This is a genomic window from Chitinophaga oryziterrae (genome assembly GCF_009758125.1).
GTDB classification, from domain to species: Bacteria; Bacteroidota; Bacteroidia; order Chitinophagales; family Chitinophagaceae; genus Chitinophaga; species Chitinophaga oryziterrae.
In genome coordinates, this window is record NZ_WRXO01000002.1 from 287,803 (window position 1) to 403,145 (window position 115,343).

The 115,343-nt window shown below is 42.5% G+C and carries 84 protein-coding genes and 2 tRNA genes (2 of these 86 only partly in view); 54 read left to right on the forward strand and 32 right to left on the reverse strand.

Features of this window, described 5'->3' with window-relative positions; genetic code table 11:
• From rpoB to GO495_RS08945, 10 genes are all read left to right on the forward strand, one after another.
• On the forward strand, positions 1-1,463 hold the 3' portion of the coding sequence (rpoB, locus tag GO495_RS08900) for a DNA-directed RNA polymerase subunit beta (protein WP_157299328.1). It extends 2,347 nt beyond the left edge of the window; only the last 1,463 of its 3,810 coding nucleotides appear in the window; its start codon lies beyond the left edge, outside the window; the stop codon is at positions 1,461-1,463.
• A gap of 117 nt (positions 1,464-1,580) precedes the next feature.
• Complete coding sequence (gene rpoC, locus GO495_RS08905; protein WP_157299329.1) at positions 1,581-5,876, forward strand: DNA-directed RNA polymerase subunit beta'; 4,296 nt, start codon at positions 1,581-1,583, stop codon at positions 5,874-5,876.
• A gap of 90 nt (positions 5,877-5,966) precedes the next feature.
• Positions 5,967-6,656, forward strand: a complete 690-nt coding sequence (locus GO495_RS08910) for a DUF4397 domain-containing protein (protein WP_157299330.1) — start codon at positions 5,967-5,969, stop codon at positions 6,654-6,656.
• A 122-nt stretch (positions 6,657-6,778) separates the two neighbouring features.
• Positions 6,779-7,393 (forward strand): OmpH/Skp family outer membrane protein, encoded by a 615-nt coding sequence (locus tag GO495_RS08915; RefSeq protein ID WP_157299331.1) that lies wholly within the window; start codon positions 6,779-6,781, stop codon positions 7,391-7,393.
• Positions 7,394-7,501: 108 nt separating this feature from the next.
• Entirely contained in the window at positions 7,502-8,923 is a 1,422-nt protein-coding gene (locus GO495_RS08920) for an APC family permease (protein ID WP_157299332.1), read from the forward strand.
• 561 nt (positions 8,924-9,484) lie between these two features.
• Positions 9,485-10,411, forward strand: a complete 927-nt coding sequence (locus GO495_RS08925) for a FecR family protein (protein ID WP_157299333.1) — start codon at positions 9,485-9,487, stop codon at positions 10,409-10,411.
• Between the two features lie 112 nt (positions 10,412-10,523).
• Positions 10,524-13,724 carry a TonB-dependent receptor domain-containing protein gene (locus GO495_RS08930; RefSeq protein ID WP_157299334.1) on the forward strand — a complete coding sequence of 1,067 codons (3,201 nt, stop codon included), beginning with the start codon at positions 10,524-10,526 and terminating at the stop codon, positions 13,722-13,724.
• A gap of 63 nt (positions 13,725-13,787) precedes the next feature.
• The gene (locus GO495_RS08935; protein ID WP_157299335.1) at positions 13,788-15,158 is read left to right on the forward strand and encodes a hypothetical protein; all 1,371 of its coding nucleotides are present in this window, start codon (positions 13,788-13,790) and stop codon (positions 15,156-15,158) included.
• Positions 15,159-15,233: 75 nt separating this feature from the next.
• A complete protein-coding gene (locus GO495_RS08940; RefSeq protein WP_157299336.1) occupies positions 15,234-15,962 on the forward strand; it encodes a hypothetical protein in 729 nt (242 codons plus the stop codon).
• 173 nt (positions 15,963-16,135) lie between these two features.
• Positions 16,136-17,149: a hypothetical protein gene (locus GO495_RS08945; RefSeq protein WP_157299337.1), complete on the forward strand. Its 1,014-nt coding sequence runs from the start codon at positions 16,136-16,138 to the stop codon at positions 17,147-17,149.
• A gap of 47 nt (positions 17,150-17,196) precedes the next feature.
• Here the strand turns inward: GO495_RS08945 and GO495_RS08950 are convergent, their stop codons facing one another.
• Positions 17,197-18,525 carry a S41 family peptidase gene (locus GO495_RS08950; RefSeq protein WP_157299338.1) on the reverse strand — a complete coding sequence of 443 codons (1,329 nt, stop codon included), beginning with the start codon at positions 18,523-18,525 and terminating at the stop codon, positions 17,197-17,199.
• An 11-nt stretch (positions 18,526-18,536) separates the two neighbouring features.
• Positions 18,537-19,046, reverse strand: a complete 510-nt coding sequence (locus GO495_RS08955) for an RNA polymerase sigma-70 factor (protein ID WP_157299339.1) — start codon at positions 19,044-19,046, stop codon at positions 18,537-18,539.
• 89 nt (positions 19,047-19,135) lie between these two features.
• Between GO495_RS08955 and GO495_RS08960 the strand changes: the two genes are divergently transcribed.
• The 6 genes from GO495_RS08960 (at position 19,136) to GO495_RS08985 (ending at position 23,726) form a co-directional block, all read left to right on the forward strand.
• The gene (locus tag GO495_RS08960; RefSeq protein ID WP_157299340.1) at positions 19,136-19,738 is read left to right on the forward strand and encodes a DUF4254 domain-containing protein; all 603 of its coding nucleotides are present in this window, start codon (positions 19,136-19,138) and stop codon (positions 19,736-19,738) included.
• Positions 19,738-20,742 carry a glycosyltransferase family 9 protein gene (locus tag GO495_RS08965; RefSeq protein ID WP_157299341.1) on the forward strand — a complete coding sequence of 335 codons (1,005 nt, stop codon included), beginning with the start codon at positions 19,738-19,740 and terminating at the stop codon, positions 20,740-20,742. The genes GO495_RS08960 and GO495_RS08965 overlap by 1 nt, the downstream gene beginning before the upstream one ends.
• 67 nt (positions 20,743-20,809) lie before the next feature.
• Positions 20,810-20,880, forward strand: a tRNA-Gln gene (locus GO495_RS08970).
• 165 nt (positions 20,881-21,045) lie between these two features.
• Positions 21,046-21,801 (forward strand): DUF3825 domain-containing protein, encoded by a 756-nt coding sequence (locus tag GO495_RS08975; RefSeq protein WP_157299342.1) that lies wholly within the window; start codon positions 21,046-21,048, stop codon positions 21,799-21,801.
• A 366-nt stretch (positions 21,802-22,167) separates the two neighbouring features.
• Positions 22,168-23,007, forward strand: a complete 840-nt coding sequence (gene tcmP, locus GO495_RS08980; RefSeq protein ID WP_157299343.1) for a three-Cys-motif partner protein TcmP — start codon at positions 22,168-22,170, stop codon at positions 23,005-23,007.
• 5 nt (positions 23,008-23,012) lie between these two features.
• Entirely contained in the window at positions 23,013-23,726 is a 714-nt protein-coding gene (locus GO495_RS08985) for a DUF5131 family protein (protein WP_157299344.1), read from the forward strand.
• A 72-nt stretch (positions 23,727-23,798) separates the two neighbouring features.
• Here the strand turns inward: GO495_RS08985 and GO495_RS08990 are convergent, their stop codons facing one another.
• Positions 23,799-24,767, reverse strand: a complete 969-nt coding sequence (locus GO495_RS08990) for a GlxA family transcriptional regulator (protein WP_157299345.1) — start codon at positions 24,765-24,767, stop codon at positions 23,799-23,801.
• Between the two features lie 129 nt (positions 24,768-24,896).
• Between GO495_RS08990 and GO495_RS08995 the strand changes: the two genes are divergently transcribed.
• Entirely contained in the window at positions 24,897-25,223 is a 327-nt protein-coding gene (locus GO495_RS08995; protein ID WP_157299346.1) for a VOC family protein, read from the forward strand.
• Positions 25,224-25,308: 85 nt separating this feature from the next.
• On the opposite strand, the gene GO495_RS09000 is transcribed toward GO495_RS08995, so the two are convergent.
• Entirely contained in the window at positions 25,309-25,983 is a 675-nt protein-coding gene (locus tag GO495_RS09000; RefSeq protein WP_157299347.1) for a hypothetical protein, read from the reverse strand.
• Positions 25,984-26,352: 369 nt separating this feature from the next.
• A complete protein-coding gene (locus GO495_RS09005) occupies positions 26,353-26,940 on the reverse strand; it encodes an AidA/PixA family protein (protein WP_157299348.1) in 588 nt (195 codons plus the stop codon).
• 471 nt (positions 26,941-27,411) lie between these two features.
• On the opposite strand from GO495_RS09005, the gene GO495_RS09010 reads away from it, so the two are divergent.
• Positions 27,412-27,984: a hypothetical protein gene (locus GO495_RS09010; protein ID WP_157299349.1), complete on the forward strand. Its 573-nt coding sequence runs from the start codon at positions 27,412-27,414 to the stop codon at positions 27,982-27,984.
• Between the two features lie 97 nt (positions 27,985-28,081).
• On the opposite strand, the gene GO495_RS09015 is transcribed toward GO495_RS09010, so the two are convergent.
• Positions 28,082-29,179, reverse strand: a complete 1,098-nt coding sequence (locus tag GO495_RS09015; protein WP_157299350.1) for an alpha/beta hydrolase-fold protein — start codon at positions 29,177-29,179, stop codon at positions 28,082-28,084.
• A 212-nt stretch (positions 29,180-29,391) separates the two neighbouring features.
• On the opposite strand from GO495_RS09015, the gene GO495_RS09020 reads away from it, so the two are divergent.
• Positions 29,392-30,411: a hypothetical protein gene (locus GO495_RS09020; protein WP_157299351.1), complete on the forward strand. Its 1,020-nt coding sequence runs from the start codon at positions 29,392-29,394 to the stop codon at positions 30,409-30,411.
• Between the two features lie 37 nt (positions 30,412-30,448).
• Here the strand turns inward: GO495_RS09020 and GO495_RS09025 are convergent, their stop codons facing one another.
• Positions 30,449-31,429 (reverse strand): GlxA family transcriptional regulator, encoded by a 981-nt coding sequence (locus GO495_RS09025; RefSeq protein ID WP_157299352.1) that lies wholly within the window; start codon positions 31,427-31,429, stop codon positions 30,449-30,451.
• 132 nt (positions 31,430-31,561) lie between these two features.
• On the opposite strand from GO495_RS09025, the gene GO495_RS09030 reads away from it, so the two are divergent.
• The 11 genes from GO495_RS09030 (at position 31,562) to GO495_RS09080 (ending at position 49,998) form a co-directional block, all read left to right on the forward strand.
• A complete protein-coding gene (locus GO495_RS09030) occupies positions 31,562-32,104 on the forward strand; it encodes an SRPBCC family protein (RefSeq protein WP_157299353.1) in 543 nt (180 codons plus the stop codon).
• A 10-nt stretch (positions 32,105-32,114) separates the two neighbouring features.
• The gene (locus tag GO495_RS09035; RefSeq protein ID WP_157299354.1) at positions 32,115-32,678 is read left to right on the forward strand and encodes a dihydrofolate reductase family protein; all 564 of its coding nucleotides are present in this window, start codon (positions 32,115-32,117) and stop codon (positions 32,676-32,678) included.
• A gap of 224 nt (positions 32,679-32,902) precedes the next feature.
• Positions 32,903-35,095, forward strand: a complete 2,193-nt coding sequence (locus GO495_RS09040; protein WP_157299355.1) for a fasciclin domain-containing protein — start codon at positions 32,903-32,905, stop codon at positions 35,093-35,095.
• A gap of 50 nt (positions 35,096-35,145) precedes the next feature.
• Entirely contained in the window at positions 35,146-38,382 is a 3,237-nt protein-coding gene (locus tag GO495_RS09045; RefSeq protein ID WP_240915194.1) for a SusC/RagA family TonB-linked outer membrane protein, read from the forward strand.
• Between the two features lie 10 nt (positions 38,383-38,392).
• The gene (locus GO495_RS09050; RefSeq protein ID WP_157299357.1) at positions 38,393-39,868 is read left to right on the forward strand and encodes a RagB/SusD family nutrient uptake outer membrane protein; all 1,476 of its coding nucleotides are present in this window, start codon (positions 38,393-38,395) and stop codon (positions 39,866-39,868) included.
• A 9-nt stretch (positions 39,869-39,877) separates the two neighbouring features.
• Complete coding sequence (locus GO495_RS09055; protein ID WP_157299358.1) at positions 39,878-41,506, forward strand: fasciclin domain-containing protein; 1,629 nt, start codon at positions 39,878-39,880, stop codon at positions 41,504-41,506.
• Positions 41,507-41,524: 18 nt separating this feature from the next.
• Positions 41,525-42,934: a fasciclin domain-containing protein gene (locus GO495_RS09060; protein ID WP_157299359.1), complete on the forward strand. Its 1,410-nt coding sequence runs from the start codon at positions 41,525-41,527 to the stop codon at positions 42,932-42,934.
• Between the two features lie 5 nt (positions 42,935-42,939).
• The gene (locus GO495_RS09065; protein WP_157299360.1) at positions 42,940-46,011 is read left to right on the forward strand and encodes a SusC/RagA family TonB-linked outer membrane protein; all 3,072 of its coding nucleotides are present in this window, start codon (positions 42,940-42,942) and stop codon (positions 46,009-46,011) included.
• Between the two features lie 16 nt (positions 46,012-46,027).
• Complete coding sequence (locus GO495_RS09070) at positions 46,028-47,773, forward strand: RagB/SusD family nutrient uptake outer membrane protein (RefSeq protein ID WP_157299361.1); 1,746 nt, start codon at positions 46,028-46,030, stop codon at positions 47,771-47,773.
• A 134-nt stretch (positions 47,774-47,907) separates the two neighbouring features.
• The gene (locus GO495_RS09075) at positions 47,908-49,710 is read left to right on the forward strand and encodes a rhamnogalacturonan lyase (RefSeq protein WP_157299362.1); all 1,803 of its coding nucleotides are present in this window, start codon (positions 47,908-47,910) and stop codon (positions 49,708-49,710) included.
• An 18-nt stretch (positions 49,711-49,728) separates the two neighbouring features.
• Complete coding sequence (locus GO495_RS09080; protein ID WP_157299363.1) at positions 49,729-49,998, forward strand: hypothetical protein; 270 nt, start codon at positions 49,729-49,731, stop codon at positions 49,996-49,998.
• A gap of 14 nt (positions 49,999-50,012) precedes the next feature.
• Here GO495_RS09080 and GO495_RS09085 read toward each other — a convergent pair whose 3' ends face one another.
• Positions 50,013-50,225 carry a helix-turn-helix transcriptional regulator gene (locus tag GO495_RS09085; protein WP_089782581.1) on the reverse strand — a complete coding sequence of 71 codons (213 nt, stop codon included), beginning with the start codon at positions 50,223-50,225 and terminating at the stop codon, positions 50,013-50,015.
• Between the two features lie 156 nt (positions 50,226-50,381).
• On the opposite strand from GO495_RS09085, the gene GO495_RS09090 reads away from it, so the two are divergent.
• The 3 genes from GO495_RS09090 (at position 50,382) to GO495_RS09100 (ending at position 52,585) form a co-directional block, all read left to right on the forward strand.
• On the forward strand, positions 50,382-50,690 hold the full coding sequence (locus tag GO495_RS09090) for a hypothetical protein (RefSeq protein WP_157299364.1): 309 nt from the start codon (positions 50,382-50,384) through the stop codon (positions 50,688-50,690).
• Between the two features lie 516 nt (positions 50,691-51,206).
• Positions 51,207-51,566 (forward strand): toxin, encoded by a 360-nt coding sequence (locus GO495_RS09095; RefSeq protein ID WP_157299365.1) that lies wholly within the window; start codon positions 51,207-51,209, stop codon positions 51,564-51,566.
• Positions 51,563-52,585: a type II TA system antitoxin MqsA family protein gene (locus GO495_RS09100; RefSeq protein ID WP_157299366.1), complete on the forward strand. Its 1,023-nt coding sequence runs from the start codon at positions 51,563-51,565 to the stop codon at positions 52,583-52,585. Before GO495_RS09095 ends, GO495_RS09100 begins: the two co-directional genes overlap by 4 nt.
• Before the next feature lie 29 nt (positions 52,586-52,614).
• On the opposite strand, the gene GO495_RS09105 is transcribed toward GO495_RS09100, so the two are convergent.
• A complete protein-coding gene (locus GO495_RS09105; RefSeq protein ID WP_157299367.1) occupies positions 52,615-53,385 on the reverse strand; it encodes a TerC family protein in 771 nt (256 codons plus the stop codon).
• Between the two features lie 139 nt (positions 53,386-53,524).
• Here GO495_RS09105 and GO495_RS09110 point away from each other — a divergent pair, with 139 nt between their 5' ends.
• On the forward strand, positions 53,525-54,229 hold the full coding sequence (locus GO495_RS09110) for an HAD family hydrolase (protein ID WP_157299368.1): 705 nt from the start codon (positions 53,525-53,527) through the stop codon (positions 54,227-54,229).
• Here the strand turns inward: GO495_RS09110 and GO495_RS09115 are convergent.
• The 3 genes from GO495_RS09115 to GO495_RS09125 are packed head-to-tail and all read right to left on the reverse strand — an operon-like array spanning position 54,226 to position 57,704.
• Positions 54,226-55,059 (reverse strand): hypothetical protein, encoded by an 834-nt coding sequence (locus GO495_RS09115; protein ID WP_157299369.1) that lies wholly within the window; start codon positions 55,057-55,059, stop codon positions 54,226-54,228. The two genes, GO495_RS09110 and GO495_RS09115, sit on opposite strands and share 4 nt — an antisense overlap.
• A 19-nt stretch (positions 55,060-55,078) precedes the next feature.
• Positions 55,079-55,714, reverse strand: a complete 636-nt coding sequence (locus tag GO495_RS09120) for a response regulator (protein WP_157299370.1) — start codon at positions 55,712-55,714, stop codon at positions 55,079-55,081.
• Positions 55,689-57,704, reverse strand: coding sequence for an ATP-binding protein (locus GO495_RS09125; RefSeq protein WP_157299371.1), 2,016 nt, complete (start codon positions 57,702-57,704; stop codon positions 55,689-55,691). Before GO495_RS09125 ends, GO495_RS09120 begins: the two co-directional genes overlap by 26 nt.
• Positions 57,705-58,119: 415 nt before the next feature.
• Here GO495_RS09125 and GO495_RS09130 point away from each other — a divergent pair, with 415 nt between their 5' ends.
• Genes GO495_RS09130 through GO495_RS09175 form a run of 10 tightly spaced genes read left to right on the forward strand, consistent with a single transcriptional unit; the run spans position 58,120 to position 81,837 of the window.
• Complete coding sequence (locus GO495_RS09130; protein WP_157299372.1) at positions 58,120-61,500, forward strand: SusC/RagA family TonB-linked outer membrane protein; 3,381 nt, start codon at positions 58,120-58,122, stop codon at positions 61,498-61,500.
• A gap of 10 nt (positions 61,501-61,510) precedes the next feature.
• Positions 61,511-62,959, forward strand: coding sequence for a RagB/SusD family nutrient uptake outer membrane protein (locus tag GO495_RS09135; RefSeq protein WP_157299373.1), 1,449 nt, complete (start codon positions 61,511-61,513; stop codon positions 62,957-62,959).
• A gap of 18 nt (positions 62,960-62,977) precedes the next feature.
• Positions 62,978-63,886 (forward strand): zinc-binding metallopeptidase, encoded by a 909-nt coding sequence (locus tag GO495_RS09140; protein ID WP_157299374.1) that lies wholly within the window; start codon positions 62,978-62,980, stop codon positions 63,884-63,886.
• 16 nt (positions 63,887-63,902) lie between these two features.
• A complete protein-coding gene (locus tag GO495_RS09145) occupies positions 63,903-65,198 on the forward strand; it encodes a DUF4302 domain-containing protein (RefSeq protein WP_157299375.1) in 1,296 nt (431 codons plus the stop codon).
• Between the two features lie 21 nt (positions 65,199-65,219).
• On the forward strand, positions 65,220-74,117 hold the full coding sequence (locus GO495_RS09150) for a right-handed parallel beta-helix repeat-containing protein (RefSeq protein ID WP_157299376.1): 8,898 nt from the start codon (positions 65,220-65,222) through the stop codon (positions 74,115-74,117).
• 1 nt (position 74,118) lies between these two features.
• Positions 74,119-77,400, forward strand: a complete 3,282-nt coding sequence (locus GO495_RS09155) for a PKD domain-containing protein (protein WP_157299377.1) — start codon at positions 74,119-74,121, stop codon at positions 77,398-77,400.
• Positions 77,401-77,422: 22 nt separating this feature from the next.
• A complete protein-coding gene (locus GO495_RS09160; RefSeq protein WP_157299378.1) occupies positions 77,423-78,430 on the forward strand; it encodes a PorP/SprF family type IX secretion system membrane protein in 1,008 nt (335 codons plus the stop codon).
• Positions 78,431-78,440: 10 nt separating this feature from the next.
• Positions 78,441-80,195, forward strand: coding sequence for an OmpA family protein (locus GO495_RS09165; RefSeq protein WP_157299379.1), 1,755 nt, complete (start codon positions 78,441-78,443; stop codon positions 80,193-80,195).
• A 3-nt stretch (positions 80,196-80,198) separates the two neighbouring features.
• Positions 80,199-81,227, forward strand: coding sequence for a PorP/SprF family type IX secretion system membrane protein (locus tag GO495_RS09170; RefSeq protein ID WP_157299380.1), 1,029 nt, complete (start codon positions 80,199-80,201; stop codon positions 81,225-81,227).
• Positions 81,228-81,273: 46 nt separating this feature from the next.
• Entirely contained in the window at positions 81,274-81,837 is a 564-nt protein-coding gene (locus tag GO495_RS09175) for a hypothetical protein (RefSeq protein ID WP_157299381.1), read from the forward strand.
• Positions 81,838-82,266: 429 nt separating this feature from the next.
• Here GO495_RS09175 and GO495_RS09180 read toward each other — a convergent pair whose 3' ends face one another.
• From GO495_RS09180 to GO495_RS09200, 5 genes are all read right to left on the reverse strand, one after another.
• Entirely contained in the window at positions 82,267-84,516 is a 2,250-nt protein-coding gene (locus GO495_RS09180; protein ID WP_157299382.1) for a GH92 family glycosyl hydrolase, read from the reverse strand.
• A gap of 345 nt (positions 84,517-84,861) precedes the next feature.
• Positions 84,862-86,031 carry an AGE family epimerase/isomerase gene (locus GO495_RS09185; RefSeq protein ID WP_157299383.1) on the reverse strand — a complete coding sequence of 390 codons (1,170 nt, stop codon included), beginning with the start codon at positions 86,029-86,031 and terminating at the stop codon, positions 84,862-84,864.
• Positions 86,031-87,398 (reverse strand): MFS transporter, encoded by a 1,368-nt coding sequence (locus tag GO495_RS09190; protein WP_157299384.1) that lies wholly within the window; start codon positions 87,396-87,398, stop codon positions 86,031-86,033. The genes GO495_RS09185 and GO495_RS09190 overlap by 1 nt, the downstream gene beginning before the upstream one ends.
• 80 nt (positions 87,399-87,478) lie before the next feature.
• The gene (locus GO495_RS09195; RefSeq protein ID WP_157299385.1) at positions 87,479-87,772 is read right to left on the reverse strand and encodes an ArsR/SmtB family transcription factor; all 294 of its coding nucleotides are present in this window, start codon (positions 87,770-87,772) and stop codon (positions 87,479-87,481) included.
• A gap of 27 nt (positions 87,773-87,799) precedes the next feature.
• On the reverse strand, positions 87,800-90,136 hold the full coding sequence (locus tag GO495_RS09200; RefSeq protein WP_157299386.1) for a mechanosensitive ion channel family protein: 2,337 nt from the start codon (positions 90,134-90,136) through the stop codon (positions 87,800-87,802).
• 232 nt (positions 90,137-90,368) lie between these two features.
• Between GO495_RS09200 and GO495_RS09205 the strand changes: the two genes are divergently transcribed.
• Positions 90,369-91,481: a fatty acid desaturase family protein gene (locus GO495_RS09205; protein ID WP_205691231.1), complete on the forward strand. Its 1,113-nt coding sequence runs from the start codon at positions 90,369-90,371 to the stop codon at positions 91,479-91,481.
• 72 nt (positions 91,482-91,553) lie between these two features.
• On the opposite strand, the gene GO495_RS09210 is transcribed toward GO495_RS09205, so the two are convergent.
• From GO495_RS09210 to GO495_RS09220, 3 genes are all read right to left on the reverse strand, one after another.
• Positions 91,554-92,342 carry an SDR family NAD(P)-dependent oxidoreductase gene (locus GO495_RS09210; protein ID WP_157299387.1) on the reverse strand — a complete coding sequence of 263 codons (789 nt, stop codon included), beginning with the start codon at positions 92,340-92,342 and terminating at the stop codon, positions 91,554-91,556.
• Positions 92,343-92,425: 83 nt separating this feature from the next.
• The gene (locus GO495_RS09215) at positions 92,426-92,983 is read right to left on the reverse strand and encodes a Crp/Fnr family transcriptional regulator (RefSeq protein ID WP_157299388.1); all 558 of its coding nucleotides are present in this window, start codon (positions 92,981-92,983) and stop codon (positions 92,426-92,428) included.
• A gap of 30 nt (positions 92,984-93,013) precedes the next feature.
• The gene (locus tag GO495_RS09220) at positions 93,014-93,856 is read right to left on the reverse strand and encodes an SDR family oxidoreductase (protein WP_157299389.1); all 843 of its coding nucleotides are present in this window, start codon (positions 93,854-93,856) and stop codon (positions 93,014-93,016) included.
• A 68-nt stretch (positions 93,857-93,924) separates the two neighbouring features.
• Here GO495_RS09220 and GO495_RS09225 point away from each other — a divergent pair, with 68 nt between their 5' ends.
• The gene (locus tag GO495_RS09225) at positions 93,925-94,764 is read left to right on the forward strand and encodes an ATP-grasp domain-containing protein (RefSeq protein ID WP_157299390.1); all 840 of its coding nucleotides are present in this window, start codon (positions 93,925-93,927) and stop codon (positions 94,762-94,764) included.
• On the opposite strand, the gene GO495_RS09230 is transcribed toward GO495_RS09225, so the two are convergent.
• From GO495_RS09230 to GO495_RS09250, 5 genes are all read right to left on the reverse strand, one after another.
• A complete protein-coding gene (locus tag GO495_RS09230; protein ID WP_157299391.1) occupies positions 94,709-95,587 on the reverse strand; it encodes a TIGR02452 family protein in 879 nt (292 codons plus the stop codon). The two genes, GO495_RS09225 and GO495_RS09230, sit on opposite strands and share 56 nt — an antisense overlap.
• 58 nt (positions 95,588-95,645) lie before the next feature.
• Positions 95,646-97,064 carry a hypothetical protein gene (locus GO495_RS09235; protein ID WP_157299392.1) on the reverse strand — a complete coding sequence of 473 codons (1,419 nt, stop codon included), beginning with the start codon at positions 97,062-97,064 and terminating at the stop codon, positions 95,646-95,648.
• Between the two features lie 129 nt (positions 97,065-97,193).
• Positions 97,194-98,507 carry an alkaline phosphatase family protein gene (locus GO495_RS09240; protein ID WP_157299393.1) on the reverse strand — a complete coding sequence of 438 codons (1,314 nt, stop codon included), beginning with the start codon at positions 98,505-98,507 and terminating at the stop codon, positions 97,194-97,196.
• 15 nt (positions 98,508-98,522) lie between these two features.
• Positions 98,523-99,614, reverse strand: coding sequence for a FecR family protein (locus GO495_RS09245; RefSeq protein WP_157299394.1), 1,092 nt, complete (start codon positions 99,612-99,614; stop codon positions 98,523-98,525).
• 37 nt (positions 99,615-99,651) lie between these two features.
• On the reverse strand, positions 99,652-100,203 hold the full coding sequence (locus GO495_RS09250; protein ID WP_157299395.1) for an RNA polymerase sigma factor: 552 nt from the start codon (positions 100,201-100,203) through the stop codon (positions 99,652-99,654).
• A 293-nt stretch (positions 100,204-100,496) separates the two neighbouring features.
• Here GO495_RS09250 and GO495_RS09255 point away from each other — a divergent pair, with 293 nt between their 5' ends.
• From GO495_RS09255 to GO495_RS09270, 4 genes are all read left to right on the forward strand, one after another.
• Complete coding sequence (locus GO495_RS09255; RefSeq protein ID WP_157299396.1) at positions 100,497-101,420, forward strand: CPBP family intramembrane glutamic endopeptidase; 924 nt, start codon at positions 100,497-100,499, stop codon at positions 101,418-101,420.
• A 322-nt stretch (positions 101,421-101,742) separates the two neighbouring features.
• Entirely contained in the window at positions 101,743-102,003 is a 261-nt protein-coding gene (locus GO495_RS09260) for a hypothetical protein (protein WP_157299397.1), read from the forward strand.
• 617 nt (positions 102,004-102,620) lie between these two features.
• Positions 102,621-102,815: a hypothetical protein gene (locus tag GO495_RS09265; RefSeq protein ID WP_157299398.1), complete on the forward strand. Its 195-nt coding sequence runs from the start codon at positions 102,621-102,623 to the stop codon at positions 102,813-102,815.
• Positions 102,816-102,835: 20 nt separating this feature from the next.
• A complete protein-coding gene (locus tag GO495_RS09270) occupies positions 102,836-103,447 on the forward strand; it encodes a hypothetical protein (protein ID WP_157299399.1) in 612 nt (203 codons plus the stop codon).
• A 178-nt stretch (positions 103,448-103,625) separates the two neighbouring features.
• Here GO495_RS09270 and GO495_RS09275 read toward each other — a convergent pair whose 3' ends face one another.
• The 3 genes from GO495_RS09275 to GO495_RS09285 form a co-directional block, all read right to left on the reverse strand.
• On the reverse strand, positions 103,626-105,056 hold the full coding sequence (locus GO495_RS09275) for a tyrosine-type recombinase/integrase (protein ID WP_157299400.1): 1,431 nt from the start codon (positions 105,054-105,056) through the stop codon (positions 103,626-103,628).
• A gap of 97 nt (positions 105,057-105,153) precedes the next feature.
• Positions 105,154-105,224, reverse strand: a tRNA-Gln gene (locus tag GO495_RS09280).
• Between the two features lie 182 nt (positions 105,225-105,406).
• The gene (locus GO495_RS09285) at positions 105,407-106,876 is read right to left on the reverse strand and encodes a S8 family peptidase (protein WP_205691232.1); all 1,470 of its coding nucleotides are present in this window, start codon (positions 106,874-106,876) and stop codon (positions 105,407-105,409) included.
• 164 nt (positions 106,877-107,040) lie between these two features.
• Here GO495_RS09285 and GO495_RS09290 point away from each other — a divergent pair, with 164 nt between their 5' ends.
• Together GO495_RS09290 and GO495_RS09295 are read left to right on the forward strand one after the other, a co-directional pair.
• Positions 107,041-107,811, forward strand: coding sequence for a helix-turn-helix domain-containing protein (locus GO495_RS09290; protein WP_157299402.1), 771 nt, complete (start codon positions 107,041-107,043; stop codon positions 107,809-107,811).
• Between the two features lie 60 nt (positions 107,812-107,871).
• Positions 107,872-108,693 carry an SDR family NAD(P)-dependent oxidoreductase gene (locus GO495_RS09295; protein WP_157299403.1) on the forward strand — a complete coding sequence of 274 codons (822 nt, stop codon included), beginning with the start codon at positions 107,872-107,874 and terminating at the stop codon, positions 108,691-108,693.
• Positions 108,694-108,702: 9 nt separating this feature from the next.
• Here the strand turns inward: GO495_RS09295 and GO495_RS09300 are convergent, their stop codons facing one another.
• On the reverse strand, positions 108,703-110,934 hold the full coding sequence (locus GO495_RS09300) for a TonB-dependent receptor domain-containing protein (RefSeq protein WP_157299404.1): 2,232 nt from the start codon (positions 110,932-110,934) through the stop codon (positions 108,703-108,705).
• A 154-nt stretch (positions 110,935-111,088) separates the two neighbouring features.
• Here GO495_RS09300 and GO495_RS09305 point away from each other — a divergent pair, with 154 nt between their 5' ends.
• Together GO495_RS09305 and GO495_RS09310 are read left to right on the forward strand one after the other, a co-directional pair.
• Positions 111,089-112,150 (forward strand): sensor histidine kinase, encoded by a 1,062-nt coding sequence (locus GO495_RS09305; RefSeq protein ID WP_157299405.1) that lies wholly within the window; start codon positions 111,089-111,091, stop codon positions 112,148-112,150.
• Positions 112,147-112,854 carry a LytR/AlgR family response regulator transcription factor gene (locus tag GO495_RS09310; protein WP_157299406.1) on the forward strand — a complete coding sequence of 236 codons (708 nt, stop codon included), beginning with the start codon at positions 112,147-112,149 and terminating at the stop codon, positions 112,852-112,854. Before GO495_RS09305 ends, GO495_RS09310 begins: the two co-directional genes overlap by 4 nt.
• Here the strand turns inward: GO495_RS09310 and GO495_RS09315 are convergent.
• From GO495_RS09315 to GO495_RS09325, 3 genes are all read right to left on the reverse strand, one after another.
• Positions 112,851-113,360, reverse strand: a complete 510-nt coding sequence (locus GO495_RS09315) for a hypothetical protein (protein WP_157299407.1) — start codon at positions 113,358-113,360, stop codon at positions 112,851-112,853. The genes GO495_RS09310 and GO495_RS09315 overlap by 4 nt on opposite strands.
• Before the next feature lie 93 nt (positions 113,361-113,453).
• Complete coding sequence (locus GO495_RS09320) at positions 113,454-114,431, reverse strand: helix-turn-helix domain-containing protein (RefSeq protein ID WP_157299408.1); 978 nt, start codon at positions 114,429-114,431, stop codon at positions 113,454-113,456.
• 130 nt (positions 114,432-114,561) lie between these two features.
• Positions 114,562-115,343: the 3' portion of a helix-turn-helix transcriptional regulator gene (locus tag GO495_RS09325; RefSeq protein ID WP_157299409.1), read on the reverse strand. The gene runs 232 nt beyond the window's last position; the window shows 782 of its 1,014 coding nt (coding positions 233-1,014); its start codon lies beyond the right edge, outside the window — the gene reads right to left on this strand; the stop codon is at positions 114,562-114,564.

Genomic DNA, 115,343 nt, shown 5'->3' on the forward strand with positions numbered 1-115,343 from the left:
TAATCTCTGAACGTGTAGGCCGCGAGGATCTCTTCACTTCCATCCATATCGATGAATATGAACTGGAAGTACGTGATACCAAACTGGGTGAAGAAGAACTGACTCCGGATATTCCAAACGTAAGTGAGGAAGCTACCAAAGATCTGGATCAGAACGGTATCATCCGTGTAGGTGCGCACATCAAAGAAGGTGATATCCTGATCGGTAAGATCACCCCACGTGGTGAATCTGATCCTTCTCCTGAAGAAAAACTGCTTCGTGCTATCTTCGGTGATAAGGCTTCCGATGCGAAAGATGCTTCTCTGAAAGCTCCTCCAAGCACAGAAGGTGTGGTAATTGACAAGAAATTGTTCAGTCGCGCCAAGAAAGATAAAAACTCCAAGACCCGCGAAAAAGCGTCCCTGGAAAAACTGGAAAAAGTACACCAGAAGAATGAAGAAGACCTGCTGGAAGTATTGATGAGCAAACTGCTTACTTTACTGAAAGACAGAACTTCATCCGGTATCACCAATACATATGGTGAAGTACTGATCTCCAAAGGTTCCAAGTTCTCTCAGAAGAACCTTGCGAACATCGATTTCCAGAACGTAAATCCGCTGGGCTGGACTACAGACGAGGGTACCAACGATCAGATCAATACACTGCTGCATAACTATAACATCAAGTACAATGAAGAACTGGGTCGCTACAAACGCGAAAAGTTCAACATCTCAATTGGTGATGAGTTACCAGCCGGCGTACTGAAACTGGCGAAAGTATACCTGGCCAGCAAACGTAAACTGAAAGTAGGGGATAAGATGGCAGGCCGTCACGGTAACAAGGGTATCGTTGCCAAGATTGTACGTGATGAAGACATGCCGTTCCTGGAAGATGGTACACCGGTAGATATCGTACTGAACCCATTGGGCGTACCTTCCCGTATGAACCTTGGACAGATTTACGAAACCGTACTGGGTTGGGCTGGTCTGCAGCTGGGATTAAGGTTTGCTACACCAATCTTCGATGGTGCTACCACTGAAGAAATAGCAGACTACATCACAGAAGCTAAACTGCCAAGCTTTGGTCATACTTACCTGTATGATGGAGAAACCGGTGATCGTTTCCACCAGAAAGCGACTGTGGGTGTTATCTACATGCTTAAATTAAGCCACATGGTAGATGACAAGATGCACGCCCGTTCAATCGGACCATACAGTCTCATTACACAACAGCCGTTGGGTGGTAAGGCACAGTTTGGTGGTCAGCGTTTTGGTGAAATGGAGGTGTGGGCACTGGAAGCATATGGTGCATCCAATATCCTGCAGGAACTGTTAACCATTAAATCGGATGATATCGTAGGCCGTGCGAAAGCGTATGAAGCGATCGTGAAAGGTGATAATATCCCGAAAGCAGGCGTTCCGGAATCATTCAATGTATTAATACATGAACTCCGCGGTCTGGGTCTGGATCTGAAATTTGATTAGTAGTTACAAAATATAAGCTATGGGCAGCAGGCAGTATTTCGTAAAACGGAGTACTGCCGTAGCTCTTAGTAGTTGCAGCTTCTAATTCTACATGTGAATTTTCTTTAAACAACATATATGGCCATCAAGAAAGAAAATCGTCCTAAATCAAACTTTAGCAGCATTACCATCAGTCTGGCTTCTCCGGATTCCATTCTGGAGCGCTCTTACGGGGAAGTGTTGAAGCCGGAAACCATTAACTACCGTACTTACAAGCCGGAACGTGATGGTTTATTCTGTGAAAGGATCTTCGGCCCCGTAAAAGACTATGAGTGCTATTGCGGAAAATATAAACGTATCCGTTATAAGGGTATCGTGTGCGATCGTTGTGGTGTGGAAGTAACTGAAAAGAAAGTACGTCGTGAAAGAATGGGTCACATCCGTCTGGTTGTTCCTGTTGTTCACATCTGGTACTTTAAGTCCCTGCCTAATAAGATTGGTTACCTGCTGGGTATGAGTTCCAAGAAACTCGAAACCATCGTGTATTATGAAAGATACGTGATCATCCAGGCTGGTGCCAAACAGGAAAAAGGCATGAACTATGGCGATCTGTTAACGGAAGAAGAATATCTGGATGTACTGGATACGCTTCCAAAAGATAACCAGATGCTGCCGGATGAAGATCCAAACAAATTCATCGCCAAGATGGGTGCTGAAGCGGTAGAGATGATGCTGGCCAGGATAGACCTGGATAGCCTGTCTTACCAGCTCCGTAACCAGGCGGCTACTGAAACCAGCCAGCAACGTAAGGCAGAAGCCTTAAAACGTCTGAGCGTGGTGGAAGCATTCCGCGAAGCGAATGGACGTGTAGAAAATCATCCTGAATGGATGGTGATGCAATATATCCCTGTAGTACCGCCTGAACTGCGCCCATTGGTGCCGTTGGATGGTGGCCGTTTTGCGTCTTCCGACCTGAACGATCTGTACCGCAGGGTAATTATCCGTAACAACCGTCTGAAACGTCTGATCGAGATCAAGGCGCCAGAGGTGATCCTGCGTAACGAAAAACGCATGCTGCAGGAAGCGGTAGACTCCCTGTTCGATAACTCCCGTAAGTCAAACGCAGTGAAAGCAGAAGGTGGTCGTGCCCTGAAATCATTGTCCGATGTACTGAAAGGTAAACAAGGTCGTTTCCGTCAGAACCTGTTAGGTAAACGTGTGGATTACTCCGGTCGTTCTGTTATCGTGGTAGGTCCTGAACTGAAACTGCACGAGTGCGGTCTGCCAAAAGATATGGCGGCAGAGCTGTTCAAACCGTTTATTATCCGTAAACTGATCGAAAGAGGTATCGTTAAAACCGTAAAATCAGCGAAGAAACTGGTAGACCGTAAGGAAGCAGTTGTTTGGGATATCCTGGAAAATGTACTGAAAGGACATCCTGTAATGCTAAACCGTGCGCCAACCCTGCACCGTCTGTCCATCCAGGCATTCCAGCCTAAACTGGTAGAAGGTAAGGCTATTCAGTTACACCCACTGGTGTGTTCTGCGTTCAACGCCGACTTTGATGGTGACCAGATGGCTGTGCACGTACCGCTGAGTAATGCAGCAGTACTGGAAGCACAGTTGCTCATGCTGTCATCTCACAATATCCTCAACCCGCAGAACGGTACGCCAATCACCCTGCCTTCACAGGACATGGTATTGGGTCTGTACTACATCTCCAAGGGTAAGAGATCAACTGAAACCGAAAAGGTAGCAGGAGAAGGTAAAGCATTCTATTCCGCAGAAGAGGTGATCATCGCTTATAACGAAGAGAAAGTGAACCTCCATGCCAACATCCGCGTAAAGGCAACAATACGTAACGAAAAGGATGAACTGGAATGGAAACTGATCGAAACAACTGTAGGCCGTGTAATTTTCAACCAGCACGTTCCAAAAGAAGCTGGTTTCGTAAATGCACTGCTGACTAAGAAGTCACTGCGTGAAATCATCGGTGACATCATTAAATATACAGACATCCCGAAAACTGCGAAGTTCCTGGATGATATCAAACAGCTTGGTTTCCGCACTGCGTTCCGTGGTGGTCTGTCATTCAACATCAATGACCTGATCATACCGGAAGTTAAACAGCACATGATTGATGGTGCTACCGGTGAAGTGGACGAAGTTTGGGAGAACTATAACATGGGTCTGATCACGAATAACGAACGTTATAACCAGATTATCGATATCTGGTCCCGTGCAGATACCAAAGTAACTGAAACGCTGATCCGTGAGCTGGCGAATGACAAACAGGGCTTCAACTCTGTGTACATGATGCTTGACTCTGGTGCGCGTGGATCCAAACAGCAGATCAAACAGCTGGCAGGTTTAAGGGGATTGATGGCCAAACCGCGTAAGAGTGGTTCCAGTGGCTCTGAGATCATTGAAAACCCGATCCTGTCCAACTTTAAAGATGGTCTGAACGTATTGGAGTACTTCATCTCTACGCACGGTGCGCGTAAAGGTCTTGCGGATACGGCGTTGAAAACAGCGGATGCTGGTTATCTGACCCGTCGTCTCGTAGACGTTGCACAGGACGTGGTAATCAATGAAGAAGATTGTGGTACCCTCCGTGGTATTGCTACTTCTGCACTGAAGGACAATGAAGAAGTAGTTGAACCATTATACGACCGTATCTTAGGCCGTACTTCCCTGCACGATGTGTTTGAACCACACACGGAAGAACTGATCGTGGCAGCAGGTGGTATGATCACCGAAGATATCGCTCATAAGATTGATAACAGCGCTATCGAAACCGTAGAAATCCGCTCCGTACTTACCTGTGAAAGCCGCAGAGGTGTGTGTGTGAAATGTTACGGTAAAAACCTGGCAACCGGTTATGTAACACAGCGTGGTGATGCCGTAGGTATCATTGCAGCTCAGTCGATCGGTGAACCTGGTACACAGCTGACACTGCGTACGTTCCACGTAGGTGGTGTGGCTGGTTCTACTTCAGTAGATACCGGCTTACAGGCTAAGTTCGATGGTACTATCCAGTTTGATGGTCTGAGAACCACTACTTACGAAGATAAGGACGGTGAAAAAGTACAGATCGTAATTGGTCGTACAGGTGAATTACGTATTGTGGATGTAAAGAATGATCGTTTACTGATCACCAACAATATCCCTTACGGTTCTGCCTTGCTGGTGAAAGACGGACAGAAAGTGGTGAAAGGGGATATCATCTGTACATGGGATCCTTACAATGCCGTTATCGTTTCTGAAATTGCAGGTAAGATCCGCTTCGACAGCATCATAGAAGGTATCACCTACCGTGAAGAAGCTGATGAGCAGACAGGTCACCGCGAGAAAGTGGTAATTGAAACCAAAGACAAGAACAAGATCCCGTCTCTGTTCGTAGATGGTAATAAAGAAGTGAAATCTTACAACTTACCAGTTGGCTCACATATCGTAATTGAAGAAGGAGATACTGTAAGAGCTGGTCAGGTTATCGTGAAGATCCCACGTATCCTCGGTAAACTGAGAGATATCACGGGTGGTCTGCCACGTGTAACTGAACTGTTTGAAGCACGTAACCCAAGCAATCCTGCCATCGTATCTGAAATTGATGGTGTGGTAGCTTTCGGTAACATCAAACGTGGTAACCGTGAGATCATCATTGAAAGCCGTGAAAGTCACATCAAGAAATACCTGGTGCCATTGACACGTCACATCCTGGTACAGGACGGTGACTTCGTGAAAGCAGGTACAGCTTTGTCTGATGGTTCCATCACTCCGGCAGATATCCTCTCTATCAAAGGACCGTTCGCAGTACAGGAATACCTGGTGAACGAAATCCAGGAAGTTTATCGCTTACAGGGTGTGAAGATCAACGACAAACACATTGAAGTGATCGTGCGTCAGATGATGCGTAAGGTGAATATCGAAGATCCCGGAGACACACGCTTCCTGGAAGGTGATACCACCGATAAGTTTGAATTCTTTGAAGAGAACGATCATATCTACGATAAAAAGGTAGTAACAGAACCTGGTGAATCCGCCAATCTGAAAGCCGGCCAGATCGTAACATTGCGTCAGGTGAGGGAAGAAAACTCCTTACTGCGCCGTGCAGATAAACAACTGGTGGAATACCGCGACGCTGCTCCGGCTACTTCCAGCCCACTGTTGCAGGGTATTACCAAAGCATCACTGGGTACTCACAGCTGGATCTCTGCTGCGTCCTTCCAGGAAACAACCAAAGTACTGTCTTCTGCAGCCATCAACGGTAAAACAGATGATATGCTTGGCCTGAAAGAAAACGTAATCACGGGTCATCTGATACCAGCAGGTACAGGTTTACGCGAGTTCGAAAACATGATCGTTGGTTCTAAAGAAGAATACGACATCCTGGCGTCTTCTAAAGAAGTATTCCAGTTCGACGAAGAAGAATAGTTTAGTACATCATTGTATAAAAAAAATGTCCCGGCTCTTTGCCCGGGACATTTTTTTTACCTGTAACTTTCCGCAACTTTCAAATGTGTTATGAAGCAAAGGATCCTTTTAATAGTTATACTTCTTATATCAGGTTTCATCGCCTGTAATAAAAGCAGTGATAGTTCTATCCCTGTTACCAGTTCCAGTGTCAATGTATTTTTTGCAGTACCCGGCAAACAATATGATGTAACCATCGATACAGCTACTATCGGTACTAACCTCGGTCCCGGAGAAAGTACCGGTTATCACAGCTTCCTGGCTAAACGTTATAACTTATACATCTTTGAAACAGGTAATCGCCTGGATACCATTGCAGGCGGGCAAATCAGCCTGCGCAACAATCATTACTACTCTATATTCCTTTCGCTGGACCATAATAATAACCTGCGTCTGCTGGCTGCGGAAGATAATCTCACTCCACCAGCGGCCAACATGGGTAACCTGCGTATTGTGAACCTGAGTGATACCTACGATGCTGTTCCCAACCAGGTAACACTTGATTTTTTTCTCGGCGATACTTTACGGTATCAGCGTATCAGTTACCAGGCGGTCACCGGTTTTATACCGGTGCAGGCAGGGGCACATATCCGTGATATCCGTTATGCAGATTCAAGCCTGAGCCTGCGAGGGAATATTGATTCCAACTTTGTAATAGAGGACCATAAGATCTATAGCTGGATCGTATATGGTAATGCGCTCGTGGCGGATAGTTTTAAACTGGTAACGTTTATGCATTAAAATATGAAATGTGAAAGTGTTGTTAAGATGGCTGGACACTACCTATAATCGTGTAAAAACCTTATTTTAGCCGTTCAATTTTTAAATCGAATCAAAGGAGATTAAAAAATCCACCTAACAACATGCGCACTAGTAAACAATTTGTGAAAAGCGGAGTATTGGCAGCATTGGCAGCCGGAACGTTCATGGCTTGTCAGCAGCCAGCTAAACAAGGCAGCACAACCGCTGCCGCAACTACAACAGGGAATAATACAGCAACTGTTAATCAAGGGTTTATTATTGCTTATGTGGATATTGATACCGTAGAAGCAAACTATAATTACTTCAAAGAGAAGAAAGCGGAACTGGAAAAGAAACAGCAGGCGATCGATAATGAACTGAAAGCTAACGTAAGGGCATTACAGAACGAAGCAGCTGATTTTCAGCGTAAAGCACAGAGTATGACACAGGCAGACGGGGAAGCCGCTCAGCGCGTGTTATACGACAAACAACAGCAACTGGAAGGTAAAGCACAGAACATGCGTGCGCAGTATGCCGAACAGGAGGGTAAATTCAACGAGGAATTGCAGAAGAGGCTGAACGACTTCTTACAGAAGTTCAACAGCGACAAAAAATATGCATATATCCTTTCTTATCGCTCCGGGGCCAGCAATGTACTATATAAAGACGAACAGTATAATATTACCAATGAGGTAATTAAAGGGCTGAATGAAGCTGATGCTTCTGAGAAAAAATAATACTTGCTATAGCAAAACATATAAAAAAAACTTTAACTTGGAATCCCGTTCAGTCTATCAGACTGAACGGGATTTTCTAATTATACCAATATATAACCATTAACCTGTATGGAGAACAACCAGAATTCGGCTTTCCGACCCAGCCTCAGCCTGCTGGATGCTACCATGATTGTTGCCGGATCTATGATAGGATCAGGTGTATTCCTCGTGTCAGCAGAAATTACCCGTAACCTGGGATCTGCCGGCTGGCTCACGCTTATGTGGGTACTGGGAGGTATCGTTACGATCATAGCAGCAGTTAGTTACGGAGAGCTATCCGGGATGTTCCCAAAAGCAGGCGGACAGTACGTATACCTGCGGGAAGCCTATAATCCGTTTGTAGCCTTCCTGTTTGGATGGACGCAATTCAGTGTAATTCAGACAGGTACGATTGCCGCTGTGGCAGTTGCCTTCGCAAAATTCTCCTCTTATATCATTCCTTCCTTTAGTGAAGAAAACATACTGATGGACTTAGGCTTCCTGAAAGTCTCGGCCGCTCAGGTAGTCGCCATTATCTCCATTGTCTTACTCACCTGGATCAATACCCGCGGTATCCGTAATGGTAAGATCATACAGACGGTGTTTACACTGGCCAAGCTGTTATCGCTGTTTGGCCTGATTATCTTCGGTTTCCTGCTGGGAGCAAAACAGGAGATATGGAATGCGAACTGGGCACATGCCTGGGATGCTGTATCGCTGACACAGAATAACGGAGAAGTTGTAACCACCTTATTATCAGGTCTTGCACTGTTTGGAGCGGTGGCTATCTCCATGAAAGGTTCCCTGTTCAGCAGTGATGCCTGGAACAACATTACTTTCATTGCAGCGGAAATCAAGAACCCGCAGAAGAACATCGGCCGTGCATTATTCTTTGGAACACTGTTAGTTACCATCGTATATGTAAGTGCTAACCTGATGTACCTGGCAGTATTGCCATTGCATGATATTGCATTTGCAGCAAAAGACCGTGTAGCAGTAGCGGCGGCGCAGGAGATCTTCGGCGGGGTTGGTTCTACGATCATTGCTGTGATGATCATGGTATCTACTTTCGGATGTAATAACGGGTTGATCCTGTCTGGAGCAAGGATTTATTCTACGATGGCAGAAGATGGTCTGTTCTTTAAAAAAGCGGCCAAACTGAACTCTTTTAATGTGCCAGCCAATGGGTTATGGATACAGTGCGTTTGGGCATCTCTGTTATGTCTTTCCGGAAAATACAATGACCTCTTAGTATTAGTGATATTTGGGGTATTGATATTCTATGTGTTAACCATACTGGGTATCTTTATCTTACGTAAAAAACGTCCCGAAGCACCTCGTCCGTACAAGGCATTCGGTTATCCTGTGTTGCCACTCATATATATAGTGGTAGCAACTTCGCTGGCTTTGTTACTGTTAGTTTTTGAGAGTAATTATGCTTTACCCGGACTGGGAATTATCCTGCTTGGTATCCCATTATACTATATTGCGGTAAGAACACAGGGTAAATAGCTAGAGAGGACAAGGAAGTGCTTTATTTCACACAAAAGTTGTATGTAAAAAAGTTGAAATTTTATTTTACTGCTGTGGAACTTTCAGTGAATTGATGTAATTTGCATGAACACTTCCGGACCCGAAGAATGATTTGTGTATAACCCTTGGCGCAACACGTATGAATAGAAAACCCTTTGTCATTAAAAATTTTAAAGGTGTACTATTACTAACGCGGGGGAAACAGACCCGCAGAGAATGAGGAAGCATTGTAGAGGAACGTGTTGTAAAACCTTGTTATAAAGACTTTATGCCAGCAACATACTATATTCAGCAACATTATTTATTGTTAGCAATAAACATTATTTATCATTAGGTACTAATATAATTAACAGGTCCCAGAAGGATCTGCACGATTTGCATTCTCGAACATTCACATGACAATCTTAACAACAAGCGTATGGTATCTACCATACGCTTTTCTTTTGCCCGGCAGGGCCGGTGTTAAGGAATTGTAAACTCCACTTATCCCGTTGGTACTTCCTCTATTGATCTGCGTACTCTTATTACCACACACAGGAAATGAAGATAGATCCGCAAATACTTGAAAAATACTTTAAAGGTAACTGTACAGTTGAAGAAGCTGCGATGGCAGAAGCCTGGCTGAAACAACCGGAAGCGCCGGAAGTAGACGACTGGTTCGGGCAGATGTATGCTTTGAGTCAGCCGGTGAAAATAAAAAAGACAGGCAATCATATATATCGTCGTTTATACAGCGTTGCAGCGGCCGTGGCGGTCTTATTAGGAGTATGTACATGGTTGTGGCAGTCAGGGCTCCATACTGCCGGTAAAGCACCCCTGGCGTTTAACTGGGATACGCTCTCCAACAAGAGCAACGATATCAAGCTCTTATCACTGACAGATGGGTCTAAAGTATGGTTAGGGCCGCATTCTTCTTTAGCATATACCTATAATTATAATGATACAAGCAGAGAATTGTCGCTGAACGGGGAGGCTTATTTTGAAGTAGCACATGATCCCAAACGCCCGTTCAGTGTACGTACCGGTGAACTGGTAACTACCGCGCTGGGAACGGCCTTTAATATTTCTACGTCTAACCTTGCGGATGGAAATATACAGGTAAGTCTGGTAGAAGGTAAGGTCTCTGTAATAGCCGCCTCTTTCTCCTGCATATTAAAACCAGGTCAAATGGTACAGTATAGCGAAGGTCAGGTAACGGCTGTACCGGTTGTATTTAAAATAAGGGAAGTACTGGATTGGAAATATGGCAAACTGGTATTTGATGGTATGCCATTGAAAGATGTTTTTGCCAAACTGCAGACGAGATTGGGATGCCGGATCATTATGGACAGTACTGTGTCCGGTAGACGTAAAGTATCAGGGGTGTTCTCTGCTGGAGAATCTTTAGACAATATACTGGAAGCAATACAATATGTACATGGATTTAAAATTGTGAAATTGGGCGGCAACACGTATGAAATAAAATAAGAAAGGTACAACAACAATAACTCCCGGGGGGCCCGGTTCTGTATTTATTTATAACAAAAAGTAATATTCAAGTATGCAAAAATCTACAAACAGATTTTGTAATGGGAAAGCTATGCAAAATTGGAAAGCGTTCCTGCTCTATTTTTTAGTAACAGGAACTCCTGTGGCGCTGTTCGCGCAATCATATCAATCTCTTTCAGAAAAGGTGTCTGTCAACCTTGAAAATACTACTGCAGATGTCGTAGTGAAATCACTTGAAAAACAGACTCCGTATACTTTTACTTATGATCCTGAATACCTGCACCATTGTGTGCTGACATCTGTGAAATTTACTAATCAGCCACTGGCAGATGTATTACACTATCTGGATGTATATGCACCACTTGATATCGCTTTTACTAATAAAACAGTCGCATTAAAACAAGGTAAGCAGGAACGTGCTGCAGGCCAGGATAAAGGCCGCGTTACGGGTAAGGTAGTAGATAGTAAAAATGAGCCGTTACCAGGTGTAACCGTACAAGCTGATAATGGCGTTGGCGCAGTGACAAGTGTAGATGGTAGTTATGAATTAAGTCTGCAACCAGGTACTTATACATTTACATTCAGTTATGTTTCTTTCGATACCAGAAAAGTGACCGAAGTAATTGTTAAAGAGAAAAATGTTTTACCCTTGAACATTGTGCTGAAAAGCAATAGTTCTCATTTAAAAGAAGTAACCGTTACCGGTAATTATAAAAAGGCATCCGTAGAAGGGCTCTATGCTTTACAGAAAAATAACGCGGCTATTTCAGATGGTATCAGTGCAGAACAAATTGCACGTACCCCGGATAAAAATATAGGTGAAGTATTAAAACGTGTAAGTGGTTTGTCTACTATGGATAATAAATATGTAGTAGTACGTGGTTTGAGCGAGCGTTATAACCAGGCTGTATTGAACGGACAGGTAATGCCTAGCACAGAGCTGAACAGGAAGAACTTCAGTTTTGATATCATCCCTTCCAATATTGTTGATAACGTAACCGTAGTAAAAACGCTGACACCAGACCGTAGCGCTGAATTTGGCGGTGGACTGGTAGAAGTAAATACATTGGATATCCCTACTTCCAACTTTCTGAATGTAAGTGTAGGTGGTAGTTATAATGATAAGACTACAGGCAAGGATTTTCTAACACTAAAGCGTGAGAATAAAGAGTATTCAGGACAGGTAGCATCTCATAGGGATTTACTCGGTACGCTGGACTGGAAAAACAGGAATGATGTGGTTGCGAAATTCAATGCATCAGATAAGACTGCAGACATGTTCAGCAATAACTGGGGATTATATAATCTGAAGGCTGCTCCGTCGCAGAATTACCAGATTTCCGGAGGACGTGTGATGCCTGTTAAAGATGGAGAAATAGGCGTAGTAGCGTCTTTTGGATATCGTAATACATTATCTACACAGGATGTGAGGATGAGCCGGGATGGTTTTTATAGCAAAGATAGTTCTGATGTTGAATCTTATGCCACTTTTAAAGGTAAGAGATACGGATTTACTACCAATATAGGAGGCTTACTGGCAGTAGGATACAGGGATGCCCGCAACCGTATCGGATTTCAGAGCATGTATCTGCGTACACTCGATGAACAGTTGATTCTGGGTACCGGTACAAATGGAGAGGTCAATGGAGGTGGTTTTGAGCTTGGATATTATGATCTCGTAACACAAACTACCCTGTGGCAGAATCTGCTGAAAGGAGAGCATAGCCTTGGTAAGCACGGGATAAAATTTAAATGGGTAGGAGGTTATATGAACCTGGACCGTCAGAAACCAGATAACCACCAGGTCACTACACCATTTGAAAAGACGGATGGTTCTCCTAATGAATATAGTATTCTGAATGCAGCCAGCAGCGGTAGTGATAAAGGGGCATTACGCTGGTGGACCCGTGCCCTGGAAAAAAACTATACATGGGATGCGTCTTTATCAGTACCTGTACAGTTTAACTTAGGCAAGGTTCCTTTAAATAATACATTTAAAGCAGGCTATGCCGGATGGAGCAAAGACCGTCTCTTTTATGTGTTCAATGTAGGTACTACGTTTAATAATCATGATGGTTACCCTCAGCCTCTTGCAAATGCTTTTACAGCACAGAATGAAGTAGACTATCATATCGTTCCTTTTGGTGATAATTTCCATCGTACTGTTCAGTTACATGCAATGTATGGAATGATTGATACCAAGATAGGGAACCGGTTAAGACTGGTAGGGGGGGTAAGAGCTGAATATTATAATCTGAACGGAGCGAATGCTGTACTGGACTCATTATTCAGCCAGATCAATAAAAGCCGTAATGCGGACAATAAGCTTGATTACACTGAGTTGTTAAACAGGGAGCCTAACTGGAACTTCTTCCCTTCGGTGAATCTTACTTACAGCCTTACCAGCAAGATGAACCTGCGCGTAGCCTATGCTAAAAGTATTATTCGTCCGGATCTCAGGGATTTATCTTATTTCAGAGAGTATGACTTTGAGTTAGGAGGTATTTATCTGAGTAATACGCCTGTACAATCTACGCTGGCGCACCATTATGATTTCCGTTATGAATGGTATCCGGGAGCAGGTGAAGTAATGTCTGTTTCTCTGTTCTATAAGAAGTTTGATTATCCAATGGAAATCTATGCAAATACGCAGAGTGGTGGGATCTTTGAATTGAAGAATGATAAGAGTGCAAAGAACTACGGACTGGAAGTGGAAATGCGTAAATCATTAGCGTTCACACAGCTGCCTGTGCTGCGTAATTTCACGCTCTATGGTAACTTCACCACGTTAGCGTCTTATGTAACTCCTATGGACATTAATTACAATTCACTTGACCCTGTGAATCCTTTAAAAGTAATACCTGTTGAACAAATTGCGAAAGAGGAGAAAAGACCACAGGCCGGAGCCAGCAATTATATTGTAAATGGAGGTGTTTATTACGATGTGAAGCCTGTGTCATTAAGTTTGGTATATAACTATGTTAGTAACAGGATGTTCCGTCCTGATAAATCTTATCAGCATTCTCTTTTTGAACGTCCGTTACAATCTCTGGATGCACAGGTGGCCATACGTTTTTTTAAACAGCATGGAGAAATCAAATTTAATGTATCGAATCTTTTGAACAGTTCATCTATTGTATATAGTAACAGGTTTGATGGTGAGCCAGAAATCGAGAATGGTACCAAGGCACCTACAACAAAACAGTTGTTGTACCAGAGTGATAAGGATGCGATTGATTTCAGGGCAAAGCCTGGGCGTACATACAGTACAACCATCAGTTATAAGTTTTAGTAAACGCGCGTAATCAATATACCCTGATCAGGTAATCCATTTCAGACATTAAAAAAACACAAAATGAAAAAGCCCTTAGTTTTAACCCTCATGTCAGCTTCCATGTTAGCTGCAGCCATGTTTGGGACTTCATGTAAGAAAGACAACCAGCCTTCTGCAGGAGACCGTTTCGTAAGCGCTACTCAGGTAGTTCCTTCTGTTCACACTCTTAGCGGAGTTTTAGGTACAACTCACAATGTAGTGGATACTATCCTCCTTACAAGTGCAGTTACCGACTGGCGTTTAAGTGGCCTGGTGTATGTTGATTCTGCTGACGTATTAATCATTCAGCCTGGAACAACTGTTAAAGGTCTTCAGGGAGATACTGCTAACCATATTCCTGGTGGTGGTTTAGTTGTTACCCGTGGTGCTAAAATCATCGCTGATGGTACTGCTGCTGCTCCGATTATCTTTACATCTGCTGCCGCTACTCCAGCTTCAGGAGATTGGGCTGGTATCGTTCTGTTAGGTAACGCTAAATCTAACACTGCTACCCGCGTACAGGTAGAAGGTATTCCAAGTAACCCACCTGCTGATGCTACTTTTGGCGGTCCGGTAGGTAACGATGACGACAACTCTGGTATCCTGAGATATGTTCGTATCGAATACGCTGGTTTTGTATTGTCGTTAAACAACGAAATTAACGGTCTTACACTGGGTGGTGTTGGTCGTCAAACTGTGATTGATTATGTTGAAGTATTTAAGTCTAATGATGACTCTTTCGAATGGTTTGGCGGTACAGTAAATGCATCTCACCTGCTGTCTGTTGACGCATTGGATGATATGTTTGATACTGATAACGGTTACACTGGTACTATCTCCTTTGCATTAGGACTTGCAGATACTACACGTGCTGACCAGAGCGGTTCTAACGGTTTCGAAAGTGACAACAACGCTACTGGTACTTCTGCTACTCCGATTACTAGCCCAACCTATAACAATGTTACTATAGTTGGTCTTAGCAACTCGGCGAGAGCATCCGTTACTAACTCTGTTCCAGCAGGTAACGGTTCTTATGGCCGTGCTGCTCACCTGAGAAGGAATGCCCATTTTGCTATCAATAACTCAATTTTCATGGGTTATAATTATGGTCTGTCTCAGGACTTATCTTTAGGTAGCACATCCGGTACTTTCACCAGCAACTTTGTACATGCATTTATTAATCCATTCCAGACAGAAGTAGGTAGCACAAGAACTCCTATTGCTGCTCCAAGTGGTAACAGTACATCTACAAGCACAAATCCAAATGCTGCTATTTTATTGGGAAATCCGTTCAGAAGAGATTCAATTCCGAACTACATTCCTACAAGTTTAGCACCTGCTATTGTTAAAGCTGGTGGTGCATTCCCTACAGGAAACACTACATGGGCTAATGGCTGGACTAAATTAAGATAAAATTTTCTTGACAAAAATCGTAATACCGTATAAGATCTTCTTATACGGTATTACATTAAAAAACCTTCATTATTCATGCGCCTATCACTTTTTCTTTTATTATCAGCATGTAGTTTATTTTCCATTTCCTGCAGGAAAGGAGAGTTGCCGGAATCAAATTATTTCAGCAGGGTACAGGTAACTAATATCGATTTTCCTAACGCTCCGGATGTGGATGTTCGTTTTGAAGCAAAAACATTGGGTACCATCGCGGCCAGCAAGTACGAGACATTTAATTTAAATGCAGGCCAGGGCAGATTGAAAATCTATAAGGCAAACACTGATACATTATTGGCGGATACGCTTGTAACATTGACAAAAAACACGCAACAGTCTTTTCGTTTTGGATATAGTGAAGAATTTGGCTTTAAAGGATTTGTATATGCAGGAGCACCAATCTCTCAGGATACAGTGGCTTTTCAGATACTTAACAACTTAGGTGATTATTATAAAACATATTCTATAGATCTGCATATCTGCGTTTTTAATTTTGATACAGGTAATCCGGATGAAACCGGGTATGTAATCAACGATTTTATGAAAACAAGATTATCACCTAATACTATTCGATTGCCTTATGCAGCGGCTGATGGCACTCCTTATTATTATCTTGGAAGATTATATGATAGAGCTACCGGTACTTTTATAGTATTACCATCTGGTTCAGACTACTTCTTATTTCTGCAGGAGTATGGCGGAGCTTATTATATTTATAACGTACACGATGATGCCGGAGATGTATCATCCTCTACGATCTACCTTTAAAATGAAAATAACAACTCATAATATAACAGATAAATTATTAGGTAATTATTATACCTGCTAAAGAAGAAAAATACCCCCTTGGACGATTTAAGAGATAACGATTCATCTCTCAATCAAATGTTTCAAAAAAAGGCGTACTGTTTTTACAGTACGCCGTTATTAAAAATAGCAAGATGAAAAGATGGCCATTATTTGTTTCCCTGTTACTATTGTGTGCTTGTGAGAAAGAAGATGTTATGGTAACCCCCCCATGTGGAGATAGTATCATTGCAGGTAGCATCACTACAGATCTTTTTCTCGATAGTTGTAAAGCATACAAGCTGAGTGGCCTTGTATCTGTTACCAATAATGCTACACTTACTATTTCCAAAGGAGCCTTAATTCAGGGTATTAAAGGATTACCAGTTAGTCAGCTTGTGATTACGAAAGGCGCTAAACTGTTAGCTTCAGGTACCTCTTTTAGTCCTATCATATTTTCTTCAGATCAGGCCCCCGGCGATTGGGGCGGTATTGTTTTATCAGGTACCGGTATTTTACAATACGCAAGGATTGAGTATGGTCGCCTTTCATTAGAAAACGTTGATTCTGCTGCTACACTGGATCATATTGAAGTATATAAATCAGGGGATGATGCTTTCCGGTTTTCAGGTGGTAAGGTAAATGCCTCTTATTTAATAGCAGTAGAACCGGTGGGTAAGATGTTCGGTTTGGAAAAGGGTTACGTTGGTCATATTACTTATGGATTAGGGTTATCTCTGTCAAATGGTGTAGAAAGTGATCGTGCCGGTGCTGTAATTGATCATATGACGATGATAGGTTCCGGGCATGGCGCTTATCTGCGGAACAGTATGGCCCAAATCATTAATTCTATTTTTATGGGATTTAATGAGGGCATTCTATTAGATGATTCTACCGGTAACTGTTACCGTAAGAATTCATTTATGCTGGATAATAATCTTGTACATGCTTGTCACTCACCTTATAATGAAAGAGCGGAATTATTGAATAATATTTATTCGGGAGCAGATCCCAATGCAGATATATTGCTGGTAAATCCTTTCTCAAAGCCGGCGACCGCCAGTGCCGCGAACTGGTATCCGCGGGAGGTAAGCGTTGCACGTTTTTTTGCTGCCGGGGCGTTTATTTTTGGAGAGGATGATTGGACGGCGAATTGGTCCAGGTTTTAGTAAGATTCACTCATATTGGTCTGGTGAGGGAAGATGTTTATCTTCCTTCACCTTTTTATTTTTACCAGATTCATTTCCGCTGCTGCTTCTTCCGCATCGTAATAACGTTTTTTTACAGTAGTTACATTGGCTTGTCTGTTATTCCCGTTTATAATAGCAATTGCTTTTGCTATCAGGGGATCGTTCTGATCTCCGATAGGCAATAATGGCTGTGTCGCCATGTCATCAGCTATATAATCAGGCGTAATCCCCTGTGAATATCCACCCTGTGCTTTTGAATTAAGTAAATTATAAGTGATAGGCAGCAAAGCCCAGGGAATACGTTGGGGAGAACGTGTATCCTGAATAATAACAGCCCCTTTATCTTTCCCATACGTCTTTTCCCCGATCTGTATTACAGTTGTATAAGGTTTCAGTGAATTGATAGTCAATTCCGCAGCAGAAGCTGTTTTTGCACCGGATAAAATAAATACGCGGTTAAGTGATAATCTACCTGTTGATAAATCACTAAAGGACACCGGTGCTCCGCTTTCAGGAACAGACAGCGCAGACTTATAGGAAATGTCTCTTTGCCCCAGATGATTGTTACCGCTATACTTTGCAAAGATGTTTTGTTCATTAATATCAGGTGCTATCATAGCATTAATCAATGCAGCAGCGGCAACACTCCCTCCCGGATTATAACGTAAGTCGAGGATCAGTTCAGTCGCGCCTGCGGCTTTAAACTGCTGGAATGTCTGAATAAGAGCCCGGTTATAGATATCGTTGAAATAATTGTAGAAGAGATAAGCGACTACTTTACCTTTGATAATAGAAGTAGTTTGTTGATAGATAGGATTTTCTCCCAGGCTTTCCGCTGATAAGGTAATTGTTTTACCATCAGCCATTGTAAATGAAGCGCTTGTACCGCTCTGCAATAAAGTATTACTCAGATTCGCTGCATTATCAGCAGTAAGGGTTGTTCCGTTAATCTGTGTAAAATAACTACCTCTCTGCATACCTTTCAGTGCAGCTACAGAACCCGGTATTACCAGTTTTACCACACCGGTAACACCATCAGGACCGTCGATAACGGAGAAATCAAACCCGTAGATAAACAGCATGTATTTCGGGTAAGTAGTTTCATCGGCTGGTTTATACAAAAAAGAAAAACGATCGTCTTTGTTTTTCAACTGGGCAAAAAAGGCCGTTGCTGTGAGTGTAGTATCTGCATTTCCGGGTAACTGATCATTCCAGAGGTAGAAGTACTTCATACTATCAAGCATCCAGTTATTGATCTCTTTCTGCGTAACAGGGCCTGTAGGTACAGGAGTAACTGGTTGGTCCTTTTTACTGCAGGCGGCTAATAGCAGGAAAACAAATAAGTAACGTTTCATAGCGAATTGTTTTACATATCGTAGTGGGCCATCATCTCCCGCCTGATGTATTGCAGGGCCAGGTTGAGGTGATTTCTGACGGTAGAGGGGGAGATGCTTAGCTGGTCTGCAATCTCTTTATAACTTTTGCCTTTATCCCTGCTGAGCAGGTAGATATTACGGCGTTGTTCCGGCATTTTCTCTATTACTTTCTGGATGTGCTGGCGGAATTCTTTATGCAACAGGGAGTTGTCTGTTGATGATTGTGGCCCGGCAGGTATTTTTTCCAGGGACTTTTTCTCCCGGTATAACTTACGTGTTTCATCAATAACAATATGTTTTACATACACGAACAGCAGCGGAAAGATGTCTTGTCCGGGTTGTACTTTATACATGTTCTCCCATAGCTTAATAAAGCATTGTTGCGTAATTTCCTGTGCCCGCAAACGGTCTTCGGTAAGTTTGAAAGCAAACCGGTAGACCTTTTCACGGTTGTCCTCAAACAATTGATCAAAGAGTATTCTGGATGGGTTATCAGACATATAGTTTGATATAAGGTTGCTATTATGGAAAATAAATGTAAGCAGTACATGTTACTTGAATGTTAAGGCTATTTATATACATTTGCTTCATGTTTACAGAACTGTGCAATAAAATATTTGATCAGAGTATTGCCGATTATCATCTGCATAACAGTGTGAATCAGCCTATCCTGAATCCTTATGAAAAAGCAGCTATAGAACACCTGCTATATCTTAAAAACTGGATTGATACGGTGCAATGGCATCTGGAGGATATTATCCGCGATCCATTGATCGATCCGGTAAAGGCGTTGGAAATCAAGCGCTGGATCGACCGGTCTAATCAGGAGCGTACGGATGTGGTGGAGTACATAGACAGCTACTTCCTGGAGCAGTTCAGGACTGTTTCACCGCTTGCCAATGCGTCTATTAATACGGAAAGTCCGGCATGGGCGATAGACCGTCTGTCTATTCTGGCGCTGAAGATTTACCATATGCGTGAAGAGGCTACCCGTGCGGATGCTTCTGCAGAGCATCGCGAAGCCTGTCAGCGTAAACTGGACATTCTGCTGGACCAGCGCAATGACCTGGGAGCGGCTATTACGCTGTTACTGGAAGATATCGGCGCCGGTAAAAAGTACATGAAAGTGTATAAGCAGATGAAAATGTACAATGATCCGTCCCTGAATCCGGTCCTTTACGCTAAATCCTGATGAGAACAATACTGGCCATCCGTTTTTCTGCTATGGGGGATGTCGCCATGACTATCCCTGTGATGAAGTTAGTCCTGGATGCCAATCCGGATATACAGATCGTTTTTGTCACCAATAAGAACTGGGGTGCGCTTTGTGCCAACATCCCCCGGCTGATCTTTTTCCCGGCAGACCTGAAAGGGGCGCACAAGGGATTTAAAGGTCTTTTCGGGCTGTTTCTTCGTATACGCAAAGAATATCGCATAGATGCGGTGGCAGACCTTCACCAGGTGCTGCGCTCTCAGATAGTGCGTACCTTCTTTAAACTAAGTGGCAAACGTGTTGCTGTGATCGATAAAGGACGTGCGGAGAAGAAGGCGCTGGCACGCCGGGAGAACAAGATCCTGCGGCCGCTGACCAGCACTATTGAGCGGTATGCGGATGTTTTCCGGAAATTGGGACTGGCGGTCGATGTTTCTGCTACGCCACCGGTATTTCCACGGTCTGCTAAAAAGGAAACCAATCGCTGGATAGGCCTGGCGCCTTTCGCTACATATCGTGAGAAAACATACCCTCTCGATAAAATGGAGCAGGTACTGGCCGCTTTAGTGCAACAGCCTGCTACGACAGTCTTACTGATGGGCGGCGGTGCTAATGAAGTAGCCCAGCTAACTGCTCTGGCGGCAAAATACCCAACGGCTGTAGTCATTGCTGGGCGTTACACCCTTCCTGAAGAACTGGTGGTTATCAGTCAGCTGGATGTAATGATCAGTATGGACTCTGCGAATATGCACCTGGCCTCCCTATTTGGGGTGCCGGTGGTATCTGTCTGGGGAGCTACCCATCCTTTTGCAGGATTTATGGGATATGGGCAAAGTATTCATAACGCAGTACAGGTAAATGACCTTTCCTGCCGTCCATGTTCTATTTTCGGCAATAAGCCTTGTTTTCGCGGTGATCACGCCTGTATGGAGTGGTTACCACCGGAGGCCGTGGTATCTAAAGTGTTATCAGTGGCGGGTTAAGCTAATTCTTTAAAAGTTTTTTTTGTGGGTTAGGAAAAATTACTAATTTCGCCATCCAATTATACGGTGCCCTATAGTATAATGGTAGTACGACAGTTTTTGGTACTGTTTGTCTTGGTTCGAATCCAGGTGGGGCAACTCCTAATCGCTACAATTTTTTGTAGCGATTTTTAGTTTTATTTTTTGAGGAGAAAATGCTTCCTCAATTGTTTTTTTGCAAATGTTAAAGCAGATCCCAATAATTGATTGTAGTTATTCCTGACCTTAAAAATCGTATTTTCAAAATTCTTTAACAGAAATTCCATGTCAAATCTGCCATTATTTAGCTTTGGTTGGTTTCCCGATTTCAAACGAAATTTATCCGAATTAGCGTCATTAGTGATGAATGAAGATTGGAATTATAAATTGACTCCATCATCTGATTACCCCGTTTTATTTAATTATATACATCATACTTTCTCGAAACTAGAAGGTGAAGGAAAGATTGAAGTTGAAAATGATTATTCCATTTTTAATACAGGATTGGTCACTGAAAACCAGGAAGAAGTATATGCTTATTTTCAATCAAATAAGAATCCACGTACACAAATAAAGTGGTTTTTTATAGGTTGGCGTAAAGCTAGCGACAGAGATTTAATGAAATTCTCCAAATTACCCGGATCTGCGCATTATTTTCAGAATCCGGCAGAATTAATTTACGATACAAGGCTTGATTTGAGAATTAACGTTGATCATATTATAACAGATAATAAATCAAGATTTCCTGCTACGTTGAGTGCAATGGATAATTATCAACTGGGAATTCTATTGCAAGGGACAATAGATGATGCTAAAAGAAGGATAAAAAGAAATTATAAAACGGCAATCCCTCAGTTCTATAAAGGTAAACTACAACTTTTGTTACCTTTATGCTTGATGACCAAGGCAAAAGCGGATCTTGCTTTAGTAGTAGAAAAAGAAAATGATATATATAGAGCATCTACTTGCCTTACACTAGATATGGCGATTAACAATGCAAGGTTAATCGCTAAACCGGATGATGAATGGCTTAGACCTTAATTTTTTATTTAATTATATTTTTACTATCTTTACAAAATAATTTTTTTCTTACTAGAGATTTTAGACCTCCAAAGATTTTACCAAGAGAGATTTTACAAGATTTAAAAAAAACTGATTATAGGCCTCCCATCTAGGGAGGTTTTTTTATGCCTTTAAATGTTTTATACCTAATACTATTAGGGTTCATTAGTTTTTACAACTAATCATGTAATCTGAACTAAGCTAGTTCGTTTGTTGTTTAGTTCTACGCTCATGAGCTTGAACTGCTTGTAATATGTTTTTCTTCCTCGTGACATGATGCTAAGGTATTTTATCTTAACTTCTTGTCCAGTCAAATGTAGCAACTTAAAACCTAACCCTCAGATAATGAATAGTTTTGGTGGTAGTTGGACCATCGATAAGATGGAAATAGTTGTGGCATATGCCCAAGCTTACTTAACCATTATGAATAAGCAAGCTTGGGTAAAAACGTTATATTTTGATGGTTTTGCAGGATCTGGTCATATTGATAATGATCCTCCTGAAAGTGAAGATGTAATCAAAGGCACTGCACTCCGAATTTTAGAAATTGAAGATCCCAAGTCATTTGATCTTTATTATTTTGTTGAAAAAAATAAAAAGAATAAAAATTTATTAGAACAAACCATTAAAGACCAATTCCCAAATAAGTCAACATTTATCGTTCAAGGAGATTGCAACCAGAAACTTGAAAGTATGGCTGACTATTTAAAGAAAAATAAACAATTTAGAGCTTTAGCCTTCATAGATCCTTATGGAATGAGTGTAAATTGGAAGTCTATTGAGTCTTTGAAAGACGCTGGTGTTGATTTATGGATTTTAGTTCCTACTGGTATTGGAGTCGGAAGGCTATTAACACAGACGGGAAAAATTGATGATCTTTGGCTAAATAGACTAGAAATATTCTTAGGTATGGATAAGGAAGATATAAGAAAGCATTTTTACAAAAGGCAATCATCATTTACCTTATTTGGAGAAGAGAATTGGATCGAAAAAGAAAAGGGCGCAATTGAGAAAGCAGGAATTTTATACCAAGAAAAACTAAAAACTGTCTTTAAGTATGTTTCTGATTCTTTTGCTATGAGGAATAGTATGAATGTTATAATGTACCATTTTATGATGGCCACTAATAATAAAGCAGGATTGAAAATAGCCAATGATATTATAAAACCTAACTATAAATTGTAGTCTTAATGGCATCATCGAGCATTGAATGGACAGAGATGACCTGGAATCCAGTTACTGGGTGTACAAAAATATCTGCGGGATGCAAGTATTGTTACGCAGAAGTTATGGCTAAGCGCCTTCAGGCAATGGGAGTAGATAAATACAAAGATGCTTTTAAAATAAGGCTGCATGAAGATGCATTACAGATTCCATATACTTGGAAAAAGCAGAAAGTTGTATTTGTCAATTCTATGAGTGACCTATTTCATAAAAGTGTTCCTCTTGATTTTATAAAAAAGGTTTTCCTAGTAATGAATGAAAATCCTCAGCATACTTTTCAGGTTTTAACCAAAAGGGCTGATAGGCTTTTAGAGATTCATCGAGAATTAAAGTGGCCACATAATATTTGGATGGGGGTTTCTATAGAGGACCATAGGGTACTTCATCGTCTTGATCTTTTAAGGCAAACAGGCGCTAGAACAAAGTTCCTTTCTTGTGAGCCTTTGATTGGACCACTACCCAATATGGATTTAACTAATATAGACTGGGTAATTGTAGGAGGCGAAAGCGGTCATAAAGCTAGGCCTATGAACCCCGATTGGGTTTTGGAAATAATGGATCAATGTAAATCTGCTGGAGTTGCTTTTTTTTTCAAACAATGGGGTGGAACTAATAAGAAAAAAAATGGAAGAATCCTTAATGGAAGAACTTACGATGAAATGCCCGAGCAATATTTATAAATTTATATATCGAGTTAAAAATATATCAGAATACTTCTGGTTTGAGAATTTAATAAGTCGGTTTATGGGGCCTCACCGCCTGATAAATCTCTTTCGATAATCGATTGGTGATAAGTCGGTATACCTTTTAAATACTTTTCGAAATGCATCTATGTTATTGTACCCAACCTCATATATTATTTCGTTGATGCTTTTCCTATCTGACTCCAGTTGCGTTTTTGCAAATTCAACTTTTACCCTTTGAATATATTCAACTATGGAATTACCGGTACATTTTTTAAATCTCCTTTCAAAAGTTCTTCTCCCAACACTAAACTTTGAACAGATATCCTCAACAGTAAATATATTCGCAGGGCTATTCTCAATAAATTCCTGTGCACATAGCACTTCCTTATCCGTATGTTTCTTTTGTCCGATAAAAATGATAAACGGGTTCTGACTTTTTCTTTCAATGTCAATTTCAAACATCTTTGACGCCAGTATTGACATCTCCTTCCCTAAATGTTTTTCGATTAAATACAAAAGCAAATTCAAGTACGAATACCCGCCGGCACATGTATAAATTCCGGATTCATCTGTAATTATCTTATCATCGACTAAATTGACGTCAGAGAACATTGCCTTAAACTCATCTTTAGCGGCCCAATGTATCGCACATTTTTTGTTTTTGAGCAACCCTGTCGATGCCAAAAAAAAGGAACCTACACAAAGGCATACAATCTCGGCACCATTGTAATATTGTGAAATTACCCAATCGCAATATTTTTTGTTTTCTTGTATAGCTTTTGAAAAATTACCACATAGCAGCGGAATGATTATCACATCAGTCTTCTTCACTTCGTCAATGGTTTTATTTACGCTAATGGTATAAAGCCCTTGATTCAATTTGATATTCTTTTCAGCACCTACGATTTCCACTGTGTAGAAACCTGCTTTTTTCTGATATTTCAGAAAATCGTTTGCCCTGTTCAGTAACTGTTGGCTACTATCTATAGAGGTCATAGTTGCCTCATGCAATGCAAGAATAGAAACATGTCTCATGAAACAAAGGTAACAATTTACCCTGTCGCGATTGACAGGTAAGATTGTCGTATTTACAGTGTATTACATGGCGATTTTATATTTAGTTTTATATTGAAAATAAGAATTCAAACGATAAAAGCTTTAAAAATGAAAGCAGTAGAAATTATCATGGTTCCTGTAAAGGACAGGCAAAAAGCTAAGGAGTTTTATCTGAAACTAGGGTTCCACGTAATAGTGGAAGCGCCAGCGGATCATGGAGAAACCTGGATTCAGATGGGGCTGCCTGAGGGGAATACCTCTATATCTCTCACAAACTTTCAAGGTATTATTTTCGAAACAAATGATATTGAACAAGAAATTCAGGAATTAAGAACAAAAGGCCTGGAAATCGGGAAAATAGATAATACACCCTGGGGCAGGTTTGCATGGTTGAAAGACCTTGATGGTAACAGCTTGTGCCTTCATCAGAAATAGATTGATCACCAGGCAAGGATTCATTCCTGCAAGTTTTTTTCAGAAGTAGTGTTGGATCAGGGAATCTGATCCAACACGTTTATAGCTACAATAACATAGTGAACAGCGAATATGCATCGAAAGATAAACTCAATTGCCTCGATAAAGCTACAGTAATCCTCAGCTTGCCTGCATATTTGTAAACCACATTCGTTACATAATCAAGGAATTCACTTTTGTTAAATGTGGGATCCGAAGGCGGATAATTAAAGATATAGGTGACACAGGAGTTGATTTTATCCAGGTTATTGCTACCGGCAGGAGGATAGGTGGACAATGCCTGCATAATCAGACTGTTATACAGATTTATTTTAGCACCCGCACCCGCGTAATCCGGCAGTGTTCCATTAATATAATCGATATAAAGATGGAAGAAAGCCTTGAGGACCTGGTCATCATTAACATCGGGGGCATCCGGATAAACTTTTGTTAATATAACAGGAGGGGCAGGGGGATACAAGGTAGGACCAGACGAGGATCCGCCGCCGTATGAGCCGATACAGGATTGAAATTCAAGTTCTGCGGATCCCGGAATATAATCATCCGGCGGATTCTCCAATGTCTGATTAAGCGTCCAGTAACAGGCCGCAACGCCGGTAAAGCCTGTAGTATCGGAATCTGTCATCAGTCCGTTGGCTAATTTTAATTTCTGAGAATCATTCTCATTTTTGGAACATGCCATCAAAGAGAAAATGAATAGCGCGAAAATGAGTCTTTTCATGGTCTTGGGTTATTTGGGTGAGAAAAAGGGTAATTAATCTGTTTTATTAAGGGATATTCTTTAGGTAATTCAATATACTCATTTATAGAATACATCCAGCTCCGCCTGGTTAACAAAATACTAAAATAATACAAAACCGGATAGCCCCAAAATGACCGGATATTAGCCTAAACCTTGAAAAGAATTAATAATATTCCAGACAACAGGACGATCGGTACTCTTCTGTTCGAAAATAGTTTTTAGCATGGTGTAGTAGTTGATTATCCAGGGAAAGGAAGAACAAATCCGGCAGGCAAAGACATAAAGAAGCAGTTCTGTATAGACAGAACTGCTGTACATAAAACTTTCAATATGTGGAGTGATGCCTGATTATTTTACCTGAATGGTTGGATCCCAATAGTAGCAGCCATAGAGAATCTGGTTTTCCGGATTGTTCGGATCAACCTCATATATGGCAAAATAGATGGTGAAGGCTTCCGTACCTTTACTTTTAATCTTGGACTCGTATGAATAGAACGTCTGGGACGTGAGTGTCGCCGGAAAGGGATTGGGTTGTGAAGGTACTGCCGCGCCGCTCATAGTTTCCTCATTCGACTGGAAAGGATTAAAGACATTGGGGTTGTTGCTGTTGGGCAATACATTATACATTATAACGGCATCATCTGAATTATTGGAAATAGTGGTAGCCCAGAAAGAAACATAGTCTTGCAAATTTGCGGAGAAGATAATATTAGCCGGGTCACTCACTCCCCCGGCTTGCCCTACATAGTTGGCTTTAGGGCATAGCAGGTTGATGCCTTCATGATGGTTAAGACCACAGGCGCTGTTCTGACCCGAATTTGGACCATAGGTTTTCTTAATAACATCAGTGTCAACGACCATTATTAAATTAACGGTGTTGGCTACGGACTTTTGAGATTTTTTTGAACGGCTGGGTGCTTGTGCTGCGTTTGACATAAAATGTGGTTTAAAAGGTTTACCTACTCTGTTCTGGCTTTTCGGTATCCGCCATAGAAATACGTATATGTATAAGTGATACATATCAGACAAAGAAATACCAGTCATCTCCGGAGGGAGAAGCCAGATATGGAGCAAACATGCAAGTAGATACCACCCTGCAGAAGGAATTAGTATTATATGAAATGCCGGGGTGGTGTATGGTTATTTACTGGTATGTTTCATATGCTTTTAAGTGATGCGTTGATGTTTTCTTCATTAGTTATTTTGGTGTTTGAGGTCAGGAGCTGATGAATCGATCTGGTTATTTGAGTTAGTATGTTTTTGCACTGTTAGATAACAGTACTTGTTTGGGTTTTGTTCGTGGCTGAAAATAATTTCAAAAAAATAGGCTGGGCGTGACCTCATAAAGCCTGTTGGCAATTTCCTACGAATGAGTCTGATGAATGCAAAGTAAAAACAAATTGCATTTTGGAAAACGTTTTGGAGTCAGACACGGCCAAAAGATCGGAAGACAATGATCTGAAACTGGAGTATTACAAGATTTCAGTTGATTTCTTTACAAAGGGTCATGAGCAACAACAGGCCGCCTGGACATTTCCGGTATATGCTACCAATTCCCTGCTGGGCATGGCACATATCTATCATGAACAGGGAGCTTACGAAAAACTAATCAATACATTTGAACACGGGCTGCAAATTTTCTCACAGGTATATAAACATGAAGAGGATTTTCAGCTGAATATTTACTGGGGCGATTTCCTTCTTGAATATACCGGACTGGCCTACGATTACAAGTCGCCATCCATTAACCGCCTGGCAGAAGAAAAACTGCAAATCGCTGCAGTGAAGGGTAGAAATTACTATTCACATCCTTACATCTCTATGGCAAGGCTGGCGATAAAATCAGGCGATAAGGAGAAATGTGTTAAACTATTGTTGCAATGCAGAGATGCCATACATTCAACCGGGTATGATGCTTATGATTTGAGTGAAGCACTTAGCGATGAAGATTTCAGGGAGATCTGGGACCAGTTGTTGTGACCTCTTCTGAACAACATGATATAAAATTCATCTTCATAAACCGCTTCAAACTTATGAAGTTTTACTCCTTATTATATCCAAACCTATCCGGAACATTTTAATTTCCCTCAAACTTTAGATGGCGGTTAAGAAATGGAATTACCCGTGTGTAAAAGCGTCCGGTTTCGGACCAGTTTTTATTCCAGGGTAAGCCTGCATATTCCTCCGCCTCATGATTAATTCCCATATCCTGCAATTCGCGACTTAAATGTTCCGCAGAGATTACATGATCCTGTATTGGATCAAACCTTCCCCAGTCAAATGCTATCGCCTTTAGCTGTAACAGGTTTTGCCTGTTTTTTTGAAGGTAATGATCTAACAGGAACGAATCTTTTACTTTTTGCATGTTTTCCGCATTTAATTTCATGTGTCCATTTTCAGGCTCAAACATGAAGTCACAATAGAAGGGTGGTCTGTCCGGGTTAGGTAAAAAGGCCTGTTGTATAGCAAGGAAAATTGAAGTAAACCCCAGTCCCGCCAGCTCTTCAAATGATGTAGCGGTATGAATTTTTTCCCAGTTGATATCCATGTTAACCCAGGGTATGTTACCCATACCGGTTGCAACAGGATGTAAGGCGTAAACCATACTAAAAAGATCTGGCCGGGTCATTGCCAGCACAAATGCGCCTCTTCCTCCCATAAAGTCTCCTATTGCAGCCCTGCTTTCCTTTTGAGGTATTGACCGGTATTTTGCATCAATAAAAGGTACAAGTTCTTGTGTAATATAGTCCAGCCACCGGCCGCTGGTTGGTGAATTTTCATAAAAACTTCCGGCAACCGGGGAGCTACAATCGGGTACTACCAATATAAATTCACGGCAAAGATGGCTGTTGAATGCTTTGTCAAGCAGATCTTTAATACCTGATGATTCTAACAATTGAGAAGGATTGGTAACAATTGTATGAAAATAAAACACCACCGGGTATGATCGTTTGGATGACTTATACGAGGCCGGCAGATAGACATATATCTTACGCAGAGGATTTAAATGTATTTTATTTTCATTGAGTAGAGTTGAGGTAAAACTGTCTGTGACGAAATTCCCACGTTCGTTCTGTTGAGATATTTCGGGGAAGTTATGTGGCTTTTGTCCAAGACAAATATTAGCGCACATTGTCGCCAGCCAGGTAATTATTGCGATCACTACTATTTTCATAAATATATTTGAAGAGGGTGAATAGCCTTGAGGCTATACAATAATATGGAATACCTGTTTTTTCATCAATTATGATTGATAAGGTGCGGGATATAATTGACAAGAGGAGTGTTTTCATTATTTTTATAGGAATGACGTTTATGCTGTCTTTTTTATATATTTTTTGAATAATTAATACTGTTTAATTATCTTCATCTTCTCAACCTATATAGATGAAAACTGTTAGCTGTCTGCTCCTTCTGGGCTTCTTTGCCACTGTTACCCATGCCCAACATAAAATTTCACTGACGACCTCTGATAATAAAGCGCCATCAGGAATGGATATTTCCGGGATACAGGTGATCAATGCAGTGAGTGATTCTTCTCTGCTGGGGTATGTACAAACCGGTATGTTGAACAGGTGGGGTGAAGCGGTAGCTGATAAACCTTTAACGATCTTTCTACAGTCTTATGTAGATGAACAGTATAAATCAATTTATAAAAAAGATGCTCCTCAGTTGTTGTGGGTGATACAGGAGTTACATATCAATGAACGTACTTTCAGTATGAGTGAAAAAGGGTTTGTACGATTAAAGGCCAATGCCTTTGCAGGTAATGAAACCTTTAAATGGATTACACAGATAGATACCGTACTGGTGATGTCTGGTCTGGATGTTACACATAAACATGGAGATCATATTGCTGAAGCTTTACAGCTGCTGTTACAGGCATCGCTTGCCTCAAAGCAGCCTGATAGTCCGGCTTATCCGGTGTCTGAAATAAAAGAAAAGGCCATGCAGCGTTACCGGAAACCTGCTTTGGAGGAGAAGACGCATGAAGATGGTATATACATGACGTTTGAAGCGTTTATAAATGATACGCCTTCTTTTATCAATGTAGCTTATGACAGCAATACGAAACACTTTTATTATAAAGACAGTACAGGGAAAAGAATTTATGTTGATAAATTCTGGGGATTAAGAAGAGAGGGAATGGCGTTCAAGCAATATGAAGGTAAGCTGATACCTATAGAACAAAAACAGAATGCCATTGTTCTTACCGACTATCTACCTAATGCACGCCGTAAGAATAATGTGATACTTGGCAGTATGATAGGAGGAGGATTAATAGGAGGAGCGATAGCAGGTGCTGCCTCAGGCGGTACGTTACCTACGGTAGATCTCCCATATATTAAAAAGAAAGCCCCGCTTGCTACAGGGGTGGATATTGAAACAGGAGAGTTTACACTATAAATGCCGGACTAAAAGCCCTATACGGGCTTTTAGCTTACTACGCCATCATCATCTCTTTATTATACTTATTCCTGTATTCGACAGGAGATAATCCCGTTACTTTTTTGAAGATGGTCCTGAAGGCTTTCGTATCTGCATAACCCACATCATACATTACTTCATTGACGTTTTTACGGGTATTCTCCAGCTGTTTCTTTGCTGCTTCAATCTTCACACGCTGAATATATTCGCTGGGCGTATTATTTGTAGCTTTCTTAAAGCGTCTTTCAAAATGGCGTCTGCCGATGGCAAATTTAACCGCCAGATCTTCTATGGATATTTTCTCTGTTACATTCTTTTCAATGAACTCCTGCGCCTGTTTGATAGGCTCATCTTCATGTTTCTTCTGCCCGTTGAACATAATAAAGGGCGACTGGCTCTTACGGTCTATTTCTATTGCAAAGAATTTGGATGCTTTAATCGCCATTGTACGGCTGGTATATTTCTCTACCAGGTGCAGCAGCAGGTTCCAGTAAGAGTTAGCCCCACCACTGGAATAAAGCCCCTGTTCATCGGTAACGATACTTCCATCTGTCAGCGTTACATCCGGGAACAGGGTCCGGAATTCATTGGCAAATAGCCAGTGTGTTGAGCATTTCTTCCCGTTCAGCAAACCTGTAGCCGCCAGCAAAAATGCACCTATACAAAGAGAGGCTACTTCGGCCCCTTGCCGGTACTGTTCCACTATCCAGGGGATCATAGCCTTATTTGCTTCCAGAGCGGCGTAGATATCCCCACTTAATGCAGGTATGATGATCAGGTCTGTGGCAGGAGTATCTGTAATCAGCGCATCTGTATGCACATAAAACACCCCGTTGTGTAACGGAATCTCCTTTTTCAGGCCAATAAGCTGCACATTAAAGGCAGGTTCTTCTCCGGCTTCCTGTAAAAACTGGTTAATGGCAGTGAACATATAACGTGGATCTACGATACTTGCCGGAACTGCTTCATTAAACACAAGTATTGAAATATGCTTCATTTGTAGGTTTTTAGGTCGTAGAGTAGTAAAAATAAGGAAATTAAGTCGCAACTACCCCTGTAAGATGTCCTATTTACACATGATAAAATTATATTAATGAGAATACTTTTGTAACAATAAATTATTACCCATATGAATATCTTACTGATTATCGTATCGCTTATAATATTACTCTTTATAATAGGCTTATTCTCAAAGAAATCGTATGCTATTCAACGGAACATTATTATTGACAAGCCCAAGCAGGACGTCTTTAACTACCTGAAATACCTGAAGAACCAGGATCATTACAGTAAATGGGTAATGACCGACCCCAACATGAAAAAGACATTTACCGGTACTGATGGGACCGTAGGATTTATCTATGCATGGGATGGTAATAAAAAGGCAGGTAAGGGTGAACAGGAGATCAAGAACATAGTAGAAGGGGAAAAACTGGATGTGGAAGTACGTTTTATAAGACCTTTCGCCGGATTGGCACAAACACCGTTCACAACCACCGCCTTATCACCAAACCAGACAAAGGTCACCTGGGGAATGAGCAGCACCATGAAGTACCCCATGAACATCATGTTGTTATTTATGAACATGGAGAAAATGCTGGGGAGGGATATGGAGATCAGTCTTGTAAATATGAAAAATATCCTTGAGGAAGGAGTTATTACTTCATTATAAATACGTGTGCATGCGAAAAGTGGTCCTTTCCATGAATGTAACACTGGATGGTTTTATAGCAGGCCCCAATTGTGAACTCGACTGGCATTTTGAAAGATGGGGAGCAGATATGGCGCATTCTCTGTGTGAACAGTTAAGCAGAGCGGATACGATCATTCTTGGGCGGGTAACTTACAGTGCAATGGCCGGATACTGGCCTAACCGGGCTGCGGATATGTCTTTCCCAAGGGAAGACCTGGCATTCGCAGAGATGATGAACCGTTATGAAAAAGTTGTCTTCTCCAGGAGTATGGATACCCCGGTTTGGAATAATTCGAGGTTCGTAAAGGGGAATACCGGTAAAGAGATCCTGCAGTTAAAACAACAGACCGGTAAGGATATTATCATCTACGGAAGTGGTAAACTGGTGAACTCTTTAATGCAGTTAAACCTGATTGATGAATACCTGCTCTGGGTACATCCTGTTATATTAGGTAAAGGGAAACCGTTGTTTAAAGATAGGATCAACATGAAACTGATGAAATTGAAGACGTTTGACTCCGGCGTCGTTATATTATATTATAAAGCAGATTAACCCTAATTTTCAATTAGTTATACGCCATAGCTGTATAATATTCCATGCCTCACCAAAATTTCCATGCCGATATTTACAGGTAATTGTATAATCTTCCATTCCCAGGGAGATAAGGTCCCGTTAACTTAGCATTCCACGAAGAACTGTAGCAGATATAAAGATAAATTCCATCATCAACCAGAATTAGTCTCTCTGTTAGCCGGGACAATGTTAAAGAATTCGTTATGAAAAAAATGATCCGAAGTATCCAGCTTCCGGGTACGACCTTTCTATTATTTATTTGTCTGATCTGTAGTTGCCGTAAAAAAGCATTTGATGAATATTATGGCCGTCCCGATTGGCTCGCGTCTCCTATCTACCAACAGTTAGAAGCACATAAGAACTTCAAACACCTGCTGGCTACTATTGATAAGGCCGGGTATAAAGATATCCTTGGTAAGGCTGGTTACTGGACATTCTTTGCTCCCAATGACGCTGCCTTTGAAAAGTATTTCCAGGAAAAGGGGATTAGCGGGGATGATGGTATTGACTCCCTCATGGCCCGTAAAATAGTGACCTACGCACTTGTGTATAATGCTTACCGGAAAGATCAGCTGAGCAACTACCAAAGAGCGGGACAACCGGATACCAGTCAGGGTTACAAAAGGAAAACCACTTACTACGACTGGGTATACACAGAAACCGGCCATTCAGGCAAGATTATAGCCGCCAACAGGAACGGGGGATATGCGGCCAATGATAACAACAATAAAAACATCCCTTACTTTATCGACAGGTATTTATCTGCAAACGGATTAAGTGGTGCGGACTATAATTTCTTTTATCCTGGTATTCCCTATACCGGTTTTAATGTAATGGATGCTGCGGTGGTGAATGCAGATATCGCTGCTGAAAATGGTATCATCCATGAAATAGATAAAGTGTTACTGCCTTTGCAGAACCTGGAAGGTTATTTATCAGCTAATCCGGACTATAGTGAGTTTAAAAGCCTGCTGGACAAACTGGTTGCTTACCAGTCGAATGCCGATCTCACACACCGTAATATGGTGCTGACAGGATCTACGGATTCAGTATTTGTGAAACTATACAGTGCGGCATTAGCCTTCTCTCCCAACAATGAAAATTATATCTCATCCGGTACTGATGCACAAACAGGCGGATGGACATTGTTCGTACCTAAGAACGATGTGTTGCGCGCTTATGAAAAGGAGATACTTGTCAATTATGGCACGTTCGAAGCTGCTCCTCCAACAGTGCTGTTAAGCCTGTTGAATGCTCATATGTGGCAGAACAGTGTATGGCCTGGTAAACTGGCTATAACGGGTAACAGTCAGCATGAAGTACCCACCTTTACAATGTCTGATATAACAGATAAAAAGGTGCTTAGTAACGGTTTTTTCTATGGGATGAATACCGTGCAGGATGCCAATGTATTCAGAACCGTTTACGGGAAACCTTTTCTTGATCCTGCCTATTCTCTTATGACAAGAGCGCTGGATGCAGACCTGAAATTTTCTATCATTAATCCCAGTATAAAATATACAATATTCATGATGCCCGATACAAAACTACGGGCTGCAGGATATGATTTTAATTCAGACAGGAATGACTGGTCGTACCAGGCAGCAGGTGGGACTATCCAGTTTGGTTCAGGCGCACAGGACAGACTATACCGCATTTTACAAACATCCGTATTAACTACCCTGAATGGAGAACTGGACGATCTTTCCGGAGAAGGCATTATCGAAGCATGGAACGGAGAGTATGTACGGTATAAGAACAATACTGTATTTGCGAGCGGGAATGCGGACGCCGGTACTGTACTGCACATTGAAAAACTAAGTACGGCGAAGAATGGTAATGTGTATTATACAGATGGACTGCTCACCTTCACAGAAAACCCTATTGGTTATCATATTGAACAACTGGCAGCTACGGATCCCACCAACTTTAACAGCTTTTACCAGTATCTGAAAAGTGCCTCTTCATGGACAAGTACCAAGGATATTGCAGGTACTGTTCCCGGTAATTTCTATACAGTACTGATACCTACCAATGCTGCTATTTCAACAGCGGTTAAAGAAGGCTGGCTACCGGGAGATGCTACAACAGGCACGCCTAATTTCACCCCTACAACAGATGTAGATAAAGAGAAAGTCAACCGTTTTATCAACTACCACATCATCAATAAAAGCACCATTGTTCCTGATGGTAAAAAATCCGGCGCCTTTGAAACCCTGCTGAGAACAACGGGAGGGGATCTGACTTTCATTACAATAAACAATCAGTTGAACGTAATGGAGCTGAGAGATGCATTTAATAACAGCGTGCTGGTGAATGTGGCCAGGAGTAATAACCTGTCTAACCGGGCAGTCATTCACTCCATTAATAATTTTCTCAGATACAAAGTTCAATAACAATGATCAATATGTACAAACAACCCTTCATAATTCTCTGTTTGCTGATCATGCTATTCAATTCTCTGCATGCGCAGAAAGTTGAAAAGATTACGGTAAGAGGTAAGGTATTGGATGCAGGGACAAAGTTGCCGGTCATTGGAGCGTCCGTGGTTGAACTGGACAAAGACAAACGTACTGTAGCAGGCGTAGTGACAGATATAGACGGAAACTTTGCTCTTCGTATTTCCAATCCTAAAAATCAGATCTCCGTTTCTTTTATCAGCTATAAAACTATCATACAACCTATCAATGACAGAACGGTTATCAATTTTCTACTGACCTCCAATACAAGGGATTTAAATGAGGTAAACATTACTGCCCGTCAGACAGTAGACAATGGTACCGGTATGAATATAGAAAGCCGTAATACCACGTTTGCCACGGCTACTATCAAGGCCAAAGACCTGGAAGAACTGTCTGCTACATCCATAGATCAGGCATTGCAGGGACGCCTTCCCGGTGTGGATATCGGTACTACGTCCGGCGATCCCGGTGCAGGCATGTCTATTCGCATCAGGGGAACTGCTTCTATCAATGGTTCTGCCAACCCGTTGATTGTGCTGGATGGAATGCCATATGATACAGAAGTGCCTTCCGATTTCAATTTCGGGAGCGCCGATGAACAGGGATATGCGCAGCTGCTGAATATAGCACCTTCTGATATCAGGGACATTACCGTGCTGAAAGATGCTGCGGCCACTGCTGTATGGGGATCAAGGGCTGCTAACGGCGTATTGATCATTAATACGAAAAGAGGCAATATCGGTAAGCCATCTATCACCTATAATTTCAAAGGCACATTTTCAAAACAACCTGCTAATGTGCCATTGCTGAGTGGCGACCAGTATGCTACACTGATACCGGAAGAGATTGCAAACACTGGTGGACTGCCCTTAAACATCCAGACCAACAAAGAGTTTTCATTCGATCCTTATGATCCTTACTGGTATTACAATTACAGTAACAATACCGATTGGGTGAAAGCGATTACCCGTATTGGCTATTCCCAGGAACATAATGTGTCTATGACCGGTGGTGGTGAAAAGGCCCGCTATTATGCATCTGTCGGGTATCTGGACCAGAAGGGGACTACCGTAGGTACTGCGCTGGGCCGTATTACCTCTAAAATTAACCTGGACTATAACGTGTCTAACCGTATCCGTTTCAGATCGGATATCACCTATACGCATGTGGTGAATAACCTGAATTATGTACCGGATAAAAGTTACCAGGTAAGAGGGGTGGCCTATACTAAAATGCCCAACATGGCCATTCATGAATATGATGAATATGGGAACGTTACACCTAATTATCTGTCGCCTGCTTCTAACATCCAGGGTATTTACTACCAGACTTATAACCCGGTGGCATTGGCCATGGAGAGTATGTACAAGCAGGTAGGAGAGCGTATCACTCCTAAATTCAATATTCAGTATGACGTAATCCCATCCTCCCTGCTGGCTACTTTTGATGTACAGTTTGATATTAATAATACTAAAGCAACTACTTTCCTGCCACAGGTAGCTACAGGTCGCCCGGTAACAGAAACAGTGGTAAACCGGGCAGGAGACAGCGATGGAGATGTGCTGGACGTATATACAAAGACCAATTTAATATACACCCGTAAAAAGAACGACGTTAACCATAATCTGCAGGCGCTGATGTCTGTACAAACAGAAGACAGGAATTATGTGACGCATAATGTGCTTACTTCCAATACTGCTTCTTCCGCATTCCAGGACCCATCCAATCCTTCCAGAACTGCTAATTCAGATCTGGTGCTGGAGTCTGTGCAGGGAAGAACAAGAAGTGTAGGACTGTTATTACAAGGCCAGTATGGCCTGTTAGACAGGTATATTATCAATGCGGGTATCCGTGGTGATGGTAATTCAAGATTTGGCCCTAATCACCGGTATGGATTATTTCCTTCGCTTTCATTGAGATGGCGTTTTTCAGGAGAACCATTCATGAAAAAATATAAGTTCATTGATGACCTGAGTTTCAGGGCCAGTTATGGACAGAGTGGTTCTGCTCCGCCTGATAAAGATGCCTGGAATTATTTCAATACTTATCAGCCTTTTGGATATAGCTATATGGATTTGGCTGGCGTGTATCCTTCTAATATTGAACTCTCTAACCTGAAATGGCAGACGGTGGTAGGGCAGAACCTGGGCTTTAATCTGTGGATTTTTAAGAACAGGATAAGGGTAGATGTGGAAGCCTACCGGAACCGCACTAAAGACATGTTTTACGAGAACCTGCAAATCCCTTCCTACTCAGGGTTTTCAGACATAGCCATGAATGTGGGGACAATGGACAACCAGGGATGGGAAGTGTTGCTGAATACGATCCCTGTAAAAACAAAGAACTGGCAGATAGGCTTTGATCTCAATATTGCCCGCAATACAAATGTGGTGAGATCAGTCTCTGAATTCTTCCCCAGGGAGAATAATGTGGCCATCAATCAGAATGGCCTGTATAAGACCTATTTACAGATAGGCAACCCTTTCGGATCATACTATGGCTTCAGGTATAAAGGTGTCTATAAAGACCGGGATGCCACCATTGTGAGGGATGCCAAAGGTGGTAAGATAGCGGGCGCCAATGGGCAAACATTGTACATGCGTTTTAATTACCCTGCTACAGACTACACCTTTCAGCCAGGTGATGCCATGTATGAGGATATCAATCATGATGGCAATATCGATAACAAAGACATCGTATACCTGGGTAACGGGATCCCTAAAATTACAGGTGGATTCGGTCCTAATGTTAGTTTCAAGGGCAGCCTGAAACTGACGACCTACTTTGTGTACCGGCTGGGATATCAACTGGTGAACCAGGCTGATATGAATACGAGCAACATGTATGGATATGATAACCAGAGTACCGTCGTATTGAGAAGATGGCGTAATCCCGGCGATGTAACAGATATACCAAGAGCATTATACCGTTCCGGTTATAACTGGCTGGGATCCGACAGATATGTGCAGAATGCCTCTTTCGTACGGCTGCAATCCGTTACTCTGCGATACAATTTTGGGAAGAGGATACTGGATAAACTGGGGATCAGGAGCGCGGGATGTTATATCACAGCAGAGAATTTATATACCTGGACGAAGTACATCGGTCAGAATCCCGATGTATCTATGAAAGGAGATAATGATCCTTTTGCTTATCCGGTGGATAATGCCCTTACCCCTCCTGCAAAGAATTTCCTGATAGGCATCACTGCCAGTTTTTAAACTGATAGATATGAAATACAAATTTCTTTTGATAATGATCTTTTTATCATCCTGTAGTAAATGGCTGGATGTAAAACCACAGGATGGCATTATCCGTGATAACTACTGGCAGAATAAGGAACAGCTAAAGGCGGCTGTCATTGGCTGTTACGCTTCACTGCTGGATAATGCACTGGTGCAGAATCTTTTTGTATGGGGAGAATTAAGAGCAGATATGGTGAGCTCAACACTGTATACGACCGTGGATGAAATCAGTATCATGCAGGCGAATATCCTTGCCAGTAATAGTTATACAGGCTGGGCTGCTGTTTACCGTACTATCAACTATTGCAATACAGTAATCGACTTTGCCTCGCAGGTTATTGAATCAGATAAAACATTAACCCAGGAACAACTGGATGCCTATCTCGCAGAAGCACATGGACTGAGGGCACTGATGTACTATTATTTGCTCAGGTCATTCGGGGAAGTGCCGCTGCAATTAAAGGCCAGCTCCGGTGATGATCAGTTGCAGCAGCTTAAAAAGAGTACACAACAGGAAGTGTATGATCAGATCATGAAAGATCTTCTTTTTGCTGAACAGCATGCACTGGAAACCTACGGGAATATACTGGAAGATAAAGGCCGGCTTACAAAGTTTTCGATATATGCTATTGAAGCAGATGCCTTTTTGTGGATGGAAAAGTATGATGATTGCATCGCTGCATGTGATAAGATCATCCTTTCAGGCAGGTTTGGATTAATGGATGGCAATGTACAATCACAGTGGTTCAATACCGTATATTTCACAGGTAATTCCAATGAAAGCATTTTTGAATTTCAGTTTGATAAACAAAAGTTAAACCCATTCTACCCGATGTTTGGCGCTGCCAATAATCGTTTCATTGGTGCTCCCAGGGTGATGGAAGAAGTGTATGGGATAGATATAACAGATGCGACGAAGAAAGATATAAGGGGGGATGGGGGTTCTATGCGGGCTACTGACCAGATGATCTGGAAGTTTGCAGGTGCTACCAGCGGTACACAACTGGATGCGAGAACGGCTGCGGACTCCTATGCACATTGGTTTGTATACCGCTTTGCGGATATCCTGCTGCTGAAAGCGGAAGCACTGGCCTGGACGAACAGGGGTACAGAGGCATTGGAACTGGTAGGCAGTATACGGTCAAGGGCACATGCACTGGTTTTTACGGAAAGAACGCCGGACCCGGCTTCTGCAATAGATGTATCCAATTATATACTGGAAGAAAGGTCCCGTGAATTTGCTTTTGAAGGTAAGCGCTGGTATGATGTATTACGCCATGCGAAACGGAATAACTATGCACATCTTGACATCCTGCTGGACATGGTGGCATTCAATGCGCCAGGAAACATGCAGCAGTCGATTATCAATAAGTACAAAGATGTGCGCAGCCATTACTTCCCGATTAATCAGTACGAGTTGCAGGCGGATAAGCAACTGGTGCAGAATCCTTATTACCAATAAAACTACGTTATGAGAATCGTCTTTATATGCCTGTTGCTGTTGTGTAGTTGTAAAAAGGTAGCTATTGTTTCTAATACTACTGATGAAGTAAATATCACAGGTTATCTGCAACTACACCCGGATAAATTTTCATCCTTCCTTAAAATCATTTCTATCACAGGGGATGAGGGTTTCCTGGGTGTATATGGGGCTTATACGGCATTTGTGCCGGACAATGATGCTATCTCTGCTTACCTGCAATTAAAAGGGAAAGGAGCGGTAGAAAATATAGATGTACAGGAACTGAAAGACCTGGTTAAATTTCATCTGCTCGAAGACACTATTTCTACCAGTTCTTTTTCAGATGGTAAGTTGAACAGGCTCACTATGTACGGGCAATACCTGATCACCGGGGCCAGTAACAAGGACGGTGTTACAAGGATCACCGTAAACCGGCAGGCGAATATCATAGAGAGCAATATCAGGGTAGGGAATGGGATCATTCATGTGATAGATCATGTATTGCAACCGGCAGTATATACACTGGCTGCCATGATAGAAAATGATCCCAGGTATTCCATTTTTTCACAGGCGGTTAAAGAAACCGGTCTATACGATACACTGAATATATTGCCTGTTGCTAATACCGATAGTAGTCGTGCCTGGCTGACCGTATTAGCCGAATCTGATTCGGTATTAAAGAATGCGGGTTTCAACAGTTATGCTGATCTGAAAGCAAGGTTCTCTTATACCGGAGATCCTAAGAATCCTGATGACAGTCTTCATCTGTATGTGGATTATCATATCCTGTATGGTGTAAAATACCTGGCAGATATTGTTTCCAGTACATCGCATAATACACTGGCCCCTTTGGAAGTGGTGACTTCCAAGCTATCAGGACAAACAGTATTGATCAATGATGATACTTTTAACGGCATCTACGAACCAGGTGTAGAACTGAACCGCGCAGGCAGTGACAATGCAGCCAGCAACGGTGTACTGCATGCTGCTATGGGGCATTTCTCTATTAAGATCCGTAACCCTGTACCTGTTTACTGGGATGTGGCGAATTTCCCTGAGATCCGTAACCTGCCTGCTTATTTCGGTAAACAAAATTACCCTTTTGCCCTCACTAATATGCCTAAAGATATAACGGTGGCCGGTCCTTCTGCTATGCAGTATACAGTGGGTTCCACTTATGTGAACGGGGATTTCCTGCAGATTCCTTTAGGTGGCCCTAATCGCAGTGCCTGGGTGGAATTAAGAACTCCTTTACTGGTGAGAGGAAAATATAAAGTCTGGATCTGTTACAGAACACAGAAACAATCAGGCAGTTCTAATAATGTTAACCAGATTTCTGTTGATGGGGAACCTTTACAGCGTACCATGAATTTCACTACCTCTATGCCTGTGAGCAGCGAGGGAGAAATGGAAGCACAGGGCTGGAAATGGTTTACAGATCCTGTATCTAATGGCTGGGCAGGGCGACAGGTAGGTACTATTGAGATTAAAACAACAGACCGTCACCTGATACGCTTTACAACCTTGCAGGGTACGCAGAATACCAATAACCTGGATATGATTCATTTTATCCCGCAGGATATGGACCAGTTGTATCCCCGTTTTAAAACAGATGGAACACCGGTACCCAGACCCTAACTAATTAATGCAGCAACAATGACAAGATCTGTAATAATATTATTCCTCTTAATAGTGCTTTCCTGTAAGAAGGATAAATGGAATGACAGGAACAGGATAGATGATCCTGCACTCAAAAAGGACCTGCTGCAAATGATCAGCAGCAATCCTGACCTGAGCCTGTTTAATACCTACCTGGTTAAAACCGGTTATGATAAAGTGATCGCCTCTTCAAAGACGTTTACTGTGTGGGCCCCTACCAATAAAGCTTTGCAAGGCATAGCCCCCTCTATAATAAATGATACGGCACAACTGAAACGGCTGATAGCGAATCATATTGCCAATCAGTCTTATCTCACTACAATGCCGTCTCCCGCCATACGTATCAGGACATTGAACGGGAAGAATATAACATTTACGTCTACGCAGATAGACGAAGAACATATTATCAGTGCAGACCAATATACGGCTAATGGCATCTTACATGTTGTAGATGGTGTATTGCTCCCTAAGATGAATGCCTGGGAATACCTGAATAGCGTTGACGGTCTTCAACAAACATTTCTGCAATCACTTAAATATACGGGTATTGATACTACTATTGCGGAGCAGATAGGCGTAGACCCGCAAACAGGTCGCCCTATTTATAAACCCGGTACAGGCCTCGTTGAATTGAACCGTTTCCTGCAAAGGACAGATATCAGTAATGAAGATTCCCTTCTCACCTATGTGATCCTGAAAGACAATGCTTATACAGATGAAAAGAGTAAGCTGGTACAGTATTTCACAGATACTACCGCTGCGCTTACAGATACCACTACCCAATGGAATGTAGTAAAGGACCTGGTGTTTAATGGAGTGTATGATGCTGATAATTTACCGGCAGTATTATATTCTGTAAAGGATAGTGTGAAATTCCATCTTGACAGAACGGCCATCGTATCAGTACAAAAAGTAAGTAACGGGATTGTATATGTGATGGACCATATAGATTATGAACTGGATTCAAAAATAAAACCTGTTATCATAGAAGGAGAAAGGTTCTATGATCTGAAAGACCGTACTAAAGCATCTTCTGTACGTACCCGTATCAATCCTCTTACTCATCTGTTATTCCGGGATATCTATATCGCTAATCATGGTATCAATGCTTTCTGGATTAATTACAAGACAGTAGTGAATTCAGTAAAATATAAAGTCTACTGGGTAGCGGTAAATGATTTTCAGACAGGCACTTTCCCTATGAGAGTAGCTTTTAAAGATCCTGCTGTTACCGGCTTTCCCTATAAAACGGTTGAATTGAATAATTACAGTGAAGTGTATCTGGGCGATTATACAACAGATCATTACGGATTGCTCAACTTATACCTGGTGGGTAACAGCGTTACCACTAACGGATTAAACACGCTTGTGCTGGATTATATTAAACTGGTACCCATTCTAAACTGATCTTTATGAACAGACGTATAAAACTGCTCTTCATCATCTTACTGTTCTCTTTTCAAATAAAAGCACAGGATACTATCAGAGGGGTCATTAAAGAAGCTGCTACCGGTATGCCTTTACCTGGTATTAATATCAGCGTGACTGGTTATTCGGCTGCTATCACAAATGAAAAAGGATCTTTCCGAATTAAGATACCTTCTCCCGATGCAGTACTGACTGTATCCGGACAAGGATACCAGGTAAAGGAGATCGTGCTGAAGGGACGGCGTAACATTGCGGTCATGCTGCATGAAGCCTCATTTAACAGTGTATATGATGATGCGGTGCTTCCTTTTGGCAGGCAGCCTAAGAACAGCATTATTTATTCCGTCAGCGCTGTTAACGCAGATGATAAGTGGCAACGGGTATCTGCTTCCCCGGATGCCTGTTTGCAGGGAAGTGTGGCTGGTCTGAATGTGATCAGACGTTCCGGTACACCAGGCATTGGCGCTGAACTTTTCCTGAGGGGATATACTTCTTTGTATGCTACAAATAAACCATTGATAGTAGTGGATGGGATGATCTATGATATTAATGAATACGGTGGTTCATTGATTGCCGGGCATGTAAATAACCCGCTGGCAGATATTGAGATGAAGGACATAGATAATTTTACAGTGATTAAAGACGGTACATCTACTTATAGCACAAAAGGGGCTAATGGGGTGATCCTGATCACTACAAGCCGGGCAAAGGAGTTAGCTACTAAAATTGATTTTTCGGTGAGTGGCGGGTTTAATACAGCCGTTACAAAGCTTCCTGTAATGGGGGCAGGTGATTACCGGGTTTATTTGTCTGATCTGTTTAAAAATGAGAAAGAACCTTATATGAACGATAACCCTAATCCGGATTATTATCGTTATCACTATAATACCGACTGGCAAAAGAAGGTGATGAGCAATAGCTATAATCAGCAATATTATCTGAAAGTAAGTGGTGGGGATGATATTGCAACGTATGGTTTATCATTGGGCTATCTGAAACAGGGGGGCATAACAGATAATACAAACCTGGGACGTTATCAGACCCGCTTCAATGCTGATCTGAATTTATCTTCCCGGTTAAAGGCCTCTGTCAATTTAGCTTTTACTTCAAATCAGCAACGTCTGAAAGACCAGGGTATCGCGAATAAAACAAACCCTTTATACCTGGGATTGATAAAAGCGCCTTTTCTGCCTACGCAGGTGGTGAGTGATGAGGGGATAGAATCTCCCAGTCTGGCTGATTATGACATCTTTAATGTTTCCAATCCGCTGGCGTTGATACAAAATATGCAGGCCGTGAATAAGAATTACCGGTTTTCAGGATCTGTGAACTTCCGGTATCAGCTGAATAAATCTGTAAGTCTGCATACTTTATTAGGGATTACATATGATAAAGTAAGGGAGAACTTCTTTATTCCTCAAAAGGGAATAGCACCCGATACAGCTGTGAATAGTATTATTTATAACAGGTCGGGCAGTAATGTACAGCGGTATTATGCTTTGTACAATGATACCCGTTTTTCATATGATCATACTTTTAACCAGCATCATCTTTCTGCCAATGCGGGTATCCGTTTTAACAATAACAACAGCGAAGCTGATTATGGGCTGGGATACAATTCAGCTACGGATGAATTTATCAGTGTGGGCATGGGACAAAGTCAGCTGAGACAGGTAGGAGGAGGGATTGGTAAGTGGAACTGGCTGAATACTTATATCAATGCTGATTATACATTGTTGAACAGGTATTTCCTGTCGTTTAATATGGCGGTCGATGGATCATCCAGGTTTGGTAAGCAAGCCCCGGGAGCATTGGGTATTGGTCAGTATAAATATGCAGTAATGCCTTCTGTAGCTGCCGGATGGCTTATTTCTTCAGAGCCTTTTTTATCAGGCCCCGAATTGCTGAAGCTGAGAGTTAGTTATGGAAAGGTAGGGAATGATGATATCGGTAATTACGCTGCAAGACAGTATTATGTATCGCAAAACCTACTGGGAATGCAGGGACTGGTAAGAGGGAATATCGGTAATCCTTACCTGAAATGGGAAAGTGTGGAGAAGATAAATGCCGGCGTAGATGTTTCATTCCTGCAGGAACGGTTGAATATAAGTGCAGATGTATTCAGCAATCGTACTAAAGATATGCTGATAGTGGAGCCTGTTGAAACGGTTACTGGTTTTAAAAGTATCATTACCAATAATGGCGGGATGCAGACACATGGTTTTGAACTGGCCATAAATAGCAGAATAGTAGACCGTGTTCTGAAATGGGATATGGGATTGAACCTGGCTACCTATAAAAATAAGATTACAAAAATACCGGGAGACAGGATACTGACTACTTATGCAGATGCTACATATTTAACAGAGAAGGGACAGACTGCTAATCTTTTTTACGGCTACAAAACAAGTGGTGTATTTACTTCGGATGCAGAAGCTGCTGGTGTGATGTATATAAATGCGAATGGTATAGCTACACCGTTTAGGGGCGGAGATATGCGTTTTGCAGATATGAATGGAGATCATGTGATTGATGAGAATGACAGGCAGGTAATTGGTGACCCTAATCCTTCTCTTACAGGGATGTTCAGCAACAGATTGTCTTTTAAAAGATGGGAGCTTGATGCGATCATTACTTTCATCAGTGGGAATGATATTTATAATTATACCCGAGCGAAGATAGAGTCTATGAAAGATGCCGGTAATCAGTCGCTCGCTATGGTAAACAGGTGGAGGGCTGATGGGCAGGTAACAGATATTCCCCGTGCTGCCTGGGGAGATCCGGCAGGTAGCGCACGTTTCTCTGATCGCTGGATAGAAGATGGTAGTTACCTGCGTTTGCGCACGTTGTCGCTTACTTATAGTCTGCCTTTGAAACGTGGCGCTATTAAGTACGTTAAGATATCTGCTGCCGGTAACAATGTGTTTACGCTCACTCACTACCTGGGATATGATCCGGAGTTCAGTGCTTCGGGTAGTTTATTTACGCAGGGTATTGATGTGGGACTTGAACCACAATTCAGAACAATACAGTTGGGGGTAAGGATTGGATTATAATTTTAAAAGAGCCTATATGAAAATATTAATTTCTGGTCTGGTGCTTTGCATAAGCCTGTGTGCATGTAGTAAAATATTTGATATAAAGCCGGAAGAAGCACTGGACCATTCACAAACATACCGGGATGTACATGATGCAGATGCCGCAGTGGTAGGTATTTATGGTAAAGTGATTACGCTTGCCGGGAGGTTGGTCGTCTTAAATGAATTAAGGGGAGATCTGGTGGATGTAACGCAATCTGCTAGTGGTAAATACTTACAGCAGTTAAGTACGCACAGTGTAACCGCTGATAATCCTTATGCAGATCCCCGTCCATTTTATGAGGTGATCCTCAACTGCAATGATGCGCTTTCTAATTTTGATGTGATGCTGAAGGATAAGAGAATGACGGTAGATGAATACGGCCTGCGGTATTCTACTGTAGGTGCTATCCGTTCCTGGCTGTATTTGCAATTGGGTATCCAGTATGGGAGTATTCCTTATATCACTGATCCGCTGGTGAATGTAAATGACCTGAAAGATGCAGCTAAGTTTCCGAGGGTAACGTTTGATGAACTGCTGGATAAGCTGCTGGCATTTACAGAAGCCTTGCCTTATAAGTTACCTTTCCCGGCGGGAACTTCTCTCTTAACTATTGTAGATACTTATAACACGGAAAAGTTCTTCATCAATATAAAATGCTTCCTGGGAGATCTTTATCTGTGGAAAGGTAATTATGCGCAGGCTGCGCTTAATTACCAGTACATGATGAACTATGGGGATGTATTGTATCCTGCAAAGAACAGTGAGCAGTGGTATGAAACTTATAAACTGGCTTATACGGCTAATCTCACCGGTGGCAACTGGAGTAATATTTTCAGTCAGCCTTACGGGGAACGGTATTCGAATTATGAGATCATCTGGGACCTGCCTTTCGATAAGAACTTCAATCCCCCTAATCCTTTTATAGACTTATTTGATAACACAAAAGGGAGTTATCAGCTAAAACCTTCTGCGCTGGCTATTAAGAACTGGAATGACCAGGTACGTACCGGTGATGCGGTGGGGAATAATACACCTGTCGATCTCAGGGGGCCGGGTGCTTCCTGGAAGATGAGCGGCGGGTCTCCTGTCATTAATAAATTTACTTACAACTTTAATCCCTTGCTGCCTTTTGAAACAAATAGTAAATGGATATTGTACCGTGCGGCTATGTTACATCTGCGTTATGCGGAAGCGGCCAACCGGGATGGCAGGGATAAGCTGGTGTATGCATTGCTGAATGCAGGTATTAAGAACACGTATGATCCTGTTTATATGGCTACGGGCGTGAGTGGTGGAGAAGGACGTAATGTAACGGATATAGAACAGACGCATGATGTGCCTCCTTATGATTTTGATGCGAGGGACGGGAACTATCCTCAATACAGGAACGCCTGGTATCGTAATACAGGTATCAGAGGACGTGTGGCTTTGAAGCCGGTACTGATCGATTCAGCCAGTTATTTCGATATGAGTAGCAAAGAGGTCACGGACAGGGCCGGGCTTATTCTTTTTATGGAAGATAAGCTGATTGCTGAAGATGGGCTGGAGCTGGCATTTGAAGGCAATCGCTGGGCGGATCTGCTGCGTATTGCATTAAGGCGGCAGGCAAGTGACCCTGCTTACCTGGCGAATAAAGTAGCGGCTAAATTTGAGGCAGCGAATGATGGAATGGCAGGAGCCGTGAGGTCTGCTTTGATGGATAAGCAGAACTGGTATTTACCATTCAGGTGGCAATAATACAATCAGGTATTTTATATCAATGTCGTTTAGTTAAGCGCTGTTTTTGCAACAAAACATAATAGGCTCCTAACGGAGCTTAACTAAACGACATTGTGTTTTATTTTATAACAGGGGGTTAATTTAACCAGATTATGAAACAGTTGATTATTCTTATTCTTTTTTGTTATTTATTACCCGTGGCTAACGCGCAGCGGTTAATGGAAAATATTGATCGTGGTATTATTGCTGTTTACCAGGGTGAGGGGAAAGTGTATGTAGGATGGAGAATGTTATGCACAGATCCTGAAAATATAACTTTTAATGTATACCGGAAAATTGGATCCAATACAGTAAAGCTAAATACAATACCCGTTACAGAAAGTACGAACTATATAGATAACTATGTGAGCGGAGCAGAATACTTTGTAAAGGCTGTTTTACAAGGTAAGGAATCTGTTACCCGTGGCAGTTATATCTTAAAAGATACTTTGTCCTATTTATCCATCCCTTTAAAAACGCCCCCTGGTTACACACCTAATGATGTTTCTGTCGGAGATTTAGATGGAGATGGTCAATACGATATTATCTTACATCAAACTGGCCGTGGCAGGGATAATGCTTCTCCTGGTATCACAGATCCGCCTATCTTCCAGGCGTATAAATTAGATGGTACTTTCCTATGGGAGATTAACTTAGGAAAGAATATCAGGGAAGGAGCGCATTATACACAATTCATGGTATATGATCTTGATGGCGATGGTATCGCAGAATTCGCCTGTAAAACAGCGGATGGTACAATTGATGGTACTGGTAAAGTAATAGGGGATAGCTCCAAAGACTGGCGAGACCTTACGCCTAACACCCCTAAATATGGCAAAATCCTGAGCGGTCCGGAATACTTCACCATATTCAGCGGCCGTACCGGCGCTGCACTGGCTACAACAGATTACATCCCTGCACGGGGAGATATTGGCAGCTGGGGTGGTATCGGCGGTAACGGTAAGAATGACAATACCGGTAACCGGGTAGACCGCTTTACGGCCTGTGTTGCTTACTTAGATGGTGTACATCCCAGTGTAGTTATGTGCCGGGGATATTACGGGAAGATTGTAATGGCAGCCTGGGATTGGCGTGGAGGCAAATTAACTTCCCGCTGGGTATATGATTCCGATGGCACGCCTTACTCTGGTATGGGGAATCACAACCTAAGTGTAGCGGATGTAGACGGCGATGGAAAGGATGAGATTATTTACGGGTCTATGTGTGTAGATGATAATGGCCGTGGTTTATATACTACCGGACTACGTCATGGTGATGCGATTCATGTAGGAGACCTTGATCCGGATCATAAAGGTTTGGAAGTATTCGGTATTCATGAAATAGAAGAAGGGACAAAAGGTCCGGGTGCAGCAGTATACGACGCAAAAACAGGAGAAATCCTTTTTAAAGGATCTATGGATAAAGATGTAGGAAGAGGAGTAGCGGAGAATATTGATCCTGATAGAAAAGGGGCACAGATGTGGTGGTCTGGCTCAAAGGAATTGTACGATATCAAAGGGAATGTAATAGGAGAAGCGCCCAAAGGCATTAATTTTTTAATCTGGTGGGATGGGGACCTTTCACGTGAACTATTAGACGGCAATCATATTGATAAATATAAAACGGGCAGAATTTTTACTGCCGACGGTTGCATCTCTAACAATGGCACAAAATCCACGCCTGCACTCAGCGCAGATATCTTAGGAGACTGGCGGGAAGAGTTGATCTTGCGTACCACCGATAATCAGAGTTTAAGAATTTATACAACCACCATCCCCACTAAATACAAAATACCAACCTTGATGCACGACCCACAATACAGACTAAGTATTGCGTGGCAGAATGTGGGTTACAATCAGCCTCCACATACCGGGTTTTATTTAGGAGTAGGCATGAAGAAACGGATATTAAAGTGAAATAATCAGGGGATTACTATGTTTCTTCCTGATCGCAAGCCATATTTCAATATTGACCTCGATAAGGGTAAGCCCCAACCGAAGAAGGATAAAGAATTGATTGAAGGTTTAACTTCAGCAGATGATAATATTAAAATTCTGGCTTTAATGAAAACGCTTTATTCAATTCGATGCAATATTGTTCACGGTGAGAAAGGGTTGCATCAATATCAAGAAATACTTTTGTTGCCAGCAATTCAACTATTAAGAGCATTAGTTCCTCTTGTCTATAAGAGAGTAGTCGCTTAAATAGTAGAAAATTTTTATCCTTGTTTCCTTAACACTAATAAGTCCCGCGCTTCCACATCCAGCGCCTCTGCTATGGCGAATAATGTTTCTACCGTTGGTTGCATTGTATTTGTACACCACTTGGAAACCGATGTCCTGTTTACATCCAATGTTTCGGCAAGCCAATTATTGGTTTTACCTTTTTCTGCCAGGACTGCTTTTATTCTATTGAAGACTTTATCGCTCATAATATTGCTTTAAAAGCATATTCTTTCAATATAAGCAGATTGTTTTTTATTGTGATACAGGGTGTTGCATATTAATAAGCAAAATATTTTATTTATAAGTATTTATAATTTGCTTTTAAAGCATAAAATAAATATTTTTGAATAAATCTATTGTTTATGGAATCCACAGAAATAATATCCTCATCATTCTTCCATTTTACTCATCTTAATGAGCAGGAATTAAAGCATCCGGAATTAGCAATTAACAAGTTCTGCGAGCTATTTCCTCTGGCTGAAGTTCGTCAGACACTTGGGTTATGGCTTAATGAAACACTGGCAGCGCAAGATACTTATTATGATAATGCAGAGAACAGGTCTAACCTGATGCTCGTTTATAATCAGTTGCTTTACCTGCTTGATGCTAATTATCTTTTGAACAAGCAATTACAAGAGCCGGCAATAAGTCAGGAATTTACTATTAGCTAATGCTCTATAGAAGAACAGTTTTTAAAGAATAGTGTCTCTAATCGATAAGACACCTTAACAGGTACTCAGATTCTAAGAAGTATTGTTAAGAAAAGGGATTGAAGAGGTATTGATAAGGTTCATCCTACGTTCATCCTACGTTCGCAACGTAGGATGAACGTAGGATGAACCTTATCAATACCTCTTCAATTCTACTTCATATAGGGTCTTATTATAATCTGTGAAGGTGTATCATACTGTTCATGTATCATTTTTAGCTTCGTCGCGTAGTAATTCCAGGTTCTCCAGGTATTTTTTTTAATAATGGAATGAAATTCCGCTTATCAAAGCAAACAGAAGATCACTGCTCCTTTTGTTTCAACTGCACCGCTTTACCTGTTGGTCTGATTTTCAGGTTAGGCATAAGTGGCGGTATTTTTTATTTCCACTTTTTAGTTGTAATTATTTTGATTTTTAAGATAAAATGCCATTATTTTGTGGTATTGTTTGTTTGTAATTGTAAGTTTGTGTAATAGAATGGCTACTAAGATTGAAGTAGAAGAATTTTTGGAAGCATTAAAAGAGAAGATCAAAATATTTGATATTGTCTTTAGGCCCAGAGATAAGAATAGAACTTCACTTGCAGATCTTGATATATTACCTATTGATCGTGTCCAATTCATAATGAATCTTGCAGTTGAAGAGTATTATTCGGGGCCTAACAGGGATACATACGATTTGGGGAAACCTGATTATTATGAATTTGGAATTGTTGTCAAAAAGAAAGAAGTATATATTAAAATCAGTTTAGGGTTACCGAATAAACAAGTTGATTGTTTGTCTTTTCATATTGCGGAGCATCCCATTATTTACCCGCTAAAAGCTCAAGAGTTATGAAAATTGAAAATAAAATAGAATGTCCATACTGTGATGGCATGGCAATTTTAAGACGGCAGCGTCAGGAAATCACATATCGTAAAGAAGCGTTTAAAATGATTGAACACTTTTATAAATGTGAGAAATGTAATGAAGAATTTACAACAACAGAAAGTGATACAATCACATTAGTACAGGTGCATAATCAATACCGGGAAAGACATAAGATACCTTTTCCTGAGGATATTATTGCATTAAGAGAAAAGTATGGACTTTCTGCTACAAAAATGAGCGAAGTATTAGGTTTAGGAGTAAATGGGTATAGTAATTATGAAAAAGGAGAAATGCCTAATCCGGCCATTGCTAATCTGATAAAAACAGCCGAGAAACCAGAGGTATTGCTGGAGTTATTAGAGAATGCAAAACTATATTTTTCAGACAACTCATTTGAGAAAGCAAAAAATAAAGTTTGTTCGTTGATCAATGAAAATAGGAAATCAAAGTCTGTTTATTCTATTTTGAACGTATCAGGAAATCCCAATAATTATACCGGGTATAAAAAAATTAATACAGATAAGATAGCAGGCCTTGTTACGGGGTTTATAAAAAAATCTAAGGCTGAGTTTAATAATAAATTGAAACTGAATAAACAATTATTTTATGCAGATTTCCTGCATTATAAAAATTATGGTAAGTCAATTACTGGATTGACTTATCGGGCAATTAATTATGGGCCGGTACCGGCAAGTTATGATAATATTTATGCATGGTTGGAAAATGAACAGATAATTTCCTCTTATTGGACAAAAACAAATTCAGGCGCTGCAATCGAATCTTTTACCACAGAAGTAGCAATAGAACCAATTGTTTTTTCAGATGAAGAATTAGAAACAATTGATTCTATTGTAGACCAGTTTAAAAACATGTCTGCCTGGGATATTGTTGATTTAAGTCATAAAGAAAGAGCATGGAAAGAATCAGAAGCTGATAAAAAGCTAATCAGTTATCAGGAGTATGCCTTTGATTTAATAGGAGCATAGTAGAGTTCCCAACCCTTATGAATATCCGCTTACTGCTCCTTTTGCTTCAACTGTACCGCTTTACCTGTTGGTCTGATTTTCAGGTTTAGGATTTCAATGAATACGGAGAAGGCCATCGCGAAGTAGATGTATCCTTTTGGAATATGCTGGTCGAAGCTTTCTGCCAGCAGAGAGACGCCAATCAGCAGCAGGAAAGAAAGTGCCAGCATTTTTACGGTAGGGTGTTTATTGACGAAGTTGCTGATGGCTTCTGATGCGATCAGCATAACGCCTACTGCAATGACTACCGCTGCTATCATGATCTCGATATGATCTGCCATACCCACGGCAGTGATAACAGAGTCTAAAGAGAATACGATATCGAGTAAAAGGATTTGTATGATGGTATGTACAAAGCTGGTGACACGCACTTTCGTTTCTTCATGTTCACCGCCTTCCAGCTTTTCGTGGATCTCTGATGTGCTTTTATAGATGAGGAACAGCCCGCCTATTAAAAGGATGAGGTCACGGCCGGAGATGGCAGTCGTTTCCAGCCATTTAGGGTTTTGGATGCCGATCCATTCGCCCATATTGAAAAGGGTGTTGGTGAGTGACATGATCCAGCTGATGGATAATAAAAGCAGGACACGGATGAACATCGCCAGGGATAGTCCCAGGCGGCGTGCCTTCTTCTGCTGGTTATGCGGTAGTTTGCCGGAGAGAATAGAGATAAATACGATGTTATCAATACCCAGTACGATTTCTAATACAGTTAAAGTTAAAAGACTGATCAGGGAATCAACGGTAAAAAGAGTGTCCATAGAAATAATTATGATTTTTTGTCAGTGACAGGAAGCTGGTAAACCTGATTCCTTGTTGATTATAGCTATTGCAAAATTTGATCCATTCTTGTTGCAAATATTGGATATTTTTGCTCTCTAACCCTTGATATCTAAATATATGAGTATAAAAGTAATAGCCTTTGATGCGGATGATACCTTATGGATAAATGAACCCTATTTCCGTGAAACAGAAAATGAATTCTGTTCACTGATGGAAAACTATGTGCCACAACATACCGCTGCCAGGGAACTTTTGCAAACCGAGATTAAAAATCTGGCACTTTATGGTTACGGGATTAAAGGGTTTATGCTGTCTATGATAGAGACTGCCCTTACTGTTTCCAGTAATACGATTGATATCAGTGCAGTAGAAAAGATTATCGGGTATGGGAAAGCCTTACTGGCAAGACCTATCGAAGTACTGGATGGCGTGGAAAACGTATTGGATGCGTTAAAAGATAAGTACCGCCTGGTGGTGGCTACTAAAGGGGACCTGCTGGACCAGGAAAGGAAACTGAAGAACTCAGGAATTGATCACTATTTTCATCATGTAGAGATCATGTCCGATAAGCAGGAATCGGATTACAGGAAACTGATCAGACATCTGGATATTCAACCGGAAGAGTTCCTGATGATAGGGAATTCTTTAAAGTCTGATATCCTGCCTGTATTGAACCTGGGCGGATATGCCATACACATTCCTTTTCATACTACCTGGGCACATGAACATGTAGACGTACATATAGAGAATCCCATGTTTCAGCAGGTGGAAATAATTACAGATGTATTACAGGAACTGGTGAGGATCAATATCATTGGTTAGAACTGATGAGCATAAAAGTATAAAGCCGGATGTTTGCCTTCGCTGATAGTAAGGTAACCGGAGTTATCTATTTTAAATGTAAGCCCTTCTCCCTGTTTCTCCGGAACATATGGTAACACTGTTGCGGGTTTGCCCATTGCTTCTTCCACGCTTTCCCCGTGTTTCCTATGCCAGTAGAAGATTTTAGTATCGTTCTTGATGATGATATGATGACCGTCTTTTGAGATATCCCCGGCAGTTATCCAGGTATAAGGTAAAGTAAGTACTTTTTCCATCTTAGCCGTTTCTCCCCCTTTAAAATCGAAATCAGGGACTTTATACAGCCCTACCTGTTTTTCTCTCTTGCTGATAACGTATAAGTGCCTGGAGATAGGGTCTACCATTAAAGATTCTGCGTCTCTTGGGCCATCAGGGTATCTTAAATAAAGGTAATCCGGTTTTACAGTGGATTTTTCTGCCGGTACTTTAGTGGGGGCTTCGAAACGGTAGACCATGATATCTACCCCTAATTTTAAATTGTTGCCTATATCTCCAACGTATACGTATTGTTTACCAGCTTCAGGACCTACGCCTTCGGCTATATCTTCCCAGTCGCGGTTAAACATCCCTTTCAGACGGATAGAGCTGACCAGTTTACCATCGCTGTTCAACAGGTATACTTCCGGTTTATTACCACTGTCGTTGTGTGTCCAGTAGTAGCCGGGCAGGGTAGAGCTGGATGCTAATCCTGATGCTTCAGCTAATTTGTCTGATTTTACAACGCCTAAGACCTCTGGTTTTTGTGCGAAAGCAGAAAACCCTGTTAATAGTAATATAGCCAGGAACCTCATACTGCTATATTACGAAATTTTATGCCAGTCCTGTCTCCAACGCCACTTTTACCAGTCCCGCAGTATTCTTTACTTCCAGTTTGTGCAACAGGCTGATACGATGATTCTCTACCGTATGTAAGCTGATAAAGAGTTTATCTGCTATTTCCTGGTTGGTATGCTCATGCACGATCAACTGTAAGATCTCTTTTTCACGACGGGTAAGCGTGGTCGTTTTCCGGTCTGTTTTTTTAGTACGGAACATATCTTCCACCAACTGTTGTTGCAATACGGGAGAAAGGAATTGCCCGCCACTCTGCACGGTCTCTATTGCTTTAAGGATGGTAAGGTCATCAGAATCTTTGAGGATATATCCCATACAGCCCAGTTTCAGCATCTTCTTCACCATCAACAGTACATCTGTACTGCTGAGGATAAGGATACGGACCTGCGGATAGTTTTTAAGGATGATGGTTGCCAGCTCAGGACCATTGATATCAGGGAGCTGCATATCCAGCAGCAATACATCCGGCTGTCGTTCTTTGATGCCGTTTAAGAGGCTATGTCCGTTATTATAGATATCAGTAACAGTGATATCGGGTGCGTCCCGCAATATGCTACGGATCCCATTGGCCACTATAGGGTGGTCGTCAGCAATTGCTAGTTTTAATGACATACCTGGATGTATTTTGTTTAAGGGTAAATTCAATATGTATGCTGGTGCCTTGTCCTGGTGTACTCTCTATGTGCAGTTCTCCATTGAGGGAGTTCATTCTTTCACGGATGGTCTTTAATCCCATTCCATCATAGGCGCCATGATGTAGTAGCATGCCTCTGCCATCGTCTTCTACTGTAACGCAGAGTTGTCTTTCGTGATAGACGATCTGTACGATAGCGGTACGGGCGGCAGCATGTTTAAGGATGTTATTCACCAGCTCCTGGATGATACGGTAAACCGCCAGCTCAAAGTCGGCATGCAGGGCAGGGGCCGTTCCCCATGTTTCAAAGTTGATTTCGAGGGTATGGCCTTTATGTACGCGTTCGCAGAACAGGGCAGTCGCCTTTGCCAGTCCTTCCTGTAACAATATCTCCGGCATCAGGTTATGGGCTGTTTTACGCAGTTCTGAAGAGGCTTCTTCCAGCAGTTGCAGCACCTCTATAAAATCATTGGTAACGTTTGCACTTGTATGCCTGCGAAAGATGGAACTGAGGCGTGTCCGTATGGTTCCCAGGGTACCGCCCATCCCATCATGCAGATCGCGGGCAATACGGCTGCGCTCTTTTTCTTCTCCTTCAATCATGGCCTGGAGGCTACCGATCTGCATTTCCTGATGCAGGTTACGGATCTTTTCCTGTTGCAGTTTTTGCTTATGGAGATCGTTCCTGTATAATAAGATACTTACCAGGGAGATGAGGAGCAGGCCTGCGGAGATACCGATGATCAGGAAGTTCTTCGTTTTGATACGGCTTTCATTCCTGGTGATGGCTAATTGTTTCTCTGCCAGTTCCTTGTTCTTATCTGCAATACGGTATTTCATTTCCAGGTTATACACCAGTTCCAGTTTCTCCACTTTCATCATGGTATCGCGTAGTTCTGAATATGTCCTGCGATTGAGGGATGCTTTTTTATATTGTCCTGTAGCATCGTAACAATCGGCAAGGATCCTGTAAGAACGTGTAACGAGGATATGTGCCAGGTGCCGCTCATTCGCGTCATTAAGCGCAGGTATGATAGTGGCAATGGCTTTATCGTACTTATGCTGCATCGCGTATGCTTCTCCGCTGACAAGATCTGTAAATAATTGCTGACGTACATAGTAATCGTTCCCTCTGTTAAAAAGCTCTTTTGCTTTTTGAATGGAGAGTAATGCTTTCTCCGGATTCTTATCATCAATATAGGTAAGCGCAATATTAATCAGGATACCTGCTTTCATGGAGTTGGCCATATTATTGAGATTCCCCATCTTCAGGCTGGTCTGACAATAATACCGGGCGGAATCGTTCTGTTGTATATTATTATAATAACCGGCTTTGTAGAAATAGAGGAACATCAGGGAAGCTGTATCTTTCCTGTCTTTTGCCTTGTTTACGAGTACGTTGACATGCTGCATTACCTGTTGTATGTGCAGGTCGTTGCGGATATCATCATGGATGTTGAGCCAGAAGTCGAGGATACTGCAATAGACCTTCATCTGCATTTTAGGGTCTAATAACCTGTTGGATTCCAGTTCGCCCAGGGCAGCATAACGATACCAGGCAGAGGAGTCGTATTTTCCCTTGTAGTAATAGGTGTGGGAGAGCATGATGTATGTAAGTACCCTTTGCTCATGGCCTTTGATGTCATTTGTACAATACTGCAATGCCATTCGTCCACAGGCGAGTGCTTTATCTTTCTGACTACTATTATTATAACAGGTACCTAATCCCAGCAGCGCCTTTGTAACACCATAGTTATAATTTATCTTTTGAGCGAGACGGATTGCCTGGGTATATATTTTTTCGGCTCCCTGACTGGAGCTATCCCGTTTGAGGGCAGCTATCTTTATGAGGCTATCCACATGTTTCCTGTCATCTGCAGGCATGGACAGACAATTTCCCGCAAACAACAGCAGCAGCATGATACACAATGGTATCCTTCGATAGTTCAAAGCAGTAAGGTTCCCCATATTAAGAAGTCATTTCTTTTCACTTGTAATTGGCACAGTCACAGTTAACCCCGGGTTGTTTCAGGAATGTTTGCTACAAGGTGATTCTTTTAAAAAATTTCAACAGGCTTTACGATTTACGATTCTCTATACCTAAAGTTCGCTGATTATATTCTTTGGTTGATTCTGAGAGTTAAGATAATAATTAATTAGTGGTTTACCGCTATTTTCTATTTAAGCGGTTTACCGGGGTGTCATCTTATGTTAACATGAATAATTTTAGGTTTTTAATAAACAAGAGAGTTCACAATATTCTTAAGGGGGTTTTTGCATTGAAAATTAAATAGTTACAACTAGAATCGACAGGACGACCTGAATATATAAGACAAAACAATTTTTAAGTAACCGGGATTTATTACGTAAACCAAAATCATTTATGATATTACCTCTACATGGTAATCAATTGCCTGTGCCGTTTAAAGGAATAATTATTATTACCCTTATGTTGGTTTTCTCCTCGCATCTGTTTGCGTCGGAAAAAAAGAACTTACGGGATTCATTACCAGCAAACAGTGCGCAGGGAAAGGTGACCGATGCGGATGAAAAAGTGCCGCTGCCCAATGTGTCCGTAGAAAATATGTCTACACATAAAGGAACTGTAACCAATGTTGATGGTTCCTTCAGCCTGTCTGCCCGCAGTGGGGACAGCCTCCGCTTCAGATACCTGGGTAAGCAGCCCCGGGTAATATTGTTTAGCGGACAATCAATATTAAATGTCGTATTAAGCAGGACTGAAGGTGTTCTCTCCGAGGTGGTGATTACCGGTTTCCAGAACGTAGACAAAAAGAAGTTTGCAGGTGCGGCAGTATCATTAAAGGCAGACGATGTAAAACTGGAAGGTGTAACGGACGTGAGCCGTATGCTGGAAGGCCGTGCTGCCGGGGTATCGATACAAAACGTATCCGGTACATTTGGTACAGCGCCTAAAGTACGCATCCGTGGTGCTTCTTCTATTAATGGTGATAACAAACCATTATGGGTGGTAGATGGTGTGGTACTGGAAGAAGTAGCTAACATCTCTAATGACCAGTTGTCCAGCGGTGATCCTACTACCTTGCTGGGGTCTGCTGTAGCAGGATTGAACTCGAACGATATAGAAAGCTTCGACATCCTGAAAGATGCGGCGGCTACTGCTCTCTATGGTGCGCGTGCGATGAACGGTGTGATTGTCATCACTACCAAAAAAGGTAAAGCGGGTAAACCGGTTATTACTTACAGCAGCAGCTTCACTACCCAGTTAAAACCTACCTACGGTAATTTTAATATCATGAACTCAGGCAGGCAGATGTCTGTTTTAGGAGAACTGGAGCGTAAAGGTACCCTTACACCGGATATCCTTTCCCGCTCAGATAATGGTGTGTTCGGAAAGATGTACGAAGAGTTACAGGCGGATGCCAACGGTAACTTTAAACTGGAAAATACACCGGAAGCACGTAAGGCTTTCCTGATGCGTTATGGCAGGGCAAATACGGATTGGTTCGATATCCTGTTCAGGAATAACTTCATGCAGGAACATTCCCTGAGTATCTCTTCCGGTACAGATAAATCACAGTCCTATTTCTCTACCAGTTATTATGGTGATAACGGATGGACGATTGCAGATAAAGTAAAACGATATACCCTCAATTTCAGAAATAACTACAAGTTCTCTGATAAGGTAAGTGCAGGTTTTTCTACTATCGCTTCTGTCCGCCAGCAAAGGGCGCCGGGTGCTTTAACGCGTACCAGTAACCCCGTTGAAGGACAGTACGACCGCGACTTTGATATCAACCCTTTCAGCTATGCACTGAATACCAGCCGTACTATCACTGCTTACGATGAGAACGGCGACCTGGAATATTTCAGACGCAATTTCAACGGCTTCAACATCATCAATGAACTTAAGAACAACTATATAGATCTGAATGTAATGGACCTGCGTTTGCAGGGTGACTTCGGATGGAAGATCACACCGCACCTGCACTACGATTTCGTAGGCGCATTGCGTTATGTGAAATCTTCCCGCGAACACCAGATCACTGAACATTCCAACATGGCAAATGCCTACAGGGCGGCAGATAATGCGACCATCGCTGCCAACAACAAATTCCTGTATACAGACCCCGATAATCCTGATGCATTGCCTGTCATCGTACTGCCTTATGGTGGTTTCTACAACCGCACAGAAGATCAGCTGATGAACTACGACTTCCGTAACACTTTGCGTTATGATATTTCCCTGGGTGGCAACCATACCCTGAATGTACTCGGGGGGCAGCAGGTGAAATATGCAGACAGACAAAATTCATCCAGCACAGGATATGGTTATCAGTATAATAATGGGGGTGTTCCTTATGTAGACTACCGCATCCTCAAACAAACAATTGAAGGCAACTTCCCTTACTACGGTATGAGCAAAGACTTCGACAGGTTTGTTGCTTTCTATGGTACTGCTGATTACTCCTACGGAGATAAATATAACCTAAGCGCCAACGCGCGTTATGATGGTTCCAACCGCTTAGGTTCTTCTTCCGCTGCCCGCTGGTTACCTACCTGGAGCTTTGCCGGCAGATGGAACCTGGACAGGGAATCCTTTATGCAGCCTGTTACCTGGGTAGATTACCTGTCGCTGCGTGCCAGCTATGGTTTAACTGCCAGTATGGGCCCTGCTACCAACTCCAACATTGTATACCATACTATTAATACCAACCGTGCACATCTGAGTGAAGTGGAATCCGTGATAGACCTGGCACATTTACAGAACAAAGAATTAACCTGGGAAAAGTTGTATACTTCTAATGTAGGGCTGGAAGGCGGCTTCCTTGACAGGAGGCTGAACTTCACCCTGGACCTTTACAAACGTAAAAGTTTTGACCTCATCAGCGTTATCAAAACTTCCGGTATCGGTGGTGAAACCTTTAAAGCGGCCAACTACGCGGATATGGATTCCAAAGGTATTGAGCTGATGATAGGCGGAGAAGTGGTCCGTCATAAAGACTGGGGCTGGAGGACCAACCTCACCTTCGGATACAACAAGAACAAAATCACCAATGCGAAGAATGCTCCTATCATCTTCGACCTGGTATCGGCAGAAGGTGGTAACGTAGAAGGATATCCTGTGCGCAGCCTGTTCTCCATCGCTTACAGAGGACTGGACCCACACAGCGGTGTGCCTTCCTTCACTACTGAAGATGGCTCTACAGGTACCAACGTATACCTGCAGGCCGACTCCATTGCTTACCTGAAATATGAAGGTCCTGTAGATCCTCCGGTAACCGGTGGCTTCTCCAATACCTTCCGTTACAAAGCATTCTCTCTGAACGTATTCGTTACTTACCAGTGGGGGAATAAAATCAGGTTATATCCTGCCTTTAAAACTTCCTATTCAGACCTGGACGCTATGCCAAATGAGTTCTACGACCGTTGGGTAATGCCTCATGATGAAACAACTACTACTGTACCATCCCTGGTAGATGCTTTCGAAAAAACAGTGATCAGCGGTTCTTATCCCTATAACAACTACAACTATTCTTCTGAAAGAGTTGCCAAAGGAGACTTCATCCGTCTGAAAACAGTATCCCTTACTTACGTGGTTCCGGAAACAATTGTAAAACGTTCAGGCTTTAAAAGCCTGATGGTGACCGGCGCTGCTACCAATATGTGGCTCATCTATTCAGATAAGAAATTAAGAGGTCAGGACCCGGAATTCTTCAACTCCGGTGGAGTAGCACAACCTATACAGAAGCAAGTAACAGTATCTCTTAAAGTGGGCATTTAAAATGACAAGCATGCAAAGATCAGCACTATATATTCTTTTGATCAGCACCCTGTGTTTCGCAGGATGTAAGAAATACCTGGAGAAGTCTCCGGATAGTACCTGGACATTACTGGATACGCCGGAAAAGGTAAGCCAGTTATTGGGTACGGCTTATCCTCAATCCAATTATATGACCTTCTGCGAGGCAACCTCTGATAACGTAGAAGATAAAGGAACAGGACAGGATGATAAAGTGAACAGGGACCCTTTTTACTTTAATGATGTGGAGTCCAGTGATGATGACAGTCCGGAGCCATACTGGCGTGCCTGTTATACTGCTATTGCTGTCACCAACAATGCCATTCAGGCATGTAATGCAGCCCCCGATACGGCCGCTTATATTCAGCAGAAAGGAGAAGCACTGGTGGCAAGGGCTTACGCGCATTTCATGCTGGTAAATTTCTTCTCTAAATTTTATGATTCTACTACCGCTGCTACTGATCCCGGTATTCCATATGTAACTGTACCGGAAGATGTAGTGATGAAACAATATGAAAGGAAAACAGTGGCTTATGTGTATGAGCAGATCGAGAAAGATCTATTGGAAGGATTGCCACTGATCCGTGACGCCCGTTATAAAGTTCCACGTTATCATTTTAACCAGGCTGCTGCTTATGCGTTTGCCACCCGCTTTTACCTGTTCAAAAAGAACTACGCAAAAGCGGCGGCATATGCTGCCATGGTATTCCCTGCCAACAACATTGCAGATAACATGCGCCCCTGGAATACAACGTATGCTGCTATGACGCCTGCTGCATTGTGGAATACCTATTCCAACTCTTCTGAAAAGGCGAACCTGCTGCTGGTAGAAACGCCATCAGTGTATGGCCGCTATCTGGCACATTACCGTTTTGCCATGAACTATACCAAGTTCAGAGAGATACTGGGAAATAATGCTACCGGTGGTGACTGGGCATTCCCGGTATACACACAGGGAGAGAAGAATTACTTCGTACCTAAAATCACAGAGTACTTCGTAAAATCTTCTGTGAATGCTTCTATCGGTACTGCTTATGTAATGGTGCCTTTATTTACTACTGAAGAAGTATTGTTCAACAGGGCAGAGGCGAATCTTTATCTGAATAATACCACTGCTGTACTGGCTGATCTGAATCTGTTCGCAAGTAAAACAGTTGCGAACTATGACCCTGCTGTAAATACACTGACAATTGCGGGCATCAAGGCTTTCTACGGTATAACGAATACACAACAGGCATTACTGCAAACTATCATGGATTTCAAACGTGCGGAATATGTACAGGAAGGTATGCGCTGGTTTGATCTTGCCCGTTACAAAGTACCTGTTACACACGTAACAAGCACCGGTAATTCTATGACACTCGAAGCAAACGATCTGCGCAGGGTGTTCCAGATACCTGCATCCGCAAAAACTTCCGGAATCGCATTGAATCCCAGATAACCGTATTAAAATATTCATATGAAGATCATAAAGACATTTTTTATCCTTTTAACTGTTGCTACGCTTGGAGCGTGCTCTAAGGACGACAAACCGGATAACCTTGAAGATATTCCCGGCCTGGGTGGAGATACCTGGGTTAAAACACCACTGGACCTGTGGCTACATGATTCCATGGTGGCTCCTTATAATATCGAAGTAAAGTACAAATGGGACCAGTTCGAGTTTGAACTGGACAAGACCCTGGTTCCACCGGATGAAGCGATGGTGAAGCCCGCGATAGCTGCTATTCAGAAAGTATGGATAGATACCTACATCGCTGAGGCAGGAGATATATTCTTTAAACGTTATAGTCCCAAGTTCCTGATCCTTTGCGGCAGCGCCAGCTGGAACGTAGACAATGGTACCATCACACTGGGTACTGCAGAAGGCGGACGTAAAGTAGTGTTGTATTCTATCAATGATTTCCGCACTAAAACTTCTCCCGGTTATAAGTTATCTGATTCCGTGGTGATAAAACAGATCTTCCACGTAATAGAGCATGAATTCGGGCATATCCTTCATCAGAATATCTTATACCCACCTGCTTTCAAACAGATCTCTACGGGGCATTATACGGCTAACTGGAATAACATTTCTGATGAGGAAGCACATAGCACCGGTTTTATCACACCTTATGCGATGTCTGGCTATGACGATGATTTTGTGGAGACAGTTTCTCTGATGCTGACAGATGGCAGAGCTGCTTTTGACAACCTGGTGAACAGTATTCCTGAAGGGACCGTGAATGGTGTTACACAGGCCGCTGCTCAGTCGGCATTACGACAGAAAGAAGCGATGGTAGTCGGATATTTTAAATCTGCCTGGAACATTGATTTCTACAGTCTGCAAACAAGAACACGCACGGCTGTTGAGCAGCTACTTTACTAATTCTATAATTACAACTATGCGCAAACAGCTACTATTTATATTTCTTACTATCACCATACTGGCTGCCTGTAAAAAGTCGGATGATAATAATTTATTTGGCGCGTCTCCCGATACCAGGCTGAATGATACATTAAATAAATATCAGAAGATTTTGTCTGGTGCAGAGCATGGATGGAAAGGACTGGTTCTTCCTGATGGACTGGACCATGGCGTATTTGCTTTCTATTTCAGGTTTAATGATTCCAACAGGGTACAGATGTTTGCTGACTACGACAGCGCTTCCTCTATTACCATGAAGGAAAGCAGTTACCGCTTAAAGGCATTGCAACAGCCCAGTCTTTTGTTCGATTCTTATTCCTACATACATATTTTAAGTGATCCGGATGCTGCTGTAAATGGCGGTGTATACGGAGAAGGATTGTATTCTGATTTTGAATTTTCCATTGATGGGATGTCTGGTGATACCATGAAACTGACTGGTCGTTTCCATGGCAGTAAAGCTATGATCATCAAAGCGACCGCGGAAGAGGAAGCGGCTTATTACGGTAAGCAAAGTAACAGGCTGATAGATAATATTAATAAATATCTTACCTACTTCAAACGCTTAACTACCGGTGGCGTAAACTATGATATCGCGTTTAACATTTTCACGCGCAGCGCTAAGTTCAGCTGGATAGATGAAAGTGGTGCGGAGCATGTAGAGATCACCGGATTCTATTACACACCGGATGGGGTTGCTTTTTATCCTGCTGTAAATGGCAGCGTAACAGCCTTTAACAACGTTACCTGGAGCCCTTCTACTACTACATTGAGCTTCACCGTAAACGGCAGTGCAGGTACTATTAAGGAAATAGCTAAACCAACAGTGATCGACAAGGCGGCCCCTAAAGAATGGTACAATGCTGTGATAGGTAATTACTGGCAGTCCGTAACCGGTTTCCATATAAATGGTGTAGATGATGCCTATGGTATCCAGACCTTACCGAATTACTACCTGCTGCTGTTTTATCCGCAGTTTGGTACCAGCTCCGGCATTAACTATGACCTGCTGGGTTTTGTGACTTACGACGGTGTTACCCAACCCAGTATAGAATATGGTCCTGCTTTCACCGCTCCGACCTATACAACAGACGGCAGAATCATTTTCCCTTACCTGGGCGACCTGGGTACTTACCCTGATGATGCCACCCCCATCACGAATACAATTACAAAAATTTCAGAGAGTACAGGATTCTACCTGGTACGCACCGGAAGTGCTACTTACGATATGGTAAGTGCAAAAGATGGCAAAGCATGGATATCCTGGAACTAAAAATCTAAAAGAGCTTTTCATATGAAACGGTATACTATTTATTCCTTTTGCAGAGTAACCTGGCTGGTCGCAGTATTGCTGATGAGCATACTGAGCGTACGTGCCCAGACGAATATCAGTATAGGTTCAGGGACCTTCGGTAATGAAGAGAGCTGGTATCCCTGTCCCTTGCAGGATTATTATGACGGGGCCAGGGCGCAATACCTGTACAAAGCATCTGAACTACAGGCGGCTGGTATGGGTGCTGGTGTTATCAGCGCTCTCAGTTTTAAGGTGCTGAACCTGCGTGGCGGAGGATTGATAGAAAACTACACTATCAAAATAGGTACCGTTTCAACATCTCAGTTAAACCAGGCTACCTGGGAAGCTGTAAGCAATTTGGTCTATGGCCCTGCTATGTATCAACCGGTAACCGGCACAAATAATTTTGCGTTCGCTGCCAGTTTTACGTGGAACGGAATGGATAACATTGTGGTGGAAATATGTAACGGGGATAACAGTGGTGAAACGAGCGATCAGAACCCCGAAGTTCAGTATACAACCAATCTGCCTTTTAATGCGTCTCATACTTACAGGGCTAATAGTCAGGGTAACCTCTGCGCTACTACGAATACCGCCAACACCGGTACTTTAAGTAACCGCCCGGATATCGTGTTTGCATGGACTGCCGCTGCTGCCTGTACAGGTACACCTGTTGCAGGTACGCCTGTTATAGATGCTTCTCAGATATGTTCAACAGGTAAAGTAAACCTTTCACTGAGTGGTACTACGATTGCTTCAGGATTAACATTCCAGTGGCAGTCATCTCCTGATAACAGTACCTGGACGAATATCACCGGCGCTACCACAGGCAATTATACGGCTACACAAACCGTTAGTACCTGGTATCGTTGTATTGTTACCTGTAGTGGGGCTTCTGCTACTTCTGCCAGCGTGCAGGGAGTATCACCTTCTCCTGTAAATGGTACTTTTACTATTAACAGTGCAGTAGCTACGGGTGGAACTAATTTCCAGTCGTTTAATGATGCGGTCAACTTTATCAAATGTGGGGTTAACGGTGCGGTCGTATTTAATGTGGTGACCGGCAGCGGCCCTTATAATGAACAGGTGGTGATCCCTGTTATTCCGGGAGCATCTGCTACCAACACGATTACTTTCAATGGTAATGGCAATAACATTCACTACTTATCTACGCTTAATACAAGTCCGGCCGTTATAAAACTGGATGGCGCTGATTATATCACTATCAACAATCTGGACATTAAAACAGATGGTGGTGGTTACAGTGAATATGGGTTTGGTATCCATCTGACAAATGACGCGGATTTTAACACTATCAATAATTGTACGATTACATCTGATCTGTTATCCGGTTCGCAGAACTTTGCTGGTATTGTTATCAGCGGGGGTAATTTCCTGACAGATGAAAATTCAAAGAGTGATAACAATACGATCAGTAATAACACGATTACTGGGGGCTATTATGGTATCACGATGTATGGTAACCTGGTAGATGCAGCGGGCAATAATAAGATCATCAATAATGCTATTCATGATTTCCATCATGGAGGTATCAATGCGCAGGGTACATTTAACCTGCTGATAGAAGGAAATGAGATCAGTCGCCCTGCACGTACCACCACCTGGCAGTTTTATGGTCTGTACCTTACCGGTCTTAATACTAAGCTGAACGTTAACGGTAACAGGATCAGTAATCCTTATGGGGGTACTCCTGATAATCTTGATTACTGCTTCGGTATAGATATAGAAAGTGCAGGAGCATTGCCGGGATTAGAGAATGTGATCAGTAATAACCTCATTTATAATTTTACTGCCGGAGGTAATGCGGAAGGTATTCATGTGTCTTTCTGTAATAACGCCTGGTTCTATCATAACACGATTGCACTGGATGGTACCAGTACTGCTGCTACTTATACTGCATATGGTTTTTATGTAGATGCTTATTCCGGTGGTATCAACCTTAACAATAACATTGTACATCTCACCAGGGCTGGTGCCGGTAAGAAGTATGCAGTATATATAGAAGCAGATCCGGGTACTGTGATGGCTGATCATAATAACTACTACGTAGCTAATTCTGTACAACAGGGGGCTACCGGTTATTATGGAGGCGCTGATCACAAGACAATGGCACAGTGGAAAGCTGCCTTTGGTGGTGATGCTGCTTCTATTGCCGTGAATCCTTTGTTCTTTGATGTGACTACCGGTAACTATACGCCGCAGAACAACTCACTGAACGACCAGGGTATATTTGTAAATATTACTAAAGATATTACCGGTGCTACACGTAGCACCACCAAACCGGATATAGGCGCTTATGAGTTTACGCCTCCTGCATGTACTGCACCGCCAACACCTGGTACTACCATTCTATCTGCCAATCCTATTTGTGCGAATACACAGGTAGTACTTGGGTTAACAGGTAATTCAATCGGTGTGGGACAAACCTACCAGTGGCAGTCTTCCCCCAATGGTGTTACGTTTACTCCACTGGGCGCTGTGATGGACGGTTCTGATACTACTATCACCGGAACAGTTTCTGCTTATTACCGTGTAGCATTAACGTGCAGTGGTAATACGTCCTATTCTACCCCTATACTTTTAACAGTAAATCCGCCGGTACCAACAGGTGTATATACCATTAACAAAGGGGCTGCTGCCAGTGCTACCAACTATGTAAGTTTCACAGCTGCCAGTCAGGCTCTGCAATGTGGTATTACAGGTCCGGTCGTATTTAATGTAGTAGCTAATTCAGGTCCTTACAATGAACAACTGATACTGGACAGTATCAAAGGTAGCTCTGCGGTGAATACCGTTACATTTAACGGTAATGGTAACACGATCGCCTTCAGCTCTGTTAATTCGCTGGAACGTTCAGTTATCAAGCTGAGAGGTACGGACCATGTGATTATTGATAGTCTGATTATAGATGCAACAGGCGCCGGTACTTATGGTTATGGTGTGCAGTTGTTGAATAATGCAGATAGCAACGTTGTAAGCAGATGTAAGATCACAGTACCCGCTGTTTATAATGGTGGAAGTGAATTTACAGGTATCGCTATTACAGGAGCAGAAGATTATGCTGCATCTACCGGTTCTCTGTGTGATGGTAATACTATCAGAAATAACACGATTACCGGTGGTGATGGTGGTATTACGCTGATGGGTTACTACGCTGGTATTATTAAAGGGAACACTGTCTCCAATAATGATATCCGTGATTTCTACAGAGTTGGTATTTATATCACCGGTGTTTCCAATACACTGATTTCCGGAAATAAGATCAGCAGACCTACCCGTACAGACCTTGGTAGTTTTGTTGGGATCGTTTCTGATACTCATAGCGGACTGGTGATCGAGAACAACAGGATCTTTAATCCATGTGGTGCAGATCCTTCTGCCAATGCCAGCTTTACCGGTATAGAAATGGACCGTTCTGATGATAACAATCCAACGGAGAATGCGGTAAGGAATAACGTGATCTACAACGTTAATACATCCGGTAGTATTGATGGTATCTATACAAATGGTTCAGATAACACTGTCTATTATCATAATACGATAGATGTTAATCTTCCTGCTGTTGCTAACACCAGCGGAGTGAACGGCTTTATACTTTATGGTGATGTAACAAGAATGATCATCAAAAATAATCTTGTTCGTATTACAAGAGGTGGTACAGGTGAGAAGACGGCGATGGACGCAATGAATAAGATGGATGGTATCACAATTGATAATAACAACTACTCAGTAAAGGGTGGTGTTGTGAATTACATCGGAAGAACGGATAATATCGCTTATACCACATTAGCGGGCTGGAAAGCAGCAAGTCTGCAGGAAGCACATTCTACCAATGTAGAACCTGTGTATGCAGATGTTGCCAATGGGAATCTTTCTCCTGTTATTTCTCCGCTGGATAATACCGGTACGCCTGTTCCTGTTACCAAAGACATTAATGGTGTAACCAGGAGTACTACCTCGCCGGATATGGGTGCGTTTGAGATCAGCATTCCTGCATGTGCGGCTCCTCCGGTAGCTGGTACTACAGTTGTTACGCCGGCTACAGGTGTTTGCCTGGGTGACAGTGTGAAACTGAGTCTGACAGGCAACACCGCCGGTGGTACACAAACTTACCAGTGGCAGAGTGCAACATCCGCAGCTGGTCCGTGGACAGACTTTGGAGAACTGCAATACATTCCTGAAACAATTATAGCGCTGACGTTCAGCAACTATTTCCGTTGTGGCGTGACCTGCGGTGGTACTACCGTTTACTCTGCAGTGGCTAATGTGAATATGAATGCGGCGTTCCAGTCGGGTTTCTATACGATCAATCCTGCATTACCTGCGGGCGTGACCAACTTCCAGACTTTCAACGCTGCGGTAGCGGCCCTGGAATGTGGTATCACAGGGAATGTGACCTTCCTGGTATCTCCGGGTACTTATAATGAACAGGTGAGAATGCATCATATAGCAGGTTCCGGCGTGAATGCACGTGTGGCTTTCACCAGCGCTAACAATGATGCCACTTCAGTTACGCTCACTTACGCGGCTGTTGACCCAGGCGATAACTATGTACTGACACTTGACAGTGCTGATTACGTTACTTACAACGCTATCACACTGAAAGCAGATGGCCCTGATTATGGAAGGGTTGTCTGCATGGCAGGGGCTACCTCTCATGACAGCTTAACCAATAACACGATTGTTGCTCCGGTAGCTACGTTCTCTACTCCTGATATCGCTGGTATTTATGCCGACCAGTTTACAGGTGTGGATAATGTCATCAAAGGGAATACCATCCAGAATGGTGACAATGGTATCTGGCTGGCTGGTGTAAATCAGCAGACCTATTACCATGATCATGTCATCGATAGTAATAAAATCACAGGTGCTTATTCAAATGGTATCTATACCATGTTGAGCAACCACCTGAAGATCAATAATAATACAGTGGACCTGAATGCACCGGGATATGGCGTTTCTGGTATTTTTGTTCAGTATGGCGACAGTATCTGTACTGTTACACATAACCACATCACTATCAATAATGCACACAGCCCTGCGTACGGTATCAACTTTACATACAGCGGCGCTTCCATTGCAGGTTCCGGCGCGATAGAAGGAAACACTGTCCTGGCGCTGACTGGTAATACAAGCGATTTGTATGGTATCTATACCGGTAACAACCAGTTCCTGAATGCGGTGAACAATGTAGTGAGTATCAAAACTACCTCTGCAATAGCCAGTGGCCTGTATGTGCAGGGTGATGAAAATGCCAGCTACACCAACAACAGTATTTACAACACTTCTACTACCAGCGGTACAAAGAATGCAGCAGCTTACCTCAGACAGAGTAGCCAAACTGTAGTGGTAAGGAATAACATCTTTGCACATGCAGGAGGTCGCAGGGCATTGTATGTATATAATGCCGCGAATGAAAATACAGATTACAATATGCTGTATACTTCAGGAAGCATACTGGCTTCTACCCGTACTGCGGACTATACTACCTTACCGGCCTTTGTTGCAGCTACCAAACAGGAACAGCATTCCATGGTGTACAAACCAGCCTTTGTAAGTGCAAGCGACCTCAGACCGGATGTGACAAGTGCGGATGTATGGGCGCTGAATGGCCGTGGCGTACAAATCCCGGGTAATAATCATGATTTCAATAACCAGCCAAGGCCGGTTACATTAGAAACAGGAGTACCGGATCTGGGGGCATTTGAATTCGTTCCTATTTCCGTACCTGTTGCCCTGACAGGCGTACCGGCCATACCAATAGCAGGCAGTGCACAAACATTTATGTTTGGTTCTGACACCGTAGCTACCCTTAAATGGGATGCCGCGGACGCCATTCCTTCTGCTATCACTTTACAGCGCTATACCGGTACCGTACCAACGGGATTATCTCCTGCTGCACAGTACATGTACTTCTATACCAATGTAAATGTAACCGGCAGCGGCGCTTACAACTATACACTGAAACAGTACTATATGGACCCCTGGCAGGGTACTGTGAAAAATCAGTCACTGCTACAACTGGGCAGAACAGATGCCGCTGATAAATGGATAACAGGAGACAGCAGCACTGTAAATGATCCGGCTAATTATCTCACAGAATCCAAACTCAGTTTCTTAGGCAGGTTTACCGGTCTGGTAGACAGCGCAAGAGCAGTAGTTCCGGTTGTCATCTCTCCGGCGGACAGTTCCAACACAGGTACACGCTTCTGGGTAGGTTATGGTCATCACGAGTACTTTACAGGTAACAATGCGCAGAACATGGTACTGTACCTGAGTGCTGCGAATGAAGATGCCGATGTAACGGTGAAGATCAATAATACCAGCTGGATAAAAACATATCATATCCCTGCGAATACCGCTATTACAAGTGACCTGATCCCTAAACAGGGTATTGAAGATGCCAGGTTACTGACAGAAGGGGTATCTGATAAAGGCATCAGTATTGAAAGTACTAAACCAATTGTGGCATACGCACATATCTATAGTCATGAATCATCCGGAGCTACTATGTTATTGCCGGCAGGTACTTACGGATATGAATACTATGCATTAGGGTATAATCAGTCATACAGTTATCTCGATTACTCCTGGAGTTATGTAGTCGCTGACCAGCCGAATACGCTGGTAGAGATTACCCCGTCCGTACCAACAGAAGGTGGTCATCCGGCGAATATACCGTTCACGGTAGTATTAAATAAAGGAGAGATTTACCAGGTACTGGGGGCAAGGATCGGTGGTGGCCTTGGTTATGATATCACTGGTACCAGGTTCCGGTCTGTATCCAATGCTTCGGGCAAATGTTATCCTATTGCTGTATTCTCCGGTAGCAGCCGTACCAGCATCAGTTGTGCAAGCAGCGGCAGTGGTGGTAATGGGGATAACATTATCCAGCAGAACTTCCCTTCACAGGCATGGGGTAAACGTTACCTGACAGCGCCTACTTCTACTGATGATGATCCGGCTATCCTGATGGGTAATGTGTATCGTGTACAGGTAAAAGACCCTGCTACAGTGGTGAAGAGGAATGGTATCGTGTTAACAGGACTGATCAATAACCGTTATTATCAGTACAACAGTACTACTGCAGATTATATACAGGCAGATCGGCCGGTTATGGTAGCACAGTACATGGCTTCATGGACAGAGTGCTTCAACACCGGTGGTCATGGAGATCCTGAAATGATTTATCTGAGTCCGATCGAACAGGGTATTAAAAAGACAGGTTTCTATCGTAATACACAGTCCAGCATCGAGTCCAATCTGCTGACGCTGATCATCCCTGATGGTGGTGTATCTACACTGAAGATTGATGGTAGCAGCACATTCGACTATAAGTATAAACATCCTGCACTAGCCGGTTATACCGTGGTCGTAAAACGTTGGGATGCTGAACAGGCACAGAGCAGTGTAGAGAGCGATTCTGCCTTTACCGCAATTACTTACGGTCTTGGTGAAAACGAAAGCTACGGTTATAATGCCGGTACGCTGGTAAGGAACCTGAATACAAGAACATCTATTACAAATACAAACAGCGACAGTACTTCGGTGAGCGATCACACCTGTGCCAACACACCTTTCAGGTTTACATTTATTGCTACACAAAGACCCGCATCCATCGTATGGGGCATTGGTCAGGTGAGCAACATTACTCCTGCAACAGATGTAACACAAGCGAACCCGGTTCCTGTTGATTCCTTTATTGCCAATAGCAGAAAGTACTACCGCTTTGCAATTAAACAGGATTACACCTTTACTAAACCAGGTACTTATTATGTACCGGTAACAATGATAGATCCTACACTGGAAGGTTGCGATAACAAACTGGTTACCTATTTACCGGTAACTGTAATTGCTGCGCCGGTAGTGAGCTTCACGTATGCCTTTAACGGCTGTGTGAGCGACTCCGTAAGATTCAAAGGAATGGCAGTTACCAGCAATGCTGCTGCGATTGCTAAATGGAGCTGGGCATTTGGAGATGCCGCTACCAGTCTGTTACAGGATCCGGTCCATCTGTATGGTGCCGGTGGTACTTACGCTGTGAACTTTGACATCATAGCAGCAGATGGTTGTACTGCGGATACCACAGGTAATGTAGTGGTAAAAGGACCTGCTTCCGGTATACTGACAACAGATTCTATCACCACCTGTATGGGTACTGATGCTTCCTTTTCTGTACAGAGCCCTGCTACCGGTGTTGATTATAACTGGTACGATGCACTGACCGGTGGAACACTGGTTGGAACAGGCAGCACGCTTACTATCACTGCGGCAACTGCTTCTGCAACTTACTACCTGGAAACAATAAAGGATGGTTGTCCTGCTCCAAAACGCACGATCGCTAAACTGGTAGTATTACCACTGTTAACGGCCCCTGTTGCACAACTGGATTCTGCAGGCGTGAACACGCTTCGCTTTAAATGGGCGGCTGTTCCCAATGCTACCGGTTATGAAGTCTCTACAGACGGATTGACCTGGACTTCAGTAAGTGGTCTGTCATATACTATCAGCGGACTGAAACCTTCTCAGGAAGTAACATTGCATATCAGGGCATTGGGTTGTGAGACGGTGAATGGTGCGAATGTGAGCGGTACTACTTTACTGGATGGTATCTATATCCCGAATGTGTTTACTCCGAATGGGGATGGTGTGAATGAGACGTTCAAAGTATATGGTTATATCGTGAAAACGATACACCTGATGATCTTTGACCAGTGGGGTGAGAAACTGTTTGAGTCTGATAGTCAGGACAGAAGATGGGATGGTGTCTATAAAGGAAAACAACAGCCTTCCGGAGTGTACATGTATGTATGCAAGCTGCAATTGCTGGATGGAAGTACTGTAGAAAAGAAAGGCATTATCAACCTTATCAGATAAGATGACATTAGTAAAACACATAACACCTGTTGTTTGCCTCCTGCTGATACTCAGCGGGATGGCAAACGCACAGGAGCTTTCCAACAAAGGAAAAGAGTTCTGGGTAGGGTACGGGCACCATCAGTTCATGGAACCCGGCTTAACCAATACACAGGATATGATCCTTTACCTGAGCGCTGAAGAAGCGGCTAATGTAACGGTAACGATTGAAGGTACTACCTGGACAAGGAGCTATAGTATTCCGGCCAATACCGTTATACCTACCGCACTCATTCCCAAAAGCGGAGCTATTGATGCTCGTCTGGTTTCATTGCCCCCTTCATACGGAGGTACTGGTGGAGAAGGTGTTTTTACAAATAAAGGGATTCATATAGTAAGCGATGTACCCATTGTAGCCTATGCACATATTTTTGGAAGTGCCTCCTCCGGTGCTACCATGCTGATGCCCATCAACACCTGGGGTTACTCTTACATTTCATTGAACAGTCAGCAGCATTACGCAGATAACTGCTTTTCCTGGATGTACGTAGTGGCCAAAGAGAATAATACAGTGGTTGAGATTACACCTTCTGAACTCAGCCGTAATGGTCGTCCTGCTGGTGTTCCTTTCACGGTTACCCTGAACAAAGGAGATATTTACCAGTTGATAGGCGCTTCACTGGGCAGTGGTGTAGGAAGAGAGTTAACAGGTACTACGGTAAAGTCTTTAGGTAATTCAGATGGCAAATGTTTCCCTATTGCTGTATTCTCCGGTAGCAGCCGTACAGCTATTTCATGTCCCGGTGGATCAGGAAGCAGCGGCGATAATAATATGCAGCAGGTATTCCCTTTCCAGGCATGGGGTAAAAGATACCTGACGGCCCCTATATCCGGTAAAACAGCTACCAGTTACCAGACGAATCTGTATAAAGTGGTGGTGAAAGACCCTACTACAATTGTAAAAAGAAATGGGGTACAACTGACAGGATTGACATCTCATTCCTGTTATGAATTTCAAAGCAGAACAGCGGATTATATAGAGTCCGATAAACCGGTATTACTGGCGCAGTTCATGGCTTCTATGGATGGGTGTCCTTTTACAGCGGACATTGGCGATCCCGAAATGATTTATACAAGCCCGATAGAGCAGGCTACCAAAAGAGTGGCATTCTATCGTAATACAAAAGAAGTCATTGATATAAACGGATTGATACTGATCATCCCTGATGCCGGATTGACTTCTTTAAAAATAGACGGTAGTAATACATATGATGTGGCATATGCCCATCCTAACTTACCCGGTTATACGGTAGTGGTGAAAAAATGGAAATCGGCAGATGCGCAATGTATCGTGCAGAGTGATTCTTCTTTTAATGCCATTACTTACGGTCTGGGCTCCTATGAGAGTTATGGTTACAATGCAGGTACTTATATCAATAATCTGAATGCAATAGGACAGATCCATAATACAATGGATACCTCTGCTACACAAAACGCTTACACCTGTGTGAATACACCGGTAAATCTTTCCGTACTCTTCACTTATCAGCCTGCTAAATTAGTATGGCAGCTAAGTAAAACAGCGATCACCCCAGGTACAGATGTAGTTGATAATGCCCCTGTGCCGACTTCTCAGGTGAATATAAAAGGAGTGGTATTCTATGAATATTCATTGCCGCAGTCTTACCAGTTTGCTGCTGCGGGTTCTTATGATATTTCTATATTGTCTACGGCCCCGCACATTGAAAATTGTAATAACACCGAAGAAATTATTTATACGATAACAGTAAAAGGAAAACCTGCTGCTGTTGCTTCTTATACAAACGGATTGGGCTGTGCGTACGATTCTGTTCATTTCAGCGGAACAAAAACAGGGAACGGCTATAATATTAATCGGTGGGCATGGGATTTTCCTGCAAAGAAAACAGATGGTATGAATACTACGCAGTCGTTTGCTGCGGGTACAGTACCTGTAAAACTAACTGTTGTTTCTGAAGAAGGCTGTGTGGCGGATACTGCTTTTAGTGTGGATGTATATCCTGTTCCGCATGCTGCCTTTTCTTTGAATGATGTTTGTGAGGGCTTACCGGTAACGGTTACTGATCAATCAACAGGTGTCATAAACAGTTGGAGCTGGAATTTCGGAGATGGTACTACCGCTGTGAAGAATACCGCAGCTCTTTTTGATAAGACATATACGACTGCGGGTACTTTTCCCGTGAAATTATTGGTGACAAGTGATCATAGCTGTGTAAAGGATACGACTATCTCTATAGCTGTACATGCTGCACCGGTGGCAGATTTTACGATGCCAAAGGCAGTATGTATGCCGGAAGGGAAAGCTACTTTTACCAATATCTCCAAAGTATCTGATCAGTCTCCTTTATCCTATCAATGGAATTTCGGAGATGGCAGCAGTCCTTCAAATGAAATCAGTCCCTCACATGTATATGCTACTGCCGGTAATTATGGGGTTAACCTGCGGGTGAATACATCTTATGGTTGTACGGATGATACGACGAAAGCATTAAAGGCATTTTACGAGAAACCTGTAGCAGATTTTAGTACAGCAGCAGATACTTTATGCCAGGGTGCGGATAATGCTTTTACGGATAAGAGCACAGCGGTGAACAGTACCATACAGGAATGGGCATGGGATTTTGGAGATGGAACGAATGATAATGTACGTAACCCGGATAAACGTTATACACAGCCGGGCGACTATACGGTGCAACTGGCAGTTACCAGCAGTGCGGGTTGTATATCAGATCCTGCTACACAGGATGTGAAGGTATTCCTGCAACCTGTCATCGATGCCGGGCCTTCTTTCACAGTAGAATATGGTACTACGGTAGAGTTTCAGCCGGTAGTGAATGATGTGACAGGATTGACTTTTAGCTGGACGCCGGCGACAGAGCTGACATCTCCGACCGTATTGAACCCTCAGCTAATTGCTTTACATGATGAAAAATATACGCTTACAGCAACCGGGTTGAGTGGTTGTACTGCCAGCGATGACATGGAAGTGAAAGTATATAAACCAGTGAAAATTCCCAACGCGTTTTCTCCTAACGGCGATCATATAAATGATACATGGATGATCACAAACCTGGCCGATTACCGAAACAGTACTGTAGAAGTCTTTAACCGCTACGGACAGTTGGTGTTTAAATCGATCGGGTATGATCGCCCATGGGATGGAATGTACAATGGTAATATGTTACCACTGGCTACCTACTATTATGTAATAAAACTAAAGGATGGATCTGCACCTCTGACAGGGTATGTAGTGATATTAAAATAATAAAAAATAAAATGCTGACATCATGAGAACTTTTACCAAAGCATTGTTGATGCTGATCATAGTGAGCCTGACCGGTAAAAAGCTGCAGGCGCAGTCAGACCCCCATTTCTCCGGGTATTATGTATACCCGTCCTGGCTGAACCCCGCGTTAACGGGCGTATTTGATGGTACTTATCGTTTATCGGGAATTTACCGTTCGCAGTGGGGAAGTGTGAACAGTCCTTTTAAGACTTATGGCGTAGCAGCAGATGTAAAGACTAACAGCAACATTAATGCAGGTGGCAGCCTGTTGAACCAGGCAGCCGGTGATGGTGGCTATAATTATACAACGGCTTACGGTAGCGCATCGTATACCGGTGTAAGACTGGGCGATTTAGAACAGCACCGTATCGTATTCGGTTTACAGGCAGGATTTATCCAGCGTAAGTTTGATCCTGCCAAACTGCATTATGGTGATCAGTGGAATCCTATCACTGGTTATAATCCTGCCAATACTACCAATGATATGATCACTAAAACGTCTTCGATGACATTCGATGCAGGTTTTGGTATACTGTATTACAATGCGCAGCCGGGTAAGAAATACAACCTGTTTGGCGGGTTCTCTACGATGCACCTGAACCGTCCTGCTGATCAGTTCAGTGCTACCGGTGATGCAAGGATACCGGTTCGCTATACAGGACACGCGGGTGTGCGTGTGCAGTTATCAGAACTGTTCACATTAACGCCTAACGTATTGTACATGCGTCAGGGAACGGCACAGGAGAAGATGCTGGGTGCTTTTGGCAGCTATAAGCTGTCTGAAGAAACAGACCTGATGCTGGGTGCTAACTATCGTTTTAAAGATGCTTTTGCATTGTATACGGGGTTCAATTATAAGAACGTGATGCTGGGATTGAGTTATGATGTGAACTCATCAGACCTGGGTAAGATCAGTAGGGGAAGTAACAGCTTCGAGCTGTCGCTTTCCTTCATAGGCAGGAAGAAGCTGAAAACACCGGCAGGTGAATTTGTTTGTCCAAGATTATAAAAATTACAACATGAAGAAGATATTATTCACCGCTGTAATGCTTGTAGTTGTCCAGGCGGCCTGGTCACAACATAAAGCAGGCTATCTGAAGGCCGCAGACAGTTATTATAAACAGGCAGATTATTATTCGGCAACATTGTATTATGAAAAATACCTGGTGGCCGGTACCAAACGTACAGATCCTATGACCTACAATCCATATGCTGCACCGGGTCCGTCAGACAGAGTAACGACGGGCCCCGCAGCAGATGAGCAACAGGCCGTATATCAGTTGGCGGACAGTTACCGCAGGCTGAATGATCCTGCCAAAGCGACGCCATTGTATGAGAAGTCATTGACGTATAATAACGACCGCTATCCACTGGCTGCTTATTACTATGGTATTTGTTTACGTTCTACAGAAAAGTATGATGCAGCAGAAGAAGTATTCAGTGCTTTTCTTGCAAAGTATAAATCAACCGATACATATAGCGCAGATGCAGAGAAAGAGTTGAGGAATCTCCGTTTCATCCGTCAGCAGTTGCAGAAGGGTGATTTGTCCCTTTACCATTTACACAAAGCCGCTGGCACTTTGAATGCCGGCGGCGCTACATATGCTCCTGTATGGGCAGGGGATAAGCTGTTGTTTACCTCCACCAAAGGAATACCGGTGATGAATCGTATTTACCAGTCTTCCGACACGGTTGCTGTTACGCGTATCCCTTTAGTGCAGTCTTCTAAAGTGCATCAGGGTGCGGTGAGTGTGAGTGCGGATGGTAATGCTTTGTACCTGACACAGTGGACTACAGATAATGGAAAGAAATCTGCGGCTATTTATATCAGTAAAAAGAAAGATCAGCAGTGGAGCGAACCGGTGAAACTGGATGAGATGATCAATACTACCGGTTTTAATGCACAGCAGCCTTTTATCATGGCTGATGGCAGGACGTTATTGTTTTCCAGTGATAAAGCAGGTAATTATGATTTGTATGCGGCTACTTTAGATGCTACTGGAAAAGCGGTTTCTGTGCAGGCGCTTTCTGCTTTGAATACGGCTGCTGATGAACAGGCGCCTTATTATCATGCTGCTTCTTCTACACTGGTATTTGCCAGTAATGGCGGAGTGGGCATGGGTGGATATGATCTTTACTTCAGTAAAGGGACTATCGATCATTTATCCCCTGCTGTGAACTTTGGGTATCCTGTAAATGCGGTGAAGGATGATATCTATTTTTCCAGTAAAACGCAGACAGCGAATGTACTGGATGATGCCTGGTTTTGTTCCGACCGCTCTGCGGAATGCTGCCTGGAGTTATTCAGTCTGAATATGACACCTCCTCCTCCGCCACCTGTGGATACGCCGGTAGTGGTAGCTGTTACGCCTGTTCCTACTATCATCGATACTATTCTTCGTACACCTGTGAATGAGGCGGTTGCCATTCAGCAGATTTATTATGAGCTGAATGAATACACACTGAGCGCTTCTTCTTATCCGCTGCTGGATAAGCTGGCTGAGGTGTTGTTGTCTCATCCGCAGATGGAGATAGAGATCAGTGCACATACGGATAGTACCGGTACGGCGGCGTTTAACCAGCAGTTGTCTGAGAAACGTGCCATGAACTGTGTGGCTTACCTGATGAGTAAAGGTGTTCCTAAGGACCGCCTGCAATACAAAGGATATGGCGCCAGCAAACCTGTAGCGCCTAATACCTTCCCCGACGGAACAGATAATCCTGAAGGTAGAAGACTGAACAGACGTATAGAGCTGAAGATATTAAAACAATAGTGGATGAACCGTGTTATAACGTTGGTGTTGATGCTGGTTTTTGCGTGTGATGGTTATGCGCAGCAACAACCGCATTACACACAGTATGTGCTGAATACTTTTATCATTAATCCTGCGGTTGCCGGTATAGAGAATTACTGGGATGTAAAGGCCAGCCACCGGCACCAGTGGGCAGGATTGAATGGCGGACCGGTTACTACGTACCTGACGGTACATGGGCCGTTGCGTAAGACGGATTATCCTTCAGCTTCGGCAACGGGGTTTAGTCCGGATGGCGCAAATCCGCGTGGCAGGGCTTACTGGGAAACGTACACGGCGCCACCTTCTCATGCGGGAGCTGGCTTCACATTGCTGAACGACAAGACAGGCCCTTTAAACCGATTCTCTGCCAGTGTAGCATATGCGCATCATATTGGTATTGCTCCGGGGACGAGTTTGTCAGCAGGTATTTCTGCGGGTGTACAGCGCATTTCTTTAGACGCTGCTGCCTTACAGTTCCAGGACCCTTCTGACCCGGCGATTGCCAGTAGTACTACGCTGAACAAATGGCGACCGGATGTGAATGTGGGGCTTTACCTGTATTCGGCGCAATACTTTGCGGGTATTTCTGCGCAGAATATTATTCCGTCAGAATTAGGCTTTGATGATGGGAAAGTGAAGGGAGATTCTCTTTACCGGGGGAAACTGGTACCGCATCTTTTTGCAACTGCGGGATACCGGATGTGGGTAAACGAAGAGATGAGTGTACTACCATCTGTCATGATCAAATACATTACTGCTTTACCGGTGAGTGTGGATGTCAATGCCAAGTTACAGTACCGGGATGTACTGTGGGTGGGTGCTTCCTATCGTCATAGGGATGGGGTAGCAGCGATGCTGGGTATTAATGTGAATGCAACGTTCAACATCAGTTATGCATATGACTATACAACTTCTTCATTGAATACGGTGAGCCGGGGTACACATGAGATCATGGTCGGGTTCCTGATAGGTAACCGTTATGCTGATCTGTGTCCGCGGAACATCTGGTAAAATATTACACAAACACAATTATTAAACTTTAAATCAACTAAAGATCATGAGAAACACATTTTTACTTTCGCTGGCTATTATCATTTTTTCCTGTGGAGCATGTTCCAAGGATGGTTCTGTAGGTCCTGCGGGTGCTACAGGTCCTGCTGGTGCAGCGGGTCCTAAAGGGGATGCTGGTACTGCCAATGTAATTTATTCTGACTGGTTAGATGTAGCTTATGATCCAATTACCGGTGATTTCGATGAGGATGGGAAACTGGATACTGCTGCTTTCGAAACAACTATTGCTGTTGCTAAACTGGATAACGATATCCTGACCAGCGGAGAAGTGAAAGTATATATTAACCTGGGTACTGCTGCCGCGCCTGAGATTACTCCTTTGCCTTACTTTGACGTTTTTGCCGGTTACAGCATTAACCCGTCATTCTCTGCAAACCAGATCTACATGCTGGCTACTAACAGCTTCCAGACTTACATGGGTACTGATAATGTGAAACATCAGCAGTACAGGTATATCCTGATCCCTGGTGGAACGGCCGCGCGTACCAGCAAATCTGTTGACTGGAATAATTACAGTGAAGTGAAAGCTTACCTGAAGTTAAAAGACTAAGAGGGGACGTTTAATGAATATAGTGGGATGTGATTTATTTCCTACAAACACGGGGCTCCTAACGGAGCCTTATGTTTTTTAAAATGTTTGATTTAAGAAGTAGGGCTCCATAGGAGCAAAGTTTGTAGGAAACATCTAATTCAACAAACTTAGCTCTGTTAGGAGCGACGTGTTTGTAGCAAAATAGAACAACAAAACACAGACTCCGTTAGTTCCCTGATTAAGTCCAACCCTTCCCCATAGCTACTTCTTGTTAACTGTACAATTCGCCTGCTCCTGATAAAAACTGAAACTTCATGTAAATCCTATATCCCTTCATCATAGGAATGACGATAGAATGAGCCGTCAGAGAGCCTGTCAACCAATAAGAAACCCTTTATCCACCTGCCTTTCAGCAAGTGAATAAAGGGTTTATACCTTGGTAATAAATTACTTACCGGACTTAAAATCTATTGAAGAGGGAGGTGCGTCTTCTTCTCCGCTACCCCACTGTTTATTAGGGCTCTCACTCATCACCAGCTTTAACGTACTACCGTCTAACACTGCCTGATGTGTGAACCATGGGGTATTTAAAGGTTTACCGTTCAAAGTAGCACTCTGGATATATTTCTTAGCATCAGAACTGCCTGGAGCGTCTATTGTGAATACCTTGCCATTGGATAATTTGATCTTTACCTGTTCAAATACCGGGCTACCGATATTATATACCGGAATACCAGGTGTTACCGGGCTAAAGCCCATCATAGAAAACACCACAAAAGCGGTCATTCCACCCCCATCTTCATCTCCCGGAATACCAAACAGGTTATCGGTATACCAGGTGTTCATCAGCATACGGATACGTTTCTGCGTTTTCCAGGGTGCTCCTAAGTAATTGTAAATGTAGGGGATATGAAAACTGGGCTCATTCCCCATCACAAACTGACCTACCAAACCTGTAGCATCCGGGAAAGTATACCATAACTGGTACTTGCTCCGCCCAAGATCTTCCCGGAATAACTGGTCCAGTTTAGCTTCTGCTTTTGTCCTTCCGCCCATCAGGTAAAAAAGCCCTTTCAGGTCATGTTTTACATCCCAGTTATAGGTATAAGCGTTGTTTTCGGTGAAGTAATCACGGCCGCCTTGTCCACCGGAGAATTTTGGGTCTATAGGGTCTATCCAGTTGCCGCTGGCATCCTTTGGCCACATAAAGCCTTTATCAGTTCTAAATACGTTTTTATAGTTAGCCGCTCTTTTCAGGAACAGTGCTTCATCTTCTTTTTTGCCGGCAGCAGCTGCCAGTTGTGCAATGCACCAGTCGTCATAACTGTTTTCTAAAGTCACGGCGACTGCCTGACGGCGTTCAAAGCCATGCACCTCTTTTACGGTTTCCTTTTCGTCAGGTTTCAGGGCAGGCATATATCCATGTACCCCGTAAAAGCTATCCAGGGATGTAGCAGCACCATTCCTCCAGGGAAGCAGGGTTGCTTCCAGGGCATTCTTCTTAAGCCCTTCATAAGCCTTGGGAAGGTCAAAATCATGTATGCCCTTGAACCAGGCATCCGCCATCCAGGCAGCAGCATGGTTGCCGGTCATACAGGCGTAATCTCCGAAAGGCAAGGCGAAGGAAGGCATCCAGCCGCTCTGTTCATACATCTGCACATAAGATTTGATCTTATCCGCTTCCATTTTCGGGTTCAGCAGGGTTTGTAACGGTTCCAGGGCAATGTAGGTATCCCATAACCAGTTATCTACATAAAAAGGCTGATCAGAGGTATGTACCTTATGATCATACCCGCTGAAGTATTTCCCATATTCATTAATATTCACCATGCGCTCATAGGCACGATACAGCGAAGTATAAAATACCTTTTTCTGAGAGGGAGTACCACCTTTTACTTCTATCTGTCCCAGCACTTTATCCCAGGCGTTATATGCCTGTTGTTTAATAGCTGCGAAGTTCCAATCAGGGATCTCTTTCTGTAAATTCTCCATTGCCTGGTCCACGCTGATAAAAGACACACCATAACGGAATTCTACGGTCTGTGTTTTTTCTCCCGTATTCACTTTCAGTTGTGTTTTACCGTTCTGATCCCTGTAGTTGGTGTTGACAATATCCGTGTTCAGTTCTCCATAAAAGAAGGCCGTCATGCCTTCAAATACTTCCTTGCCGCTAATGGCCCTTTTGCCGGATACGACGATATCCCCTTCACCGTTAAGCACGTTAATTCTTATCGCGTGGGGTACATTGCCGTTAAAATGGAAACGGAAATACCCGCTATGGGCGGCAGGCGTAAACTCTACCTGGTCCGTATCTTCCAGATAGGCGCTGTAATAGTAAGGGGTTGTCTGTTCCCGGTCATATACGGCGGGCGACAACCACTTATAATCATCCACATCTCCTGATACCGGCATCAGGCCAAACAGGTTATTCTGCCGGTGGGCAGCGATAGTGAGCGGGAAATAACTGATCCGGTCATCGAGCTGGTCTTTTCTGAAAGGGAATGTCCTCAGCATGCTATTGGGCAGATGCACTGTAGGACGTGTAGGCTCCAGGATGATCCCTACGCCCCCTATAGTGGGGTCTACATAATTTACGTTACTGCGTGTTACCGCGGCACTACGTACGGTTTGAGCACTCACCTGTTGCATCATACATATGGCTATGCATCCCGAAAGTATCGACCTGTATCTTCTCATAACTTTGAAATTTTGCAGACGGAATGTACAAATGAAACCGGGACTATCCAAACTGGTGTGCATAAATAGGATTACAAACACGGCCGCTACAAACACGGGGCTCCTAGCGGAGCCAAATTTGTTGAATCAGATATCAATCTCGTTTAGTTAAACTCCGTTAGATTCTGTGTACATAACAAAACATAATTAGCTCCGTTAGGAGCGACGTGTTTGTAGAAAAAATAATCTTCTCTACAAACACGGGGCTCCTAACGGAGCCAAGGTTATTGGATTGAACATTATCCTACAAACACGAGGCTAACGGAGCCTTTTTAGTGTTTACTAATACTTTTGACAGCCTGCTTATCATAATCTCTTCATTAGTTCCAGGCAGGCACGCCCGTTATGATAGGGGCATTTCCAGAAGCCGGCTTTATCTTCCTGCATGATGCTGTAATCTTTCTTTCTCCCCCAGTACCATTCTCCTTTAGATTTATCCAGTATATACTGTTCGATGAATTTCCAGTTATTCAATGCTTTTAATAAGTAATCTTCGTTCTTACTCACCTGCCAGGCATTTACAAAGCCTACCAGCGCTTCTGCCTGTGGCCACCAGTGTTTTTCCGCTATCAGCCCGTGACCGGATGATTCGTACCATAGTCCCCCGTCTTTATCAAGCCCCTGGATGGCAGCATCTGCCATCAGCACAGCTGTTTTTTTGAACCTGGATATGAGAGCAGGATCCCCCAGTACTTCCGCCGCTTCCAATAACAGCCAGCTAGCTTCAATATCATGACCATAGGAGATGATATCATCCTTTACCAGCCAATGCTCGTTAAAAAACAAATGTAAATGCCCTGTTCCGGGGTCTAATATCTTATCGTGGAATATATCCAGTAAACCCCTGATAGCGTCTGAAAGGGCTTTATCCGGCCAAATACGATAGAGGTTTGTATAGGCTTCCAGCACATGCAGGTGTGTGTTCATGGTTTTCTTCTCATTAGCGTCTTTTTCGCTTAATCGCAGGTCGTTTATATCCTGCCAGTCGCGGGTGAAGGCTTCCAGATAGCCCCCAAAAGAGGGGTCATAGCTGTGCCGCTGAATGAGATGATAACCGTCTATGGCTATCTGTTTGGCGTATTCGTTATGCGTAGCGAGGTAATATTCACTGCAGGCGTAGATGTTGAAAGCCAGGGCATAGATCTGCTTTTTAGTTTCAGCAGGATTGCCTTTGTAATCCACGCTCCAGAATACACCCCCATATTCTTTATCAAGGAAATGGTTATCAATATATTCGAAAGCCCTGCGGGCAATATCCAGATGTTCGGGATCTTTTGAGACATTATAAACAGCGGAGAAAGTCCAGAGGATACGTGCGTTCAGCACAGCCCCTTTATCCGCAGTAATATCTGTCTTATTCTCATTATCCAGTTTCCCGTAAAAGCCCCCGTTTTCATGGTCGGGGGTATGCGTCATCCAGAAATGAAGGATGTCATTAAGGGCAATTTGTGCTAATTGTTTTAATCCGGTTTGCATTACTGTTGTTTTCTCCTTTGTTCCAGTGCTATGGCTATTTCTGCCACACGGCTCTCTGACAATGGATATAAAGCGATGAATACGATAGATAAGACAGACCCGATAGCCGGTAAGAAACTGAGCATCAGTAAGATGCCCGTTTGTACACTGCCAGCCTGTACCTGATTGGCTTTGAATCCGAAAGCATCCAGTAACCATCCGGTTAGCGCCCCACCGATCGTCCAGCCGAATTTCTGAGACATGGAAGAAGAGGAGAAGATCAGGCCAGTGGCACGACGCCCGCTTTTCCACTCGGAATAATCGGCGATGTCTGCATACATAGACCAGAGTAGGGGGAAGATAATACCGGCGCAGATACTGATAATCAACTGGAAGGAGAAGATCAGGATGAGCTGGTCTTTGCCCAGCCAGTAAAAGAGGATACTGAAGATGGATGCGATGACCATGGCCCCCATGTACGTGCTCTTTTTACCAATGCGGTTAGCGACCGGAGAGGCTGATATCACCCCGATAATATTCGCACCCTGACCCACGACGAGATAAAGCGTGGAGTAGGTGATACTGGTACTGCCCAGTTTGAAAGCTTCTATATTCTGAATGAAGTATTTGAAGTAATAGAGCGTGGCCCCATCGCGGATAGAGTTGAAAATCAATGCCATAATGCCGGCACAGAGGAGTATCCACCAGGGTTTGTTACCGGTAAGGTCTGCTATATCTTCCTTCAGAGAAGGGTTTTCTTCTTTTATCGGTTGTACCCTTTCTTTTACCCCGGCAAAACAGCCGAGAAACAGCAATACACATATCACTGCTATTACCGCTACTCCCATCTGCCAGCCTGTTTGCTGATTGCTGTCTTTACTGAAAAGCGCGACCAAAGGTTCTATCAAAGCCAGTGCAATCAGGCTACCCCCAAAGGCAAAGGCCATTCTGAAAGAAGCAAGGGTGTTCCTGTCCTTCGCATCAGGGGAGATGACTCCTAACAATGAAGCGTAGGGAACGTTGATGAGCGAGTAGATCATCATCATGGCGGAATAGGTGATGTATGCGTATACCAGCTTGCCACCGGGAGAAAGATCGGGCGTGGAGAAGGTGAGTACGCCTGTCACGCCGAAAGGGATGGCTACGTAAAGGATGTAAGGGCGGAATTTTCCCCAGCGGGAGTTGGTCCTGTCGGCCAGAGTACCTGCCACAGGATCGAAAAGGGTGTCCCAGATGCGGGTGATCAGGAACATGGTACCTACGGCAGCAGCTTTTAGTCCGAATATATCCGTATAAAAGAACATCAGGTACATGCCGAAGAGTTTCCAGAACATGGAAGATGCCATGTCGCCGAACCCGTAGGCGATTTTTTCTTTCAGTTTTATCATAAGGGGTGGAACTTATTTCTTGCGGGTACAAATCTATAGGAAGACCAGGCCCCCTGTCATCTATTGGCAGTATTATTTCATCAGAGCGATTCCTGGATGTTTAATCCCAGTGCTTTGATGGCTTCCTCATTCCGTTTGTAGTAAGTCCATTGTCCTTTACGGGTGACAGTTACCAGGTTGGCGCGCAGGAGAATGGTCAGGTATTCCGAGATCGTAGACTGGGTCAATCCCGCTTTGTGCTGTATGGCACCTACACATACCCCGGTGGGGTTGGTGGCTTCTTCAGCAAAATGTTTATCAGGCTCTTTCAGCCATTCCAGGATCTGTAGCCTGGTTTTGTTTGAAAGAGCCTTGAAAATTTCAACTTGTTCCATACTGCAAAGGTATCGGGAATATCCGATTTATAAAATAATGATCCCTTTCTTCTCCAGATGAGCATAAATAGCATTGCGTACTTCCTCGGAAATAGCAGATACTTTGCTGATATCCCGGCACCAGAAGAGTATCCTGATATCTGTCTTTTTGGAATTGATATTACTTACGGTTACCTCCACCTCTCTCTTTTCCACCACTTTTTCGTTGCTTTTGATAATATCCAGGATCTCGGGTTTCAGTACATCTGTACCTGGCGCCCTTTCGATGCTGAAGCTGAGGGCCACACGGGCATGGTTGTTACTGAGTGTCCAGTTCACGATATTATGGGAAAGCACATCTCCGTTTGGCATGATCACCTCGGCCCCATCTTCTGTGAGCAGGGTGCTGGTACGGATACCGATCTCTTTCACGCGGCCTTTTTTATCACCTATCTCTACCGTATCACCTATTCTTAAAGGGCGGTCGAATATCAATATAATCCCTGATACAAAGTTGTTGACGATGCTTTGCAGACCCAGACCGATACCCACACCTAAAGCTCCCAATATCACCGTGATCTTATCTATTGGTAAACCCGAGGCGGCAACTGCTACCAGGAAGCCTAATATTAATAGTATAAGTCGGGTGATGAGTAAACGGGAGCGTTGTCCTTTATCATCAAAAGCGGCATCGTCGCCGGTATCTCCGAAGAAATAAGCGATATAGCGTTGTAAGAAGTTAGCTACCCATATAACTCCCAGGAAGATAGCGATTTCACTAAGGGTGAATTTGAAGCTGCCGATATTAATAGGAGCTGTGAAAAGCGCTGATAACATGTCGTTTAAAGCATCGTAGAGATTGAGGTTGGTGGTGAAAACGATGTACCATAATAAGGCGGCAAAGACGATTACCAGGCGATGGATAGACTTCCTGATATCTTTTACCTCAAACTCTTCAGGATAGTTTTTACGGATCCTGCTGCTTTGTATCTGTAATAAGAAGGCTTCTGTGATGGTTTGTACGAATACTGCCAGACTAGCCGTTTGTGCCAGTGCATATACCGCTGTGGCGGCGAATATCTGGGAAAGGGTGACCCTGCCGAAAATGTTGCAGATCACGGCCAGGAAGTTGAAGAAAGTATATAATCCGGTTGCGTAGAAGACCAGCTTGTATTTGCTTTTCACTTCTTTGGAACGGGAGAGGATGTATAATCCGAAGAAGATAGAGGCTATGTCGAGTGCCAGGGTAGCCCAGCGCATCAATCTTAAAGGTAGGCCAAGGATACGGGTACCTGGTAATAATAAGAACAACAGGATAAAGATGCACCATCCCCAGAAAAGATCTTTTGGCAAACGTTTATAGAAAGCGAACGTTAACAGGATCATTAACAGGAACTGGGTGGTTTCTATATAGATGGCCGGCGCATGTACGTCGAAGATAGGCGCCAGGTTGAGGATCAATAATAAAGTAGCGATCACCGGGACCGGGCTAACGTAGCTGAAGTTGAAGCCGTCTACCGCACTCAGTTTCTTACGCTTTTTAAGGCTGCGGAAATTGTTCCATATCCAGAAAAAGAAGGCTAGTCCTGTTAAGAGCAGCCAGAATCGTTTGCTGCGGGTATTCGTGAAATAGTATTGAGCCAGTTGCTGTTCGTTATTTACAGATTTCCGGAAGGCCCCTCTGGACATGTTGTTCCTGGCAGTAGGCTGTTCCCAGATGTAGCGGCGTTCCTTACCGAAAGCCTTGCTGCCTACTGACGCTAAGGAAGCATCTGTCTGGTACAGGAGTTCTTCTACGACGATGGTATTGGCAGAAGTATGCGCTTTCAGGTCGTTGACCTGGGCAGTACTATGTCTGATGAGGCTGTCGGCACGTTTGAATTTGGTACGCAACTGTTGTAGCTGGGGAATGAAAGACTGCCGCAGGGAAGAGTCTCTGAATACCTTACGGAGCAGGGTATCTTTTCTCAGGTCGCGGATCTCTTTTTTAAGATCTTCCAGTTTGGTATCGTACTCGTTCAGGTGAACAGCATAGTCGTTCATGTTTCTGTCCAGTTCATCCAGCAGGGTATTATACATCTGCAGGTTGCGGATATTGAGGGTCCTGTCGCTGGTAGAGGTGAACTTCTCTTTTAATATAGCGAGAGCGGAGTCGCTTTCGTTCAGTTTTTCCTGGAAATCATCAATTCTTACAAAAGACCCTATTACAAGCGGGGCTTTGTTCAGGATCTGGAATACTTTTTCAAACTGGGTGAGGTAATCGCTCCTGGTAGGGATGTTATCATCACTGAACAGGGTGGAGTCTGCCATTTTGCGGCCAGGCTTTTGTGCGGTCACCGTTCCGCAGAATGTTATGGCTAAAATCAGGAAAAATGTATATTTCATATCTATATAAAAGTGCCGAAATATAACACAATTTTAGACATAAACATTTTCTTGTATAAGAGCTGTAGTTCCTTTATATCTCAACATATACATTGTTATCAGATCACGGAATTATAATAAAAACTCCCATTGTTGTGTTAAAAGCGAAGGGAGCGTACTAGAGTTAGTGTATATATCGTACCTTACAGACGCCTCTGTATGAGATTTCTCCGTACTGTTAAAAGTTGTTAAGATGAAAAGTAAGAAGTTGGAAATTGTTCGTTTTGCCCCAAAAGGTAAGGACAGTTTTATGGAAGCCGTGAAAACAGCTGTAAATGAGTATTTCGAGTCTAATCGTATTTCTACGTATGCAAATGCCGAGATGTGGGTGAAGACTGCCGTGATGCTGGCATTGTATTTTGTACCCTGCACGTTAATGATTACAGGTGTAGCAGCAGGTCATCCCTGGTTATTTTTTGGTTTCTGGTTTGTAATGGGTATCGGTATGACGGGTATCGGTACTTCCGTGATGCATGATGCGAATCATGGCGCTTATTCTGCGAATAAGAAAGTGAATACTTTTATAGGGCATATTCTTACACTGATAGGTGGGTATGTTTCTAACTGGAAGATTCAACATAATATACTACATCATACTTATACTAATATTGCCGGTTTAGATGAGGACATTGACAGCATCAGGCTGTTGCGTTTTTCACCTAATCAGCCAAGGTATTGGTATCACCGTTATCAGTATATCTATGCCTGGTTTTTTTATATGATCATGACGTTGTTCTGGATGACGGCAAAGGATTATATACAGGTTTTCAGATATAAGCAACACGACCTGCTGGTGAAACAGAAGGTAACGCTGAAAACTGCGGTGTTGCGTATTTCTATTGCCAAAGTTTTTTATTACTCTTATATATTGGTGTTGCCGTTGCTGTTCTCCGGTATGCCCTGGTACTTTGTGCTGGCAGGATTTTTAGGGATGCATTTTGTGGCAGGATTGTTCCTTTCCTGTATCTTCCAGCCTGCGCATGTGATCGGAGAGTCTGCTTTTGGTGTGCCTGTAGTAACAGGGGACCAGAAGAGGATGGAAGATTCCTGGGCAGTGCATGAAGTGGCAAATACGAGTAATTATGCGCCAAGGAGCAGGGTATTGTCCTGGTTTATTGGCGGGTTGAATTACCAGATAGAGCATCATTTGTTCAGTAATATCTGCCATGTGCATTACAGGAAGCTGGCGCCTATTGTAAAGTCTATTACCACATCGTTTAAGATCCCTTATAATGTGCAGTCGAATTTTGTGTTAGCATTATGGGCACATGGGAAGATGTTGAAGCAATTAGGAAGAGAAGGATAAGTTCCTGTTAATATAATTTCAAAGGCTCCCGTTTTGGGAGCCTTTTTGTTTTTACATGGTTTCTATGGTTTCTTAAAATGCACTTCTTACAATCCCGCCATCTACTCTCAGGGCCGCGCCATTAATGGCAGAAGCTTTATCACTTGCAACAAAGGCCACAAAGTCTGCAATCTCAGTTGGGTTAATTAACCGCTGGATCAGAGAAGTGGGGCGGTTTTCCATTACGAAAGCCTTTTCTGCTGCTTCGGGAGTAAGTTGGGGGAAGATATCCTGTATAAATTTAGATACCCCTTCGGTAATGGTAGAACCGGGAAGTACGGCGTTCACTGTTACCTTAGTTCCTTTGGTGAGTTCTGCCAGGCTTCTTGAAATAGCCAGTTGCATGGTTTTGGTCGCGCTGTAATGTGCCATTTCAGGAGCAGGATTTAAACCTGATTCACTGGAGATGAAGATCACGCGGCCTGTACCTCTTTCTATCATCTTTTTGGCATAATGCCTGCTTAAGCGCACCCCACTCATGATATTTACTTCAAATATCCTGAACCATGCCTCATCTGTTTCTTCAAAAAAGCCTACAGCTTCGTAGATGCCCAGGTTATTTACCAGGATATCTATCTCCGGGAATTCCTGTATGGTTTTATCGCAACCTTCTTTAGTACCGATATCAGCTACCAGGCTTTTCAGGTTTGCATTGGGTAATTGCTGTTTAATTTTGGCAATGGCCCCGGATACTGATTTCTCAGTACGGCCGTTCACGATCACTGTTGCATTTTCCCTGGCTAATGAAATAGCTATTTCCAGACCGATCCCACCTGATGAGGCAGATACCAGGGCTGTTTTATTATCAAGACCTAAGTTCATAATTGTTTGATTTATGGGTGCAAAGGTCGGGGAATATGCGTTGTGAGGACCGTATTCAGATCACTTTTTTAATGTGATGTAGATCACACCATACGGCTGAGGGTTTCCCTGGAAACACCCAGGTAAGCCGCGATCACTGATTTTGGAACTCTTTGAAAGAGGGTAGGGTATTGGCTCAGTAATTTATCGTAACGTTCTTTTGCGGTGCTGCTGAGCAGGGAGAGGATTCTTTGTTGTAAGGCTATATAACCGGAGTGGGAGATCTTTCTGAAATAATGTTCCATCTTATGCATCTCATCACACATCTTTTCCCTGTTTTCGTAGGAGAGGCATAATACTTCGGAGTCTTCTATGCAGTCGATATTAAGGGTAGCGGGAGTGTGTTTGTTATAGGCTTCGAAGTCGCTGATCCACCAGCTTTCCATGGCAAACTGTAAGATATAGTCTTTGCCTTCTTCGTTCATTCTATAGGATTTTATACAGCCTTTTATCACAAAGAACTCCTGTGGTACCAGGTCTCCTTCCTGCACCAGGAACTGGTGTTTACGGAATTTCCTCGTACTGAAGTGAGAGAGGACATAGTCAAACTCACTATCAGTAAGAGGAACGATCTTTTCTATATGTTGCCTTAAAAGGTGCATTCCGCCTGAAAGTTACAGTGATTTTATGGGCTATGCAAAAGCGGGCGCATAATCCCTGGCAAAATCTGCGAAACTGCGTGGGGGCTTGCCGGTTGCATCTATTATGCCCGATTCTATGGAAGCCGCTTCTTCTTTGGCGTAGTGTGCGTAGTCTTCTATCAGTCCGTCTGCCTGCCATTCCGGGAAACCAACCTGTAATACAGCGTCTTTCATTGCCGCTGGTGGTACATCTATGAATATGATTTGTTTGTTTAATGCTTTGGAGAGTTCTTCCGCCATTTGATAATGGGTGATAGCTTCCGGGCCAGTGAGGTTGTAGATCTTATTCTCATGTCCTGGTTGAGTTAAAGCCACCGCAGCTACATCTGCAATATCCCTGATATCTACTGCACTGATCCTGGCATTGCCAACGGCAGCAAAGAATTTCCCTTGTTTAATAGGTTCTTTGAAACCCAGTAATCCCTGCATGAATAGGTTAGGTCTGAGAAAAGTATATGTCAAACCTGATTCCCGGATCTTATCTTCCACTGCTGCGTGATAGCGCAGAAAACGTACAGGTGAGTATTTATCTGCCGCCCATTGAGACAGTTTTACGATGTGTTTAACCCCTGCTTTTTTAGCCAGTTCCACAAAGGTAATCTGTTGGTTCTCTGCCTGTTCTGAGGAGTTGGTCAACAGGAAAGCTTTTTCTATCCCCTGTAAGGCTTTTGAGATAGAAACCGGGTCGTTGAAATCGCCTTGTATGGCTTCCGGGATATCTTTGTTGGGAGAGCGGAGCATTGCATGGAAGGGGATACCTTGTTCTCTGAGTATTTTTACAAGTGTTGATCCAATATTTCCCGATGCGCCTGTGATAAGAATTTTGGGTGCCATATATTTGTTTTTATATGTCAAAATTAGGGTTAACCGTATCCGTGGAATTGTAAGAAAACGAAAGTTACATGAAAATCGCTTATATCTGTTATGAAGGACAGTTGTTGCAGGGTTTATCCGATGAGGATTCTTTATTGTTGAATTTCCTGCAACAAAAGGGTTTGGATATTCATCGGGAGGTATGGACAGATGCTTCCGTGAACTGGGAACAATACCAGCTTGTTATTTTAAAATCCCCCTGGGATTATATAGATAATATAGACGCATTTTATGACTGGCTTTCTACACTGGAAAGTTTGCAGATACGTTTATTGAATCCTTATGATATTGTCAGATGGAATAGTGATAAACATTATATCCGCGAGATGATGGACGCTGATTTACCGGTGATTCCTGCTATATATATTGAGAAGGGAGCGCAGCCTTTATGGCCTGCCTATTTCAGTAATTTTAATACAAATAAGCTGATCGTGAAACCATGTATCAGTGGTGGATCTAAGAATACCTTTGTGGTGACGCCAGGTAAACTGCCTGCGTTAGTGTTCGATGAAGCGTTCATGGTGCAGCCTTTTATGCCGGAGATACTGGAAGGAGAGTGGTCTTTCCTCTTTTTCAATGGTGTTTTCAGTCATTGTTTGCTGAAGAGACCTGTAGCCGGTGAGTTCAGGGTGCAGAAACAGTTCGGCGGAAGTGCAGAACCACAGACGCCTCCTGCTGCTTATTTAGCAACAGCATTGAGCTTTGTAGAGCGGTATGCTAAAGGGTGCTTATATGCGAGGGTAGATGGAGTGGTAAAAGAAGGGCGGTTCTTATTGATGGAGCTGGAATTAATAGAACCGCTTTTGTTCTTATCTACCCCTGAACAGTATGAGCATTATTATCAGACATTGAAGCAAATTGTTGTTTAAAGATATTCAGTGTCTCCTGTTTGTCTGAAGGAGAATAGATAGCGAATACCACGCGTTTGAATGCTTTACTGAATAATTCGCGCTGCAGGTGTTGCGCAAACCATCTGGCTACCTCCCTGGTATCATTTCTGAATACACCACAGCCCCACGCACCCAGTACCAGTGTGCTTTGTTGTTGTGCAACAGCCAGTAACAACAGTTTTTCTATCCTGTTGAACATGACAGTTGGGATGTGATCTACTTTCTCCGGTTCATTCATTTTAACAGCTCCGGCGTTTACGGCAGGGGATGTAATAATGGATACACAGTAATGTTCATCCAGCAGTTGATCATTATCATCTCTGAATACCGGCACTAGCGGGGAGTAGAGCATATGATCCGTATAGAGGCATGAATCATGTAACCTGTTTATCTGGTACATCTCCATTTTATTAACCTGACAAGCATATAACCCACTGGCCCTTGACAGGGTTTCTTCCTGGGAATGAGCGCCTTTGATAAATCCTCCTCCTGGGTTTTTCGCGGAAGCGAAGTTGAGGCAGCATACATTTTCCTGACCTTCTTCTACAATGAGTCTCCTGGTCGCAGCGAAAGTACTTTCCGGGGTAACTTCTATCTTACAGATTTCGTTATTGAGCTGTGTATCTAAACGTGCAAACTGTTTATTTTCAAAGTCTTCCGGTGTGTAGTGGACCGTGTTTTCCACTGCATAGGCAAGGTCTGTGCTGATATCGACGGGTTTATTTCGTCGATTGATATAATGGCCTGCGGCCATTATATCTAAAGTTTGTTGGGCGATTTCCACCCTGGCATTTCTGTTCATTTTACTTTGTGTTAATCTGACACAAAGAAAATGGTTTTTCAGCATATAAACAAAAAAGCTATTTGATGGCAGCTTTTTTATCCATCCATTCTATTAATAACAGGGTGAACGTAAAACATATGATCATGGGGAAGAATTGGTAGCGGAGTACGTTTATTGTAGCAAAAACGCTGAAGGCGAAATTGATGGAGAGAAAAGCGGTGATCAATATTAATGTTTTATCCGTATTAAATTTTCTTGCAATCATACAGATGACAAATAAGATATTCATGACGAAAAAGAGTGGTGTGAAAGGAAATAGTATTTTATGCTGGATGGTAGCAGAGACGGCGGTTACTTTTCTGCTTTTATAATTGAACCAATACTGCGCTATAGGATCTACGGTCTCTTTTCCCAGGTTATATACTTCCAGTTTTTCCAGTGGTGGCAGGCAATAGTTTTTTGCATTGGTTAGCATATAATACCTGGCAAATGCCCATGGATTGTGCCTGATCAGGTAACTGCCATATTCTTCAAATATGATAGAGGCCCTTCCCCAATCGGCTATTACATTATATCTGTCTGCGGGTTTGAAATGCTGTTTGTAGTATTGCTTTAACGGTGCTTCTGACTGACGGATGAAGAAATTAGCCACATACTCTGATAATATTTCCTGCATATCAGGAGGGGTGTTTCTAAAGAATTGTTTTGTGATATGGTCTACCTCTCTGGATGCTTCCGAAGGTAATTGCGTACTATCAACATTTATCTGTTTATACATGTACAGCGCATTATTGGCCAACTGCCAACCGGTGAATAATGAAAACTGATGTTTACCGGTTAGTTTGTAAGCGGCGTTACGTTGGTCATTGATAAATATCAGCACTAATGCAGTTCCCAGTATAATTCCGGTTGCTTTTACCCAGATGCGTTGTGTGGAAATAAGAAATGCCAGCGCAGAAATAAAAGGATAATACATGGCATTATTACGCACAGTGAAACAGGCGTATAATAAAACCGCGTGGGTAAATATTTGGTATAGTCGTGGTCGTTGTACAATCCATATCAGTTGTGTAATCCACAATAAACTCAATGCTGCAAAGAGCGGATCGCTGTTTACATAATTGCAGATATATAAATTCAGTGGATTGAAGAAGAGGAAGATAAAGAGAATAATGCTGGTGATTTTTGCCGGCTTATAGAAATACAGGATGGTGTAATAGAAAATCAATGCTGTAAATTCCAGGAAGAAGTATTGAAAGGCTACCAGCGCAGTGTCTGAGGTCGTTATTTTATGGAATACCATCAGGAATTTAGAGTATCCTATTGGCCATATATTAATATCCAGATTAGCATAAGCTGCATACAGATAACTATAGGAGTCGGAGAAGAAATCCGCGTAAGGATAGAATAATTTGAAGATGATAAATTGTAATGCAAGGCCTGCTATTGCTATAATGAGAGATATGCGATTTGTTTTTATGAAACCGGAGAGCATAAATTTGTTTTGGCTGATATCTGAATATAAGTTGATTAGATCAGCCTGCAAAGTTATTTTCAGTCCTTAACATCGGATTAACTGTTTGGGAAACAACAATGAATGAAGGGTAGCGGTTTTTGGGGATAACTATTTTATGATGCCTGGTAATAATATGCCATCGGGAGCTTTGAAATCTACGCCTAAAAGTTTTGTAATGATAGGAGCGATGTCTTCTACTCCCATAATGGGGATAACAGTGCCTTTATTGATGTTTGCTCCATAGCCGATAAAGCCTGTATACATTTCCGGAAAGTTAGGATCATATCCATGGTGACCGCCACTTGCTGCGCCTAATTCATCTTTTAGTAAAACGCCTTCTTTATTTACAGAAGCTCCGCTGAAAACAATACCCGGAACAGCTGCGAGTGCCAGTGCTGCGCTGGAATCTGCGCCCATTTCATCCAGTTTGTTCCTGTCGTATATACTAAACAACTTTTTTTGGCTGTAGGGCAGGTTTTGCAGGACCTTTTTCACTTTATCGAGTGCTGCTTTGTTTTTAATGTAAAGGAAAGCGGATCCTCCTGCAGGCTGGAATTTTGCTACTTCCAGCAGGTCGTTTTGTTTCAGCCAGATGTTAGGTCTTAGAACACCATGGATGTCCATAAATCCATGATCTCCCACGATGAGTATGGTAGTACTGTCTTTTAAACCGGAGCGTTCTACCGCTTCCAGTACACCGCCAATGGCATTGTCTGCATTGGCCAATGCGAGTTTAACTTCTTCCCCTTCCCGGCCTGCGCCATGTTCGGCGCCATCTACACAGGCGAAGTGCAAGGCCAGGAAGTTAGGTTTATAGGTTTTGAAGATGTAAGCGGCCATTCTGCCGGCGTTGGTATCCATGCTTACGAATTCTTCGCTCATATTTTCTCCGTTCAGTTTGCCGGTGGCATTCTGTTCTATTTCTTCTACAAGACCTTTGCTCGCGTATTTCCTGGATTCAGAGATCCTGTCCTCTGCATGGTTATCATCCCATATTTCCGGAATGGAGTAGTCGATCCCTTCTCCTACGCTAACCGGCCATTGTACAGCGCTGGTGGTGAGTCCTTTTGCTTTGAGTGCCTGCCATATGGTAGGGGCTTTGATATCTTTCAGGAACCAGTTCCAGTTACCGGTACTGCCAACGGGTGCGTTGTAGTAAATACCGCTTCTTGCCGGCATGGCACCTGTGAGCATGGCCACATGGGAAGGGTAGGTATAACTGGGGAACACACTTTTCATTTTTTGGGCGTATAAGCCGCCATTTTTTAAGTGTTGGAGGTTAGGGGTGGGATATTGACTATCCAGGTAAAATTCGGGCCGTAAGCCATCAATGCTGATGAGTATGACGTGTCTGGATGATTGTGCAAGGCATGCGACTGACATCACCATTGCGGTGGCAAACGTGAAAAGTGGGCGAACCATATAAAAATGAGTGAGTTATTTGAAGTGTAATGTATTATTTTTTTCATCGAAATAGCAGTCGATGTCCGTTACCATTTTCAGGTTATCTATGAATACGGAGATCGGCTGATTTCTGTCTACTCCACCGGCGAACTTTTTGTTCATAACAGCTGGGTTGTCAATACTTACATTTATACCAAACCAGCGTGGCAATACTTTTGATATCTCTTTCAGGTCGGCAGCGTAGAAGTAATAGATCCCTTTTTTCCAACCGAGTACGCGGTTTTTATCAAACTGTTGGGTGTTTATTCCATCTGCATCTGCTATCGCTTCCATACCTGGTTGTATAGCTACTGTTTTGTTACCGCTGATCAGGTTTACAGCGCCTTGTACCAAAGCCACCTTTACCATACCCGAATCATAGGAGTTGACGTTAAACTCTGTTCCCAATACCTGTACGCTATTATGTGGCAGGTGTACGATGAAAGGTTTCTTTTCGTCTTTCGCAATCTTCAGGTATGCCTCTCCATTGATACTGATCTCCCTTGTATTACCAGTAAAGGAGAAAGGGAAGCTCAGCTGGCTGGCGGAGTTTAACCATACTTCCGTACCATCCTCTAAAGTGATCTTGTAATCCTTTCCTATAGGTACAGTAAGGCTGTTAATGCCTGTTTTTTCTTTTCCTATGACAGTATAGGTGAGGGTATGTTGTGTATTGTTAAGTTGTGCGTCTCCTGTGGCTACGTCTCCTTTCTCCTTGCTGAGATCGATGACCTGGCCGTTGGACAGTGTTAATTGTATCGTATTCTTAGCTATTGATACTGTTTTTTTATTTGGTAAGAAGTACAAACAGGTTGTTACGCAAATGCCGGTTACAACAGCGGCCGCTGCCAGCTTTTTGATAAAATGTATGTTGGTTTTTGACTTTTGTAATATGGTGGAGAGATCGGCCCATTCTATTTCACTAACACCATTGGCGGGAAGCGCATTGTTTAATGCAATCCAGCGCTCATGGACGGTATTATCTTCGGCAATAAGTATATCTATCTCAATAAGCTCTGCGCTATCGAGGCTACCGGCTATTTTACCTGCCAATAAGTAATCAATTTTATCATCATCCTGTTTCATCACTATGACTTATAGACACGGTTTTAATAGAATAGCACTATAGGGATTCCCATTTTTTCAGCCTGGTACGTAAAGTTTTCAGCGCTTTGACCATATGATTCATCACCGTATTGCGGCTGATGGCCAGGTCTGCCGCTATTTCATGATAGCTTCTGTGTTCCAGGTAAGCGAGATTGAAGACTTTAGCGGCGGCCGGGGAGAGATCATCCATAGCGGCGGTCAATTCTTTCTTCAGCTCGGCATTTTCGAGATGGTAAGTGGGTAGGATGAATTCTTTAGGTAGCGGGATATTATTTTCTCTTCTTTTACGAACACCTTCATTACGAATAAAATTGAATGCCCTGTTTTTAATACTGTTAGACAGATAGCCCTTAATAGATGTTGTGACTTGTTTATATAAGGATTGCTGCCAGAAATCTATGAAAAGATCCTGAACAAGGTCCTGCGCTTCGCATTCGTCCTTTACAATGGACAAAGCGAGGACGTATAACCACTTCCTGTTGTTATTATATAGGTAGTTAAAGGCCTGTAAATCATGTGCCTTTAGCCTTTCCAGCAGAATAACATCATTTCCATAATCTGGAGACATTCACAAATATTGACTCTTTTTGAAATAAATGATTGGTCGTACAAACATAAAGTTTACTTCTCAAAACTGCAACCCTATAACATAGATTTAATACGCCCTTCTAAATATAACTAATAGTCTTTCTTGTGATAAATAATAGGATGTTAAGGGTTTGGTTAATCTGATGTTAATGGTGTATTGGCAATTGAAAACTTATCATGATTAGGTGAATTTTCAATTGCTGTTTCCTATGTCCATTAAATAACGACTTAAATGTATAATATTACAATAGGCTATACTCTGATTATTACTATATGGCAAAATCCCTAAAGCAATATTCCCCTTTCTTACAGCTAATGATCCTCATTGGCCTGTTTATTAGTTTTTCTATCCTCGCTGTAATCTTTGATAGCATCATCACTCCCATAGTTAGCGGTTATAAAGTCACCGATCTCCGGGATGCCGATATGTCCCTTCCAAAGGTGCTTATTATATTGAAAATATTCGCTGTTACTGAACCTATCATTGTTTACATGCTTCCTGCGATGTTATTCACTATGCTGATATCTGCAAAACCGATAGAGTGGTTACAGGTAGATAAGTCTCTCAAATGGCAGGCTGTGGTACTGATAGTCCTTATTATGCTGGCAATATTACCTATGCAGGGCTTTTTAAACGAATGGAATCATACCTGGAACTTGTCGGAAGTATCCAGGAGGATGGATGAAAGGAACAGGGATATGTTGAAGGCATTAACGAAAGCATCGGGTTTTACTTCTCTTCTCGTAAACATTTTATTGATTACTACAGCATCAACACTCACGAAAGCGTTCTTTTTTCAGGGAGTACTGCAGAAACTGGTTATACAGTTAATGCCCGGATTTCCCTGGATTGGCGTTATCATTACATCCGTAATTTTCGGTGTTTCTTCTTTTGATGGATATTTATTTATATCGCAGTTTCTACTATGTCTTCAATTAGGCATCATCGTTTATCTGACCGGGAATCTATGGTTCGCTGTTTTAGGCCATTTTATTGCCGGTGTAGTAACAATGGTATTATTATACCTTTATCAGATTGGTGTGTTACTGCAAGATCCAATACAATACTCAGGTATTGCCTGGTATAGTGCTGTTATCAGTTTTATAATAACTACTGCCTTAATATGGTACCTGCGTAAAAAATGGCCAAAACCAGTTGTAATAATAGAAGATGTAGAGGTAATAGGATCAAACTAAAGCCTTCAACTTTGCATACTGCAATAACGTAATGGACTTGCCATCTTTGATCTCTCCATTATCAATCATCTCCATTGCTTTATCAAGTGTTATTTCCAGCACTTCAATATCTTCTCGTTCATGTACAGCTGCACGATTGTATTTTGAATTACCGGCAAAAAGTCCAAAGGTATAAAGGGCATTAGCAACGATGATTACAAGATCTCAACAGATAATGATTCTATCGAGAAGTACTAAATACAGGACACATTTAAATTTAAAACAACTGTGTTGGGATAGCAGTAGCTCATTATAAATTTGGATACATCTAAAAAAAAATCCCATGAAAACTAAAGTGAGCTATTTGCTATTGTTATGTTTTTCCTTTTTCCTGACTAACGTAAACGCATCAGGCACAAAAGATCCTATTGGAGTTAAACCATTTGCTATTTGTACCGGCGTACCCCCGTTCTTTTATGGCTTCACTTATTATCCGGGCCAGAGAGTAGTTTACAACAATAACCTGTATCAGGCCATCGCCACTAACTCTGGTCAATTTCCAGGCTTTTCATCTTCCTGGATATATTTGGGATTCTGTAGCTAAGAATTTTTAAACGTTTAAAAAGCCGGAAGTCGCATCGTTGCGGCTTCCGGTTTTTTATTAATGTTAACCAGCTATCATATTGGTCAACAAATCATATAAAAATAATAAAGCCCGCTCATTGAGCGGGCTTCTTGTTGCCTGACCTGGATTCGAACCAAGACAAACAGAGTCAGAGGGACTAATTTGTTGATTCGCATATACATAGATCCTTCTCCTGGAGTGAATAATACAATAAATAAATTATATGTGTAAATAAGGTGTTTCGAAAACCTTAAGATTTTCTGCATTAAAGAGTTCACGGATCTGATTAATGAATATTTTTTCTCCTGATAAATTTGAGCAAAGAGTGATCCGAATTGACAATGTATTAGATATTAGTTACACGAATAATTTCCTATAAATTTTATCACTAGCACACTGAATATTTGGCCTTTACTTGACTATCAATTGAATCTATCTTTTGAGAATTTCAATGTCAGTGGAATTCAAATTGGGCATATGTAAATAGTTTCTTCCGATTTCGTTATATTGTATTATAAATCAATTAGATATAAACAATTAGTGCGCTGGAATTCAATTTAATCCCGAAAACAAAGGAATTATCGTAAATTTGATGTATGACATTACATGGATACAAACGAATAAAAGATGCTTTAGTTCAGCAAAGGGCTAAAGTAACAGCTTCTCCTCAGGAAGCAACTAAATTAATTGACGATTTGGGAATAAGACATATTGTTGTGAATCCAACAACAAATTCTCTTAAAGTAGCACCCGCCAAAAAAGCCATGCGTAAAAAAACGGCTACCAAATAATTCCTCCAATCCCCAATTAAATGTCCACGTCAAGTTTAATCTATTCAGCAGATCCTGGACTACTTATAGGATTTCATGGTTGCGACCATTCAGTTCGAAACTCAGTTGTTGCTGGTAGAAAGATGCTTAAAGCAAGTCAAAATCGTCATGACTGGTTAGGTGCAGGATTTTACTTTTGGCAAAATAACTATGATAGGGCATTGGATTTTGCCACAAACCCACCTGGCAAAACAAAAATCATAAAACCGGCTGTTTTAGGAGCGATTTTTAGTCTCGGGAATTGCCTTGATTTGACTGATAAAAAATGGATAGACCTGGTTAAGCTTTCATATGATAGCTTAAAACAATCGGCAGAATCAGAAGGGAATAAATTGCCTGTTAATAAGAATGCAAAAGATTCCAAAGATAAAGTACTGAGAGAACTGGATTGTGCCGTTATTGAAAATATACATAAGGTTGTCAAAGAGCTTGGAGATCCACCATTTGATTCGGTTAGAGGAATTTTTATTGAAGGTGCGTCATTATATGATGGTGCCGGTTTTCATGAGAAAACGCATGTTCAGATTTGTATTAGAAATCCTAATTGCATAAAGGGTTTCTTCCTTCCACGTAAAGATGTAAACTGGCCTTAACATCAATGAAGGGACATGGGATCCAAGAACCGATATTGAACGTACCATTCAATGTCTTTAAAGGCTTCTGGATTAAGATCAAGACAACAAAGCCAGGCTTCCCCAACTATTCCGTGTCTATAGTAATTATATCAATTATGAATTTCCCTCTCCTGGAGAGGGGAGAGCTTCATTTTTACTAATCTGGTTTATTATTAGATGATGCAAAATAGATATCAATCCCTTTCAATTTCTCCAATAGTCTCAGCTCTTCATTAACCGCATATAATTTCGTAGTACTTAATTGATCATGCGCATTCTGTCGCTGTGCGTATTGTAATCCAAATTGCTCAGAAAGTAAATCTGAATATAAATGCTTAAGTGAATAAAAATCAACATTTATTTGTAACTCATCTTTAACATATTTTTTCCACCTTCTACCTAGTTGATCAGGACGTATGGCAGTCAGACCCGGTTTAAGCAGCTTTGAAAACAGGAATACATTTTCTAGCTTAATATGCTCTCTCTTATTATAAGTTATTTGCTTGCAGTCTTCAATAATCTCTTTCCACAATAGAATTGCATTTTGCGATATTGGTCTCAGCACTTGTCTATGTTCTCTTCCTTTTAATACCCATGTGGTATATTCCCTGCGTTCGATATTGACATCACTTGGCTGAAGCCTCATCATTTCTGTTTCCCTGCATCCAGATGAAAAAAAGATAGTCACAAAACGCCAGAAGTAGTAGTTCCTTTCTAACAAGTAGGCATTGATCTTATCCCTTTCTTCCTCAGATAAAATCTTTCGTAGTCTTCTTGTTTTTTTTAGAATTAAAATGTCCTGAACAACATTTGTGTCTACTGCGTCTTCCGCTAAAAGCTGTTTAAAGATGGCTAGTAAGTAGGCCCTGTATTTATTATGCCGCTCATTACTCCATTTGGGATTCAGTTTTCCGCATAGTTCAAGGCAAAGTTTGATATGTCTCCTGCGAATATTCCAGATGGGTATTTTCAAAAAATCTAAAAAATAGGCTGCAATAGTAATATTCCTGATAGCTGCTCGTACATCTGTCAGATATCCTCTAACACCTTGCATTTTCTTATAGGCACCCCATAAAGCACTAATAAATGCAGTATTCGGAAATAACAGTGTAATATTTATTACCGAAGCATTATCAGTTAAGGGCATTAATTCTTTCTTCTCTATCTCCTTAGCTAACAATTTGGCAACATTCATATGATTCTGATCAATATTTATTGAAATAGATCGCATTTTAGAATCATTATGGATAGGAAGGTATCGTGAGGTGGTATCGAAAGGTAAAATGATCTCTTCTCCTGGAGGCGGGATGGTAATTTTGGTTATTGGATTATAGCCCTGTTGAAGCTTGGAGGTTAATTCTTGTAGGGCCTTTCGTACAAGTAATCGTTTTTCTTTGACTGTTTTAACCTTATTAAGCCCCTTTTTATAGATACAGATTTTCCCCTTAGGAAAGCTAATTTCAAAAATCGGGTCATAAAAGCGATAGTGGATATACCAAATCTCTTTAGCGGAGGCTCCTGGTTGATCCCAATCTTCAGGATGTACCGCAATCTTAGAGCATTTACACTCATTAGGCAGCTTATCCATAGTGTTAACTTTTGATGTTAACTTTTCAAAAACTATCAGATAAAGTATGCACAAAAATTAAGCCGAAACCCTTTATTATAAAGGATTTCGGCTTTTGTTGCCTGACCTGGATTCGAACCAAGACAAACAGAGTCAGAGTCTGTCGTACTACCGTTATACTATCAGGCAGTATATCATTTGTTCGGGACGGCAAAATTATAACATTAAACCGAAAAAGCAAAAAAATATCTAAAAAAAGGTAAGAACTGGCCTAAAACAAGAAAGTAGCTCTTTTGACGGAGCTACTTTTTGTGAGAGAAGTAATTGAGAAGCTAAAATAGCATATTTATCACTAATCAGAAAAAATCTTTTTAATAGGTAGCTGCTAGTTTCAACGCATTATATGCGTTCACCACGCCCCCTGTATTACAAACATCTGTCATCTGTACCATTTTAGGCTCTCCGTTTATATAAATCGTTACGGGGTGAGTTACTTTTGATACTGACTTAAGGATGATATCTTTTACCTGTACTGCACTCAGTTTAGGATAATAAGAGCGGATCAGCGCGGCTAAGCCTGTCACAACTGGGGCGGCCATACTGGTACCATCGTGGTAGTCGTAATGGGAACCAGGGGTGCTGGAATAGATGGCCACACCAGGCGCAAATACGTCTACGCCGGTCTTGCTATAATTGGAAAAAGGGGCTACCAGGGACTCGTCATCACCCGGACCGGAAGCGCCTACCTCTATCCAGGCATTTGCAGTGCCTTTACCGCCGGCATATACGCGGTTGGGGTAGAATACTGCACTGTCCAGATTAGCGCCGTCATTGCCCGCCGCATGGATCAGCAGCACGTCTTTAGACATCGCGTATTGTACCGCTTCGTCTACCACTTTCTTATTGGGAGAGTAAGGTTTACCGAAGCTCATGTTTACCACTTTGGCGCCGTTATCGGCTGCATAGCGGATCGCATTGGCAATGTCTTTATCACGTTCATCACCGTTGGGAACAGCTCTTACCGACATCAGCAGCACATCATCCGCAATACCGTTGATACCGATATTGTTATTACGGGCGGCGCCGATGATTCCCGCTACGTGCGTACCATGGTCTGCACCAGGGCCCGTAACATCACTGCTACCATAATAGTGCTCTTCAGGATTGCCGTAGTTGTCACCTACAATAGCACGTGGATCAAAATCCAGGTTTAACTGATAGTCCACCTGCTCTTTGAAATGATCGACAGCACCATCCAGTTCCTTTTCTTTAAATGTTTTAAAGTCGGGGTAACGGGGGAGCTGTTGTCCGATCACCTGTTTCACCTGCTGTTCTGCAGGATCATTCGTCGCATACGCATCTACATCTGCGGCGGTAGGGTTCGGATTCTTCATATGCACCAGCATGGAATCCAGGATCTGCATAAAACGGCCGATGCCTGTTAATGTTTGCTGGGCTTCCTGTAATTGCTCATCGAATTTCACGCGCATCTGTGAATAGGCATATAACCCTGTAGTATCTTTAGATGTATCAAATTTCGTTTTTTGCTGACGGATGAGACGGGTAAGCTCCAGGTTGTCATAATTTACATTGCCTTTAGCAGAACCGATGAAACTCCATCCGTTAATATCATCTATGTAATGGTTCTTATCATCATCTTTACCATTACCTCTTTTTTCTTTGAGATTTACCCAGAGAACATTTTTCAGATCTTCATGCGCAGTGTCAATGCCACTGTCGATAATTGCTACAACTACAGGTTTTGCTTTTTTATCTTTTAGTAACTCCGTGTAGGCTTTCTCTACGCTGATACCAAAGACCGAATCTTTCTGAAGATCCATGTTTTGCCAGTTAGGTACTTGTGCGCTCGCTATAAAACCCGAAAATAAAAATGTGATGCTAATCACCGTCTTCTTGCAGATATTCATATATTAATTTAAATTGTTGGGGTCGCCCTTTGCAAGATATATATAATATAGAATCAAAAATGTTAAAAGTTTTAACAATGAAGCAGATACCGGTATTCTCTTTGGATATGATGGAAGGTCTTGTAATTGAACGGTTTGAGAAGGCTGAAGTACCCGTAAAACCTGCTCATCGTGATGATCATTATATCTTTATCTTCCAGGAAGAAGGACATAGTAAGGTGATGGTAGATTTTAATGAACTGACCATCGACGGTTGTGCGGTACTTTGTATCTTACCCGGACAAGTACATCAGGGTATCTCTGCAACAGATACCGTGGCGTGGTTTATAGCGATAGACAGTGAACTGGTGAGCCCCGTATTTCAACCTAATAAGCCTGCTGCAATAGCTGAAGCGGGCATTTTAAAAAGAAGTATATCCCTGTTATATGATATTAAAGAGAAGATGCCCAGGCAGGTAGTGCGTTCATTGACAGATGCCTGTTTGGGCATGTTTGCACAGGCGTATGGACCTAGTCATCAGGATCATTCCCGCGCTCATGTTATTACCCGTCATTTTAAATCGCTACTGGTGAAATTTAACTCAAGTCCGGCAGATTACGCTTCCAGCTTAAATATTTCCACTGCTTATCTGAACGAAGCAGTGAAGTCAACAACCGGATTCTCTGTTACCTATTGGATACAACAGGAAATTATAATGGAAGCAAAACGTATTTTATATTACACAGATAATTCTGTGAAAGAGATTGCGAATACACTGGGATATGAAGATTCCACTTATTTCTCCCGCCTCTTCAGTAAAGTAGCAGGAATTTCTCCTGTTCAATTCAGGGCAAAATACCGCGAATAGTCCATGTCATACCTCTTTTGATGCATTGCCTGCACTTAGAAGATATCGTTGCTTTGCAACATGAGAATCATCATACTGGCATTTATCATTTATAAGATTTTAGATTTTATCTGGATCTATTTACGTCCTTCATCTATCAAAAAATATCTAGGGAAAGATACCTATGCATTGATAACAGGATCTACAGATGGTATTGGGAAAGCTATTGCAATGGAGCTGGCAGGTAAGGGGTTCAATATCATTTTACACGGAAGGAATAAGGAGAAACTGGCAATAGTAAAGGAAGAGATAAAAAATTTGTACCCTGAGATAAAAGTAGCAGATATATTACATGATGGAAGTAAGCCCGGGCGATTACAGGTAGATTATCCGGTTGCTGTACTGGTGAACAACGTTGGCACAGGACCTGTTGCAGCACTGGAAAATACTGAGATAGATGCGACAATAAACCTGAATGTACTATTCCCTACACATCTTACGCAGGACTTATTACCACATCTTTCCAGGCCGGCTTTAATACTGAATGTATCTTCTTACGCAGGATTATACCCTCCACCTTATCTCTCTGTGTATGCTGCTACCAAAGCATATAATAATGCATTCTCAAAATCACTCTCTGTAGAGCTGGATAATGTTGAAACCATCTCATTAATTACCGGAAGTGTACACACCGCTTCCAATCAGCAACCGGTAACCTTTATGAGACCCGATAGCGCTACCTATGCTAAACATGTGTTGTCTGTAATAGGCTGTGGTAAGAAAAGTGTTTATCCTTACTGGCCTCATGCTATTCAAACATCTGTATTATCGCTATTACCGGATAAAACAGTGAAAAAGTTTATTTCCAACCTCCGCCAGGACTCCGGTACAAAGATTATATAAAGCAATCTTTTACCCCCTCACTCTGTCCCTTTCATCCTTCGCGCCATCCTTCCTTTCCTTCTTCACACCCCCAAAAGACCTGGAATAGGTTAATTTGATAATAGGGAAGTACGTAGACTCCGGATGTACAAGTACATGATACTTTGTATCAAACGCTTCTTTGGAGATAGTGCCCAGATAATTACTGATACGGTCTGTTCGTAACAGATCAGCAACAGATAAAGTGAAGTTGTTTTTCCTGATACCGACGTTAAACACACCGGAAGGATCTACCTGCAAAGTGCCATAATAAGAAGGGGAATTATACACCCCGGAAAGCTCCAGAGAGAATTGTGCAGGGAGCTTAAAAGATTCACTGAAATTAAGGGAGTAGGAGAGATAGGTCTTTACGACAGGTAAGACCGTATAATCTGCTTTAAACTGGCGCAATGAACCAATAAGATTATAGCTCATCTCCCACCAGCTAAAAACCTTAAACGGTAAGTTTGCCTGGAAGCTTAAAGTATGCTGCCACCTGAGATTCTGAGGGGAAATATATACCAGGTTCTTCTCCGGACCGGTAGCCAGCTGATATCCGACAATAGGATTATTATCACTACTGTAAAGCAGAGAAAAATAACTGTAACCGATCTTGAGATTATGAGTGATGGTAGGCTTTAACAAAGGATTACCCGTAAACACAGACAACGGATCGTTATAAGTAACATAAGAAGCAAGATCATTGTATGTCGGACGACTGATCCTCTTTGTATAAGAAAACTGCCAGCCTTTATGTGAAAGGAACAGACTGGGAAATAATTGCCGGTAGTCACGGTCATAAACATGTGAATACTCGTAACGGGCTCCCAACACTAAAGATGTAGCCGGATTAATGTGATAGTCAAAAGAGGTATAAGCAGCCGCAATACCCTCCTGCATCAGAATATCATTCGTCGTCCCCGACCTGTCAACCCAATGATCATCTACAAAACTCTGTATCCCTGAAAGACTCCTGTTGTGGGTATAAGTCCCTTTCAGACCAGCCTCTAATTTCAAAGAAGTACTGAGCTGCTTGTTATAATCCACTTTAACCACCCCCACCTGTATAGTCGTATTCGCCAGCCCCTTTTGCAGCGCAGCAAACTGATAACCGGTATCACGACTACTCCTGGAAGGGAATTCGTTTTGAACAGTAGTGGGATAGTAATTGTTATAATAGAGATAATCAACATCAAGATGGAAATGCTTCCACTCCCCATATGCTGCAACAGAGAGATTCCGCCATCGGTTTGTCTCTTTAATATATGCATCCACCAGTAACAAAGAATCAGAGACGTATTTCCCATGATTACTGGTATTAGCTGTCGAACGGCTTGTACTATAATTCACACTGCCACCAAAAGAAACCCCATCAAATCCAACCATTATATTCTGGGCATTATCCACCCGTTTCGTTTCACTGTAAAAGTCGAAAGCAATAGGGCCTCCAAGCCCCTCTATGATCTCCGTACCCTTACCTGTGAAACTCCCGTAGGTACGATCGTGAGAGAAGGAATAAGCCCCATACAGGTTGTTATGAGAGAGGTTGATATTACCAGCCGCTTTCTCACCTTTTCCATAACCGGCAGTGAGCGCATAAGAGGCCTGCCTGTTTTTCTTCAGTACAATATTGATGATCCCCGCACTCCCTTCTGCATCATATTTTGAAGAAGGAGTGGTCATCAGTTCTATCTTCTCAATATTGTCCGCAGACATACTGTTTAACATCGTAAACAACTGGGCCATGGACATACGTTGCACTTTCCCGTTCAGCATCACCGTCACCCCGCTTTTACCATTCAGCGTAATGCCATTGTTATGCTGGTCTATCAGCACTCCCGGGGAACGTTCGAGAACAGCCAGGGCAGTACTGCCTTTTGTCAGCAGACTATTCCCTACATTCACCACAAGCCCCGAAGGCTGCTGCCGAAATAAAGGTTTCTCCCCCCGTATCACTACTTCTCCCAACGATTTATTATTCATTACCTGCACATGAAAACCAGTATCCGCTGCTATCTCCGCCGTCTGGTAACCTACACTGCTGAAGCGAAGGGTATATTTCCCGGGAGGGACATTGTCAATACGATAGAACCCTTTCTCATCCGTTAAACTAACTTTCACCAGCACGGTATCCTGTAACAGGATCACATTCGCAAAAGGGATAGGCTGACCACCACTGGTAGTCAATTGTCCGGAGAATAATAAGTATAGCAGGAGTTTCATAAAACAAAGAAAGAAAGGGAGATGCAGAACAAAAAAACAACATGACCATCAGCAGGATATAATTGATGAAATACATATACGCCATTCATATATCCACACATGCATTTGGTCAATTGTCAGCGTAGGTTCAAATAGATTTATTTATCTTCAATACATGAAACCAACACATTGGTTCTACAAATATAGATTGTACCACATACCATTCTGGTTCCTGTACAATTATCTCTGGTGGGCAATTACGATTAGCGATCCGGTCGAAGCTGCCCGGGCGATAATCTTTTCTCCATTCGCCGTAAAGTTCTCTTTTTATGTCATTTTCGAAACGCTGGCCGTCTATTTTAACCTCTATTTCCTGATACCAAAATATCTGGAAAAAAGCAGGTTTACCTTATATATTATTTACCTGCTGTTAACCATATTTTGTACGGCCTCTATTATTGTATCCGGCTATTGCCTGGGCGCATATTTATCGGGGAAAAGCCTGGAACAACTATATGGCAAGGATTCCTGTAGCTTCTATCATTTATTGATAGGAAGCCCTTTATCTTCCACCGTGGCCAGTATGACCCTTGCCATGAGTATTAAACTGGCAAAGAACTGGTTACAGACACAAAGAAGACAACAGTTGCTGGAAAAGGAAAAACTGGAAACAGAACTGAACTTTTTAAAATATCAGTTTAATCCGCATTTTCTGTTCAATACAATTAATTCCATCTTTTTTCTTATTCATAAAAATCCGGATAAAGCCTCTGCGTCCCTTGCTAAATTCTCTGAATTACTAAGGCACCAGTTATATGAATGTAACGATACACAGATCCCTTTAAGTCAGGAAGTTGCTTACCTGGAGAATATTATCGACCTGGAAAAGTTAAGGCAGAATGATAACGTAGAAGTTACCTTTGACGTAGATAAAGAGAATAATCTGACCATCGCTCCCTTTATTTTAATGACCTTTGTAGAGAACGCTTTTAAACATGTTTCGAAGCATACGGATCAACTGAACTGGATCAGGATAGCATTACATGTCGATGATAAATTACACTTCTCTGTTTCAAACAGTACATCGGATAAAGTTACGGATGTCGTACATTATGGCGGTATAGGACTGAAAAATGTACAGAGAAGATTAGACCTGATCTACCCCGGGCAATACAGCCTGGATATACAAAACAACACAACCAGTTTTGAAGTGAATTTACAATTGCAATATGTATGATAAACTGCGTGATCATAGATGATGAACCGCTGGCACGCGAAGGCATCGCCAGTTATGTAAAAGAGGTGGATTTCCTACACCTCGTGGGTACCTGTGAAAACCCCGTGGAGCTTATCAAATTGCTGGACCAGCATCAGGTAGATCTTATCTTCCTGGACATCCAGATGCCGAAAATGAGTGGTATAGACTTCCTGAAAATAACGAAGGACCCACCCATGGTAATCATCACCACTGCCTTCCCCAGTTATGCACTGGAAGGGTTCCAGTTAAATGTGCTGGACTATCTTTTAAAACCTGTCACATTCGACAGGTTCCTGAAATCAGTGAATAAGGCAAAAGATTATCATCATCTGCTCACAAAACCAAGTGATTACTGTTTTATAAAATGTGGCAGTAAATATGAAAAGATTCAGTTTGATGATATCCTGTATGTAGAAGGTATGCAGAACTACGTGAATATTTACACCACAAAAGGTAAATACGTCACCCTGCTGTATCTGAAAAACATGGAAGAGAACCTGGATAATAAATCGTTTATCCGTGTACATAAATCGTACGTTGTTTCTATCAACAAGATAGAAGGGATAGAAGGGAATGAGATCTTCATACAATCATATAGAATTCCTATCAGCAGGAATTACAGGGAGCAGGTGATTCAGCAGGTGGTGAGTAATAAACTATGGGATAAGATAAAATTCTCTTAGTTAATGAGAGGAATGCCGATTGCCATCAGGGATCTTTCAATGAAGGCAAAGGTTTCATCACTTTTCATCCCGGTAATGGTTGACCTTTGATGCTGACGGGAGAATGGAAACATTACGGTCTGGTAAGTACCTTTGCTTATCAGCACCCGAAGGTCCCGGTCAGTAAACCCACCACTCAGATAGCAATAATCCTTTTCGCTGATACCCAGGCCAAGGTCCTCATGCAGGAACATAATCTCTCCGTTGTTCTGTACGTTATATAATAAAAGCTGAAATAGCCCGGGGGGTAACACTAATTTGATCAGCAGATCATCCCTGCTAATGTTGAACACAAGATACCAAAGGACATGTGTTCCTACATATATCTCCTGGATCAATAATCTGCAGGCGGGTGCAGTGTATAATGTCGACTCAGCATTCGCCAATAGGTATTGCTGCCAGTAAAACGGGATTTCTGTTGTTGCCGTGAAAGGTAACATGGGATTGGAATGTGGGTCCGGGTACATACAACACGATATTGCGTTAAAGGTCGCATGTATACTGTTAAAACAGGATGACAATTGCTGACTATTTTCCCTGGAAAAGAAGATTCTTTTGTCCTAATGGCCATTTTTCCGGTACTCGTTCGGTGTCTTGCCTGTAGACCGTTTAAAAATCCTGGAGAAATAGGAATGGTCTGTATAACCCACCTCAAAAGAGATCTCTGCAATAGAATTAGTAGTACCGGATATTAACTCTTTAGCCTTTTCCAACCGCTTTTGTTGTATATACATGATCACCGTAGTGCCTTTCCTGGCTTTAAAAGCATTTTCCAGGGCGCGGGGCGACAAACCTATTTGCTGGGCCTGTTGATTTACATTTACCTGTTTTTCCGGATGTTGCTCTACCTGCGCTATAAAGTCTTCTATTTTCTTTGTAATAGCTGATACTGTCTTACTTTCCTGCTGAATGTCTTCCAGGTAACTGATAACAAAATCGCTGATACGACTATTATAATAGATAGGATTGGCCTGACCGGACAAGGCCCAGTTTTTCATTTTATCCAGTTCATTACGGGCATCGCCATTGAATTTTCTGTATGGAAGCACATCGTGAGAGGGGCTGTTACGCTTTAAAAGGGATAAAAGTGTTGCTAATTGCGGATAGCTGACCGCTAGCTCCGTCAGTAACTGAACAGAAGGTATCACATAGATGGAGTGGTATTTTTGCCCGGCCAGCGTGGCGACAGTATAAGAAAAGCCTGCGGGGAAGTAATGTAGCGCCCGTTTTTTCGATTGGGGAAACATTCTCCCATCCGGGTATTTTAAATGCATGTTACCTGATAAAATCCCATATAATACCAGCATGGGTTCAGTCGCAGATATATAAACCTCTGTATCTGCCGTTGGCTCAAAATATTGTTCCGCATACAAATGATCCCCAATTTCCACCTGCTGATGAATAAAGGTACCGGCAGCTCCGGTTGTATAGATAGTGCGCGTGCCAGCAAAGGGAAGTTGTAGTCTTCTGTGCTTTATTGGGATGTGGTCAATTGTTTCAGCCTCAAATGCCAATGAATCGGGCAGTTGAAAATTCATTGGGATGCTTGTCTTTTTATCTAACATTTAGTCTGGTTGCCGGGTTTAACCAACAACTATTTATTATTAAAGTTAAAATCATAAAGATCGGGCTAGTAGTATTAATACATTAGGGCGATGAGGTTTTATTTTAAATATTTCGTATACCCTTTTGTACTAAAATTGATTTTCTGTAATCACTGGGAGTGCTGCCTGTTTCTCTTTTGAACAGTTTTGAAAAGTAAGACTGATCTGCATAGCCTACGGTGAGAGCAATACCGGATACGCTGTCATTTGTCTGGCCCAGTAGGTATCTGGCCATTTTTAAACGTTGTTGCTGTACATATAACAACAGGGTAGTACCACGTTTCAGCTTAAACGCAGTTTCAAGAATGTGTTCACTGATCCCTATTTTAAAGGCGAGTTCGGTGATGGGAAATATTTCTTCAGGAGAAGTATCTATCCTTACGATTAATGCATCAATTTCTTTTTCGTAGAGATCTGCCAGGAAAACTTCCCTGGATACCGGCATATCCAGCTGTTCCAGGTATAAGAGGATAATATCGGTGATCCTGTTACTGTAATAAATAATGCCTGCTTTACCCCTCAGTAAAGAGTTTTTCATCTTATACAGCTCACTGTGTGCTGTTATACTAAAACGTCTCACGGGCAGCATCTGGTGTAGGACGTCCTTTAAATTAATGGCCTGGATAAATGCATGCAGCGGAGCATAGTCGCCGGTAAACTCTTCAAGGAAGTGTAATTTAGGGATGATATAAAAACACAGGTACTTTTTACCCGCCAGTAAAGTGACAGCATATTTACTTCCACCAGGCATATAATGCAAACACAGTTTCCCTTCTTTCAGATGAATACCACAACTGGTCTTAACATTCCCGAGCAACATACATTGCAGGGCCAGTAATGCCTTTG

Bases quoted from the DNA above. Each gene is read 5' to 3' on its own strand.
- rpoC (WP_157299329.1), top strand. From the start codon at position 1,581: ATGGCCATCAAGAAAGAAAATCGTCCTAAATCAAACTTTAGCAGCATT.
- GO495_RS08910 (WP_157299330.1), top strand. From the start codon at position 5,967: ATGAAGCAAAGGATCCTTTTAATAGTTATACTTCTTATATCAGGTTTC.
- GO495_RS08915 (WP_157299331.1), top strand. From the start codon at position 6,779: ATGCGCACTAGTAAACAATTTGTGAAAAGCGGAGTATTGGCAGCATTG.
- GO495_RS08920 (WP_157299332.1), top strand. From the start codon at position 7,502: ATGGAGAACAACCAGAATTCGGCTTTCCGACCCAGCCTCAGCCTGCTG.
- GO495_RS08925 (WP_157299333.1), top strand. From the start codon at position 9,485: ATGAAGATAGATCCGCAAATACTTGAAAAATACTTTAAAGGTAACTGT.
- GO495_RS08930 (WP_157299334.1), top strand. From the start codon at position 10,524: ATGCAAAATTGGAAAGCGTTCCTGCTCTATTTTTTAGTAACAGGAACT.
- GO495_RS08935 (WP_157299335.1), top strand. From the start codon at position 13,788: ATGAAAAAGCCCTTAGTTTTAACCCTCATGTCAGCTTCCATGTTAGCT.
- GO495_RS08940 (WP_157299336.1), top strand. From the start codon at position 15,234: ATGCGCCTATCACTTTTTCTTTTATTATCAGCATGTAGTTTATTTTCC.
- GO495_RS08945 (WP_157299337.1), top strand. From the start codon at position 16,136: ATGAAAAGATGGCCATTATTTGTTTCCCTGTTACTATTGTGTGCTTGT.
- GO495_RS08950 (WP_157299338.1), bottom strand. From the start codon at position 18,525: ATGAAACGTTACTTATTTGTTTTCCTGCTATTAGCCGCCTGCAGTAAA.
- GO495_RS08955 (WP_157299339.1), bottom strand. From the start codon at position 19,046: ATGTCTGATAACCCATCCAGAATACTCTTTGATCAATTGTTTGAGGAC.
- GO495_RS08960 (WP_157299340.1), top strand. From the start codon at position 19,136: ATGTTTACAGAACTGTGCAATAAAATATTTGATCAGAGTATTGCCGAT.
- GO495_RS08965 (WP_157299341.1), top strand. From the start codon at position 19,738: ATGAGAACAATACTGGCCATCCGTTTTTCTGCTATGGGGGATGTCGCC.
- GO495_RS08975 (WP_157299342.1), top strand. From the start codon at position 21,046: ATGTCAAATCTGCCATTATTTAGCTTTGGTTGGTTTCCCGATTTCAAA.
- tcmP (WP_157299343.1), top strand. From the start codon at position 22,168: ATGAATAGTTTTGGTGGTAGTTGGACCATCGATAAGATGGAAATAGTT.
- GO495_RS08985 (WP_157299344.1), top strand. From the start codon at position 23,013: ATGGCATCATCGAGCATTGAATGGACAGAGATGACCTGGAATCCAGTT.
- GO495_RS08990 (WP_157299345.1), bottom strand. From the start codon at position 24,767: ATGAGACATGTTTCTATTCTTGCATTGCATGAGGCAACTATGACCTCT.
- GO495_RS08995 (WP_157299346.1), top strand. From the start codon at position 24,897: ATGAAAGCAGTAGAAATTATCATGGTTCCTGTAAAGGACAGGCAAAAA.
- GO495_RS09000 (WP_157299347.1), bottom strand. From the start codon at position 25,983: ATGAAAAGACTCATTTTCGCGCTATTCATTTTCTCTTTGATGGCATGT.
- GO495_RS09005 (WP_157299348.1), bottom strand. From the start codon at position 26,940: ATGTCAAACGCAGCACAAGCACCCAGCCGTTCAAAAAAATCTCAAAAG.
- GO495_RS09015 (WP_157299350.1), bottom strand. From the start codon at position 29,179: ATGAAAATAGTAGTGATCGCAATAATTACCTGGCTGGCGACAATGTGC.
- GO495_RS09020 (WP_157299351.1), top strand. From the start codon at position 29,392: ATGAAAACTGTTAGCTGTCTGCTCCTTCTGGGCTTCTTTGCCACTGTT.
- GO495_RS09025 (WP_157299352.1), bottom strand. From the start codon at position 31,429: ATGAAGCATATTTCAATACTTGTGTTTAATGAAGCAGTTCCGGCAAGT.
- GO495_RS09030 (WP_157299353.1), top strand. From the start codon at position 31,562: ATGAATATCTTACTGATTATCGTATCGCTTATAATATTACTCTTTATA.
- GO495_RS09035 (WP_157299354.1), top strand. From the start codon at position 32,115: ATGCGAAAAGTGGTCCTTTCCATGAATGTAACACTGGATGGTTTTATA.
- GO495_RS09040 (WP_157299355.1), top strand. From the start codon at position 32,903: ATGAAAAAAATGATCCGAAGTATCCAGCTTCCGGGTACGACCTTTCTA.
- GO495_RS09045 (WP_240915194.1), top strand. From the start codon at position 35,146: ATGCTATTCAATTCTCTGCATGCGCAGAAAGTTGAAAAGATTACGGTA.
- GO495_RS09050 (WP_157299357.1), top strand. From the start codon at position 38,393: ATGAAATACAAATTTCTTTTGATAATGATCTTTTTATCATCCTGTAGT.
- GO495_RS09055 (WP_157299358.1), top strand. From the start codon at position 39,878: ATGAGAATCGTCTTTATATGCCTGTTGCTGTTGTGTAGTTGTAAAAAG.
- GO495_RS09060 (WP_157299359.1), top strand. From the start codon at position 41,525: ATGACAAGATCTGTAATAATATTATTCCTCTTAATAGTGCTTTCCTGT.
- GO495_RS09065 (WP_157299360.1), top strand. From the start codon at position 42,940: ATGAACAGACGTATAAAACTGCTCTTCATCATCTTACTGTTCTCTTTT.
- GO495_RS09070 (WP_157299361.1), top strand. From the start codon at position 46,028: ATGAAAATATTAATTTCTGGTCTGGTGCTTTGCATAAGCCTGTGTGCA.
- GO495_RS09075 (WP_157299362.1), top strand. From the start codon at position 47,908: ATGAAACAGTTGATTATTCTTATTCTTTTTTGTTATTTATTACCCGTG.
- GO495_RS09080 (WP_157299363.1), top strand. From the start codon at position 49,729: ATGTTTCTTCCTGATCGCAAGCCATATTTCAATATTGACCTCGATAAG.
- GO495_RS09085 (WP_089782581.1), bottom strand. From the start codon at position 50,225: ATGAGCGATAAAGTCTTCAATAGAATAAAAGCAGTCCTGGCAGAAAAA.
- GO495_RS09090 (WP_157299364.1), top strand. From the start codon at position 50,382: ATGGAATCCACAGAAATAATATCCTCATCATTCTTCCATTTTACTCAT.
- GO495_RS09095 (WP_157299365.1), top strand. From the start codon at position 51,207: ATGGCTACTAAGATTGAAGTAGAAGAATTTTTGGAAGCATTAAAAGAG.
- GO495_RS09100 (WP_157299366.1), top strand. From the start codon at position 51,563: ATGAAAATTGAAAATAAAATAGAATGTCCATACTGTGATGGCATGGCA.
- GO495_RS09105 (WP_157299367.1), bottom strand. From the start codon at position 53,385: ATGGACACTCTTTTTACCGTTGATTCCCTGATCAGTCTTTTAACTTTA.
- GO495_RS09110 (WP_157299368.1), top strand. From the start codon at position 53,525: ATGAGTATAAAAGTAATAGCCTTTGATGCGGATGATACCTTATGGATA.
- GO495_RS09115 (WP_157299369.1), bottom strand. From the start codon at position 55,059: ATGAGGTTCCTGGCTATATTACTATTAACAGGGTTTTCTGCTTTCGCA.
- GO495_RS09120 (WP_157299370.1), bottom strand. From the start codon at position 55,714: ATGTCATTAAAACTAGCAATTGCTGACGACCACCCTATAGTGGCCAAT.
- GO495_RS09125 (WP_157299371.1), bottom strand. From the start codon at position 57,704: ATGGGGAACCTTACTGCTTTGAACTATCGAAGGATACCATTGTGTATC.
- GO495_RS09130 (WP_157299372.1), top strand. From the start codon at position 58,120: ATGATATTACCTCTACATGGTAATCAATTGCCTGTGCCGTTTAAAGGA.
- GO495_RS09135 (WP_157299373.1), top strand. From the start codon at position 61,511: ATGCAAAGATCAGCACTATATATTCTTTTGATCAGCACCCTGTGTTTC.
- GO495_RS09140 (WP_157299374.1), top strand. From the start codon at position 62,978: ATGAAGATCATAAAGACATTTTTTATCCTTTTAACTGTTGCTACGCTT.
- GO495_RS09145 (WP_157299375.1), top strand. From the start codon at position 63,903: ATGCGCAAACAGCTACTATTTATATTTCTTACTATCACCATACTGGCT.
- GO495_RS09150 (WP_157299376.1), top strand. From the start codon at position 65,220: ATGAAACGGTATACTATTTATTCCTTTTGCAGAGTAACCTGGCTGGTC.
- GO495_RS09155 (WP_157299377.1), top strand. From the start codon at position 74,119: ATGACATTAGTAAAACACATAACACCTGTTGTTTGCCTCCTGCTGATA.
- GO495_RS09160 (WP_157299378.1), top strand. From the start codon at position 77,423: ATGAGAACTTTTACCAAAGCATTGTTGATGCTGATCATAGTGAGCCTG.
- GO495_RS09165 (WP_157299379.1), top strand. From the start codon at position 78,441: ATGAAGAAGATATTATTCACCGCTGTAATGCTTGTAGTTGTCCAGGCG.
- GO495_RS09170 (WP_157299380.1), top strand. From the start codon at position 80,199: ATGAACCGTGTTATAACGTTGGTGTTGATGCTGGTTTTTGCGTGTGAT.
- GO495_RS09175 (WP_157299381.1), top strand. From the start codon at position 81,274: ATGAGAAACACATTTTTACTTTCGCTGGCTATTATCATTTTTTCCTGT.
- GO495_RS09180 (WP_157299382.1), bottom strand. From the start codon at position 84,516: ATGAGAAGATACAGGTCGATACTTTCGGGATGCATAGCCATATGTATG.
- GO495_RS09185 (WP_157299383.1), bottom strand. From the start codon at position 86,031: ATGCAAACCGGATTAAAACAATTAGCACAAATTGCCCTTAATGACATC.
- GO495_RS09190 (WP_157299384.1), bottom strand. From the start codon at position 87,398: ATGATAAAACTGAAAGAAAAAATCGCCTACGGGTTCGGCGACATGGCA.
- GO495_RS09195 (WP_157299385.1), bottom strand. From the start codon at position 87,772: ATGGAACAAGTTGAAATTTTCAAGGCTCTTTCAAACAAAACCAGGCTA.
- GO495_RS09200 (WP_157299386.1), bottom strand. From the start codon at position 90,136: ATGAAATATACATTTTTCCTGATTTTAGCCATAACATTCTGCGGAACG.
- GO495_RS09205 (WP_205691231.1), top strand. From the start codon at position 90,369: ATGAAAAGTAAGAAGTTGGAAATTGTTCGTTTTGCCCCAAAAGGTAAG.
- GO495_RS09210 (WP_157299387.1), bottom strand. From the start codon at position 92,342: ATGAACTTAGGTCTTGATAATAAAACAGCCCTGGTATCTGCCTCATCA.
- GO495_RS09215 (WP_157299388.1), bottom strand. From the start codon at position 92,983: ATGCACCTTTTAAGGCAACATATAGAAAAGATCGTTCCTCTTACTGAT.
- GO495_RS09220 (WP_157299389.1), bottom strand. From the start codon at position 93,856: ATGGCACCCAAAATTCTTATCACAGGCGCATCGGGAAATATTGGATCA.
- GO495_RS09225 (WP_157299390.1), top strand. From the start codon at position 93,925: ATGAAAATCGCTTATATCTGTTATGAAGGACAGTTGTTGCAGGGTTTA.
- GO495_RS09230 (WP_157299391.1), bottom strand. From the start codon at position 95,587: ATGAACAGAAATGCCAGGGTGGAAATCGCCCAACAAACTTTAGATATA.
- GO495_RS09235 (WP_157299392.1), bottom strand. From the start codon at position 97,064: ATGCTCTCCGGTTTCATAAAAACAAATCGCATATCTCTCATTATAGCA.
- GO495_RS09240 (WP_157299393.1), bottom strand. From the start codon at position 98,507: ATGGTTCGCCCACTTTTCACGTTTGCCACCGCAATGGTGATGTCAGTC.
- GO495_RS09245 (WP_157299394.1), bottom strand. From the start codon at position 99,614: ATGAAACAGGATGATGATAAAATTGATTACTTATTGGCAGGTAAAATA.
- GO495_RS09250 (WP_157299395.1), bottom strand. From the start codon at position 100,203: ATGTCTCCAGATTATGGAAATGATGTTATTCTGCTGGAAAGGCTAAAG.
- GO495_RS09255 (WP_157299396.1), top strand. From the start codon at position 100,497: ATGGCAAAATCCCTAAAGCAATATTCCCCTTTCTTACAGCTAATGATC.
- GO495_RS09260 (WP_157299397.1), top strand. From the start codon at position 101,743: ATGAAAACTAAAGTGAGCTATTTGCTATTGTTATGTTTTTCCTTTTTC.
- GO495_RS09265 (WP_157299398.1), top strand. From the start codon at position 102,621: ATGACATTACATGGATACAAACGAATAAAAGATGCTTTAGTTCAGCAA.
- GO495_RS09270 (WP_157299399.1), top strand. From the start codon at position 102,836: ATGTCCACGTCAAGTTTAATCTATTCAGCAGATCCTGGACTACTTATA.
- GO495_RS09275 (WP_157299400.1), bottom strand. From the start codon at position 105,056: ATGGATAAGCTGCCTAATGAGTGTAAATGCTCTAAGATTGCGGTACAT.
- GO495_RS09285 (WP_205691232.1), bottom strand. From the start codon at position 106,876: ATGGATCTTCAGAAAGATTCGGTCTTTGGTATCAGCGTAGAGAAAGCC.
- GO495_RS09290 (WP_157299402.1), top strand. From the start codon at position 107,041: ATGAAGCAGATACCGGTATTCTCTTTGGATATGATGGAAGGTCTTGTA.
- GO495_RS09295 (WP_157299403.1), top strand. From the start codon at position 107,872: ATGAGAATCATCATACTGGCATTTATCATTTATAAGATTTTAGATTTT.
- GO495_RS09300 (WP_157299404.1), bottom strand. From the start codon at position 110,934: ATGAAACTCCTGCTATACTTATTATTCTCCGGACAATTGACTACCAGT.
- GO495_RS09305 (WP_157299405.1), top strand. From the start codon at position 111,089: ATGAAACCAACACATTGGTTCTACAAATATAGATTGTACCACATACCA.
- GO495_RS09310 (WP_157299406.1), top strand. From the start codon at position 112,147: ATGATAAACTGCGTGATCATAGATGATGAACCGCTGGCACGCGAAGGC.
- GO495_RS09315 (WP_157299407.1), bottom strand. From the start codon at position 113,360: ATGTACCCGGACCCACATTCCAATCCCATGTTACCTTTCACGGCAACA.
- GO495_RS09320 (WP_157299408.1), bottom strand. From the start codon at position 114,431: ATGAATTTTCAACTGCCCGATTCATTGGCATTTGAGGCTGAAACAATT.